Here is a 113172-nt window from a genome sequence, read left to right on the forward strand (position 1 = left end):
GCGCAGCACCTGGACGTACGCGGGCATCAGCAGCGCCGAGCCGAAGTACGGGGCCGCGTACAAGGCCAGGACGGCGGCGCCCGCCCCGAACGTCGGGTTGCGCAGGAGGCCGACCCGCAGCAGCGGCTCCGGATGGGTCAGCGCCCGCACCGAGAACACCGCGACCAGCACCGCACCCAGGATCGCGGTGGCGAGGCGCACCCAGGAGGGGCCGTCCTGGGCGCTGATGCCGAACGCCACCCCGACGACGCCGGGGACCAGCAGCATCGCGCCGGCCAGGTCGAGCCGGGCCGCCCGGCCACGGGCGGGGTCGGGCGGCAGCCACGCCAGCGTGCCCGCGATCCCCAGCAGCGCCAGCGGCACCGTGACGAGGAACAGCGCCCGCCACGACCCGGCGCCCAGCAGGGCCGCACCGAGCACCGGGCCGAGGATCGGCCCGACCAGCATCGGCAGGCCGGTGATCGCCATCATCCGGCCGCGCCGCTCGGGCGCGACCGCGCCGAACCCGATCGCCATGCCCAGCGGCGCCATCAACCCGCCGCTGAGGCCCTGCGCCGCCCGCGCCGCGATCAGCCAGCCGAGGCCGCCCGCCGCGCCGGCGACGGCCGAGGCGACCGCGAAACCGGCCAGCGCCACCACGTACACCCGCCGGGCGCCCCAGCGCGCCGCCAGGCCGGCGGCGAGCGGCATCGTCGCCACCATCGCCAGCGTGTACGCGGTGATGATCCACTGCACGGAGGTCAGCGCCGCGCCGAACGCCGCCATCAGCCCCGGCAGCGCCACCGCGACGATCGTGGCGTCCAGCACCGCCATCAACCCGCCCGACGCCAGCACGACCGCGGCCCGCAACTCCGGCCGCGTCAGCCTGCTCACAGCCGCCCAGCCCTGTCCGTGAGCCGGAGTGGGCGCAGGGCGCCCGCCCACGTGCGCAGCTCGCTCATCATCGCGTGCAGCGCCTGCGTCGTGCCCGGCGGCGGGACGAACGCGCCCGCCGCGTCCAGGTGCTCCCACGCCATCGGGATCAGCACCGACTCGCGGACGGTGGTCGCCCGCAGCTCGGGGAAGACCGTCCGCAACTGCTCCACGGCCCTGATGCCGCCGGAGGCGCCGTACCCGACGAACCCGACCGGCTTGTACGCCCACTCGGTGAAGTGCCAGTCGATCGCGTTCTTCAAAGGGGCGGGGAAGCTGTGGTTGTACTCCGGCACGAGGAGCACGAACCCGTCGGCGTCCGCGAGCCTGCCGGCGATCGGGGACGCCGCTCCACCGCCGGGAAGCAAATCGTGCATCGGCAGCGCGGCCGTGGCCAGGTCGATCAGGTCGAGGTCGAGCCAGTCGATCGCGGCCAGCTCGCGTTCCAGCCACGCGGCGAGGGGATCGGCCAGCCGGGGCCTGCGCACGCTGCCGATCACGACGGCGATACGGAGGCGGCCGATGAGGTCGTTCGGTGTCATGGCAGCGACGCTAGAAGCTCGCCTATAGGCGAACTCAAATCGCTCGGGTCAGATCGGCGGCACCAGGTCGAAGTAGCGGTCGAGCACGGTCTTGTCCCCCTGGACGGCGAGCGCGTCGGCCGGGATCCGCCGCCACAGGAAGAGCATCAGGTCTGACGCCGTGCCGGCCAGCTCGACGTCGGCCGCCCCGCCGTCGAGCCGTACGTGCTCGCCGTCGAAGCACACCACCCACTCGCCGGGCCCGTCGGTCCGGACGAACCGGAACCGCTCGCCCGAACCCGGCGGCGCCGGCTGCCAGGCCCGCCGGGCCGGCGCCATCACCTCGAACGTCTGGGTGACGGCGTCGACCGCGATCTCCTCGTGGATCGGGCCGGGGTCGCCGACGGCGTTCTCGGCGTCCCAGCGGTGCACGGCGGCCTCGATCGTCTGCATCCGCAGCCAGAACCCGACCGTGTGATCCTGCGACCAGGTCCACGCGGGATCGCCCGGCGACCGCTCCTTGAACAGGGTCTCCAGGCGCTCCGCGCCCTCCTGGAAGGCGTCCAGCAAGGTGGGAGGGATGGGCCCGTGGGTCGGGGTGCGGCCGGGGACGGGCCAGCCCTCTGTGTCGGCGGGCAGCTCCGCCTTGGCCAGCTCGGCGGGGTCGGGCGGCCCGTCGAGCCGGTCCCTGATGATGGCGAGCACGAACCGGTGCACCCCGGCCAGGTGGAACACGAGGTCGGTCATCGTCCACTCGGGGCAGGACGGCACGGGGGGCGCGTCGCCCGCCTTGGCGGCCCGGCGGGCGGCGGCGTGGAAGGCGCGGGCTTCCTGACGGAAATGTGCGGCAGCATCCATACCCCTCAGCGTGTCATCGCGGAACCCCCACCTCCATCCGATTCAGCCGGACGCGCAACCCGGCGACGCCCGCGACGGCCAGCGCGAGCCCCACCATCGCGGCGCTCACCCACAGCGGCGAGCGGAGCCCGAGCCCGGCCCCGATGGCCAGGCCGCCGAGCCCGGGGCCGAGCGTGGCGCCCACGTTGAACGCCGCCGTGGCGAAGGCGCCGCCCATGGTGGGGGCGCCGGTGGCCGCGTACAGGACCTGCGTGATCAGCGTGGAGCCGACGGCGAACGACAGCGTCCCCTGGACGAGGACCAGCACGATCGCCGGCACGGCGGCGCCGGCGGCCAGGGCGAACGCGGCCCAGCCCGCCGCCAGCGCGAGCCCGCCGACCACCAGCAGCGGCACGGGCCTGCGGTCGGCGATCCGCCCGCCGATCGTCACCCCGGCGAACGAGCCGGCCCCGAACAGCGCGAGCATCGCCGGCATCCAGGAGGAGCCGATCCCGCTCGCGCCGGTGAGCACGGGGGCGAGGTAGGTGAAGGTGCAGAAGGTGGCGCCGTTGACCAGGGCGCCGAGCAGCAGGAGCACCAGCAGCCGGGGCCGGCGCAGCACCCGCAGCTCACCCCGGACGGCCCCGCCCGAAGACGCTCCTGTAGCTGAACCGGGAGCACCGCCGGGCACGGACTTCAGGACGGCGACGATGGCCGGCACCAGCGCCAGGGCCACCGCGCAGAACGCCGACCGCCACCCCCACACCTCGCCCAGCAGCGCCCCTCCGGGCACTCCGGCGACGCAGGCGAGGGTGACCCCGCCCAGCAGGACGGACGTGGCGCGCCCCGTGGCGTTGGAGGGGGCGAGGGCGACGGCGGTGGCCAGGGCGACGGCGAGGAACCCGGCGTTGGCGAGCGCCGCCACGACGCGCGTCGCGACCAGCACCTCGTAGCTGGTGGTGACCGCGCCGAGCACGTGGACGGCGAGGAAGACGATCAGGAAGGCGAGCAGCGCGGCCCGCCGGGACAGCCGCAGGCTGAGCGCGGCCATCAGCGGCGCGCCGACGACCATGCCGGCGGCGAACGCGGAGGTGAGCAGCCCGGCGGCGGGGATGGACACGCCGAGGTCGGCGGCGATGCCGGGCACGAGCCCGGACAGCATGAACTCGGACGTGCCCTGGGCGAAGACCGCCAGTCCGAGCAGGTACACAGCGAAAGGCATCAGAGGAGCTCTCACAGGAAGCCGGGCGGGACCTGGAGATCGGCCCCGCTCGTGACGGATCAGCCTGGCTCAGGCTGAAAGGACCCGTGACGCGGTGATCCGGATGGCGAGAGCGCCCATGGTGAACACCCGCCGCAGAGGGGCGGGGAGGCAGCGCGAATCAGCCACCGGACGACCGGTGGCTAGCGTCTGGATGCCTCGGGGCTGGACATGGGCGTCAATTTAGCATGGACGCGACCATGGACCCGCCCGGGAGAGGCCGATGCACGCCAGACCGCAGGTTGTGATCTTCGATGTGAACGAGACGCTGACGGACATGGAGCCGTTGCGGGCGAGGTTCGAGGACGTGGGGTTGTCGGGGGAGCAGTTGCCGGCGTGGTTCGCGAGCGTGCTGCGGGACGGTTTCGCGCTCACGGTGGCGGGCGGGTTCGCCGAGTTCGGCCGGATCGGCGCCGACGTGCTCAAGGGCCTGCGCCTGCCGGACAAGGCGGTCGAGCACGTGCTGGGCGGCCTCGCGGGGCTGCGGGTGCATCCGGACGTGCCGGACGGCATGCGCAGGTTGCGGGAGGCCGGCATCAGGCTGTTCACGATGACGAACGGCTCCGCCGCCACGACCGAGGGCATCCTGCGCCGCGAGGGCCTCCTGGACCTGGTGGAGGCAACGCTCGACGTGAGCGGCCCGCGCGCGTGGAAGCCCGCCAGGGCGGCCTACGCGTACGCGGTGGGCCGGGCGGGGGTGCTGCCCGCCGAGGCGGCCCTGGTCGCGGTGCACCCGTGGGACGTCGACGGTGCCCAGCGGGCGGGGCTGTCGGGGGCGTGGGTGGACCGGCGCGGCGTGCCGTACCCGGAGACGATGAGCGCCCCGCACGTGTCGGCCCCCGACCTGCGCGCGCTGGCGGCGCTGTGGACATGAACGTCAGTGGCGGCCCAGGAACTCCAGCACGATCGGGCTCGCCACCTGCCTGAACTCCTCGAAGTACGCGTGCCGCGCCCCCTCGATCATCCGCAGCTCGGCCCCGGGGATGCGGCCGGCCAGCAGCGGCGCGTTGGCGGCCGGGTTGAACACGTCGTCGGTGCCGTGCACGACGAGCGTGGGGGCCGTGATGGCGGGCAGCGCGTCCCAGGCGTCGTGCCCGGCGCTGGCGGCCAGGTGGCGGCGGCGGGCGTGGGCGGGCATGCCGGGGTCTCCGGTCGTGCGGTAGGGGCCGGGGTGGGTGGCCAGCCAGGCGGGCGTGTACATGAGCTCCAGCAGCGCCCGCTCGGCGGCGGCCCGGTCGGGCTGGGCCAGCGCCTTGCGCACGTCGTTGCTCCGCTCCACGCCGTGCGCGCCGCCCGGCGAGCTGCAGCCGAGCACGAGCGCGCCGACCCGCTCGGGGTGGTCGGCCGCCAGCCACTGGGCGACCCGGCCGCCCATGGACGTGCCGTAGACGTGGGCCCGCCGCACGCCCACCTCGTCGAGCACGGCCAGCACGTCGGCGGCGAACCCGCGCGTCGTGTACGGCTCGTCGGGCTTGTCGCTGTCGCCGGTGCCCCGGTAGTCGAGGGTGATGGTCCGGTACGAGGCGAAGTCGTCGCGTACGGAGTCCCACCAGCGGTGGTCGTTGGCCTGGCCCTGGAGCAGCACGAGGGCTGCCCCGTGGCCGTTGACCTGGTAGGACAGCTTCACACCCGAGGGGGTCGTCGCGTATGGCACGCCTCCGATGGTGCCATGTCCGGTGCGGGGCGGCGGCTCCGACGTCCCTGGTGAGAGCTCACGAGAGAGAGGACGGCAGTGATGAAGTACATGATCCTTTCGTACGCCTCCCAGCGGGAATACGATGAGATGTCCGGCAAGGGCGGCACCTGGTCGGCGGCGGACCTGGAGGCGATGACGACGTTCATGGCCACGGTCAACAAGGAGCTGGAGGAGTCCGGCGAGCTGGTCGAGACGCGGGGCCTGGCGGCGCCGGTGCACACGCGCCGGGTCGGCATGCGCGACGGAGTCCCGTACGTGACCGACGGCCCGTACGCCGAGACCCAGGAAGTGCTGGCCGGCTACTGGGTCGTCGAGTGCGAGAGCTTCGACAGGGCGGTGGAGATCGCCGGTCGCCTCGGTCAGTGCCCGGCCCCCGAGGGCGCCGCCACCACCATGTACGCCGACATCCGGCCGATCATGGAGTCGGCCGACGACCTGGGGTTCTGACAGGCATGGACACTTCCGAGGACCTGCTGCGCGACCTGGCGCCGCAGGTCCTCGGCGCGGTCGTGCGGCGTTACGGCCATTTCGACCTCGCCGAGGACGCCGTCCAGGAGGCGCTGCTGGCGGCGGCGACGCAGTGGCCGCGCGACGGCCGGCCGGACGACCCGCGCGCCTGGCTGGTCACGGTGGCCGCGCGCCGCCTGACGGACCTGCTCAGGGCCGAGCAGGCGCGCCGCCGCCGCGAGGACACCGTGGCCGCCCGCGCCCTCCCCGAGGACCGGCTGTCACCGCCCGCCGACCGGCCGCCGGCCTCGGACGACACGCTCGTGCTGCTGTTCCTGTGCTGCCACCCGTCGCTGTCGCCGCCGTCACAGGTGGCGCTCACGCTGCGCGCCGTCGGCGGCCTGACCACGGCGCAGATCGCCCGCGCCTTCATGGTGCCCGAGGCGACGATGACCCGCCGCATCACGCGCGCCAAGCAGAAGGTCAAGGACAGCGGCGTGCCGTTCCGCCTGCCGGGGCCCGCCGAGCGCGCGGACCGGCTCGGCGCGGTGCTGCACGTGCTCTACCTGATCTTCAACGAGGGGTACGCCAGCACGTCAGGCCCCGACCTGCACCGTGCCGAGCTGACGGCCGAGGCGACCAGGCTGGCCCGCCTGGTGCACCGGCTGCTGCCGGAGGACGCCGAGGCGGCCGGGCTGCTGGCCCTCATGCTGCTCACCGACGCGCGCCGCCCCGCCCGCACCGGCCGCGACGGCGCCCTGATCCCCATGGCCGAGCAGGACCGCACGCTGTGGAACGCCGCGTTCATCGCCGAGGGCGTCGAGCTCGTCACGGCCGCGCTCTCGCGGGGCACGCCGGGCCCGTACCAGCTCCAGGCCGCCATCGCCGCCCTGCACGACGAGGCGCCGAGCGCGGAGGAGACCGACTGGCCGCAGATCACGGCCCTGTACGAGCTGCTGATGCGCGGCTCGGGCAACCCGATGATCGCGCTCAACCACGCCGTCGCCGTCGCCATGTCACAGGGCCCGAGGGCGGGCCTCGACCGGCTCGACCGCCTGGCGGGCGACGACCGGCTGTCCGGCGACCACCGGCTGTACGCGGTCCGCGCCCACCTCCTGGAGCGGTCCGGCGACCAGGAGGGGGCCCGCGCGGCGTACGAGGAGGCGGCGGCCCGCGCCATGAGCCTGCCCCAGCAGCGCTACCTGCGCGCCAGAGCGGCCCGTCTGGAGGCACGTGACCCCGGGCCGCCGCAGCCGGACCGGCTGGAGGCACGTGACCCCGAGCCGCCCCGGCCGGCCCGTCCGGAGCCGGGTGACGCCGGGCCGCCGCAGCCGGACCGGCTAGAGCCGGATGTGCCGGAGGGTGACGCCGATCTGGCGCAGCCGCCCCCGTAGCCGGGAGTCGCCGTTGGGCGCCAGGCGGAGGCCGGCGGAGGCGGCGATCCGGTCGGCGACCTGCGGTACAGACAGCCGGTCGGTCTCGACCTGCTCGGCGAACTCCGGCCGCCGCAGCCGCTCCAGGCACTCGTCCAGCCGCGACACCGCGAACGCCTCGCGCTTGAGGCTGCGGCTCAACGAGCGCTCCCGCAGCCGGGCCAGCACGGTCTCCCGGTCGGCGACGAGCGCGAAGTGCCGCACGTCGTGGCCGGCCTCGCGCAGCCGGCCGATGATCTCGTCGTAGTAGGCGGGCTCGACCAGCGTCATCGGCGCGACGACGACGCCGGGATGCTTACCCAGCACGAGGTCGAGAACCTCGTACACGCCCTGCCGCCAGGCCGGGTGCCGCTGGAAGTCCGAGCGCAGGGCGCGCGGGGTCATCTTGTGCAGCCCCATGCCGACGTACTCCGGGTCGCACACCACGCTGCCCGCCAGCCGGCGGTGCAGCTCGTACGCCGTCTGCGTCTTGCCCACCCCGAACGTGCCGTTGATCCACAAGAGCATGCGGAACAGCCTACGGTGGGCAATTGTGGCAACGGAGACGATCGCGATCGGCGAGGCGGCGCAGCTGCTCGGCATGAACGCCTCGGCGCTGCGGTACTACGAGGAGCGCGGCCTGGTCGCCCCGGCCGGCCGCAGCCAGGGGCGGCGCGTCTACAGCAGGCAGGAGCTGCGGCGGCTGGTGTTCCTGCGCACGATGCACCGGCTCGGCGTCCCCCTTGACACGGCGGGGGCGATGCTGGACGCGCCGGGCGAGCAGTGGCGGGCGGCGGTGGAGGAGCAGATCGCCGAGCTGGAGAAGGTGGTCGTGCGGGCGAGGGTGGCGCAGGAGGTGCTGCGGCACGGGCTGCGCTGCCCGGAGGAGCACCCGCCGCTGGAGTGCGGGACGGCCGTCGGGATGCTGGACCGGCTCCTCGACGGCTCCTCCTTCGAGCAGCTGGCCGCCGAGCACGACCCGGGGTGGACTGGGCGGGTGGGCGGCGAAGACGGGGCGGGCGGCAAGGAGACGAGCCGGGCCGGCGGAAAATAATCGTCGTGGCGGGGGAATGGATCCCGCCGGGGTGTGGTTACATATTTCGTGGCCGGTGTGCCCAGTGTCCCCGGGCCTCACCTATTGCCTTCGCGGACTACCGTTCGGCTGGAGCCGCGTTGTGCCTTTCGCCGAGAGGCGACACGCACACCGGTACGCACTCGTCGGGCGCCCGCCCTCCTCGGAGGGCGGGCGCTCACGTGTGTCCGCGCTCAAACCCTGCCTGCTCAGACCCTGCCTGTTCAGACCCTGCCTGTTCAGACCCTGCCTGTTCAGACCCTGCCTGTTCAGACCCTGCCTGTTCAGACCCTGCCTGTTCAGACCCTGCCTGTTCAGACCCTGGCCTTCAGCTCGGCCTTCAGCACGGGGTCGGTGACGCCTCCGGGGGAGGCGAGCGCCTCGGTGTCGAGCCCGGTCAGCCGGGCCCCCGCCTGGTAGGCGCTGTCGAGGAACTCCAGCACGGTCCCCACCGGGTCCTCCATCGTCCGTACGTCGTCGTAGCGCAGCACGGCCAGATGGCTGCCCCTGGCGGGGATCCACTCGGCCTGGAGCGGGCGCAGCGGCTCCCGTTCCAGCCCCTCGGGCTCCGGCGCGGTGTAGGAGTAGAACGCCGGCCAGGGCCGTTCCTTGTCGCCGAACCAGAACCCCGAGCTGATGACCTCCCAGCTGTAGGCCTCACGGGTGACCGGGTCGGCCTCGGGCGAGATCTTCACCACCCGCCCGGTGAACCGGGTGACGGCGATGTCGAAGGTGTGCCAGAAGTGGTGGACGGGGCTCGTCTTGCCGGCGAAGTCGGCGGCGAACCGGTCGAGGAGCTGCACCACCTGCGACAGGATCCGCCAGTACCGGTTGATGAGCATCGGGTCGTAGCGCGCGTGCAGGGTGTCCTCGGCGAACGGCGTGTCGTCGCTCATGTCGAACGGCACGGCCCAGATCTCCGGCCGGATCCCCAGCCCGGCCAGCGTCTCGAAGAGCCGGTCGTGGAACGAGGCCACGGATCTGCCGATGAGGCTGAACTCGGCGCTGCGCCCGTCGAAGACGTCCACGACCAGCCGGTGGCGGATGAGGTCGAAGTCGATGCAGAACAGCGGCTGCTCGCCCAGCCCGCCCATGGGCCGCGTGGTGAGCCCGCGTCCGGTCGGGTGGAAGGGCACCTGCCACCAGTGGTTGCGCCGGTTGCTCGACGCGAGCCGGATCTTCCCCACGATCTGGGCGAACCGGTGAAAGGTCTCCTTGGCCTCTGTCCACTCTGCGAGCGGCATGGCCGGGAACAGCTCCATTTCGGCCCCCTCCGACGTAGAGCATTTCCCCACAATCGTAACTACTGGGAGTATTCGGTCAGCTCCCAGGGGTCGTGCGCCGAGAACACCCCCACGCCGTGGTCGTGCGCGAGCGCGCGCAGCCGCTCCTGGCTCGACAGCCGCCGCGCCGGATCCACCTGGGCCTGGAGCTGCACGAGGTCCATGATCGGGTGGGGGCGCGGCTCGCGGGCCAGCTCGCCGTGGTAGAAGTACGCGTCCCCGGCGTGCAGCAGCCACCGGTCGCCGTCCCTGACCGCCACCCCGGCGTGCCCGTCGGTGTGGCCGTCGAGCGGCACGTACAGGAAGTCGTCCTCCGGCAGGCCGGCCAGCGGGCGCACGCCGTCCACGCCCAGCCAGCGGGTGCCCGTCCCCGGGTAGGTCACCCAGCGGGGCGCGTGCGCCCAGTGGGAGGGGCGGTAGCGGCGGCTCGGGCCCTCCGCCAGCGCCGCCTTCAGCTCGGCCTCCATGACGTGCACCCGGGCATGCGGGAAGTCGGGCAGGCCGCCGCTGTGGTCCACGTCGAGATGGGTCAGGACGATGTGCCGCACGTCGGCGGGGTCGTGGCCGAGCGCCGCCACCTGCCGCACGGCCGTCTCGGCGGGCGACAGGACCGGCTCGACCAGCTCCGTCCACTCGCGTTCGAGGTGCAGGGCGGGGTCGGCCACGTCGGCCAGGCCGAGGCCCGACTCCACCAGCACCAGCCCGGAGGCGGGGGTCTCGACGAGCAGGGCGTGGCAGACGGCGCGCGCGGGGGCCAGGCCGTCGGGGGAGTCGATCTCGCGCATCGAGGCGAGGTTGAGGTGATGAATCCGCATGGGGCTAGACTGCGACTTGAAGCGCGGTTCAAGTCAAGGAGCCAGGTCGTGGACGACACGTTGATCGACATCGGCGAGGTGGCCAGGCGGAGCGGGCTGGCCGCGTCCGCGCTGCGGTTCTACGAGCGCAAGGGGCTCATCCAGGCCGAGGGGCGCAACGGGCTGCGCCGCGCGTACCGGTCGGAGACCCTGGAGCGGCTGGCGCTCATCTCCTGCGCCCGCGACGCCGGGTTCACGCTCTCCGAGATCGCCGAGTTCCTGGCGGCGCGGCCGTCCGACGAGCGGCTGCGCGCCCGCATGGCGGCCAAGGAGCGCGAGGTGTCGCAGCGGGTCGACCAGCTCAATCGGCTGCGCGACAGCCTGCGCCACGCCGTGGTGTGCACGCACGACCCGCTGGTGGAATGCCCCGAGTTCAAGCAGGCCGTACGCCGGGTGCCCCAGGGCTGACGGGGCACCCGCCGCCGGGCGTCGGTGCTCCAGGGCCGGCGGAGCACCCGCCGCCGGTTGTCAGGCCGAGCTGACGTACTTGCGGGGCCGCAGCGCGTGGGCCCGCAGCGCCGCCAGGGCCGCGAGCTGCCCCGGCCGGTCCATCCGCACGGCCAGCTCGTCGCTGAAGGCCAGCCCCAGCGCCGTGAGCTGGGCCACGAGGTCGGTCACCGGCCCCGTGACGTCCTCCAGGCTCGTCGCCGGATGCCAGCCCTCGCCGCCCACCACCTCGGCCACCCGCTCGCGCAGCTTGGCGGGTGACATCAGCGTGCCGTCGGCGAGCAGCATCAGCGCCGCCTCCCTGGCCGACACCTCGAACTCGTGCTCGCCCCTGGCCAGCAGCAGCCGGGTCACCGCCGACCACATGGCCGACTTCGACTTCAGCAGCCGCAGGCCGTAGTCGGTGATGGTCAGCTTGGCGCCGTCGCGGCGGATCGCGCCCAGCTCCCGCTCGGCCAGGTCGCGCAGCCGCGCCGCCGCGGGCGAGGGCGCCAGCCGCAGCGGCAGCGTCTCACCAGACGCGGCCACCGACAGCAGCCGGTGCAGCGCCGGCAGCGGCTGCGGCGCCACGGGGGCGTGCAGGCGCACCTCGAACGGCTGCGCCAGCTCCCGCCTGGCCGGGCCGCGCCCCAGCACCCAGCGGTTGAGCCGCTCGCCGTGGACGCGGTTGAGCCAGCTGTCGCCGCCCAGGTCGGCGCGCGGCTCGGTGAGCCAGCGGCGGGTCAGGGCCGTGCGGTCCACGCTCTCGCCGGCCACGATGGCCAGCTCCAGCGCGGCGGAGCAGGCGATGTGCGCGCCCAGCTCCTCAGGCCCCATGATCATGCTCCACTGCAGCTCGGGCACGTCGGGCGGGAGCACGCCCGTGGCCTCCAGCGCCTGCTGGTAGGCCGTGGTGCCGGCGTCCTCGCCCTCGCGGGCGTAGGTGCGCAGGATTTGCAGGGTCGTCGGTGACACGCACATGGCGGCATACCGGTCCATGCCGCCGAGCTGGAGCAGCCGCCCCAGGGAGCGCGCCAGGCGCTCCATGTCGCCGCTGCCCTTCATCGTCCCGGCGTTGGGCGGCGCGACCTTGAGCGGCAACGTGTACCAGAGGAACTCGCAGACGTCGAGCTGGGTCACCGTCTCCAGCGGCTCCCCACCCGTCAACCATTCGACGGCGGTCCTGGCCTCCTCGGCCAGATCCGGGTGAGATCGCTCCAACTCGGCGAGAAGGGCGGTGACATCCGGTGCACTCATGCCTCGAAGTTTGCCGTATCGACCCCGGGCCTGACGATGACCGAATCCGGTGCGTATTGGGTCTTGCACAGCGACTACCTAAGAAACCCCTATTGAGCCGACTGTAACGTGATCATATCCACCGTTTCTCAAACAACATGCGTGCCTTCCAGTCCACGTACGGAATCAGCTCGGCGGAGAGAATGGGGTGCAGCCACCAGAAGTTGATGAGCGCGAGCAGGGCGAACGCGCCGACGACGGCGGCACCGTAGGTGCGCCGCCTCGGCATCAGGCCCTTGGCCGTCGGCGTGGCCGGCCCGATCAGCAGCCCGGCGCACAACGTGATGGCCAGCACCATGAACGGCACCATCGGAATGGCGTAGAACAGGAACATCGTGCGGTTGTCGGCGATGGCGAAGTAGAACCACGGCAGCCAGCCCATGGCGTAGGCCAGCAGCACGGCCCCGGCCCGCCAGTCGCGTGCGGAGAAGTACCACGCGATCAGCGCCACCAGCGCGGCCAGCGCCCCGAACCAGATCACCGGCGTGCCCACGCCGAGCACGGCCTGCGAGCAGTCCTTGACGCCGCACGTGTTCTGCTTGCCCTCGTAGAAGAAGGCGACGGGGCGCAGCAGCAGCGGCCACGACCACGGCTCCGACATGTACGGGTGCGAGGTCTCCAGACCGCTGTGGAAGGTGAAGACCTGCCATTGGTAGGCCACCCACGACCGCATCGAGTCGAAGAGGAAGAACAGCGGGTTGCCCGGCTCGGTGGCCCGGTCCCAGTTGCGGCCGTAGCCGCTCGCGTTGACGAACCAGCCCGTCCAGGTGGCCATGTACGCCACGAACGGCACCACGCCGAACGCCAGGACGCCCTGCGGCACGTCCCTGTTGAACGCCCCCAGGTAGGGCCGGCGCAGCCCCACGGCGCGGCGGGCGCCGAAGTCCCACATCAGCGACATGATCGCGAAGGCGACCGCGAACGCCAGGCCGGACCACTTGACCGACATCGCGAAGGCCAGGCACACCCCGGCGCCGATGCGCCACCACCTGATGCCCAGCGACGGGCCCTGCTGCGACAGGGGCGAGCTCTCGTACCAGGTGACCAGCTTCTCGCGCGCCCGGTCGCGGTCGACCACCAGGCAGGCGAACGCGGCGAGCACCCAGAACATGAGGAAGATGTCCAGCAGCGCCGTGCGGGACAGCACGTAGTGCAGGCCGTCGAGCGCCAGCAGCAGGCCGGCGAAGCAGCCGAGCAGCGTGGAGCGGGTCATCCGGCGGGCGACCCTGGCCAGCACGAGGACGGACAGCGTGCCGATCAGCGCGGCGGCGAAGCGCCAGCCGAACGGGTTGAGCCCGAACAGCCACTCGCCGACGCCGATCATCCACTTGCCCATGGGCGGGTGCACCACGTAGGAGGCGCACTTGTCGAGGTCGGCGGGGGTGCACGACTGCCAGATGTCGGTGTTGCCGGCGAGGATCGCCTTGTCGGCGTCCTTGATCGTGACCTTCTCGACGCCATGGGTGATGAGCGAGAACGCGTCCTTCATGTAGTACGTCTCGTCGAACACCACGGCCCTGGGATGACCGAGCTGCATGAAGCGGATCACCCCGCCGAACAGGGTGACGAGCAGCGGCCCCACCCATCCCCACAGCACGCTTCCGCGCAGGGGAGGCACGACCCGATCGCGTACGGACCGGGTCTCGGGGTGGCTCGCGCCGGCCTCCGAGCTCTCGTAGGCCTGGTACGGGGAATCGGTCACCGCCATTCGGACATCGTACGGGCCCCAGAGCGGTGTTTACCAAGGAAACACGGTCTAATCGGGCCGCCCTGCCACAATGGTCGGGTGACAGGGAACGGCAGGTTGGTGCTGGCAGGGGCCCCCATTGGGCAGGTGGGAGACGTCTCGCCGCGGCTGCGCGAGCTGCTGGCGGGCGCGGACGTGGTGGCCGCCGAGGACACGAGGCGGCTGCGCAGGCTCGCCGCCGACCTCGGCGTGGAGCTCACCGGCCGCGTGGTGTCCTACTACGACCAGAACGAGGCGGGCCGGGCCCAGGAGCTGGTGGAGACGCTGAAGCAGGGCCGCACGGTCGTGGTGATCACCGACGCGGGCATGCCGGGCGTGTCGGACCCGGGCTACCGGCTGACGCAGCTCGCGGTGGAGGCGGGCATCACGGTCACCGCGCTGCCGGGGCCGAGCGCCGTCACCACCGCGCTGGCCGTGTCGGGGCTGGCCAGCGACCGGTTCTGCTTCGAGGGCTTCCCGCCGCGCAAGGGCGGCGAGCGGGCCCGCCGCCTGGGCGCGCTGGCCGCCGAGGAGCGCACGATGGTCTTCTTCGAGTCGCCGCACCGGCTGGAGGAGTCGCTGCGGGCGATGGCCGAGGCGTTCGGGGCCGGACGCCGCGCGGCGGTGTGCAGGGAGCTGACCAAGACCTACGAGGAGGTCCGCAGGGGCGGGCTGGGCGAGCTGGCCGAGTGGGCGGCGGGCGGCGTCAAGGGCGAGATCACGATCGTCGTCGCCGGTCACGCGCCGGGCGACGACGAGCCCGACCTCGACGCGCTGGCGGCCGAGGTCGACCGCAGGGTGGCGGCGGGGGAGCGGCGCAGTCTGGCCGTGGCCGAGGTCGCCAAGGGCGCGGGCGTGCCCCGGCGGGAGCTCTATGACCTGGTTCACAGGAGAACCACCACCCCGTAGGGTGCGCATCGTGAGGAACTGGGGGGTATCGCCGCAACGGCTGATTCCGCCGATGCAGGGCGGAGCCCTCCTCGGCTGGCTGGCGCCGCTCGCGGTGGCGATCTTCGGCGGCATCCTGCGCTTCGTCCGGCTGGGCGAGCCCAAGGCCGTCGTCTTCGACGAGACGTTCTACGTCAAGGACGCGTACTCGCTGCTCAAGTACGGCGTCGAGATGGCCACCCTGGGCGACGCCAAGAATCCCATCGCCGACCGGCGGCTCATCGCCGGCAGCCTGGACATCTTCAAGCAGTGCGCGCAACCGTCGGAGTGTGCCTCCTTCGTGGCCCACCCGCCGCTGGGCAAGTGGATGATCGGCGTCGGCGAGTGGCTGTTCGGGATGAACCCGTTCGGCTGGCGCTTCGCCGCCGCGCTGGCCGGCACGCTGTCCATCCTGGTGCTGGCCAGGGTGGCGCGCCGGATGACCCGCTCGACGCTGCTCGGCTGCCTGGCCGGGCTGCTGCTCGCCCTCGACGGCCTGCACCTGGTGCTGTCGCGCACGGGGCTGCTGGACATCTTCCTCATGTTCTGGGTGCTGTGCGGGTTCGCGTGCGTCGTGGCCGACCGGGACTGGGCCCGGCACAGGCTCGTCCGCTGGTACGAGAGTGCCGCCCGCACCGCCACCGGCCCGCGGCTGGGCTGGCGCCCCTGGCGCCTCGCGGCCGGGGCGTGCCTGGGCGCCGCGTGCGCCGTCAAGTGGTCGGGGATCTTCTTCCTCATCGGGTTCGCCGTGCTGTCGCTCATGTGGGACATGGGGGCGCGGCGGGCGCTGGGCCTGCGCGAGCCGTACCGGGGGGCGCTGGCGTACGACCTGCCCGGCGGGTTCGGCGCGATGGCGCTCGTGCCCGCGCTGGTGTTCACCGCGTCGTGGAGCGGCTGGTTCGTCTCCGCCGACGGCTGGGGGCGCAACTGGGAGCGGGCAACCTCCTCGGGGCCGCTGTTCTTCGTCTTCGACTCGGTGCGCTCGTGGGTGCAGTACCAGCTACAGGTGCTCGGCTTCCACAGCGGCCTGGAGGCCTACCACCCGTACATGTCGGAGCCCTGGCAGTGGCCGCTGCTGTTACGCCCCGTCTCCTTCCACTACCCCACCGACCTGCCGCCGTCGGCCTGCGGCGCCGACAAGTGCGCACAGGCCGTGCTCGGCGTCGGCACCCCCATGATCTGGTACGCCGCCGCGCTCGCCCTGCTCGGCCTCGTCGCCTGGTACGTGTCCGCGCGCGACTGGCGGGCCGGGGCGACCCTGCTCGGCGTCGCCGTGGGATGGCTGCCCTGGTTCTACTACGCCATCGCCGACAACCGCACCATGTACCTGTTCTACATGATCCCCGTGGTGCCGTTCATGGTGCTGGCGCTCGTGCTCGTGGCCGGGCTCGTCCTCGGCAGGCAGGACGCCCCCGCCACCCGGAGGGCGACGGGGGCCGCGGTCGTCGGCGCGTACGCGCTCGTCACGCTGATCAACTTCTGGTGGCTCTACCCGGTGCTGACGGCCGAGACGATCACGCACGCGCAGTGGTGGGCTCGGATGCTGATGAGCTCTTGGGTGACCGCCGCACCCAAGTGACCCCGCGCCGCAGCGTGATCGCCGCCGCGATACAGGCCAGCGGCACGGCCGGCAGAACGTAGCGGTAGTCGAACTCCGCCGTGGCCGCCGGGGCCAGCAGCAGCCCCACCGCGCCCAGCCACGGCAGCACCACCGGGCCGCCGAACTTGCGGTAGCGCACCACCACGCCGTACAGGCCGATCAGCAGGATGCCGCCGAGCATGATGCCGCGCAGGTAGAAGACCTTCTGGTAGTTGCTCATGATCGTCGCCCACGGCTGCACGATCCGGGTCTCCGGCGGGCCCTGCTCGTAGCTGAAGGCGTCGGTGTCGGTGCGCCCGCCCGCGTACGACGACCACTTCGGCAGCCGCTTGGGCTGGCCGGTGTCGTCCAGCTCCACGTACGGCTTGAACTGGTACATGTTATAGGTCGACTCGTCCGGGAAGCGTGGCCGTGCCCAGTGGAAGGAGCGGAAGAAATCGCGGGCCACGACCTTCAGGTAGTCACCAGGCTGCGACAGGATCGCCCGCGTGGCGAACTTGCTGGCGGCGTCGTTGGTGATCTCGCTCCACTTCTTGTTGATGCCCCACCGGTGCAGCACCTCGCCGGTGCCGGTGCCGTCGCCGTTGCCCTGACCCCACAGGTACCACTGGGCGTAGTCTTTGCGCTGGCTCACCGGATCGTTGATGCACAGCAGCAGGAGCTGGACCTCTTTGTACTTGTCGATGTCCATCTTGTTGCAGTCGGCGAAGATGGCCGTGCGCATGTAGAGGATCAGGCCGTCGCTGTTGGTCATCGCGAACTTCCCGTACGCCGAGGCGAACCACCCCATGTACGCCATCACCGGGATCGCGCAGGCCGTGATCACCGCTGCGATCGGCCGCCATCCGGCCCGCTTGACCAGCAGGTACAGCACCACCAGCGCCAGGATCGGCAGCCCGATCGAGCGGGTCAGCCAGGTCAGCGCCAGCAGCAGGCCGACCACCGCGCCCGCCTGCCAGGTCAGCCGCCGCTTCCACAGCACCATCGTGATCACGCCGACCACCAGCAGCATGAACATGGTGTCGGACATCACGAGCTGCTCGAGCTGGATCTGGTAGGCGTCGAACAGCACCGGCGCCGCCGCCAGCGTGGCCCCCCACTTCGGCAGCCTGAACTTGATCCGGAGCAGCGCGTAGATCAGGCACGCCGTCGCCAGACCCATGAGATGCTGCGTGAACGTCACCAGCGTGAAGCTGTGGAACGGCTGGAGCAGCATCAGCCAGAAGCTGTAGCCGTCGGGCCTGATCGGGTGCGGCCTCGGGTGCAGCGCCACCGAGACGTACTCGTAGGAGTCGTTGAACCACATGGCCGGGCCGTAGCCGAGCATGGTGATGAGCCGCAGCACGGCGCCGACGCCGAAGGCCGCGGCGAACACCCGATGCCTGCGCACCATGGACAGCAGACGGGCTGTCCTGCCAGGGGCGGAGGGGTCCACAGGGGTAATCTCCGCGACGCTCACCATGCTGTAAAGAATGCCAGTCGTTTTCAGGTCTGTGCCCGAGCATGGGCACGTTCAGGGCATGATGGTTCACTGGAAGAGCCTTAACTGAAGGGTAGACACGTGGAACTGACGGTGGTCATGCCCTGCCTCAACGAGGCGGAGACCGTGGAAGTCTGTGTGCGCAAAGCACTGGCGTGCATGGAGGAGCACGGCATCGAGGGCGAGGTGCTGATCGCCGACAACGGCAGCACGGACGGCTCCCAACAGCTCGCCCGAGACGCCGGGGCCCGCGTGGTCCATGTGGACGAGAAGGGATACGGAAACGCCCTCATGGGCGGCATCAGGGCGGCCCGCGGCAAATACGTCATCATGGGCGACGCCGACGACTCCTACGACTTCACGGCGCTGATGCCGTTCGTCGAGCAGCTGCGCGACGGCGCCGACCTGGTCATGGGCAACCGCTTCCGTGGCGGCATCTCGCCGGGCGCCATGCCGCCGCTGCACCGCTACCTCGGCAACCCGGTGCTGTCGTTCATCGGGCGGCTGTTCTTCCCCTCGGCGATCAAGGACTTCCACTGCGGGCTGCGCGGCTTCCGCCGCGACTCGATCCTGCGGCTGCAGCTCCAGACGGGCGGCATGGAGTTCGCCTCCGAGATGGTGGTCCGCTCCACCCTGGCCGGCCTCGACGTGCGCGAGGTCCCGACCACGCTCTCGCCCGACGGCCGCTCCCGCCCGCCGCACCTGCGCTCCTGGCGCGACGGCTGGCGCCACCTGCGCTTCCTGCTCCTCTACAGCCCCAAGTGGCTGTTCTTCTACCCCGGCGTGCTGATGATGATCGTCGGCCTCGTCGCGGGCACCGCGCTGGTGTTCGGCCCGGTCGAGATCGGCGAGCTGGCCTTCGACGTCGACACGCTGGTCGGCTCCGCCGCCCTGGTCGTGATCGGCTTCCAGGCGGCGCTGTTCGCGGTGTTCACGAAGGTGTACGCGGCCGAGGAGGGCTTCCTGCCCGAGTCGCCCAGGATCCGGCGGCTGATCGACATCGTGAGCCTGGAGAAGGGCCTCGTCCTCGGCGGGCTGCTGGCCCTGGCCGGCCTCGTCGGCCTGGTGATGTCGCTGGTGCACTGGCAGGTGCGCGACTGGGGCGAGCTCGACCCGCGCGAGTCGCTGCGCATCGTCGTGCCGTCCGCGACGGCGCTCATCATGAGCTTCCAGACGATCTTCGCGGCGCTGTTCATCAGCATCCTCGGCATCCGCCGCACCCGCGAGACCTCCATCGACAACGCCGCCGCCGCGGCCGAGGAGGCCGCCGCCGCGATCGCCCTCGAAGAGTCGTCCCAGCACGAGAGCCTTTCGCAGCAGCACTAGAGCCGTTCGCGCGCCGCCGCGGGCACCGGCACCGCGGCGGCGCGTAACAGATCAATCTCGCGGCCCCGTAGGCTTGAAGCATGACCCAGCACATTCTCACCGCCGTGGCGTGGCCGTACGCGAACGGGCCCCGCCACATCGGGCACGTCTCCGGGTTCGGCGTGCCGTCCGACGTCTTCAGCCGCTACCAGCGGATGGCGGGCAACAAGGTGCTGATGGTCTCCGGCACGGACGAGCACGGCACCCCCATCCAGGTCCAGGCCGACAAGGAAGGCGTCAGCGCCAAGGAGCTCGCCGACCGCTACAACCGCGTCATCGCCGAAGACCTCACCGGCCTCGGCCTGTCCTACGACCTGTTCACCCGGACCACCACGAAGAACCACTACGCCGTCACGCAGGAGATCTTCAAGGGCCTCTACGCCAACGGCTACATCTTCCCCAAGACCACGATGGGCGCCATCTCGCCCTCGACCGGCCGCACCCTGCCCGACCGCTACATCGAGGGCACCTGCCCCATCTGCGGCTACGACGGCGCGCGCGGCGACCAGTGCGACAACTGCGGCAACCAGCTCGACCCGATCCAGCTCATCAACCCCAAGAGCCGCATCAACGGCGAGACGCCCAAGTTCGTCGAGACCGAGCACTTCATGCTCGACCTGCCCGCCTTCACCGAGGTGCTCGGCTCCTACCTGCAGTCCAAGCAGGGCGAGTGGCGCCCCAACGTGCTGAAGTTCGCCCTCAACCTGCTCGGCGACCTGCAGCCCCGCGCGATCAGCCGCGACCTCGACTGGGGCGTGCCGATCCCGCTCGACGGCTGGCGCGACCAGCCCAACAAGCGCCTGTACGTGTGGTTCGACGCCGTCATCGGCTACCTGTCCGCCTCCATCGAGTGGGCCAGGCGCTCCGGCGACCCCGACGCGTGGCGCCAGTGGTGGCAGAATCCCGACGCCCGCGGCTACTACTTCATGGGCAAGGACAACATCGTCTTCCACGCCGAGATCTGGCCGGCGATGCTGTTCGGCTACAGCGGCATCGGCGCCCGCGGCGGCTCGCCCGGCTCGCTGGGCAAGCTCGACGTGCCGTCCGAGGTGGTCTCCAGCGAGTTCCTGACGATGGAGGGCAAGAAGTTCTCCTCCTCCCGGCAGGTCGTCATCTACGTGCGCGACTTCCTCGCCCGCTACGACGCCGACGCGCTGCGCTACTACATCGCCGTGGCCGGTCCCGAGAACCAGGACACCGACTTCACCTGGCAGGAGTTCGTCAACCGCAACAACGGCGAGCTGGTCGCCGCCTGGGGCAACCTCGTCAACCGGTCCATCTCCATGGCGGCGAAGAACTTCGGGGCCGTGCCCGAGCCCGGCGACCTCACCGACGCCGACCGGGCGCTGCTGGAGCGCTCCCGCAACGCCTTCGGGCCCGTGGGCGCCGAGCTGGGGCGCTCGCGCTTCAAGAACGCCATCACCGAGGCGTTCGACGTCGTCCGCGAGGCCAACAAGTACCTCGCCGAGCAGGAGCCGTGGAAGCTCAAGGACGACCCTGAGCGGCAGAAGTCGATCCTGCACGTCGCGCTGCAGGTCGTCGACGACGCCAAGACCATGCTCACGCCGTTCCTGCCCGGCTCCTCCAACAAGGTCCACTCCATGCTGGGCGGCGAGGGCGTGTGGTCCGGCATGCCGGAGATCCGGGAGGTCGACGAGGACGGCGGCAGCCCGTACCCCGTGATCACCGGTGACTACGCGGCGGGCGCGGCCCGCTGGGAGCACCGGCCCATCAGGCCCGGCACGCCGCTGGCGCCGCCGGTGCCGCTGTTCAAGAAGCTCGACCCGAAGGTCATCGACGAGGAGCTGGCCCGGCTGGGCGAGTGACGTCGGCTCCCGGCGGGGGAGGCTAGGCTTTGATGGCGTGACCACGCTTCCCGCCTCGCTTCCCGCCGCGCCAGAGCCGCTCTCCTCGCCCGTCTTCGACAGCCACTGCCACCTCGACATCATGGTCGGCAACCGGCAGGCGTCGTCGGGCGACCCGGTGGCCCAGGCCGCGCAGGCGGCCTCGGCCACCGTACGCGGGATCCTCGACGACGCGCGGGCCGTCGGCGTGACGCGGCTGGTCACGATCGGCTACGACCTGGCCTCCTCGCGCTGGGGCGCCGACGTGGCGGCCGAGCAGGAAGGCGTGTACGCCGGGGTGGCCATCCACCCCAACGAGGCCCACGAGGCCACTCCTGAGGTGCTGGCCGAGATCGAGGCGCTGGCCGGGCGGCCCGAGGTGCGGGCGGTGGGCGAGACCGGGCTCGACTACTACCGCGACTGGGCGAGCAAGGACGACCAGCACGCCAGCTTCCGCGCGCACATCGAGATCGCCAAGCGCACTGGCAAGGCCCTGGTCATCCACGACCGCGACGCGCACGACGACGTGCTGAAGGTGCTGGCCGCGGAGGGCGCGCCCGCCAAGGTGGTCTTCCACAGCTTCTCCGGGGACGCCGAGATGGCCAAGAAGTGCGCCGACGCCGGATATTTCATGTCATTCTCCGGGCCGGTGACGTACAAGAACGCCGGCTACCTCCGCGAGGCCGCCGAGATCGCGCCCGCTGAGCTCATGCTGGTCGAGACCGACGCGCCCTACCTGCCGCCCGTCCCGCACCGTGGCAAGCCCAACGCTCCCTACCTCGTCCCGCTCACCCTGCGCTGCCTGGCGGAGGTCAAAAAGGTGCACCCTGACCGGTTGTGCGAGGCGATCAGCGTCAACGGAGTCACAGTTTTCGGCGAGTGGTGACCATCTTTTGGCGAAGTCCGGTGTACAACTCGTAGACAAGCGTAAAGTTCGGGCCGTCCTGCCCCACACCGGAGGTGGCTCGTGCGAGGAAAGAGGCGTGCGCCCCGGCCGCCAGTGCCGTGGCGTTCCCCGTGGACGCCCGTCGTCTGCGCGGTGGGGGTCGCGGCCGTCGGCACGCTCATGGTCGTGTCGCTGCTGGTCAAAGAGGTCACCGTGGTCATCGATGGCGAGCGCAGGCCCGTCCGCGCGTTCGGTGGAACGGTCCAGGAAGTGCTCGCCGACGCCGGCGTGTCCATCGGCTACGGCGACCTGCTGAGCCCCGCCGCCCGCGCCCAGGTCGACGACGGCACCACCATCGAGGTCCGCCGCGCCCGCCCCCTCAAACTCACCCTCGACGGCCGCACCAGCACCCACCTCGTCACCGCCACCAACGTCGGCGACGCCCTCGCCGAGCTCGACATCACCCCCGCCGCCGCCGGCAAGCTCTCCGCCCCGCCCGCCCACAAGGTGCCGCTGGAAGGCATGGAGCTCACCGTCTACACCCGGCGCAAGGTGTACGTCGTCGCCGGCACCACCCGCGTGTCCTGGCGCACGACCGCCAGAACCGTCCGCGAGGCCCTCAAGCAGAAGCGCATCGCCCTGCGCCGCGGCTACCTCGTGAACCCGCCCCTCAGCAGCTTCCCCAAGGACGGCACCGTCATCACCGTCACCCCACCCCGCACCGTCCAGATCCAACCCGAGATCATGGAGCTCGACTGGGAGTCGCTGGCCGAGTGCGAGTCACAGGGCGACCCGGAAGCCTACAACCCCGACGGGCCCTACTACGGGCTGTACCAGTTCAGCCTGCCGATGTGGCAGGCGGTGGGCGGCATGGACACGCCGACGACGTGGCCGGAGGAGGAGCAGACGTACCGGGCGCAGCTCCTGTACCAGCAGGTGGGCGGCCGATGGCAGGGCCAATGGCCCCACTGCGGCGACCGCCTCTTCACCATGAACGCCCGCTGACCGCCCACCGCAGCGCGCCGCGCCCGCTGCTTCGTGCTCGTGTCTTGCCGCCCAGCGCCCGACCCCGACGTCTACGCCCGCCCTTCCGCGCGTGCCGCCGCTCGGGCGCGGCGCCGTTTCGCCGCATGCCTGTTGCTTGCGACCACCGCCAAGCCCGTGCCCGTGCCCGTGCTAACCGGACAGGGCGGTGCCGAAGTCGATGCCTGCCGGGGGCTGGAGGGGTTGCGGAGGTGCCTCGTCGTTGCGGGCGGTTACCGTGACCTTGCCGGACGGGGCCGCGTCCGGCTGGCCGACGTACAGTTTGTTGCCGCTGAAGGTCACCGACCAGCCGAACAGGCCGTCGGCGGTGGGCAGTTCGCGGTCCTCGGCGGCGTTCTTCCAGGAGATGACCCGGACACCGCCGCCGTAAGGGGCGCCGATCGCCAGTCGTCCGTCCGCTGAGACGGCCATCGAGAAGCCGAACGCCTGCTTGCCCCCCTTCGTCACCCTTCGCGTGGGCTTGCGGGCGGTGTCGAGGAGCTGGACGTAGCCGGGGCCGGGGGTTCCGAGCGCGTAGCCGAAGCCTTCGGCGTAGGCGATCGCGTAGCCGAAGCGGTCGCCTGAGCGGTCCGTCGGCGAGTCCAGTTTGAACGAGGTGATCTGCGGCGCCAGCGCGTCGTCGATGAACACGACCGAGCCCGAGTCGATCTTGCCGGCCTCGACCTGGCGGCCGGCGCCGTCGTCGTTCTCGTACGGGACGCCGACGACCAGCTCGTTCTTCGGCCCGAACGCCATCGACCAGCCGAACTGGTCGCCCACCTCGCTGTTGCCCCGCACGTCCACGGTCTCCTGGCTGATCCTGCGCGGCTCGCCCTCGCCCTTGCGCACGTAGACGGCGCCCACGTCGAGGAGCGGGCCCTCGTCCTCGTACGGTGCGCTGATCGCCAGCAGGTCGCCGCGCGCGGCCAGCGACCAGCCGAAGTGCGCGAACCGTTGCGGCTGGGACGCGACCAGGCGCTGCGGGGCCGCCGCGCCGCCGCCATAGATGACGTACACGGCACCGGCGTCCTCGACCCCGTCCACGTCCGTGTACGGGGCGCCGATCACGAGGTCGGCGCAGCCGTCGCCGTTGACCTGCGCGAGCCGTACGGACCAGCCGAGACCATCGCCCCTGGCCGGCCCGGAAACGGGGACCGGTACCACTTTCCCGCCGGACAGCACGTGCACGGCGCCCTTCTGGCCGTCGGCGAACGGGTCGCCCACCGCCACGTCGTCCACGCCGTCACCGTCGAAGTCGGCCGCGCCCGAGCAGGCCGCGGCCGTGGCGGGGGACACGGCCGCCGTGACCGCTCCGGCCACGAGCGCGAGCGCGGCGAGCGCCGCCCTGAGCGTCACAGCGCCACCTCGATCTGCTTGCCGTTCTCCAGGAGGGTCGCCGTCATCTTCATGGGCTTGCGGTACATGGCCAGGTCGAACACGAACGCGCTGTCCACCCGCCCGCCCGGCAGGATCGCCGGCGGCAGCGTGACGGGGGCGGGGTCGTGCTCGCCGCCGCGGTCGTCGACCATGGTGACCACGGGCTGTACCAGGACCCTGCGCTCGCCGCCCGGGTTGAGCATCGTCCAGCGGATCACGCAGAGCTGCCCCTTGGCGGACGTCGTACCCTCGAACTCCTTCAACCCGCACTCCGGCGCGCCCGTCACGATCGCCACCGGGTCGTCGAAGGCGGCGCCCAGCGCGAACCTGCGGCCCACGTCGTTCGGGCTCGGGCTGCCCGCCGCCCGGGTGGGGGTGCCCTGGGTCGCGGTGGTGGTCGTGGTGCGGGCGGAGGTGACGATCAGGACGGCCACCGTGACGACGATGGCCAGCACGGCGGCCGCGGCGGCGATGAGCCACCGGGTGCCGGGCGTGCGGGTGCCGCCGATGGTGTCGTCGGAGTGCTCGCGCCGGTCGTCGGGCGTTGCCAGGGTGCCGGGGTGGGTGTCCGCGCCTAAGACGGCCCCTTGCCTGGCCCGCCCCATGGCCGCGTCCTGGCGCTCGGGCTCCAGCCCGGGGCCGCGTCCCGCCGCGCCCAGGCCCTCCGCGCCCTGCTTCGTGGCCTGCGGAGACTCCGTCCTGAAGCCCTTGCGTGCCTTGGCCCGGCCCGCGTCCTGCGGGGCGGGCACCTGCCAGCGGGCCAGCTCCTCCTTGGCCGCTTCCTCCTCCTGCCGTGCCCGCTCCTCCAGGGACGGCCCCGCACCGACGCCAGGTCCAGGTGCGATGCCCGGCCCGCTCCCGGAGCCCGGCGCGGTCCCGGCGCCCGGCGCGCCGGGACCGGTCGCCGCGCCGGCGCCGGCGAGGTCGCCGGCCGCAGCGGCGGGACCTGACGCTTGGGGACCGGAAGCGCGCGAACGTGCCGCCTGCGGACCGGATGCCTGCGAGCCGGCCGGCTGCGGGCCCGTGGGGACGTTGCCCGGTGCCGGGGAGGCCCCGGGGGTCGTGGTGCGGCGGCCGGTCGCGTCGCTGGGGGGCGGTGTCGTGAAGGTGGCTGTGATGTCCGGCTCGTCCACCACGTTCTGCGGCGGCTCCCAGTCGCTGAGCATCTCGGTCGCCACCAGTGTCGGCGGATCCACCGTGGCGGGCGTCGGCGCGCTGCCGCCGACCAGCGCGATCAGCAGGTCCTGTGCGGTCGGCCGCAGGGCCGGGTCCATGGAGGTGGCCCGCCGGACGAGCTCGTTCAGCGGCGCGGGCAGTGCCCCCAGGTCGGGCTGGGTGTTGAGGACGCGGGAGGCCATGGTGATGGGGTCGCCGCGCCCGAACGGGTGCCGCCCGTTCCCGGCGTAGGCGATGAGGCAGCCCCAGGCGAAGATGTCCACCGCCGGGCTGACGGGCTCACCGCGTACCTGCTCGGGCGCCCACCAGCCGGGGCTGCCCAGCAGCTCGCCGGAGAGCGTGAACCCCGTCTCGCGGTCGAGCGCCCTGGCGATGCCGAAGTCGATCACGCGGGGCCCGGACAGCGAGAGGATCACGTTCGCCGGCTTGAGGTCGCGGTGCACCAGCTCGGCCACGTGGATGGCGGCCAGCGCCGCCGCCACGCCGAGCGCGACGCCGTGCAGCGGCCCCGGCTCCAGGGCGCCGTAGTTGGCTATCTGGTCGGACAGAGGGGTGCCGGCGATGTACTCGGTCACCATGTACGGCCGGCCGTCGCCGGTGTTGCCGTTGTCCAGCACCTGGGCCGTGCAGAACGACGCCACCCTGCGCGCGTTGTCGACCTCGGCGTGGAAGCGGGCGGCGAAGCCCTCCTGGTTGGCGAACTCGGCCTTGACCACCTTGAGCGCGACGAACCGTCCCGTCGGCGCCCGCGCGAGGAACACGGTCCCCATGCCGCCCTCGCCCAGCCGGCCCAGCAGCCGGTACGGCCCGATCGCGCGCAGGTCGGTCGGCCGAAGCGGTGCGGCGCCCGTTGGCTCCATGAGGGACGTCCCTTCCTGTTCCACGCCATCCTCTCCTTTGGTCTCCCCATCCGCCATCGCAGGTTCTTCGATGCGGGAGACTGGTTGGATGATGAGGCTGTTGGGCCCTGCAGAAATACGTATTTTGGCGAACAAGCTAGATCTTCGTCCGACAAAAAAACTGGGCCAGAACTTCGTGATCGACGCAGGGACCGTCCGTCGCATCGTCCGCGTGGCCGACCTTTCGCCTGATGACGTGGTCATCGAGGTCGGTCCCGGCCTCGGCTCGCTCACGCTGGCGCTGCTGCCGTCGGCGGCGCACGTGGTCGCCGTCGAGATCGACCCGGTGCTGGCCCGGCAGCTGCCCGTCACGGTGGCCGAGCGGGAGGCGGCCGACACGTTGACCGTCGTCAACGCCGACGCCATGAAGATCACTCCTGACGATCTCGCCGGCCACGCCCCGACCGCGCTGGTGGCGAACCTGCCGTACAACGTGGCCGTCCCCGTGGTGCTGCACCTCCTCGAAGTGCTGCCCTCGCTGCGCAAGGGCCTGGTGATGGTGCAGTCGGAGGTCGCCGACCGGCTCGCGGCCGGTCCCGGCTCCAAGGTGTACGGGGTTCCGTCGGTCAAGGCCGCCTGGTACGCCGACGTACGCCGGGCCGGCCCCGTCGGCCGTACCGTCTTCTGGCCCGTCCCCAACGTCGACTCCGGCCTCGTCTCCCTGGCCCGCCGCGACCCGCCGGCCACGTCGGCGTCGCGGCAGGAGGTGTTCGAGGTGGTGGACGCGGCCTTCGCGCAGCGCCGCAAGACCCTGCGCGCGGCCCTCGCCACCTGGGCCGGCACCGCCGCCGACGCCGAACGCACGCTACGGGCGGCCGGGGTGGACCCGTCGGCGCGCGGCGAACAGCTCGACATCACGGCCTTCGCCCGCATCGCCGAACTCCGCCCCTGACCGGGCCGTGCCCCTCGCCGAGCGACCGGACGTCATGAGGCGCCGGTCGCCGTGCGGCGTGGACGTGGACGTGGACGTGGACGTGGGCGTGGGCGTGGGCGTGCTGAGCGTCGGGCCATCGTGATGCGCCAGACCTTGACCTTGCGAGGTCAGAAGGCGCTGAAGGTGGCCTCGGGCCGGTCCCGCTTGGCGTAGAGGTCCCAGGCCGTGTCCGCGATCGCGTCCGGGTCGAGCGTCCGGATGCCCGCGTCCCCGAACAGCTCCGGCCGGGACATGACGTGGGCGTGGATGTCCCCCCGCTCGATCAGCCCGCCGATGATCAGGCTCCCGGCGTAGACGCCCTGGTCGGCCAGTGCCGCGTTGAGCGTCAGGGCGTAGTTGCGCAGCGCCGCCGAGGAGATCGCGAGGCTGCCGAGGGCGGGCATCGGCATGACGGCGCTGAGCCCGCCGGCGAACAGCAGCCCGCCCTCGCCCCGCTCGACCATCCGGGGCAGCACCTTGCCGACGAGGGCGACGGTCGGGTACACCACCTCCATCGCCTCCCGCACGTCCTCGGAGGTGATGCCGGTGATGGGCGGGAGCGGCGCGGCGTCCAGATCGGCGGCTCCTGGCCCGTAGTAGAGCACGTCGATGGTGCCGAACCGCTCGACGATCGCGTCCAGGGCGGCCAGGGCCCGGTCGTGGTCCCGTACGTCGGCGACGAACGCCGCCGCCTCCACTCCGGCCGCGGCCAGCGACGCCACATAACGGGCGTGCCGGGCGTCACTGCGTGAGACGAGCGCCACGGCGTACCCCTCGCGCCCGAACCGATGGGCGACGGACAGGCCGAGCCCCGGCCCGGCTCCGATGACGACGGCGGTCTTACGTGTGGCTGCGGACATGGCGGTGCCTTCCCCTTGGAGATTAAGTCGAGGGCTCCCTCAACTTTCACCAACGTAGCACACAACTTGAGGCAGCCCTCAGATTCGTATGATGGAGAGATGGCAGCCGGAACCAAGCCGCTGCGGTCGGATGCCGCACGCAACCGCGACAAGCTCCTGGTCGCGGCCACCCAGCTCATCGCCGAGCACGGCCTCGACGTGCCCCTGGAGCACGTCGCCCGCCGCGCCGGAGTCAGCATCGGCACCCTCTACAACCACTTCCCGACCCGCGAGGCGCTCCTCGGAGCGGTCATGCCCCAGCGGCTGGCGGCCCTGGAGCAGGTCACCGAGCGGGCCCTGGCCGACCCCGACCCCTGGGACGGCTTCGTCGCCTTCCTCGAAGGGCTCTTCGCCCTCCAGTCGGAGGACCACGGCCTCAACGACGCCCTGACCCAGGGCTTCACCCTGGCCACCGACGTGAGCCAGGCCTGCCACCAGGGCCTGCTCGACGCCGAGCGCATCATCGGACGCGCCCAGGCCGCCGGCCGCCTGCGCCCCGACTTCGGCACTCAGGACCTGGTGACGCTCATCTGGGCGATGTCGCAGGTCATCCGCGAGTCCATGAGCACCGCTCCGGGCGCGTGGCGCCGCTGCCTGGCCTTCTTCCTCGACGGCCTACGCACGGAAGCAGCCCACCCCCTGCCCGAACGCTGATCGAACCCGGGTGCGGGGCGGGGTGTCCGGCATATGGGGATCAACTTGACTCTCCGTGTCGGGCCGCCGTCGGGACATGCGGTTCATCTTTCAAGAACCGCATGTCGGCCCAGCGTGCCCGGATAACATCGAGTGTCCTTGACCCCGGCAAGCGATGAGAGTGGCAGAAGATCGATGAGTTCGGTGACCGTACGTGTGCCCGCGAAGGTCAACGTGCAGCTTTCTGTCGGCCCGCTCAGGGAAGATAGCTATCACGACCTGGTCAACGTCTTCCACGCGGTATCGATCTTCGACGAGGTGGTGGCGAAGGAGTCGGAGTCCATCACGGTCCGGGTCAATGGCAAGTGGTCCGACCAGGTGCCGGTCGACGACTCCAATCTCGCCATCCGTGCCGCGCGCGCCCTGGCCAAGCACGCGGGCCGCACCTACGGCGCCGATCTCGTCATCAACAAGGACATCCCGGTGGCCGGGGGCATGGCGGGCGGGAGTGCCGACGCGGCGGGCGCGCTGGTGGCCTGCAACGAGCTGTGGGGGCTGGGGCTGCCGCTGGAGGATCTCATGGAGATCGCCGGGGATCTGGGCAGCGACGTCCCGTTCTCGCTGATCGGGGGCACGGCGGTGGGCACGGGCCGGGGCGAGCAGCTCAGCGAGCTGCCCACGGGAGGCACGTTCCACTGGGTGTTCGCGCCGGCGACCGGCGGGCTCTCGACGGCCAGCGTGTACGCCGAGTGCGACCGCCTGCGGCAGGCTTCGGGGGCCGAGGTGCCCTGGCCCCAGCTCAACGACTCGCTGATGGAGGCGCTCGGCACCGGCGACGCGTACGCACTCGGCTCGAACCTCAGCAACGACCTCCAGGCGGCGGCGCTGACCCTGCGCCCCGAGCTCGGCCCCACCCTCGACGCGGGCCGCCAGCACGGCGCGCTCGGCGCGATCGTCTCGGGCTCCGGCCCGACCTGCGCGTTCCTGGCCATCGACGCCACGCACGCGCGCGACCTGGCCGAGAGCCTGACCGCGACAGGCGCGGCCCGCACGGCGGTGGCCGCCCACGGGCCCGTGCAGGGCGCGGTCCTGATCTGATCGTCCCCCGCCTCGGCAGCGGAAAGGCGGAGGGCCGGGAGCCGATACCCTGGGAAGGCCATGAATCTGGTCAACCTTGAGTCCGTTTCCCACGCTTACGGCCCCAAGCCGCTCCTGCACGACGTCTCCCTGGGTGTGGAGGCGGGCGAGCGCATCGGTGTCGTCGGGCGTAACGGGGGCGGCAAGACGACGTTGCTGTCCGTGCTGGCGGGCACCGTGCGCCCCGACAGCGGCCGGGTCACGCACAACCGCGGCCTGCGCGTCGGCTTCCTGTCCCAGCAGGACACCCTCGATCCGGGCGCCACGGTGAGCGAGATCGTGCTCGGCGGGCTGGCGGAGCACGAGTGGGCGGGCGATCAGCGGGTCCGCGAGATCCTGTCGAATTTGATCGGCGACCTCGACCTCGCCTCCAAGGCCGCCGACCTGTCGGGTGGCGAGCGCCGGCGTACGGCGCTGGCGAAGCTGCTCATCGACGACCACGACCTGATCATGCTCGACGAGCCCACCAACCACCTCGACATCGAGGCGATCGCGTGGCTGGCCGCGCATCTGGCGGGCAGGAAGAGCGCGCTGGTGGTGGTGACCCACGACCGGTGGTTCCTCGACGCGGTCTCCACGCGCACGTGGGAGGTCGTCGACGGCAGGGTCGAGCGTTACGAGGGCGGCTACGCGGCGTACGTGCTGGCCAAGGCGGAGCGGGCGCGCATCGCGCAGGCCGCCGAGGAGCGCCGCCAGAACCTCATGCGCAAGGAGATCGCCTGGCTGCGGCGCGGCCCGCCCGCGCGCACGTCCAAGCCGAAGTTCCGGATCGAGGCGGCGCAGGCGCTGATCGCGAACGAGCCGCCGCCGCGCGAGACGGTCGAGCTGATGAAGTTCGCCGCGGCGCGCCTCGGCAAGACGGTCTACGACCTTGAGGACGTCACGCTGCACGCGGGCGGCCCCGGCACGGGCCCGCTGGTGCTCGATCACCTGACGTGGCAGTTCGGCCCGGGTGACCGGATCGGCCTGATCGGGGTGAACGGGTCGGGCAAGTCGTCGGTGCTGCGGCTGCTCGCCGACACGATCAAGCCCGACTCGGGCCGGGTGGTCAGGGGCCGCACGGTGCGCCTGGCGCACCTGTCGCAGGAGCTGGGCGAGCTCGACCCGACGCGGCGGGTGCTGGAGTCGGTGGAGGAGGTGCGCAAGTACCTCCAGCTCGGCAAGCGCGAGTGGACGGCCTCCCAGCTGCTCGAACGCCTCGGCTTCCGCGGCGACGCGCAGTGGAAGGTGATCGGCGACCTGTCGGGCGGCGAGCGGCGCCGGTTGCAGCTGCTCAGGCTGCTCATGGACGACCCCAACGTCCTGCTGCTCGACGAGCCGACGAACGACCTCGACATCGAGACGCTCAACGAGCTCGAAGACCTGCTCGACGGCTGGCCGGGCACGCTGATCCTGGTGAGCCACGACCGCTACTTCCTGGAGCGGGTCACCGACCGGTGCGTGGCGTTGCTGGGCGACGGCAAGCTGTCGCTGCTGCCCGGCGGGGTGGACGAATACCTCGAACGCCGCGCCGCGGGCACCGCGGTGACCGCCCGCCTCGGCGCGGGCGCGCCGGCGGCCGAGGCGAGCGTGACGACGGGCCCTGCCGGGGCAGGGGCCGGGGCCGGGGCGCCGGAGCAGGGCGGGCTGTCGGCCAAGGAGGAGCGGGAGCTGCGCAAGGAGCTCAACCGCCTGGAGCGCCAGCTCGACAAGCTGAGCGAGCAGGAGTCGCGCCTGCACGCGGCGATGGCCGACGCGGCCAGCGACTACGCCAAGCTGGGCTCGCTCGACGCGCAACTACGCGAGATCACGGCCCAGAAGGACACCATCGAGGCCGAGTGGCTGGAGGTCGCCGACCGCCTCGGCGACTGAGGGCAGAAGGGCGGACCGCCTCGGCGACTGAAGGCAGAAGGGCGGACCGCCTCGGCGACTGAGCGCACCCCGAAGCGGGGAGGCCAGGGCGGGAGGTCAGTGCGGGAGGTCAGTGCCGGGAGGTCAGAGCGGGGAGTCGAAGGGTGTGAGGAGGGTGCGGAGCAGCGACGCCAGCGCGCGCTGATCCGCCGGCCCCAGCCCCGACAGCAGCTCCCGCTCCCTGCGCAGCAGGTCGTCGAAGGCGGCGTCCACCCGGGCGAGCCCCGTCTCGGTCAGCGAGACCAGCACGCCGCGCCGATCCTCGGGGTCGGGCCGCCGGCGCACGAGCCCGGCCTGGGCGAGCCGGTCGATGCGGTTGGTCATCGTGCCGGAGGTCACCAGAGTGGCCCGCAGCAGGGCTCCGGGGCTGAGCTCGTAGGGCTTACCGGCCCGCCGCAGTGCGGTGAGCACGTCGAACTCCCACGGCTCTAGATCGTGTTCGGCGAACGCCGCCCGCCGCGCACGGTCGAGATGCTTGGCGAGTCGTGACACTCTAGAGAGCACCTGGAGCGGTTCGACGTCGAGGTCGGGGCGCTCCGCCCGCCAAGCCGCGACGAGGAGATCGACCTCGTCCCTAGCATCCTCCGTCATGACACAAGAGTGTACTGTCTTGACATCGAGATATCTCTCTCGATATCAATTATCTCTATGTCAAGAGATATTTGGGACCCTGTGACGTACGCGGTCTACGCCGACGAGCGGTCCCGGCCGTTCATCGAGCTGATCTCCCGGGTGGGCGCGGTCGAGCCCGACTACGTCGTGGACGCCGGCTGCGGCAGCGGCGAGCTCACGGTGGAGCTGACCAGCCGCTGGCCCAACGCGACCGTGGAGGGCTTCGACTCCTCCCCGGCGATGATCACCAAGGCCCGCAAGCTGGGCTCGCAGGTGCGGTTCGCGGTGGCCGACGTCGCCATGTGGCGGCCCGACCGGCCGGTGGACGTGCTCGTCTCCAACGCCGTCCTGCAGTGGGTGCCCGCACACCGCGACGTGCTGGAGCACTGGGTGGAGGCGCTGGCCCCGGGCGGCTGGCTGGCCTTCCAGGTGCCGGGCAACTTCGACGCCCCCAGCCACGTGGCGATCCGCGAGCTGTGCTCCTCCCGCGCCTGGTCCGACAAGCTCGGCGACTTCACCAGGGGCATGCCCGTGGGGGAGCCGCTGGAGTACGTGGACCTGCTCAACCAGGGCGGCTCCCAGGTGGACGCGTGGGAGACGACGTACGTGCACATCCTGCACGGCGAGAACCCGGTGCTCGACTGGGTCTCCGGCACGGCCCTGCGCCCCATACTCGACCGGCTCGACCCCGACGAGCAGCGGCGCTTCAAGCAGGACCTCGCGGGGCCGCTGGCCGAGGCGTACCCGGCCAGGAGCTACGGCACGCCGTTCCCGTTCCGGCGGATCTTCGTGGTGGCGCAGAAATGACGATCAGAGGCCTGCACCACGTGCAGCTCGCCGCGCCGCGCGGCAGCGAGCCGGCGTTACGCGCGTTCTACGCGGGAGTGCTGGGCCTGCGCGAGGTTCCCAAGCCGCCCGAGCTGGCCAGGCGCGGAGGCGTCTGGTTCAGGGGCGACGGCGTGGAGGTCCACCTCGGCGTCGAGGAGGACTTCAGGCCCGCCCGCAAGGCCCACCCCGCCTTCCTGGTGGACGATCTCGACGCGTACGCGGAGAAGATCCCCGAGGCGCGGCCCGACGACCTGTTCCCGGGGTACCGGCGGATCTACGTCTTCGACCCGGTGGGTAACAGAATCGAACTCCTGCAACCCGTGTGATGTTCACCGGGCGGTGGCATCATGGTCCGAAATCGGACTCTTGCGAGGTGCAGTGGGTATCGAGATCGAGGACAAGTTCGACGTCCCCCCGGAGTACGAGCTCCCCGACCTCGGGAGTCTCGCCGACACCGTCGGCCCCAAGAGCTACCAGCTCGTGGCCCTCTACTTCGACACGCCCGACCTGAGGCTCGCCGCGCGGGGTGTCACGCTGAGGCGAAGACGGGGCGGCGCCGACGCCGGCTGGCACCTGAAGCTGCCCAAGGCCAAGGGCGTGCGCCATGAGATCACCCACCCGCTCACCCGCAGCGCCAGGGACGTCCCGCACGAACTGTCCGAGCTCGTCCGCGCCTACACGCGGGGCGCCGAGCTGAAGGTCGTGGCCGAGCTGGAGACCCGCAGGAGCGTCACGCTCCTCAAGGACGGCGAGACCCGGCTGGTCGAGATCGCCGACGACCGCGTCAAGGGCACCGTGTACGGCGACCAGCCCAGGATCGTACGGTGGCGCGAGGTCGAGGCCGAGCTGCTCGAAGGCGGCACCCAGCAGCTGCTGGCCAAGGTCGGCAAGCGGCTCAGGAAGGCCGGCGCGACCCCCTCCGAGTCCTCCAGCAAGCTCGCCAAGCTCCTCGAACCCGCCCCTCTCCCCAAGGCCGACACGAAGGCGGGCAGCGCCGGTGAGGTCGTCGTCGACTACCTGGCCGGCCAGGTCAAGGCCCTGCTCGCGCAGGATCCGCGCGTGCGCAGGGCCGAGGAGGACGCCGTCCACCAGATGCGCGTGGCCGCGAGGAGGCTGCGCAGCGCGCTCAAGGCGTTCAAGACGATCGTGACCGGCACGGCGGAGGTGCAGGAGGAGCTGCGCTGGCTGGGCACGGTGCTCGGCGAGGCGCGCGACCTGGAGGTGATCAGGGCCAGGTTCGCCAAGACGCTGGCCGGGCTGGCGCCGGAGCTGGTCACCGGCCCCATCCAGAACCGGCTCGGCTCCGACCTGCGCAAACGCGAAGAAGAGGCGTACGGGCGGATCAAGGAGGCGCTCAGCGGCGAGCGCTACTACGTGCTGCTCGACGCGCTCGACCGGCTCGTGGCCGCCCCGTCGCTGGGCAAGGCGGCGGGCAAGCCCGCGCAGGAACAGTTGCGTACCGTCGCCGCGGCCAACTGGGGCCGGGTGACCAAGGCGTACGATCGCGCCCAGGCCGTCGAGGACGCGGAGCGCCGCGAGATCGCCATGCATGAGGTGCGCAAGGCGGCCAAGCGGGCCCGCTACACCGCCGAGGCGCTCCAGCCGAGCCTCGGCTCCGACATGGGCAGGCTCGCCAAGCTGGCCGAGAACGTCCAGGAGGTGCTGGGCGCCCACCAGGACGGCGTGGTCGCGCAGGAGACGCTGGCGAAGGAGGCCGAGAGCGCGCGGCAGGCGGGCGAGGACACCTTCACGTACGGGCTGCTGATCGGGATCGAGCGCAACACCGCCGAGCGGGCGCACGCGGAGTTCCCCCGGGTCTGGAAGGAGACCGTCAAAGCGGTTACCAAGGTTCTATGAGCCTTCCTACCATCCCCTTCTCGCGCGGCAGTCTGCTCGAGGTGCCCGAGGCGTACCGGGAACTGCGGGCCGAGCAGGGCATCGCGAAGGTACGCACGCCGGCGGGCGACGAGGTCTGGCTGGTCAGCGGGTACGAGGACGCCCGCACCCTGTTCAACGACGGCCGGCTGGGCCGCTCGCACCCCGACCCGGACAACGCGCCGCGCGTGTCGGGTTCGCCGCTGCTCGGCGGGCCCCGCGGCGAGGTGGCCACGGAGAAGGCCGAGCACGACCGCATGCGCAGGCTGTTCATGCCGGCCTTCTCGGCGCGGCGCATGAAGCGGCTCAGCGGGCACGTCGGCATGCTGGTGGAGGAGCGGCTGGAGCACCTGGCCAAGCTCACCCCGCCGGCGGACCTGCACGCCGAGCTGTCCTTCCCGCTCCCGGTGCTGGTCATCTGCCAGCTCCTGGGCGTCCCGTACGAGGACAGGGAGTACTTCAGCGGCCTGTCGTCGCGGATGGGCGACTCCCGTGACCGCGAGCGGGGGCAGGCCGCGCTCGACGAGATGAGCGCGTACACGGCGGGCCTGATCGAGCGCAAGCGGCACGACCCGGGCGAGGACGTCCTGTCGGACCTGGCGGGGGAGCTGGACGACGACGGGACGATCGCCGAGCTGGCCGGCTCGCTGCTGTTCGCCGGGCACGAGACGACCGTCAACCGCATCGACTTCGGCGTGCTGCTCCTGCTCGCCAACCCGGACCAGCTCGACCTGCTCAAGGCCGATCCGGGGCTGGCGGGGGCGGCCGTGGAGGAGATCCTGCGCCTGGCCTCGCCCAGCCTGCACGGCCTGCTCAGGTACGCGCACGAGGACATCGAGATCGGCGGCCTGACGATCCGCAGGGGCGAGGGCGTCCTGATCACGCCGGGGGCGGCGAACCGGGACGAGCGGATCTATCCCGATCCGGACGTGTTCGACCTGCGCCGCCCGCTCACCGACCCGCACCTGAGCTTCGGGTACGGCCCGCGCTTCTGCATCGGCGCCAGCCTGGCCAGGGTCGAGCTGGAGGCGGTGTTCAGCCGCCTGTTCCAGCGCGTCCCGACGCTGCGCCTGGCCGTGCCGGAGGAGGAGCTGCCGCGTACGGAGGGGAGGATCGCCGACGGCTACGCCGCGCTGCCCGTCACCTGGTGAGGGTCAGGCGGGGTAGCGCTCGACGCTGACGACCTGCCCGCCGGCCCGGTGCAGCACCGCGAACGCGCCCTTGCGCAGGTGCACGTCCTTGCCGCTGAGCGCCTCGATCAGGCCGGGCAGCACCTTGCCGTGGCTGCACACGGCCGCGGGCCCCGCGAGGTTCCCCACCAGCGCGGGGGTCTTGTGCGGGTCCTGGCTCTCCTCGCTGAGCAGCGGCTCGATCCTGATCTCCGCGTCCACCGCGGCGGCGTAGGGCTCCAGCGTCTGCACGCAGCGGGCGCTGGGCGAGCTGAGCAGCGGCTCGGGCCGGTAGGCGGGCAGCGCGGTGGCCAGGGCCGCCGCCTGGGCGGCGCCGTCGGCGTCGAGCGGACGCGCGGCGTCGTCGCCCCGCCACTCGCTCCTGGAGCCGGCCGAGCCGTGCCGGACGAGGACGAGCGGCACCGTGTCGAGCGGCGCGGCACGCAGGGCACGCAGCAGCCCGGCGTCCCACTCGTACGTCAGCAGCCGCCTGGCCTCCGCCACGGGCAGCCAGCGCAGCTCGTCCACCTCCTCGCCCGGCTCGAACCCGTCGTCCCCGGCCACGCGGGCGACCCAGTAGTCGACCCGCTTGAGCCGGCCGGCGCTCATGTAGTGCACGGGCGGCAGGGCGCGGCCGAGCAGCACGGTCAGGCCGGTCTCCTCGCGCACCTCGCGCAGGCCGCCGGCGATCACGTGCTCGCCGGGCTTCAGCTTGCCCTTGGGGAAGGTCCAGTCGTCATAGCGGGGGCGGTGGATGACGGCCACCTCGGGGCTGCTCTGCTCGCCCCTCCAGACCACGGCTCCGGCGGCGCGGAGCAGGTCAGTCATCAACGGTCCTCCATCGACGCGTACCGATGAGACGGCTCTGCAGGTCGTCGCCGGCATGGCGGACCCACGTGCCGTCGGAGTTGAGCCACCACGTGGTCGTGGTCTCGGCCATGGCCTGGTCCATCAGCTCGATGAGGTAGGCCTTGTGCTGCTGGGAGGTCACCTTCACCAGGGCTTCGACCCGCCGGTCCAGGTTGCGGCGCATCAGGTCGGCGCTGCCGATCCACACCTCGGGACGCCGGCCGAGGCCGAACTCGTACACCCTGGAGTGCTCCAGGAAACGCCCCAGCACCGAGCGCACGCGGATGTTCTCCGACAGGCCGGGAATGCCCGGACGCAGGATGCAGATGCCGCGCACCCACAGGTCCACCGGGACGCCGGCCCTGGACGCCCGGTAGAGCGCGTCGATGATCGGCTCGTCCACCAGCGAGTTCGTCTTGATCCTGATGCGGGCGGGCCGCCCGGCCTGCTGGTGGGCGATCTCCCGCTCGATCCTGGCCACGAGCCCGCTGCGCATCGAGTGCGGCGCGACCAGCAGCCGCCGGTAGGCGGAGTGGTGGGAGTAGCCGGTCAGGTGGATGAACAGGTCCGTGACGTCCTCGCCGACCAGCGGGTCGGCCGTGAGCAGGCCGAAGTCCTCGTACTGGCGGGCGGTCTTGGGGTTGTAGTTGCCGGTGCCGATGTGGCAGTAGCGGCGCAGCTCGCCCGACGGCTCCTGGCGGACGACGAGGGCCAGCTTGCAGTGCGTCTTCAGCCCGACCACGCCGTAGACGACGTGGCAGCCGGCCCGCTCCAGCTTGCGGGCCCAGGAGATGTTGGCGTGCTCGTCGAAGCGGGCCTTGATCTCCACGACGACCACGACCTGCTTGCCCGCCTCGGCCGCGTCGATGAGCGCGTCCACGATGGGGGAGTCGCCGCTGGTGCGGTAGAGGGTCTGCTTGATCGCCAGCACGCGCGGGTCGTTCGCGGCGACCTCGATGAAGCGCTGCACGCTGGTGGCGAAGGAGTCGTACGGGTGGTGCAGCAGGATGTCGCGCTCGCGCAGCGTCGAGAAGATGTCGTCCTCGGCGTTGATCACCTCGGCGGGCACGAACGGCCGGTAGCTCAGCTCGCCCCGGTCGAGGTCGGCGATGGCGTGCAGGCCGGTCAGGTCGAGCGGCCCCGGCAGCCGGTAGATCTCGTGCGGGGCCAGCTCCAGCTCCTCCACGAGCGGCGCCAGCACCTCGGGCGTGATCGTGTCCTCGACCTCCAGCCGCACGGGCGGCCCGAAGCGGCGCTTGAGCAGCTCCTTCTCCAGGGCCTGCATGAGGTTCTCGGTGACGTCCTCGTCGACGTCGAGATCTTCGTTCCTGGTCACGCGGAACACGTGGTGCTGGAGGATCTCCATGCCCTTGAAGAGCTGCCCGAGATGAGCGGCGATGACGTCTTCGAGCGGCACGAACCGGTCTTTCGACGCCTGGACGAACCTGGGCAGCTGCGAAGGTACTTTTACCCGGGCGAACACGGTGTGGTCGGTCGCCGGGTTCCGCACGAGCACCGCGAGGTTCAGGCTGAGCCCCGAGATGTACGGGAAGGGGTGGGCGGGGTCCACGGCCAGCGGCGTCAGGACGGGCCTGATCCGCTCCCTGAACAGCTTGCGCAGCTCGGTGCGTTCCTCGCGGCCCAGGTCCTCCCAGCGGACGATCTCGATGCCCTCGGCGGCGAGCTGCGGGCAGATCTGGCGGTGGAAGACGGCCGCGTGCCGCCGGGCCAGCTCGTCGGCGATGGCGGCGATGCGCACCAGCTCCTCGCGCGGCTTGAGCCCGCTCTTGGTCCGCAGCAGCAGGCCGGTGGCCATCCGCCGCTTGAGCCCGGCCACCCGGACGCGGAAGAACTCGTCGAGGTTGCTGGCGAAGATGGCCAGGAACCGCACGCGTTCGAGCAGCGGCAGCGAGGGGTCCTCGGCCAGTTCGAGCACGCGCAGGTTGAACTGGAGCCAGCTCTCCTCGCGGTTGAGAAAGCGCTCCTGCGGGAGCGGCAGGTCATTGGCAGGCTCGAACGGTTCCGCGGACATATGGCGTATATTGCCCCGTTTGGTTGAACAGAACGTTAACGTAGCCGCAACGGCTCACCCGAAGGGGTCAGCCCAGCTCAACCACATCGTCACTCGGCGTGCCCGCCTCGATCAAGAGTCACTCAGGATGATCTACCTGTTCGAGACGGGCGGCGCGCTCGGCGAGCCTGGCCTCCCGCTGGCGGATCTTCTCCTCCCGCTCGCGGGCCTTCTCGGCCTCCTTCAGCAGCCGCTCGCGCTCCTTCAGCTCGCGCACGCGGGCCTTCTCCGCCTCCTTGAGCTCCTTCTGGCGGACCTTCTCCGCCTCCTTGAGCTCCTTCTCGCGGGCCTTCTCCAGCTCGCGCAGCTCCTTCTCACTGGCCGTGCGCGGCTGCGGCGGCTTGACCGCGGGCGGCGTGTGGTCGCGGCTCGTCGCGGTGATCGCCGGGTTGGGGTTGAGCCCCGTCAGGCCGTTCCAGGCCAGGTTGACCAGGTGCGCGGCGACCTCCTCGCGGCCCGGCTTGCGCACGTCGAGCCACCACTGGCCGGTCAGGGCGACCATCCCGACCAGCATCTGGGCGTACATCGGGGCCAGCTTGGGGTCGTAGCCGCGGGCCGCGAACTCGTCGGCCAGCACGTCCTCCACCTGGCTGGCGATCTCGCTGATCAGGCTGGCGAACGTGCCCGTGCCCGAGGCCGCGTGCGAGTCGCGGACCAGGATGCGGAAGCCCTCGCTGCTCTCCTCGATGTAGCGGAGCAGGGCCAGGGCGGCCCGCTCCAGCTTGATCAGGGAGTGAGAGGCGGAGAGGGCTTCGGTGATCATGCCGAGCAGCTTCTGCATCTCGCGGTCGACGACGACCGCGTAGACGCCTTCCTTGCCGCCGAAATGCTCGTACACCACGGGTTTCGACACCTGTGCGGTCGCTGCGATCTCTTCGATAGAGGTCCCGTCGAACCCCTTCTCCGCGAAGAGGGTGCGGCTGATCTGGATCAGCTGCTCTCTTCGCTCGCTACCGGACATGCGCCTGCGAGATCGGGGTTCGGTCACGGTTTCCATAATGACGGTCATGACGGCACGACCGCCCATCGGCTGACGGGCCTAGGCAATGCGCTTCGCCGCCAGGCGCTCCGCGGTCGGCCAGCGCACGTCGTACACCCAGCCCAGCTTCTCGAAGATGCGGATGAGGCCGGCGCTCAGGTCGATCTGGCCCTTGAGCGCGCCGTGCCGGGCACAGGTCGGGTCGGAGTGGTGCAGGTTGTGCCACGACTCGCCGAAGGACGGGATGGCCAGCCACCACACGTTGCGGGACTTGTCGCGGACCTGGAAGTCCTCCTCGCCGAAGACGTGACAGATCGAGTTGATCGACCAGGTCACGTGGTGCAGCAGGCCGATGCGGACGAGCGAGCCCCAGAACAGCGCGGTCAGGCCGCCCTGCCACGACCAGGTGAGCAGCATGCCCAGCACGCCGGGCAGCAGGATCGAGGTGAGCGCGATCGGGCCGAACCACTTGTGCAGGCGCAGCACGTCCTGGTCCTTGCACAGGTCGGGGGCGTACTTCTCCCGGTTGGTGCGCTCGCTCTCGAACAGCCAGCCCATGTGGGCGTAGAGCAGGCCCTTGGCCATGTTCTTGAAGCCGGGGCCGAAGCGCCACGGCGAGTGCGGGTCGCCCTCCTTGTCGGAGAACTTGTGGTGCTTGCGGTGCGTGGCCACCCAGTCCAGGACGGACATCTCCAGCGACAGGCTGCCCGCGATGCCCATCGCGATCTTCAGCGGCCGCTTGGCCTTGAACGAGCCGTGCGTGAAGTAGCGGTGCAGGCCGACGGTGACGCCGAGGCCCGAGACCACGTAGAAGACGAAGGCGATGGCGATGTCCGTCCAGCCGAGCCCCCACCCCCATGCGAACGGCACGGCGGCCGCGATCGCCACCAGGGGCAGGCCGACCACCAGGCCGAAGGTGATCAGCTCGGACTTCGACTTCGGTTCGGCTTCGAACTCGGGCTTGGGGGCAGGTGCGGAACGCTCGGCGACTACGGTCATCGGCGACCTCCAAGGGCATGTATGAGATTGAATGTCCGGGCTACGCAACCGTAACCTACGCCAGCGTAAGTAAGGAAGACCTAAGGCTGGAATGGTCAGAACGTGCTGCGTGGCTGTGTGAGATGAGTGGGTTTCGTGTCTTGCGGCTTTTCGGCCCGTCTGTTACCCGCGCGCAGGCGAGACATGCGTGAGGGGTAATACGGGCGCGCGGGCCCGTGCGGGGTCGGTATCGTAGAGGGGTGTCGGACATCACCTGTCCGATCTGTCCCGGATCGTCTAATCGGCAGGACAAGTGGTTTTGGTCCACTTTGTAGGGGTTCGAGTCCTCTTCCGGGAGCCTTGAGGCGCTCCCCCCGCGAATCTCCCGGGGGCGGCCAGGTATCCTCACGGTGTCGGGAGGGTAGCGGTGCGGTTGACGTACCGAACACCCTGAGTTGCTGACGTACCGAACGCCCGATCCGTCCAGTCACAGGGAGCCTCAGCCCGTGAGTGTGCCGCGCCCGGCAGCCGTGATCGTCCTCGCCGCCGGCGAGGGCACCCGGATGAAGAGCCAGACCCCGAAAGTCCTGCATGAGGTGTGCGGCCGCGCGCTGGTCGACCACATGCTCGCCGCCGCCCGCGACCTCGATCCCGAGCGGCTCATCGTCGTCATCGGCCACGCGCTGGAGCGGGTCGGCGGCCACCTGGCCGCCACCAGCCCCGACGCCCTCGCCGTCGTCCAGCGCGAGCAGCGCGGCACCGGTCACGCCGTGCGCACCGTGCTCGAAGAGGTCGGCACGATCTCCGGCACCGTCCTCGTCACCTACGGCGACGTGCCGCTCCTGCGCACCGAGACCCTCGCCGGCCTGCTCCAGCGGCACGCCGAAGAAGGCAACGCGGTCACCGTGCTCACCGCCGAGGTGCCCGACCCGACCGGCTACGGCCGGATCATCCGCGACGACGCCGGCGCCGTGCTGGAGATCGTCGAGGAGAAGGACGCGAGCCCCGAGCAGCGCGCCATCAAGGAGATGAACTCCGGCATCTACGCCTTCGACGGCATGCTCCTCGCCGACGCCGTCAAGCGCGTGTCCACCGACAACGCCCAGGGCGAGGAGTACCTCACCGACGTCCTGTCCATCCTGCGCCGCGACGGCCACCGGGTCGGCGCCTGCGTGGCCGCCGACTTCGTCGAGGTCGAGGGCGTCAACGACCGCGTGCAGCTCGCCGCCGCCCGCAAGGTGCTCAACCTGCGCCTGCTGGAGCGGCACATGCGCGCCGGGGTCACGGTCGTCGACCCGGCCAGCACCTGGGTGGACGTGGACGTTCGCATCGAGGCCGACGCCGTGATCCACCCCGGCACCCAGCTCCACGGCGCCACCGTCATCGAGGCCGGCGCCGAGGTCGGCCCCGCCACCACGCTCACCGACACCCTGGTCGGCGAGGGCGCCGTGGTCCGCAACACCGTGGCCGACCACGCCGAGATCGGCCCCGAGGCCAGCGTCGGCCCCTACGCCTACCTGCGCCCCGGCACCGTGCTCGGCCGCAGGTCCAAGGCCGGCACGTTCGTCGAGATGAAGAACACCAAGGTCGGCGAGCGCTCCAAGGTGCCGCACCTGACCTACGCCGGCGACGCCACGATCGGCGAGGACGTCAACATCGGCGCATCCACCGTCTTCGTCAACTACGACGGGGTCAACAAGCACCACACCACCGTGCGCGACGGCGCGTTCGTCGGCTGCGACACCATGCTCGTGGCACCCGTGACGGTCAACGAAGGCGCCTACACGGCGGCGGGCTCGACCATCACCGACGACGTACCGGCCGGAGCCATCGGCGTGGCGAGAGCGCGACAGCGCAACATCGAGAAATGGGTGCTGCGCAGGCGCGCGGGCACGAAGTCGGCCGCGCACGCCGAGCGGGCGCTGGCCGGGCAAGAGCAGGAGAAACAGCAGTGACCAGCATCAAGCAGCCCGGAGAGAAGAACCTCATGCTCTTCTCCGGGCGAGCCCACCCGGAGCTGGCCGCGGAGGTCGCCGAGCACGTCGGCGTCTCCCTCACCCCCACCAAACTCATCGACTTCGCCAACGGCGAGATCTACGCCCGCTACCTGGAGTCCGTACGCGGCTGCGACGCCTTCGTCATCCAGAGCCACACCGGGCCCATCAACAAGTGGATCATGGAACAGCTCATCATGGTCGACGCGCTCAAGCGGGCCTCCGCCAAGCGCATCACCGTGGTCATGCCGTTCTACGGCTACGCCCGCCAGGACAAGAAGGGCCGCGGCCGCGAGCCCATCACCGCCCGGCTCATCGCCGACATGTTCAAGACCGCGGGCGCCGACCGGCTCATGTCGATCGACCTGCACACCTCGCAGATCCAGGGCTTCTTCGACGGCCCCGTCGATCACCTGTTCGCCATGCCGGTCCTGGAGAGCTACCTCAAGAACAAGCTCGACCTGGAGAACACCACCGTCGTCTCGCCCGACACCGGCCGCGTGCGGCTGTCGGAGCGCTGGGCCGACACGCTCGGCACGCCGCTGGCGTTCATCCACAAGCGCCGCGACCTCGACGTCGCCAACTCCGTGAAGGTCAGCGAGGTCGTCGGCAAGGTGCGCGGCCGCACCTGCGTGCTGATCGACGACATGATCGACACCGCGGGCACGATCTGCAAGGCGTCCGACGCCCTCTACGAGCAGGGCGCCACCAACGTCATCGTGGCCGCCACCCACGCCGTCTTCTCCGACCCCGCCGTTGACCGCCTCAAGAACTCCCGCATCTCCGAGGTGATCGTCACCAACACGCTGCCGCTGTCGCAGGCCGCCCGCTTCGACAAGCTCACCGTGCTGTCCATCGCCCCGCTGATCGCCCGCGCGATCACCGAGGTCTTCCAGGACGGCTCCGTCACGAGCTTGTTCGAGGGCGACACGTGAGCCGATAGACTGTCCAGGTTGCGCTCGTAACGCCTTCCGCTAGGGCGGGTGAGGGTGAGCGCCGAAACCATCCGTCTGCCGCATCCCTAGGAGATGTCGTGTCCGAAGTACGTATCGCCGCCGAGCCGCGCACCACGTTCGGCAAGGGCGCCGCTCGCAAGATCCGCCGCGCCGACAAGGTGCCCGCCGTCCTCTACGGGCACGGCATCGACCCCAAGCACCTGACCCTGCCGGGCCACGAGGTGCTGCTCGCCCTGCGCACCCCCAACGTGCTCATCCACCTCAAGGGTGAGGGCGTCGACGAGCTCGCCCTGCCCAAGGGCGTGCAGCGCGACCCGATCAAGGGCTTCGTCGAGCACGTCGACCTGCTCCTGGTCAAGCGCGGCGAGAAGGTCACCGTCGAGATCCCGGTCACCACGGTCGGCGACGTCAACTCCGAGGGCCTGCTCGACCAGCAGCTCGTCTCCATCGCCGTGGAGGCCGAGGCCACCCACATCCCGACCGGCGTCGAGGTGAACGTCGAGGGCCTGGAGATCGGCACCGTCATCACCGCCGCCCAGCTCGAGCTCCCGCAGGGCGCCACGCTGGCCGCCGACCCCGAGGCCGTCGTCCTGCACGTCATCAACAAGCCGGTCGAGGAGCCCACGGGCGAGGAGGCCGAGGAGGCCGCCGCCGAGGGCGAGAGCGCCGAGGCCGGCGAGGGCGAGAGCGCGGAGGCTCCCGCCGCCGAGTAGCGACGGGTTACTCGTGAACGGGGCGGCCGGACTCGAGCCGTCCCGTTCCGCTATCCAGGGGCTGTGGAAGGCTGAGAGCATGGATCGCTGGCTGATCGCCGGACTGGGCAACCCGGGGGCCGAATACGCGGGCAACCGGCACAACGCGGGCTTCATGGTGCTCGACGAGCTGGCCGCCAGGGCGAGCGGCCGGTTCAAGGCGCACAAGAGCCGGGCCGAGGTGTGCGAGACGAGCGCCGCCATCCTGGCCAAGCCCCTGACGTACATGAACCTGTCCGGTGGGCCCGTCAAGGCGCTCTCCGACTTCTACAAGATCGGCCCCGAGCGGCTGATCGTCGTCCACGACGAGCTCGACGTGCCGTACGGCGCGCTGCGCGCCAAGCTGGGCGGCGGCGACAACGGCCACAACGGCCTCAAGTCGATCACCAAGGTCCTCGGCACCCGCGACTACCTGCGGGTCCGCTTCGGCATCGGGCGCCCGCCCGGCCGCATGGACCCCGCCTCCTTCGTGCTCAGAGACTTCGCCACCATGGAGCGCAAGGACCTGCCGTTCCTGGTCGACCGGGCGGCCGACGTCGTGGAGTCGCTGATGACCCGCGGCCTGGAAGCCACCCAAAACGACTTCCACCGGGCCGATCTGCACATCTCCGGCCCTCCACGCTGATCCCCGCATAGAGCCGTTCGCCAGCCGGGCCGCGCACGCGCGGCTACGATCTGTGACTGTCCGTTCCGGGTCTCGTCACAACCTTGGAGGCAAGGCGTGCGCGGGAGCGAGCTCTTGACCGTAGTTCGGGCCGGTCAGGGGGTCACATGGGGACCAGATCCGCGCACGCCGTCCTGGGTCCGCTCCTACCGGCTCAAAGCCGTGCTGGCCGACCTGTGCGGCGCCTGGCTGGGGGCCGGGGCCGCGTTCGCGGTCAGGTTCGGCGGGCTCACCCCGTACGTGCTGCCGTACCTGCTGGTCAGCCTGGCGCTGCCGCTGGTGTGGTGCGGCGCGGTGGCCATCAGCCGGGCCTACGAGCCGCGCATGCTGGGCGTCGGCACCGAGGAGTTCCGCCGGATCGTCCAGGCCGGCGTGACGCTCACCGCCGGCACCGCGATCGGCTCCTACGTCACCAAGACCGACGTCGCCCGCGGCTACGTCGTGCTGGCCCTGCCGCTGGTGACCGTGCTCACGCTCGTCTTCCGTCACGTCCTGCGCCGCTCGCTGCACCGCCGCAGGGCCGCGGGCGCGTGCATGCGCAAGGTCGTCGCCGTCGGCCACGCGGCCTCGATCGCCGAGCTCGTCCGCCTGTTCCGCAATGAGCGCCACCACGGCATGGACGTCGTGGCCGCCTGCCTGCCCGGCGGGCACGCCGGCGAGCGGCTCGGCGAGGTGCCGGTCGCGGGCGGCCTCGGCGACGTGCCCCTCGCGGTCGAGCACCACGACGCCGACACGGTGGCCGTGCTGGCCTGCCCGGAGATGGACGGGCAGGCGCTGCGCCGGCTCGCCTGGCAGCTGGAGCGCACCCGCACCGAGCTGGTCGTCGCGCCGGCGCTGATGGACGTCGCGGGCCCGCGCACCACGATCAGGCCGGTGGCGGGCATGCCGCTGCTGCACGTCGAGCACCCCGAGCTGTCCGGGGCCAGGCAGCTCGTCAAGAACGTCTTCGACCGGCTGGTGGCCGCCGCCCTGCTGGTGCTGCTGGCGCCGCTGCTGGTGGGTCTCGCGGTGGCGGTACGCGCGACCAGCCCCGGGCCCGCGTTCTTCCGCCAGACCAGGGTGGGCCGCGACGGCCGGCTGTTCACGATCGTGAAGTTCCGTACGATGCGGCGCGGCTCGGAGGAGCAGAAGGTCACGCTGGTGAGCGACCGCGACGGCCTGCTGTTCAAGCTCCGCAACGACCCGCGGGTCACGCCGCTCGGCGCGCTGATGCGCCGCCACTCGCTGGACGAGCTGCCGCAGCTGATCAACGTCGTCCGCGGCGACATGTCGCTCGTCGGGCCCCGGCCGCCGCTGCCGGAGGAGGTGGCGCGCTACGGTGACGACGTGCGGCGACGACTCCTCGTCCGGCCTGGGCTGACCGGGCTGTGGCAGGTCAGTGGCAGATCTGACCTATCGTGGGAGGAATCGGTGCGCCTCGACCTGCGTTACGTGGAGAACTGGTCCCTTACTTTGGATCTCCAGATCCTGTGGAAGACTTGGTCGGCCGTCGCCCGCGGGCAAGGAGCATATTGATGACGATTCGCGACGACCACTCCCTCGCCGCCGACCTGGCGACCGAGGCAGGCGAGAGGCTGCTGCGCACGCGCGAGCGCACGGGGTTCGCCGACCCCGCGGCGCTGCGGGCCGAAGGCGACCGCTCCTCCCACCTCTACCTCATGGAGTCGCTGGCGCGGCTGCGGCCCAGCGACAGCGTGCTGTCGGAGGAGGCCACCCGCGAGGAGCGCCTCGACCCGCGCAGGTTGCGGGCCGAACGGGTGTGGATCGTCGATCCGCTCGACGGCACCAGGGAGTTCTCCGAGGAGGGCAGGGCCGACTGGGCGGTGCACGTGGCCCTGTGGGAGCGCGGCAGGCTGAGCGCCGGCGCGGTGGCGCTGCCCGCGCAGGGGCGCACGCTGACGACCGCCGACCCGCCGAAGCCGCCCTCGTTCGAGAAGGGCCGCTTCCGCATCGCGGTGAGCCGCACCAGGCCCCCCGAGTTCGTGCAGAAGCTGGCCTACCTCGTGGGGGCCGACCTTGTGCCGATCGGCTCGGCCGGGGCCAAGATCTCGGCGGTGCTCACCGGCGAGGTCGAGGCGTACGTGCACGCCGGCGGCCAGTACGAATGGGACTCCGCGGCGCCGGTGGCCGTCGCGCTGGCCGCGGGGGCGCACGCGAGCCGCATCGATGGCTCCGAGCTGACCTACAACCAAGCCGACCCATCGCTACCAGATATCCTGGTTTCCCTACCGGAGCTGGCGACATCCCTGCTCGCCGGCATCCGGGACCTGCACCGCTGAACCCGCCGGAGGATCCTCCATGCTGCAGCGCGACTACACGACGTCGCAGCTCGACGTGCTCGAAGCAGAGGCCATTCACATCATGCGCGAAGTGGCGGCCGAGTTCGAGCGCCCTTGTCTGCTCTTCTCCGGAGGCAAGGACTCGATCGTCATGCTCCGCATCGCGGAGAAGGCGTTCTGGCCCGCCGCGATCCCGTTCCCGCTCATGCACGTGGACACGGGCCACAACTTCGACGAGGTCATCGAGTTCCGCGACCGCCGCGCCGCCGAGCTGGGCGCGCGGCTGATCGTGGCCAGCGTGCAGGACTCCATCGACCAGGGCAGGGTGGTGGAGGAGACCGGCCGCCGCGCCTCCCGCAACCGCCTGCAGACCACCACGCTGCTCGACGCGATCGAGGAGCACGAGTTCGACGCCGTCTTCGGCGGCGCCCGGCGCGACGAGGAGAAGGCCCGCGCCAAGGAGCGCGTCTTCTCCTTCCGCGACGACTTCGGGCAGTGGGACCCGAAGAACCAGCGCCCCGAGCTGTGGAACCTCTACAACTCGCGCATCCGCAAGGGTGAGCACATCCGCGTCTTCCCGCTGTCCAACTGGACCGAGCTCGACGTCTGGGACTACATCAGGCGCGAGGGCATCGAGATCCCCTCCATCTACTTCGCCCACACCCGCAAGGTCTTCGAGCGCGACGGCATGCTGCTGCCCGACTCCGACGTCGTCCAGCGCGGCGACGACGAGCCGCTGATCGAGGCCGTCGTGCGCTACCGCACCGTGGGCGACATGACCTGCACCGGCGCCGTGCAGTCCACGGCCGCCACGGTCGAGGAGATCATCGAGGAGATCGCCGCCACCCGGATCACCGAGCGTGGGGCCACCAGGGCCGACGACCGCTCTTCCGAGGCCGCGATGGAAGATCGCAAGCGAGAGGGCTACTTCTAAAGATGGACATTCTGCGCTTTGCCACGGCGGGGAGCGTCGACGACGGCAAGTCCACCCTCATCGGACGGTTGCTCTTCGACTCCAAGGCGATCTTCGAGGACCAGCTCGAAGCCGTCGAGCGCACCTCGCGCGACCGCGGCACCGAGTACACCGACCTGTCGCTGCTGACCGACGGCCTGCGGGCCGAGCGGGAGCAGGGCATCACCATCGACGTGGCCTACCGCTACTTCGCCACCCCGCGCCGCAAGTTCATCATCGCCGACACCCCCGGGCACATCCAGTACACCCGGAACATGGTCACCGGCGCCTCCACGGCCGACCTCGCGATCGTGCTCATCGACGCCCGCAAGGGCGTGCTGGAGCAGTCGCGCCGGCACGCCTTCCTGACCTCGCTCCTGCGCGTCCCGCACCTCGTGCTGGCCGTCAACAAGATGGACCTGGTCGACTACTCCCAGGAACGCTTCGAGGAGATCAGGGAGGAGTTCACGGCGTTCGCGTCCAAGCTGAACATCAACGACCTCACCTTCATCCCGATCTCCGCCCTCAACGGCGACAACGTGGTCTCGCGCTCCGAGAACATGCCCTGGTACCTCGGCACGTCCCTCCTGCACCACCTGGAGAACGTGCACATCGCCTCCGACCGCAACCTCACCGACGTGCGCTTCCCCGTCCAGTACGTCATCCGCCCCCAGCGGGCCACCGACCCGGCCTTCCACGACTACCGCGGTTACGCCGGCCAGGTGGCGGGCGGCGTGCTCAAGCCCGGTGACGAGGTCGTGCACCTGCCGTCGGGGCTCACCACGCGCATCGCCTCGATCGACACCTTCGACGGGCCGGTCGAGGAGGCGTTCCCGCCCATGTCGGTGACGCTGCGCTTCGAGGACGACCTCGACATCTCGCGCGGCGACATGATCGCCCGGCCCAACAACCAGCCGCAGTCGGCGCAGGAGCTGGAGGCGATGGTCTGCTGGATGGCCGACGGCGTCAAGCTCGGGCCGCGTTCCAAGCTGACCATCAAGCACACCACCCGCACCGCCCGCGCGCTCGTCCGCGACCTGCACTACCGGCTCGACGTCAACACCCTGCACCGCGACGAGGAGGCCACCTCGCTCGGCCTCAACGAGATCGGCCGGGTGTCGCTGCGCGTCACGCAGCCGCTCTTCGTGGACGACTACTCCCGCAACCGCGCCACCGGCGGCTTCATCCTCGTCGACGAGACCACCAACGCCACCGTCGGCGCCGGCATGGTCATCGACGCCAGGTAGATCTTTTGGGGTTGGGGTTACCCGCCCTTTACTCTCCGCAGTAGGGTCGTCGCGTTCCGTTGTTATCGCGACGCGAAGGCGCTCCTCCGTTGACTGATTGTGCGTCCGCCCAGGTGATCTACCTGGGCGGCCTCGGCCGTAGCGGCACCACGCTGCTCGAGAGGCTCCTGGGCGAGCTTCCCGGGGTGGTGCCTCTCGGCGAGGTGGTGCATCTGTGGGACCGGGGGGTTCTGGCGGAGGAGCTCTGCGGGTGCGGCTCGGCTTTCCCCGCCTGTCCGTTCTGGCGGCAGGTGGGGGAGCGGGCGTTCGGTGGCTGGAGAGACGAACTGGCCGAGCGCATGATCCTGCTGCGCGGCAGGATCGACCGCACCCGCAGGATCGCGCGCATCGAGCATCCCGACCTGCCCGAGTACGCGCGAGCGTACCAGCGGCTCTACGACGCGGCCGGGGCGCCCGTCGTGGTCGACTCCAGCAAGCACGCGTCACTGGCCTGCTGCCTGCTCGCCAGCGGCGTGGACCTGCGCGTCGTCCACGTCGTGAGAGACCCGCGCGCCGTCGCGCACTCCTGGGGCCGCACCGTGCCCAGGCCCGAGGACGGGCGGCCGATGACCCGCTGGGGCCCGGCCCGCACCGCGCTCCACTGGTCGGCCCAGAACACCGCGCTGGAGCTGCTGCCCGGGCGCGGCGCCAGGGTGACCAGGGTGCGCTACGAAGACCTGCTCGCCCGGCCCCGCGAGACCCTGCGCACGCTGGCCGTGCGGCTCGGGCTGCCCGAGCCCGAGCTGCCGTTCCTGGAGGGCCGCACCGCCTGGCTGGGGCCCTCCCACACCGCGTCCGGCAACCCGATGCGCTTCCACGTGGGGCGGGTGGAGCTGCGCCGCGACGACGCGTGGCGCTCCGCCCTGCCCGACGCGCACCGGCGGGTCGTCAACGCCCTCACCTGGCCGCTCAGAGCCCGCTACGGCTACTGGGGGGTGGTGCGATGAGCCCCCCGTCCGTCGGGGTCGTCATCCCCACCCGCGGCGACCGGCCCGCGCTGCTGCGCCAGGCCGTCGACGCCGTCCTGCTGCAAAACTACGCGGGCGAGCTGCAGGTGGTCGTCGTGGCCGACGGCCGCTCGCCCCACGACGTCAGCGGCGTCCCGCGCCCCGTCCGGGTGCTGCCCAACACGCGTGCCCCCGGGCTGCCCGGCGCGCGCAACACCGGCATCGCCGCCTGCGACACCGACCTCATCGCCTTCTGCGACGACGACGACGTCTGGCTGCCCGGCAAGCTCGCCGCCCAGGTGCGCGCGCTGGAAGAGACCGGCGGCGAGTTCGCGAGCTGCGCCATCGAGGTCGAGCACGGCGGGCGGCACATCGCCCGCCTCGCCGGCACCTCCTCCGTCGGCGTCGCCGACCTCGTGCGCTCGCGAATGGTGATGGTGCACTCCTCGACGTTCCTGTTCCCGCGCGGGCTCTTCTGGCCGGACGAGAGCGCGCCCGCCGGGCAGAACGAAGACTGGGACCTCGCCCTGCGCGCCGCCAGGCGGCGACCGATCGTGCACGTCGACCGGCCGCTCGTGCTGGTGCGATGGGGCGGGTCCCACTATGCGGTCCGCTGGGCGGACCGCATAGCCGGGCTTGAGTGGATGCTCGCCCGGCACCCTGAGCTGGCCGTGGACCCGCGTGGTGCGGCGCGGGTCCGCGGCCAGCTCGCCTTCTGCCACGCCGCCCTGGGGCGGCGGCGCGCGGCCGTCCGGTGGGCGCTGCGTGCCCTCGCCAGCCGGCCCTGGGAGCCGCGCGCGCCGCTCGCCCTGGCCGTGGCGGCCGGGCTCGTCACCGCACCCACGGTGCTGTCGGCCCTGCAGCAGCGCGGGCACGGCATTTGACCCCGCCCGACCACCGCCCCCCGTTCCTCCCCGACCGGGTCGCTGGGCGGGTGCGGGTGGCCGGTGTCGAGGTGGACGCGGTCACCGGGAGCGAGGTCGTGCGGCGGGTCGGCGAGGCGCTGGAGGCCGGGCGCGGCGGCCGGATCGTCACCCCCAACCTCGACATCTGCCGCGCCACCGCCGCCGACCCCGCGCTGCGCGAGCTGGTGTGCACCGCCGACCTCGTCGTCGCCGACGGCATGCCGCTGGTGTGGGCGGCGCGGCTGCTCGGCACGCCCCTGCCCGAGCGGGTGACCGGCGCCGACCTCATCTGGACGCTCAGCGCGCTGGCCGCCCGCCACGGCTGGCCCGTCTACCTGCTCGGCGGCGGCCCGCCCGGCGTGGCGGAGCGGGCGGCCGCCGCGCTCAGGCGCCGATCTCCCGGGCTGAGGGTCTGCGGGGTGCACGCGCCGCCGTACGGGTTCGACGCCACCCCCGAGGGCGCGGCCGTGGTCCGTGGCAGGGTGGTGGCCGCGCGGCCCCGGCTGGTGTTCGTCGGGCTCGGGTTCCCCCGCCAGGACGTGCTCATCGCCGCGCTGCGGGAGGAGCTGCCGCAGGCGTGGTTCCTGGGGTGCGGGGCGGCCATCGCGTTCGCCGCCGGCACATCCACCAGGGCGCCCGCGTGGGCCGGGCGGGCCGGGCTGGAGTGGGCGTTCCGCCTGGCCGCCGAGCCGGGCCGGCTGGCCCGCCGCTACCTCGCCGACGGCCTCCCGTTCGCCGCCCGCCTGCTGGCCGGCTGCCTGGCATCCCGCCTCAGGCTCTCGTGGCGGCTCGGGTTCCCGTCGCGGCTCAGCCCGGCGTCGTGGCTCCGGCTTCCGGCGTGGGTGAGCCCGGCGCCGTGGCTCCGGCTTCCGTCGTGGGTCAGGCTTCCCGGGTGCCTCAGGTTCGCGTCATGGCGCGGACGCGGGCTGCCTCCTGGTCGCTGAGCCCGCGGGCGCCGTGCGTGATCGCCTGGCGTGAGTCCATCGGCCGGTACGCCGTGCGTGACAGGCCCGACCAGGCGAAGCCGCCCCCGGACCGGCCCGAGGGGCGGCAGCAGGCCCGGACGATCCGCCGTTCCGCCGCCGGGCTCCACCGCAGCCCCGCGTACGCGTACAGGGCGCGGAAGCCCGGCACCGGGTCGGCGGCCAGCGCCTCGTACGACGTGACGAGGATCCCGGGCGTGCGCTCCAGCACCGACCGCGTCACCCGCCACAGCGCCGCCGCCCTGGACACGCGGTCCTGGGACGTGGCGAGCCGCCGCAGCTCCAGCACCTCCGGATGGTCCCTGACCAGCAGCGGCTGCCCCAGCAGCTCGTGGAAGTGCACCGTCCACCCGAGCCGCTGCCAGCTCGCCACGAACGACACCGGGTCCCGCACCAGCGCGATCACCCGGCACCCCAGCCGCCGCGCGAACCACCCGGCGCTCAGCACCGCGAACGGGTCGTCCAGCAGCGCCCGCCGGCCCGTCAGGCGGCCGAGGGTGAAGGCGGTGCCGTAGCGGAGCAGGCGGGCCAGGTCGTAGGGGGAGCGGTTCGTGCGCAGCTCGGCCAGCCAGCGGTAGCGCAGGGCGACGGTGTCGCGGAAGGCGGGCAGCCAGGCGGCGGAGTTGTCGTCGCAGATGTACTGGAAGCGGTGCGTCACCTGGGCGTCGAGCACGCCGGGGCAGCGGCCGGGCGGGTGCTGGGGGTTGAGCGGCTCGTTGACGTAGACGAGGTCGCCTCCGGCGGTGAGCATCCTGCCGACCCAGCTCGTCCCGCTGCGGGGCAGCCCCGTCACGAGGACGGGACTCGCGCGCCCGCCGGGCATGTCACCGGCGCTCGCGCGCCCGCTGATCTCGTCACCAGCCTCCGGGCCCGGGCGCCCGGCGATCCCGTCACCGGCGCTCGCGCTCATGCGACCGCCGTCCGGCGGAGGGCGGTGAGGGTGTGGCGGCCGAAGGGGTGCAGGCCGTAGCGGCGGTGGAGCTGCCAGAGGGGCAGCAGGTTCTTGACGATGACGCCGCCGGACCAGCCGGCGACCGCTCCGAGCGCGCCGTGGGCCGGGATGAGGGCCACGTCCAGCAGTACGGTGCAGCCGATCGCGGTCACGAGGTTGGCCAGGCTCGTCCCGGTGTGCCCGGCGGCCGTCAGGACGACGTCCACCATGCCGCAGGCCGTCGCCACCATCATGGTCCCGGCCAGCACCAGCGCGACCGGCGCCGCCGACCCGTACGAGGGCCCGAACAGCCGCAGCACCCACGGCGCCAGCACCGCGTACGCGAGCCACACCGGCCAGGTCAGCAGCACCAGCCAGGCGGTGGCCGACTGGTACAGCTCGCGGGCGCGCTCCCGTTCCCCGCAGGCCAGCGCCCTGACCAGCCCGGCCTGGAGGGGTTGCGCCAGCCCTTGGTTGGCGAGCTGGCCGACCACCTTGAAGCGGGTGGCGGCCGTGTAGACGGCGGCCTGGGCGGGGCCGGCGAGCAGCGCCACGATCACGATGTCCACGCGCTGGAACACGGCCTGGATCGCCCCCGCCACCGATCGCGGCGCCGTGTAGCGCCACAGGTCCCGCCCCGTGCCCGGCAGGTACGGCGTGCGCGGCGCCCGCCCGCGCAGCCCGGCCGCCGCCAGCACCACGACCGGCAGGTACGGCGCCGCCCACGCCAGCGTCAGCCCCCACCCGGACACCCCGGCCAGCGCCGCCCCGCCGACCAGCACGACCTGCCCGACCGGGACGAGCATCCCGTCGAGCAGGACGGTGGGCCGCATCGTGCCGAACCCTCGGGTGGCGGCCAGCAGCACGTCCGCCACGACGATGGCCGGCAGCAGCGCGGCGGGCGGCCCGAGGCGCGGGTACAGCACGACCGCGGCGCCGGCGGCCACGACCACGCAGGGCACGATCGCGGCGCGGAGGTAGCCGGAGATGCCGCGGTAGTCGTAGGTGGCGGCCCGGGCGATGAAGTAGATGAGGCCGTTGCCCGCGTCGAGCTTGGCGATGCCCGCCGCCATGAGGATCAGCGCCGTCGCGGTGAAGAACGCGCCCGCCTCGGCCGCCGGGAATGCCCTGGTCACCACGACCACGAGGACGAACTGCGCCAGCGCGCCCAGCGCCGCCCCACCGAGCCCGGCCAGCCCCCTGCGCCCGATCACCGCCGCCACGCCGCACCGCCCGGCCCGACGCGAAGCCTGATCGCCGCCGTCACGCCGCACCGCCCGGTCATCGCCGCCATGACGGCTCACCGCCCAGCCAGCGGGTCAGCCGGGCGTCGTACGCCTCGAAGTGGTCCCGCAGGGCCCGCCCGAGGACCTGCGGCACCCGGCGCGGCAGCGCCCGCCCGTTGTGCCGCTCGAACGCCGGGTACCCCAGGTGCGGCACCCCGAGGAAGTCGAGGACGCGGTCGTAGACGGTCTCCGGCTCGGCGAAGAAGCGGTGGCTGTCGAGCACGAGGATGCGTTCGCGGCCGATGAGCGGCTCCAGGCGGTCGAGCTGGTCGGCGTAGCGGCCCCTGGCGAGGTAGGCGTGGTGGCGGTGCGAGTGGTGCAACGCGTACGGCGAGGCCCGCAGCAGCTCCTCGGCCCCGGCCAGGCGCTGGGCCTCCAGCTCGACGGCGTACTCGAAGTGGGATTCGGTCTCGTAGCCTCGGGCCAGCTCGTGGGCGTGCGCGGAGAAGGCGCGTTCGACCGGGTCGCGGACCAGCACGATGAGCTTGACGCCGGGCAGGTCGGCGGCGATGCGTTCCCCGGCCAGGGGGTGGAACAGGTAGTAGGGGGAGGATTCGTACGCCTGGGCGCGGGTGCCGTACCGGTGGTGGAGCAGCGCGGTGCCGACCCACAGCGGGAAGTGCGCCTGGTACCAGGCGAGGCCGCGCCCGTAGGCGACGTCGAAGTAGTGCACCCCCTTGTGCAGCACGGGTTTGAGCAGCAGCGGGTGCTGGGCCAGGGCGCGGTACAGGGAGGTGGTGCCGCATCGCTGCGCCCCTGTGATCAGGAACGACGGCAGCACGCGCGCTCCCGACGTGAATCGTCCTGTGGCCCGTGACAGCGACAGTACCGATCGCTTCATCGTCCTCACCTCAGCAGCTCCTCGTGTTCGACGGCCGGGTCGAGCCAGGTGTGCGGCGGGCCGAGCGGCGTGTGGCCGTCGGCGGCGTGCCGTTCGGCGAGCGCGGCGAGGTAGCGCAGCGCGGTCCGCCTGGCGGTGGCGGGCGGCAGGCCGAGGGGGGCCAGCACCTTCGCGGCCCGCGTCACGCAGGCCCGCGCGGCGGCCGGGGGCGCCGCCCTGCGCAGGGCCCGATGGAAGAAGTGGTGGACGGCGTCGAAGCCGTAGGGGACGCCGATCTCGTACCGCTCCCAGTCCCACACGAGCAGCCGGCCGTCGCGGGAGCGGCACAGGTTCCAGGGGGCGAGGTCGCCGTGCCAGGCGGGCCGGTCGCCGCCGGTGGCCGCGATCTCCTTGACCGCCTCCACCAGCAGGCGGGCCGGCACCGGGCGGCGCCGCGGGGGCGCGGGCACCGGCAGCGGCGACAGCGCCAGCACCGCGAGGCCCCGCCAGTCGCCGTGGTGCAGCACGGCCGGGGCGGCGACGGTGCGCAGGGGCAGCCCGGCCAGCCGGCGCAGCGCCGCCGCCTCGGCGCCGATCAGCGCGCGGGCGCGGTCGGTGTCGCCGATCTTCACGTACGCGAGCCGCCGCCCGCCCGCGTGAGCCTCCAGGACGGGCTTGCGGTTGGCCCGGCGCGCCGGACGTACGTGGAGAACGGTCTCGACGGGCCGCTGGAACACCTCGCTGAGGTGCGCCGCGATGGACCCCTCGACCGGCACCTCGACCGGGGCGCCCGGATGCCACCAGCGGCGCGGCGCCAGCCTGCGGGGCAGCGCGGCGTGCGGCAGCAGCGTGTACGCCCGGGGCGCGCCCGTCCCCGGATACAGCAGCCGCACGGTCTCCGCGAGGTACCCGAGCCGTACGGTGGCATCCCTCATGAGTTCCTCCACAGGAGGGCGAACGAGACGAGGTAGAGGATGAGCGGCGTGACCAGGCCGTCGTAGACGAACATGTAGAGCAGCACGAGCCCCATCACGAGCACCCCGGCGAGCCCGACGGGGCTGCGGTCGTGCCAGTGGCGGCGGATCGCGCCCACGAAGAAGGCGACGTAGAGCGCGGCCCCGGTGAAGCCCTGCGTGATGATCAGCAGCCAGAGCTGCCCGTCGCTGCCCAGCGGCGGGTGCCCGCAGGTGGCGCACCAGTCGGTCTTGCCGGTGGTGATCGTGCGGTGGTTGCCGGTGGCGTTGCGCGTGTTGCCGTACCCGATGACGGGGGAGTGGCCGGCGGCGGCGATGGTGGCGCCGACGGTGAAGGCGCGGATGTCGTTGGAGTGCGGGTTGTCGAGGCGCTGGGCGAACAGGGTGGCCAGCGGGCTGAGCGTGAACGCCAGCGCGGCCGCCGCGAGCACGCCGCACAGCGCGGCCCTGGTGCGCCCGCCGACGCGGACGACCACGTACAGGACGGTGAGGCCGAGCCCGATCCACAGGCCGCGGTTGAGCGAGTACACGACGGGGATGGTGGCCAGCGCGAGCACCACGGCGACGAAGGCGCGGTGCCGCGCCCGGCCGTGCACCCACCAGCCGACCACGAACCAGACCAGCAGCACCGAGGCGTTGCTGCCCCAGGCGTTGGCCCACTCGTACGGCGCCTCGGGCCTGGGTGAGGCGAAGCCGAGCACCTTCTGCGTCTGCGCGGCGGTGGGGTGGATGAGGTTCTGGACGAACGCGTTGCCGCTGATCCACTCCGGCAGCACCAGCTCCACCGGCGAGGTGAAGGCGAAGCCGGGCAGGAACACGCCGAGCAGGCCGCCCGCGACCGTGGTGACGAACAGGACGCCCAGCATGCGCACCAGGCGCAGCTGCGGCAGCTCCCGCTCGGTGAGGTTGCCCAGGTAGAGCACGGTGATCAGGACGGCGCAGTAGAGCGCCAGCCGCATGCCGTAGCCGAGCAGCCGGCCGGGCCCGAGCTCGCCGTAGGTGCCGGGCGGCGACTCGCCCAGCATCAGCCCGCTGACCAGGTAGCCGGCGAGCAGCAGCAGCCACAGCCCGAACCCGCGCGGCACCCTGACCGGCCGCCGCCGCCACAGGATCACGGCCATGGGCACGGCCAGCACGATCACCGACAGCCCGCCGAACCCCAGCGCCCACCAGACCGGATAGCCGACCAGCAGCGCCCCGATGGGCCACGCGGGCCCCTTCACGACTGCTTGCCAGGCCGCCGCGGGTGGTGGTGGAGCGCCTGCATGGGAGTGGTCTCCGCGGCGCCGCCCGGCTCCAGCTCGCCGGTGGCGACGAGCTTGCCGAGCGGCGTGTGCGTACGGGGCTCCAGCAGCGGCACGAACGACGGCACCGCGTCGGTGGCGGTGACGACGCCGATGATCGGCACGTCGTGCCGGGCGAGCTGGCGGCGCGTGGCCTCGACGTCGTGCGCGGTGACCAGGCCGAGGCCGATCAGCAGGACGGCCGCGTCGGCCCTGGACAGGTCGCGGACGTCGGAGCCGTCGAGCACGACCAGCGGCGCGCTGACGGCGAGCGGCTCGGCCAGCGACGAGGCGTACAGGTCGGCGGGCAGGGCGCGGACCAGCAGCCGCTTGCCGGGGCAGGCGGAGACGACGGCGCAGGCCAGCTCGTGCAGCACGCCGTGCTCGCGCGGGCTCGACAGGTCGCTGAGCACGGGCAGGCCGGTGAGGCGCTCGACGTCGGCGGGGGTGCGCAGGCGCCGGTCGAGCCGGTCGCGGGCGTAGGCGGCGGCCGAGCCGGTGAGCAGCCCGGCCATGAGCCCGGTGCCGAGGTGCAGCGGCAGGCTGGGGGAGCTGGGGGCGCTGGGCGGCGTGGCCTGGCTGATGACCGTGCCGGGGGTGACCGCGACGGTCCTGAGGGCGTCGTACTTGAGCGCCAGGCTGGCGGCCTGCCGGTTGAGCACGCCCTGCCGCTGGGCGGCGATCGCGTGCTCGGCGCTGTTCCTGGGCAGGCGGGCGAGTTGCTTGATGACCTGGTCGATGCCCGCGTTGACCTGCTTGAGCTTGCCGAGCACGGCCTGCTGCTGCTCGGCCATGGCGGTCAGCGCGCTCTGGCGGCGGTTGGTGAGGTACGCCTCGGCGTACGCGGCGGCCTGGGCGGCGGCGGTGGCGGGCTGGGCGGCCGTGACGGAGATCCACAGCACGGCGGAGTTCGGGGGGACGGTGACCTCGGCCGGCTCGATCGCGGTGACGCCGAGCGCGGTGGCGGCGCGCGCGGCGACCACGGACGACTGGGCGATCTGGGCCTCGGTGTCGAGGTTGAGTGCTTCGCGCTGGCGGCTGGTCACCTGGTTGGGCTGGTCCTGTGGGCCGACCGGCATGACCAGCACCTGCGCCGTGGCGGTGTAGGCGGGCGGGGTCAGGCGCATCAGCGCCAGGCCCGCGGTGCCGCCGAACACGACGCAGCCCACGAGGAGCAGCCATCGCCTGCGTAGCAGCGAGAGGTGCTCGTCGAGGTCGGTGCCGGAGCTCATGTGCGCCCACTATAGGAGGGACGGTCAGCACCGATGTTGAATACTCAAGATTTTCTCCGGTAAGGCCATAAAGCAGCGCGCACATAAACGAAAAATCACGAAATTCGGACCGTCACCTCACCGCCACGAACTGGGGAGACTTCCACACTGGCTGAAGTTCCAGGAATGACATGGCAAGGTTCAGGGTGTGAGGGGCGGAAGTCGTTCGACGAGGGGGTTGGAAGGCTTTGCAGCTACGGAGCATTTCCCGAGAAAAAACGCTTACCAGTGCAATTCTGGCCATGGTTGTGCTGCTGGCCGGCTGCTCCAGCGCCGAGGGCTCCGACGTCCGGCCGGTGCCGGCCCAGGCACCCGTGGCCAAGCAGGCCGGCGCGCCCGCCTGCACCGTGACCACCAAGCTGATCCCGTCGTGCGGCGCCTGGTGGGGCATGGCGCCCGAGGTGTTCACCGGCGGCTCGGTGGAGCAGGCGCTGCACGGGGCCGAGTCGCGCATGGGCGCGCCGGTCGACGTGCTGCACGTCTACCACCGGGGCAGCGAGCTGTTCCCGACCGGGGCGGAGGTGCGGCTGGCCCGCGACCCGGCCAGGCCCCGGCTGCTGATGGTCAACTGGAAGCCGTCGCTCGACCGTACGTGGGCGGAGATCGCGCAAGGGGCGCTCGACGCCCGGATCGACCGGCTGGCCGAGCACCTGAGACGCACCTTCCCCGAGCGGTTCTTCCTCACCCTGCACCACGAGCCGGAGAACGACGTCGATCCCTCCTCGGGCTCCGGCATGGGGGCCACCGACTACGCGGCCATGTTCCGGCACGTCGTGCTGCGGCTGCGGGAGAAGGGCGTCAGGAACGCCGTCGTCGTGATGACCTACATGGGCGCGCCCAACTGGGCGGCCACCTCCTGGTTCGAGGACCTCTACCCCGGTGACGACGTGGTCGACTGGGTGGCGATGGACCCGTACGCCGACGACCGGGTGCACGACTTCGACGGGCTGGTGAACAAGACGCGCAAGGAGTATCCCGGCTGGCCCGGCTTCTACCGGTGGATGCAGGCGCGCTTCCCCGGCAAGCCGGTGATGGTGGCCGAGTGGGGGGTGTTCGAGCGGCCGAAGGACCGTGCGTTCAAGCGGCGCTTCTTCGAGTCGGTGCGCGGGCAGATCAGGCGTTACCCGCAGATCAAGGCGCTGCTCTACTTCGACTCGCCGCAGGCGCCGCGCGGCGACACGAGCTTCGACTCCGACCCGGGCGCGGCCCGGGCGTTCAGCGAGCTGGCTCGAGATCGCTACTTTCGCTCGACGCCCGTGCCGCGGCCCTAGCCCGCACACGCCAGCCCGCGATGGTGACGGCGGTGGCGGCGAGCAGGGCCCAGACGGTGAGCGTGTTGCTCACGTCGAGCAGCTTGAGCGCGGAGGCGAGCAGGACGATCGCCAGCATGGCCCTGATGAGGCCGCCCGGGGCGCGGGAGGAGATCCTGGCGCCGAGGTAGACGCCCGGGATCGAGCCGATGAGCAGCGACAGCGTGAGGTCCATCTGGAAGTCGCCGAACAGGAGATGGCCGAGCGCGGCGGCGGCGACCAGGGGCACGGCCTGCACCAGGTCGGTGCCGACGAGCTGGTTGGCCTTGAGCGCCGGGTAGAGCACGAGCAGCGCCACGATGATGAGTGATCCGGATCCGACGGAGGAGACGCCGACCACCAGGCCGCCGACCGTACCGACCAGTAGGGTAGGGATTGGGCGCACGACGATGTCGTGGGCGCTCGACGTGCCGCCCCGCCCGCCGAGCCAGCTCTTCAGCGCCATGCCGGCCACGGCCAGCAGCAGCGCGACGCCGAGCGCGTACTTGACCGCGTCGCTCACCGCGAACGCCCGGGCCAGGAACACCCCGCAGAACGCCGCCGGCACCGAGCCCGCGCACAGCCAGCCGACCAGGCGCAGGTTCACCGTGCCGCGGCGCAGGTGCACGACGCTGCCCACCGGCTTCATCACCGCCGAGGCGACCAGGTCGCTGGAGACCGCCGCCAGCGGCGGGACGTTGAAGAACAACATCATCATCGGGGTCATCAGCGCGCCGCCGCCCATCCCGGTCAGCCCGACCACGATGGCGACGACGAACGACCCGGCGATCAGCGCCCAGTCGATCAACGGACCCAGCCTCCGCTCCGCAGCGTGTCCAGCACCCTGGACACGGCCGCCTCGATCGAGATGTGCGTGGTGTCGATGGTCAGGTCGGCGTCGTCCGGCTCCTCGTAGGGGTCGGAGATGCCGGTGAACTCGGGGATCAGGCCGGCGCGGGCCTTGGCGTACAGGCCCTTGCGGTCGCGCCGCTCGCACTCCGCAAGCGGCGTGGCGACGTGCACGAGCAGGAAGTCGGCCCCGACGGACTCGACCATCTCGCGCACCTCCTCGCGGGTGGCCGCGTAGGGCGCGATCGGGGCGCAGATGGCCAGGCCGCCGTGCCGGGCCGCCTCGGCGGCGACGAAGCCGATGCGGCGGATGTTCAGGTCGCGGTCCTGCTTGGAGAACGTCAGGCCCTTGGACAGCAGGTGGCGCACCACGTCGCCGTCGAGGTAGGTGACCGTGCGGCTGCCCAGCTCCAGCAGCGCGTCACGCAGGCCGCGCGCGATCGTGGACTTGCCGGAGCCCGACAGGCCGGTGAAGAACACCACCAGGCCGCGCCGGTGCGGCGGGCCGGGGATGTGCACCGGGTCGGGGCCCGCCAGGTGCTCGGTGGCGCCGTAGGCGGTGGCGACGTGCTCGCGCAGCTCCAGGTCGAGCTCGGGCTCCGCGCGCGGCGCCAGGGGCACCGGGACGACGAGCGTGCCCGGGGGCAGCTGCTCCTTGGCGCGCAGCGCGGCGCGGACGACCGCGGGGCCCGCCTCGCCGTACGCGAGGGGGAGCAGCAGGATCGTCGCGTCCAGCTCCTTGGCGGTGGCGACGACCTCGCCGAGGTCGTCGAGCGGGCCGCGCATGGTGACGGCCAGCGCGGGGCGCCCGCCGAGCTCTTCGGAGACCTGGGCGGGGGTACGCCGCAGCCGCGCGAACGGGCCGTGCTCGGGGGTGCTCAGCGCCTTGAGCGGCCCGGCGGTCAGGCCGTCGGGCTCGTGCGCCGTCACGGTCAGGACGGCCAGCGGCAGGCCCTCGGGGTCGAGCAGGGTGACCTCGTCGCCCGGCTCGACGTCGGCGCCGATGTGCAGCGTGACGGGGGCGGGCCAGGGGGTGCCGTCGGCCAGGGTGCCGCGCTCGTGCACGGCGTGCAGGTCGTCGTGGCCGAGGAACCCCGTCAGTGGCTCGAACGCGCCGTTGAGCAGCAGTTCGAGGTCGGCCAGCTCGCGCGGGTCGGGGGTCCACTCCACGTTGTCTGCATCCCAACTATTCCGATTGAATTGGTAGGAAAGGAGTCTACCGGCTGATACCAGTGTGTCGCCAGACCCCTTTCCGTGGTCAGTGGGGCCCCGGCGCGCCTCAGAGCAGCCGCGCGAAGTGGTGCTGCGGCTTCCTGATCACCATCGTGATCTCGTCGTGCGAGGACGGGAAGCGCCCGCTGGTCAGCTTCGACGTCAGCGCGATCGCCGCCGCGCCGATGCGGCGCGACCGGGCGGGCCCGCTCAGGTTGCGCTCCTCGTCGGTGATCATCAGGCCGCGGCTGAGGCAGAACGCGTACATGCCGTCGCTGGAGGCCAGCGGCTCGTACACGGCGGGCAGCGGCCCCGGCGTGCCGGGACGGACCAGGCCGCGCCACAGCAGCCGGCGCAGCCACGACGGCGTGAGCCGGTCGAGCAGCCCGTACGCCGAGCGCCGGTCGCGCATCCGCAGCAGCACCAGCCCGCCGGGCCGCAGCGACTGCAGCAGCCGGTCGAGCACCAGCTCGGCGTGCCGCACCCGCTCCAGCAGGAACGACAGCTGGATGATGTCGAACCCGCGCGGCGGCAACGGCACCGAGCGCAGGTCGCCGAGCTGCCAGGCGACGAGGTCGGCCCGCTCCGCCAGCACCCGCCTGATCGCCGGATGATCCTCGTCGGCCCCCGTCACTCTCGTCTCGACGTGGTCGAGCGCCAGCGGCTCGTCGTGGGCGCACCCGGCGACCAGCACGTCGAGCCGCCTCATCGGTTGCCCGGCAACATGCTCGCGGACCCGCTGACCGAAGAGGTCGCCTCGCTGGGCGACCGATCGCACCTCAGACATGTGACCTACAGTAATCAACCTCTTCCCCTTCGTAATGCATTTCCCTGCTAGCGTCCCTGCCCGTGAGCGATGGGGTCTATGTGGGCAACGCGGGCGTGGACGCGGCGGGTGACCGAGGGTGGCTGCTCGGTCACTTCAAACCCCCGGGCGACCCAAGACACAGCGAGGACGTCGAGATCAAGTGGGGCGTGCACCCGCCGGGCGACGAGCGCGCCGAGTGGGTCAGGGGGGAGGCGCGCACCGCGCTGCTCGTGCTGATCAGCGGCCGGTTCCGGGTGGAGCTGCCCGGGCGCAGCGTGCTGCTGTCCGAGCCGGGCGACTACGTGGTGTGGGGCAAGGGCGTCGACCATTCGTGGCGGGCGGAGGAGGCGTCCACGGTGCTGACCGTGCGCTGGCCTTCCGTGCCTGGTTATCGAGTTGGTTGAGCCGCGGCGGCGAGTAGGCTTGGGAGGGACCCCCGCGACCTGACACGGCCGGGGGTAGTCGTGTTGCCGTCGTGGGGCTGTGGGCGTATCTGATGAGTCTTTCCGGGCTACTTGACCTTGTTCGCGCCGACCCGAAGCTGACCGCCGCTCTCGAAGAGGGCGGCGACGTCTCGCTGATCGCGCCGTCCGCGCTGCGCCCGTTCGGCGTGGCCGCGCTGGCCGCGCACGACCAGCGCACCGTGCTGGCCGTCACCGCCACGGGGCGGGAGGCGGAAGACCTCGCCGCCGCGCTGACCAGCCTGATCGAGCCGAGCTCCGTGGCCGTGTTCCCGGCCTGGGAGACGTTGCCGCACGAGCGGCTCTCGCCGCGCAGCGACACCGTGGGTCAGCGGCTGGCCGTGCTGCGCCGGCTGGCGCACCCGATCAAGGGCGACGCCGCCGCCGGGCCGCTCAGCGTGATCGTGGCGCCCGTGCGCGCCCTGCTGCAGCCCGTCGTGAAGGGACTCGGCGACCTGGAGCCCATCCGGCTGAGGGCAGGTGACGACGCCGACCTCGACGACGTCGTGCGCAACCTGGTCGACAACGGCTACCACCGGGTCGACATGGTGGAGAAGCGCGGCGAGGTGGCCGTGCGCGGCGGCCTGCTCGACGTGTTCCCGCCCACCGAGGAGCACCCGCTGCGGCTGGAGTTCTGGGGCGACACCGTCGAGGAGATCCGCTGGTTCAAGGTGGCCGACCAGCGCTCGCTGGAGTCGGCAGAAGACGGGCTGTTCGCGCCGCCGTGCCGGGAGCTGCTGCTGACCGCCGAGGTGCGCCGGCGGGCCCGGGCGCTGGCCGAGGAGCACCCGGCGCTGGCCGAAGTGCTCGACCAGCTCGCCGAGGGCACGCCCGTCGAGGGCATGGAGGCGTTCGCGCCCGTGCTGGCCGGCGAGATGGACCTGCTGCTCGACCACCTGCCGATCAGGTCCGCGGTGTTCGTGTGCGACCCCGAGCGGATCAGGGGGCGGGCCGAAGAGCTCGTCCGCACCTCGCAGGAGTTCCTCGAAGCGTCCTGGATCAACGCGGCGGCCGGCGGCGAGGCGCCGATCGACCTGGGCGCGGCCGCGTTCCGCACGCTGGAGGAGATCCGCGAGCACGCCGACGCGCTCGGCCAGCCCTGGTGGACGATGGCGCCGTTCGGCGCAGGCGTCGAGCTCGACGCCCAAGACTCCGAGTCCTACCGCGGCGACACCGCCAAGGCGCTGGCCGACATCAAGGGCTGGCTCGCCGACGAGAAGGCCGTCGTGCTGCTCAGCGAGGGCCACGGCCCCGCCGAGCGCATGGTCGAGGTGCTCAAGAGCGTCGACGTGCCCGCGCGGCTCACCCAGTACGTCGACAAGGCCCCCGAGCCCAAGGTCGTGCACGTCTCCACCGGCCTGATCGAGCACGGCTTCATCACGCCCGGCCTGGCCGTGCTCACCCACCTCGACCTCGTCGGCCAGAAGGCCTCCACCAAGGACATGCGGCGCCTGCCCTCCCGCCGCCGCAACATGGTCGACCCGCTGCAGCTCAAGGTCGGCGACCACGTCGTGCACGAGCAGCACGGCGTCGGCCGCTACATCGAGATGGTGCAGCGCACCGTCCAGGGCGCCACCCGCGAATACCTCGTCATCGAGTACGCCAAGGGCGACCGCCTCTACGTCCCCACCGACCAGCTCGACGAGGTCACCCGCTACGTCGGCGGCGAGGCGCCCACGCTCAACCGCATGGGCGGCGCCGACTGGGCCAAGGCCAAGTCCCGCGCCAAGAAGGCGGTCAAGGAGATCGCCGGCGAGCTGATCAGGCTCTACTCCGCCCGCATGGCCTCGCCCGGCCACGCCTTCAGCCCCGACACGCCGTGGCAGCGGGAGATGGAGGACGCCTTCCCCTACGCCGAGACCGGCGACCAGCTCGAAGCCATCGACGAGGTCAAGCGCGACATGGAGCGCGGCGTCCCGATGGACCGCCTCATCTGCGGCGACGTCGGCTACGGCAAGACCGAGATCGCGGTGCGCGCGGCGTTCAAGGCCGTCCAGGACGGCAAGCAGGTCGCGGTGCTGGTGCCCACGACGCTGCTGGTGCAGCAGCACATGTCCACCTTCGCCGAGCGCTTCTCCAGCTTCCCCGTCACGATCAAGCCGGTCTCGCGCTTCCAGACCGACGGCGAGATCAAGGGCACGCTCGAAGGGCTGCGCTCCGGCGCCGTGGACGTCGTGATCGGCACCCACCGGCTGCTCAGCCCCGAGGTCAGGTTCAAGGACCTCGGGCTGATCATCATCGACGAGGAGCAGCGGTTCGGCGTCGAGCACAAGGAGGCCATGAAGCACCTGCGCACGCAGGTCGACGTGCTGGCCATGTCCGCCACGCCGATCCCGCGCACGCTGGAGATGGGCCTGACCGGCATCCGCGAGATGTCCACGATCCTCACCCCGCCGGAGGAACGGCATCCGATCCTCACGTTCGTGGGGCCGTACGAGGAGAAGCAGATCGCGGCGGCGATCAGGCGCGAGCTGATGCGCGACGGGCAGATCTTCTTCGTCCACAACCGGGTGGCCTCGATCAACAAGGTCGCCGCCCGGCTGCGCGAGCTGGTGCCCGAGGCGCGCATCGCGGTGGCCCACGGGCAGATGAACGAGCACCAGCTCGAAAAGATCATGGTGGGGTTCTGGGAGCGCGAGTACGACCTGCTCGTCTCCACCACGATCGTCGAGTCCGGGCTCGACGTGCCCAACGCCAACACGCTGATCGTCGACCGGGCCGACAACTACGGCCTGTCGCAGCTCCACCAGCTCCGGGGGCGCGTCGGCCGAGGCAGGGAGCGCGGGTACGCGTACTTCCTCTACCCGCCGGAGAAGCCGCTCACCGAGACCGCGCACGAGCGGCTGGCCACGATCTCGCAGCACACCGAGATGGGCGCCGGCATGTACGTCGCGATGAAGGACCTGGAGATCCGCGGCGCCGGCAACGTGCTCGGCGCCGAGCAGTCCGGCTTCATCGCCGGCGTCGGCTTCGACCTGTACGTCCGGCTCATGGCCGAGGCCGTGCAGGAGCAGAAGGCCAAGCTGTCGGGCGCCGAGGTGCAGGAGGAGCAGCACGACGTCAAGGTCGAGCTGCCGATCAACGCGCACATCCCGCACGACTACGTGACCTCCGAGCGGCTGCGGCTGGAGGCGTACAAGCGGATCGCGGCCATCGCCTCCGAGACCGACATCGACGAGGTCCGCGACGAGCTGACCGACCGCTACGGCAAGCCGCCCGTGGAGGTCGAGAACCTCCTGGAGGTCGCCAGGTTCCGGATCAAGGCGCGCGCGGCCGGGCTCACCGACGTCACGCTGCAGGGCCAGAACATCAAGTTTGGCCCCGCCAGGCTCAGGGAGTCGCAGCAGGTCCGCCTCGACCGCCTCTACAAGAAGGCCATCTACAAGCAGGCCGCCGAGACCCTGCTGGTGCCGATCCCCAAGACGAAGCCTCTCGGCGGGCAGCCGCTGCGCGACCTCGACCTGCTCAAATGGTGCGGTGACCTGGTCGAGGCGATGTTCCTCGAGCCCGCGCGGGTAAGCTAGCGGCGATTTCTGGTCGGAAAGGGACGTACGTGAAGTCGATACGAGTGGCCGTGGCCGCCGCTGCGGTGGTCGCGGCACTGACCGCCTGCTCCTCTCCCATGCAGGCCGGGGCCGCGGCCGTGGTCGGGAACGAGCGCATCTCCATGAGCAAGCTCAACGCTGACACACAGGCCTATCTGGCGGCGCTGAAGAAGGCGCAGCTCGATGAGTCGGCACTCGGCGTGCCGGCCAACCAGGCCGTGCTGCAGCGACTGGTCAACGTGAGCGTGTCCAACCAGCTCCTGGACCGGCACAACGTGCAGGTCACCGAGACCGAGATCGACAACGCTCTCAAGGACCCGGGCCAGTTCCAGTCGCCCGAGATCAACCTGCTGGCCAACGGCGTCGCACCGTCCGACGCCCGCGCCTACGCCCGCGCCATGGTGGGCCTGACCAAGCTGCAGCAGCAGTTCGGCGGCCAGGCCGGGCAGGAGAAGCTGATCCAGGAGTTCAGCTCCATCAAGCCGATCTTCAACCCGCGCTTCGGCCAGCTCAACGGGCAGCGCTCGCAGGAGAACCCCGCGCTGTTCGTCGACACCGGCCGGTTCGGCAAGCTCACCCTCCAGGCGCAGCCGGCCCAGGGCTGACCCCGTGCCGCTGATCGTCGTCACCACCTCGCCCAGGGTCGCGCCCGGCCTGCTGAGCCACCAGGCCTGGCAGGCCCTGCGCTCCGGGCCCGTCCTCACCGCGTCCGGCGCCCACCCGCAGCTGCCCTACCTGGCCGAGGCCGGGATCGAGGTCGAGGTCACCGAGCTCGACCCGCGGGCGCTGGCCGGGCGCGCGGCCCGCGAGACCGTCGTGTGGCTGGCCGAGCAGCAGGACGGCGAGGACTTCATGCGCGCCGTCGGGCACGCCGCCGTCGCGCTCGACGAGCCGCCGATGATCGAGGTCGTGCCCGGGTCGTACGACCTGCCGGGGGCGCGGGTGCTCGACCTCGTGGCGGTGATGGACCGGTTGCGCACCGAATGCCCCTGGGACCGTAAGCAGACGCACGAGTCGCTGGTGCCGTACCTGCTGGAAGAGGCCTACGAGGTGCTCGAGACGATCGAGCAGGGCGACTACCCCGCGCTCCGCGAGGAGCTGGGCGACCTGCTGCTGCAGGTCGTCTTCCACGCGCGGGTGGCCGAGGGCTTCGACATGGACGACGTGGCCGCCGGGATCGTCGAGAAGCTGGTCCGCCGCCACCCGCACGTGTTCGGCTCCGTACGCGCCGAGAGCGCCGACGAGGTCAACGACAACTGGGAAGCGATCAAGGCGGCCGAGCGGGCGGCCAAGGGCCGCGAGTCCGTGCTCGACGGGGTGCCCATGGGGCAGCCCGCGCTGTCGCTGGCCGCGCAGCTCATGCGCAGGGCCGAGCGGGCCGGGGCGCCCGAGTCGCTGGCGGCCGCGATCGGGCAGGGCGTGGCGCGGGAGCTGTTCGACCTGGTACGCCGGGCCGCCGAGGCCGGGCTCGACGCCGAGGCCGAGCTGCGGGCCGCGGCACGGGCGTACCGGGACCGGGTGCGGGCGTGGGAATCGTCCTAAGTTTGGCGCGATAAGTCGGGAAATGTCAGGATCCTCTGGGGGCTGTGACGGTGCGACCAGGGGGACTTGGACCAGTGAGACCGCTGCACTCGGGGGAGCCGCGGCACGTGGCCGGCTACCGCCTGCTCGGTCGGCTCGGCGACGGCGGGCAAGGCTCGGTGTACCTCGGCCAGGACACCGACGGCACGCACGTCGCCGTCAAGATGCTGCACGCCCGGCTCCTGGGCGACGCGCGCGCCGAACGCAGATTCCTCCAGGAGAGCGCCATCGCCGCCGGGGTCGCCGGCTTCTGCACCGCCAAGGTCCTCGACAGCGGGCTCGTCGAAGGACGGCCGTACATCGTCAGCGAGTACATCGAAGGCCCGTCCCTGCACGACCAGGTCACCGGCGCCGGACCGCTCGCGGGCGGCGACCTCGAACGCCTCGCCGTCGGCACGATCACCGCGCTCACCGCCATCCACGGGGCCGGCATCGTGCACCGCGACTTCAAACCCAGCAACATCCTCATGGGCCCCGACGGGCCGCGCGTGATCGACTTCGGCATCGCCAAGGCCATGGACGCCGCGACCACCGGCAGCCTGGTGGTCGGGACGCCCGGGTTCATGGCCCCCGAGCAGATCGCCGGCGACAGCGTCACGGCGGCCACGGACGTCTTCAGCTGGGCCTCCACCATGGGCTTCGCGGCAACCGGCGAGCCCCTGTTCGGACGCGACTCGATCCCGGCCGTCATGCACCGCATCCTGCACGCCGACCCGGACCTGGGGGCGGTGGCGGAGCCGCTGCGGGCCGTCCTTGAGACCTGCCTGTCCAAGGACCCGCTACTGCGCCCGTCGGCGGACGACGTCCTGATGCGCCTGGTACGCCGCGTCGCCGCCACCCCGCCTCCCCCCGGTCCCCCACGCCCGACCCCGGCCGGTGCCGACGCGCATCGGGGCGCGGCGAGCAGAGCGAGCGGGGTGAGCGGGGTGAGCGCCCGGCACACCGGCAACGCCGAGCACCGCCCCCGCCACGGCGCCCCGGCCGGCCCCGGCACCGGCACCGGCGTCGGCACGCCCGCCGTGCCGGTCACCGGGGCTGGATGGCACATGGCGGCCGGGCAGCCGAGCGGCCCTTCGGGCGGGCGACCGGGCGAGCACCTGGGCGGGCAGCCGGATGGCGTGCCAAGCGGGCCGCTGGGTGAGCCGGGTGGCGCAGGCGGCAGGAGGCCGCGCGCGGCGCGCGGCGACAGCGCCAGGCGATCTCGCTCCGGGCGCGCGGCCGTGGTGGGTGTCGGGGCGTTGCTGGCCGTCGGGCTGGTGGCCGGGATGGTGTGGCGGGGTGTGTGGACGCCCGGCATTGGGGCGGGGCCGCGGGTGAGCGCGGGCGCCGCGCCGGTGTTCGGAGTGGCGATCGGGCCCGAGTTCGGTCCGGGCGCGGGCGCGGGGGTCGGGGCGGTGGCGGTCGGGCACCACAAGGGGACCCCGGTGGTGGCCCTCGCCGACCGCGGCGACGGCTCGATCAGCGTGTGGGACGCCCGGACGGGCAAGCGGGTGGCGAAGCTGGCCACGCCCGTCCAGACGCCGGTGTTGTCGATGGGCCTGGCCACGGTCGGCGGCAGCCAGACCGTCGTCTGGACGGACAAGGGCGGGCGGCTGCGGCGCTGGCGGATCGGCGACGCCAAGCAGGGCCCCTGGCAGATGGGCTGCGACGCCGGCGGCGGCGTCCTGGGCCTGGGCACGTGGCGCGGCCACGCGGTCGCCGTCACCGGCTGCCCCGACGGCCAGGTGCGGACGACGGACCTGGTCACGCACGAGCTGGTCGGCGCGCGCCAGAACGTCTCCGCCCCGGTCAGCGCGGTGGCGTGGAACGAGCGGGCCGGCCGGCCGCTGATCGGCACCGACGGCGGGGTGCTCGGGGCCGGTCCGGGAGTCATGGCGAAGGGCAGGGTCCGCGCGCTGACCACGTTCGGGAACGACCTGGCCGCCGTCACGGTCGGCGGCTCCACCGGCCTGTACGACTTGACCATCGGCAAGCTCGTCCGTTCGCTCAGCACGGGCGGAGCGGCGGTCGGCGGGACGGCGGCCGGCGGGCGCAGGATGATCGCGGCGGGCGGCGCCGGCGTCCAGGTGTGGAACGCCGACCAGGGCGACCGGCTGGGCGTCCTGCTGGGCGCGGGCACGGAGGTGACGTCGCTGGCGGTGGGCGACGGCCTCCTGGTCGCCGAGCGGTCCGGCCGCCTCCAAGCCTGGAGCCTCACCGGCAACGCCTGACGGGCAGGGCCTGGCGAGGGGGCGGCCGGCGGGCAACACCTCACAGGGCAGCGCCTGACCGTGCCGACCCCTCGTGCGGCCGTACCGATAGGCTCTGACGGCATATCACCTTTCGATTTAGGAGCGCATCCCGTGGCTACCATCGAGGTCGTATACGCTCGCGAGATCCTCGACTCCCGGGGCAACCCCACGGTCGAGGTCGAGGTCGTGCTCGACGACGGCAGCACCGGCCGCGCGGCCGTGCCGAGCGGTGCGTCCACCGGCCAGTTCGAGGCGGTCGAACTGCGTGACGGCGGCAAGCGGTACGGCGGCAAGGGCGTGGAGAAGGCCGTGCTCGCCGTGACCGACGAGATCCAGGAGGAGATCAGCGGGATCGAGGCCGAGGACCAGCGCATCATCGACCAGATCATGATCGATCTGGACCGCACGCCGAACAAGGCGAAGCTCGGCGCCAACGCCATCCTCGGTGTCTCGCTGGCGGTGGCGAAGGCCGCCGCCGACAGCGCGGACCTGCCGCTGTTCCGCTACCTGGGCGGCCCCAACGCGCACGTGCTGCCCGTGCCGATGATGAACATCCTCAACGGCGGTGCCCACGCCGACACGAACGTGGACATCCAGGAGTTCATGATCGCGCCGATCGGGGCGGAGACGTTCCGCGAGGCCGTGCGCATGGGCACGGAGGTGTACCACGCGCTGAAGGCGGTGCTGAAGGAGAAGGGTTACGCCACGGGCCTGGGCGACGAGGGCGGTTTCGCGCCCAACCTGCCCTCCAACCGCGACGCGCTCGACCTGATCCTGGTCGCCATCGAGAAGGCCGGCTACGTGCCCGGCGAGGACGTCGCGCTGGCGCTCGACGTGGCCGCCTCCGAGTTCCACAAGGACGGCGTCTACACGATCGACGGCAAGGGCCTGTCGTCGCAGGAGCTCATCGCGTTCTACGAGGACCTGGTCGCCAACTACCCGCTCGTCTCCATCGAGGACCCGCTGAACGAGGAGGACTGGGAGGGCTGGAAGGCCATCACGGCCTCCTTGGGCGACAAGGTGCAGCTCGTCGGCGACGACCTGTTCGTGACGAACCCCGAGCGGCTGGAGCGCGGCATCAAGGAGGGCGCGGCCAACGCCCTGCTGGTCAAGGTCAACCAGATCGGCACGCTGTCGGAGACCCTCGACGCCGTGGACCTGGCCCACCGCAGCGGCTACCGCTGCATGATGAGCCACCGCTCGGGCGAGACCGAGGACACGACGATCGCCGACCTCGCGGTGGCGGTCAACTGCGGCCAGATCAAGACCGGCGCGCCGGCCCGCTCCGACCGCGTCGCCAAGTACAACCAGCTGCTGCGCATCGAGGAGCTCCTCGATGACGCCGCGCGCTACGCGGGTCGCGCGGCTTTCCCGCGTTTCCGGCGCTAGTTTCGAGTACGGCTCGCGGCACCCCGTAATCCGGCCGCGAGCCGTACTTGAGGGGGTGTGCAGCAATTGGCGAAAAGGCCGCAGCTCACCGGGAGGGCCGCCATCCTGGCCGTCGTGGTGTGCGCGATCGCGATGAGCCTGGCCTACCCTGTGCGCGAGTACATCAGCCTGCGCCGCAGCATCTCCGAGCTGCGCGCCGAGAAGGCCAGGGTCGAGGCGGAGAAGCAGGCGTTGCTCGCCCGCGACCGGCAGAGCGACGACCCCAACTGGATCAAGAAGACGGCGAAGGAGCGGCTGCATTACTGCGGGCCGGGCGAGAAGTGTTACGTGGTGATGGAGCCCGAGCAGCCCGAGCGGCAGTCGGCCGTGAAGCAGCCGGCGGCGGTGCCGCCGTGGTACGAGACGCTGTGGGAGTCGGTGGAGGCCGCCGACAAGGGCACCGGGCGCCGCGCGGTGACGGGAAGGGAAAGTGTTGGACAGTAAGGACGTCGAGGTCGTCGAGAAGCAGCTCGGGCGGCCGCCCCGGGGGTTGCGCGGGGTGGCGCACCGCTGCCCGTGCGGCAACCCCGACGTGGTGGAGACCGCGCCCCGGCTGCCCGACGGCTCGCCCTTCCCGACGCTCTACTACCTGACCTGCCCGAAGGCGGCCTCGGCCATCGGCACGCTGGAGGGCTCCGGCCTGATGCGCGAGATGCAGGCCAGGCTGGCCACCGAGCCGGAGCTGGCGGCGGCCTACCGGGCGGCGCACGACGACTACGTCGCCAGGCGCGACGAGGCCGCGAAGGAGGAGGGGCTGGAGCCGCTCCCGCGCGACATGCAGAGCACCGGGGGCATGCCGGAGCGGGTCAAGTGCCTGCACGCGCTGGTGGCGCACGAGCTGGCGGCCCCCGGGACGAACCCGTTCGGCAGGGAGGCGCTCGACGCCCTCCCCGACTGGTGGAGTGAAGGACCATGCGTGTAGCCGCCATCGACTGCGGCACCAATTCCGTACGCCTGCTCATCGCCGACGTCGAAGGCGAGGAGCTGACGGACGTCGAGCGGCTGATGGAGATCGTCCGCCTGGGTGAGGGCGTCGACGAGACGGGCCGGCTGTCGCCCGACGCCCTGGCGCGCACGTTCAAGGCGATGCGCTCCTACCAGGAGCTGATCGAGCGGCACGGCGCCGCCGCGACGCGCGTGGTGGCGACGAGCGCGACGCGCGACGCGGCCAACCGGCACGAGTTCGTGGCGGGGGTCCGCGAGATCTTCGGGGTGGAGCCGGAGGTGGTGTCGGGGGCCGAGGAGGCGGAGCTGTCGTTCACGGGCGCCACCAGGGGGCTGGTGCGCCTGTCGCCGGAGACGGAGGTGCCGCAGGGGCCGCTGCCCCCGTACCTGGTGGTGGACATCGGTGGCGGCTCGACGGAGTTCGTGGTCGGGGCGGAGCACGCGCAGGCGATGTTGTCGGTGGACATCGGCTGCGTGCGCCTGACCGAGCGGCACCTGCGCGGGGCGGGCGACCCGTCTCCCGCGCAGGCCCTGGGGGCCGTGGTGGCGGACATCGAGGCCGCGCTCGCCCGGGTGGAGGCCGCGGTCCCGGTGCGGCAGGCGCACACGCTCGTGGGCCTGGCCGGCTCGGTGACGACGGTCGCGGGCATCGCGCTCGACCTGCCCAGGTACGACTCGGAGCGCATCCACCACTCACGGATCTCGGCGGAGCAGGTGCACGAGGTGACGCGGCGGTTGCTCGCGATGACGCATGGTGAGCGGGCGGCGCTGCCGGTCATGCATCCGGGGAGGGTTGACGTGATTGGCGCGGGTGCGCTAATTCTTGACCGGATCGTTCGCCGTTTCGCGTTTTCCCAGGTCGTGGTGAGCGAGCACGACATCCTCGACGGAATCGCCTGGGCCCTCGCCGGAAGCTGAAGAAATCCGGACATTTCCGATCTGCGGGCCGTGTTGAGCGTGCATTCAGTATTGTGATTAGGTAAAGGGGCATTACGGGGGCTTTGCCATATCGCTATGCGCGAAAGGCGCCGGCGTGGCGACCGTTCCCGAGCGCGTCTCTTCCCTCACGGAATGGAGCACTCTCACATGATGTCTGTTGGGTTAGCACGTAAGGCCGCCGCGTTCGGCGCTTCGGCCGCGGTGCTGGCCGGTCTGTCCGCGGGTCTGCTGTCCAGCCCCGCCCAGGCGGCCACCAAGGCGGCGCCCAAGGTCTCGGTCTCCGCGCCGAAGGCCTCCCCGGGCGACTACGAAGGTTCCTGCCCGACAAAGATCAACTTCGCGGCCCAGATCAAGGTGCCCGTCAAGGGCAAGACGGAGCTGGCCTACCGCTGGCTCCACGGTGACGGGTCCAAGGGCAAGGTCAACGTGATCAAGCTCAAGGGCCACGGCACCAAGACGGTGACGGTCAAGCAGGCCATCACCTTCAAGGAGGACGTCAAGGGCTGGGAGGCCGTCCAGGTCCTCGGTCCGAAGAAGGTCACCTCGAAGCGGGGCTACTTCTCGGTCTCCTGCCAGGAGGCGCAGGAGGTCGACCGTACGCAGCTCGACCCGACGGTCACGGCGCGCGCCTGGGCCAGCCCGAGCTCGTACGCCGGCCGCTGCGACACCTACGGCGACAAGATCGACTTCACCGGCCTGATCAAGGTCGACCGTCCGTCGTGGGTCCGTTACCGCTGGGTCCTCAACGGTGACGTGGTCGACTACGGCAAGATCAAGGTCCGCGACGCCCGCAAGGTCGGCTTCGGCATCAACCCGCGTCACAGCCAGCGCGGCTGGGCGCAGCTCGAGGTGCTGAGCCCCGACGCCACCTCCTCCAACCGGGCCTACTACCGGGTCTGGTGCAAGGACGAGCGCCGCGACGACCACCGCGACGACCACAAGGGCGACCACAGCACGCCCGACTCGCACGACAGCAAGGTCTCCGCGGCCGCCTCGGTCTCGACCGGCGCCGGCTGCTCGGTGACCGCGACGGGCTCGGTCACCGCGACCGCGGCCGGCACCGTCAGCTACAGCTGGGCCCTGAACGGCGCCGTGCTGAGCAAGGGCTCGGTCGAGTTCGGTGCCAACGGCGGGTCGCAGGCCATCAGCGGCTTCTCCACGACGGCGGAGGCCAAGAGCGGCACCGTGACGCTCTCGGTCTCGGGTCCTGGTGGCAGCGACACCGACACCAAGTCCTACGTCTGCAGCTGAGCGGCACGAAGCTGATCGCTTGAGCCGGGTGGCACCTTCGGGTGCCGCCCGGTTTTTCTGTTGCCACTACTGCGCTTAGCACAGTAGTGTGCATCGCGTGGACAGCAGCCAGCTCCTCAAGGGAGTGCTCGACCTGGCCGTGCTGGCCGTCCTGAACGAACGCGACGGCTACGGCTACGACGTCGTGCGCAGGCTCAGGGAGGCCGGGTTGCAGGAGGTCGGCGACGCCTCCGTCTACGGCACGCTGCGCCGCCTGTTCAAGGCCGGCGCCCTCACCTCATACGTGGTGGCCTCCGACGAGGGGCCGCATCGCAAGTACTACGGGCTCAACGACGTCGGCAGGGACATGTACGCCGCCTCGGCCAAGACCTGGGCCTCCTTCTCGGCCACCATGGCCGCCCTGCTCAAGGAGGGACAAGAATGACCCCCGAACAGTACGCGCAGGCCGTACGGGATGCCCTGGCCGACCATCCCGAGCGGGAGGAGCTGCTGGAGGACCTCGACGACCATCTCGCCGAGATCGCCGCGGAGTCGGACCTGCCGCTGGAGAACCGGCTGGGGCCGCCCGAGGTTTATGCCGAGGAGCTGGCCTCCGCGTACGGGGAGCGGCCTCAGAGCGGCGGTGGGCGCCGTACGGGGCCGCGCGACCGGCTCCGGAGGGTTCATGCCGGGCTGATGGGATATGGGCCTTACCGGAGCTTTGCGCGCTTCCTGCCGGAGCTGCGGCCCGGATGGTGGGTGCTGCGGGGCTACGTGCTGGCCATGGTGCTGGTGGCGTTCGCGGGTGAGCCCGCGCTCGTCCCCATGACACCGCCTGCCTGGCTGGCCGTCATCGCCGGGATCTGGGCGTCGGTCTGGTTCGGCCACAGGAATGAGCGGCGCGGCGGCCGGGGGAGCGGGCGGCGGCTGCTCGGGCTGGCGGCGGTGGCGGTGAACGCGGTGGCCGGGTTCGCGTTGTTCGTGGGCATGGTGGCGGCGGGCGACGCGCTCACGCCGCAACCGGAGGAGGACCAGGCGGTGTGGATGCAGCCGGCCTCGTCCGACGGCGTCTACAACCTGCGCCCCTACGCCAAGGACGGCACGCCGCTGACCGACGTCTACCTCTACGACCAGGACGGCAACCCGTTCGTGACGAACCCCGAGTTCTACGGCTACCGCGTGGACCGCGCCTGCGGCGAGCCGGTGCTCAACCGCTACCCGCTGCCCCTGGTCGAGGACGACGGGCAGGGCGAGCAGGTGGCCACGGCCACCGCCTGCTCCACGCCGGCGCCGGAGCCGATGGCGACGGTGCGGCCGTCGCAGGCGCCCGCGCAGACGCGGAAGCCGACCCAGAGCGCCGCGCCGGAGCACAAGGACTGATCGGGCACCATCGGTGTCATGAGCTTCGTACCTCCTGGCACCGGCTGGCCCGGCGACCCCGCGACCCCTGACACCCCGGTCGCCCTGGACCCCGCGGACGTGCGCCGCCTCGCCGCCGCCAGCAGCACCCTCGCGGAGCTCACGGCAGAGCAGTCCGTCTGCCGTGCGTGTCCCCGCCTGGTGGAGTGGCGTGAGGACGTCGCCGAGGTGCGGCGGCGCGCGTTCGCGGACGAGACGTACTGGGGCCGTCCCGTCCCGGGCTGGGGTGCCGAGCGGCCGCGGATCCTGCTGGTGGGGCTGGCGCCGGCCGCGCACGGGGGCAACAGGACCGGGCGGATCTTCACGGGTGACCGCAGCGGCGACTGGCTGTTCGCCTCGCTGTACCGGTGCGGGCTGGCGGCGAAGGAGACCAGCACGTACGCGGACGACGGGCAGGAGTTGCCGCACACGCGCGTGCTGGCGTCGGTGCGCTGCGCGCCGCCGGCGAACAAGCCGCTGCCGGAGGAGAAGGCGGCGTGCTTCCCGTGGATGGCGCGGGAGGTGGCGCTGGTGGCGCCGTACGTGCGGGTGGTGGTGGCGCTCGGCGGGTTCGCCTGGCAGGCGATGTGGCCGGCGCTCAAGGACGCGGGTTACGCGCTGCCGCGCAGCCGCCCGCCGTTCGGCCACGGGGCAGAGGTCGAGGTCTCGTACGGCGAGGCGCCCGTCACCTTGATCGGCTGCTACCACCCGAGCCAGCAGAACACCTTTACCGGCCGCGTCACCGCCCAAATGCTGGACGACATCTTCACCAGGGCCAGGTCACTGGCTGTGTGACGCGTCCCACCACCCCAGGATTGGATTCACCGGAAGCCTCTGACGTAAGCTTGTGAATGCTTTCACAAGCATTCCACGAGGGATGGGGCCTCAGGATGAACAAGCACATTTTGATCGTCGGCGGCGGATACGTCGGCCTTTACACGGCGCTGCGGCTGCAGCGCAGGCTCCACCGCGAGCTGCGCAGCGGAGAAGCCCGCATCACGATCATCGACCCCCAGTCCTACATGACCTACCAGCCGTTTCTGCCGGAGGCGGCGGCGGGCAACCTCTCGCCGCGCCACATGGTGGCCCCGCTGCGGCGGGTCCTGCCGAAGGTGCACATCCTGAACGGCACCGTGACCAAGGTCGACCACGCCGGCCGCACCGTGACCTTCCAGCCGGCCGAGGGCGAGCCGCGGCAGGTGGCGTACGACGTGATCGTCATGGCGGCGGGCTCGATCTCGCGCACGCTGCCCATCCCGGGCCTGACCGACATCGGCATCGGGTTCAAGACCGTCGGGGAGGCCATCGCGCTGCGCAACCGCGTGCTGCACCTGCTCGACGTGGCCGAGTCGACCGACGACCCGGAGGTGCGGCGCAGGGCGCTGACGTTCGTGGTGGTCGGCGCCGGCTTCGCGGGCGTCGAGGCCCTGGCCGAGCTGGAGGACATGGCGAAGGACTCGACGCGCTACTACCGCAACATCAAGCCGTCGGACATCCGCTGGGTGCTCGTGGAGGCCACGAACCGGGTGCTGCCCGAGGTCGGCCCCGAGATGGGCAAGTGGACGCTGGAGCAGCTGCGCGAGCGCGGCATCGACGTCCGGCTCGACACCCGGCTGGAGTCGTGCGTCGGCGGGCACGTGGTGCTGTCGGACGGCGAGGAGTTCGACGCCGAGACGCTCGTGTGGACGGCGGGCGTCAAGCCCAGCCCCGTGGTGAACGACAGCGACCTGCCGCTCGACGAGCGCGGCCGGATCAAGACCACGGCCATGCTCACCGTGGCGGGCACGCCGGGCGCCTTCGCGGCGGGCGACGCCGCCGGGGTGCCCGACGTCACGAACCCCGGGCAGTACTGCGCGCCGAACGCCCAGCACGCCGTGCGGCAGGCGAAGGTGCTGGCCGACAACATCGTCCGCCACCTTCGGGGCCAGGAACTGGTCGAATACCGCCACAAGTATGTCGGATCGGTGGCCGGTCTGGGCCTGCATCAGGGCGTCGCCAATGTCTATGGCGTCAAGCTTCGCGGATTCCCTGCGTGGTTCATGCACCGGACCTACCATCTGTCGCGGGTGCCGACGCTGAACCGCAAGGTCCGTGTCGTCGTCGATTGGACCCTGGCCCTGTTCTTCAAGCGCGAGACGATCTCTCTGGGTGAGATGGAGCACCCGCGTGAGGGCTTCAGGGCCGCGGTGGCGACGACCCGCCGCTAGCCCAGGTACGGCAGCGCCCCGGCGAACCATTGCCGGGGCGTTTTCGGCACCCCTGGTCGCAAGCGGAAGGGGTACCACGGGTGGGTCTTTCAGCGGTGACCGTGCTCGGCGTCGACCGGCCCGGCGTGATCGCCGCAGTAACCGGTTCGCTCGCCGACTGCGGCGCGAACATCCAGGACTCGACCATGACGTTGCTCGGCGGCCACGTCGCGATGATGCTGCTCGTCTCCGGCGAGCTGGACCCGGCGGAGCTCAGGAAGCGGGTGGAGGCGCCCGACCTGGTGGTGAGCGCCTCCGCCATCGGGACGAGCCGGCACTTCTGCGAGGAGGGCGACGGCCTCGGCTACGTCCTGACGGTGCACGGACCCGACCGGCCGGGCATCATCTCCGCGATCAGCGCCGTCCTCGCCGCGGACGGCGGCAACATCACCGGCATGAGCACCAGGCTCACCGGCCGGCTCTACGTCCTGATCGCCGACGTGGAGCTGCCGAAGCAGGTGGACGTGGCGGCGCTCATGCGCAGGCTGGCGGCCGTCGGCGCCAGTCTCGACTCCGACATCACCTTCCGGCCTGTCGAACCGGACTTGCTGTGATCAGGTCAGGGGGTACGGTCCGCGAGGTGCTCGGCGCCCCGCACCCCCTCCTGACCGCCGTGGCCGAGCCGGTGGACCCGACCGCCCCCGAGGTGGTGGCCGCCGCGGCGGATCTGCTGGCCACCCTGCGCCGCGCGCGCTCCACGACGGGCCTGGCGGCCCCCCAGATCGGCCTGAGCCTGCGGCTGATCGCCTTTGACGCCCGGCGCCACCCCCGGAGTAGGTCGTGGGCCGGAGAGCTCGTGGTGGCCAATCCCAGGCTCGCCAGCGCGGCCCACTGGGACGAGGGCCGCGAGGGCTGCGCCTCGATCATCGGGCTCACCGCCGACGTACGCCGTGCGACGCGTATCACCGTACATGGGCATTTGCCAGGCACGGGCGAGGCCGTCACCATCGAAGCGGATGCCATCGAAGCTCGGTGCATTCAGCACCAACTCGACCATCTGGACGGTCTACTCTTCTTGGACAGAGTCCCTGGAGTGCTATCACTTCACCGCAGACTTCACACTTGTGACGCCTGATGCGAAGTTGTGCTCCTCGGAAGCATGGTCCGTTTCGTATGATTACGGCGCCCCCGTAGCCCAATGGCAGAGGCAAACCCCTTAAAAGGGTTGACGTGCGGGTTCGAATCCCGCCGGGGGCACTTGCAACTTATACCCAATTTAGGTCGCTGACCTGGCGGTTTACCGCGCCCCCCGGACAGGCTCCCAGCAGGACGCCATCGGCGGCCTCCCGGCCGATATCGAGTTGTTATGGATTTGTCCTGTGACCGGCCGATCACTGGTGGTGGATGACCGCCCGGGATATTGACAATCCGGCCGTTTTCTGCTCGCCCCGCGCCTTTGCCGGAGTTTCTTTCCGTGAATGGTTGACTACGCCTTACAGCCGGGTTTTCGCGCGGGAAACGTCTCATGCCATGAGACGGGGCCCGCCGGCGGCGCCGCGGGAGGATTTCCCGGGCCGCTGGTGACCTGGGGAACTCCGGGGCGGGCACGTTCGTTGTGATCGCAGCCGAAGTCCCGAATGAACATCGATCTGAGCGTCAGTTGACCAAGGTGGCGCCGGGCCCCGTAGGCTCGGCGACACAGGAGGCAGCGATGGAGAGCAAGAACCCCGTATTCAGCAGGTCGCGGCAGCAGGCCGCGGCGGGCTGGGCCGGCCCCACCCCGTCCCCCGACCAGCTGCAGAACATGTACGACGCGCCGTCGTACGCACCACCGTCCCGGCCGGCGTACCGGACCATGACGATCGACGACGTCGTGGTCCGAGGGTTCATGACCCTCGGGGCGCTCGTCCTGGCCGCCGCGGCGGCCTGGTATCTCAACGTACCGCCCATGGTCGCCATCGGGGCGGCCGTCGTCGCGCTCGTCCTGGGCCTGATCGCGTCGTTCACCATGAGCACCAACCCGGCGCTCATCCTGGGCTACGCGGTCGCCGAGGGCGTCTTCCTGGGCAAGATCAGCTCCGTCTTCGAAGGCATGATCAGCGGCATCGTGCTTCAAGCGGTGCTCGGCACGGCCTTCGCGTTCGGGGCGGTGCTGACCGTCTACGCCCTGCGCATCGTCCGGGTGACACCCAAGCTGGTGAAGTTCGTGGTCGCCGCCGCGATCGCGGCCGTCGGCCTCGTGCTCGTCAACCTGATCGTCGGCCTGTTCAACGACGGCGGTCTCGGGCTGCGCACCGACACCCCGCTCGGCTGGATCTTCAGCATCGCGATGATCCTGCTCGGCTGCTTCTTCCTGCTGCTCGACTTCGACTCCGTCGAGCAGGGCGTCAAGCAGGGCGCCCCGGAGAAGTTCGCCTGGCAGTGCGCGTTCGGCCTCACGCTGAGCCTGGTGTGGATCTACCTGGAGGTGCTGCGGTTCGTCAGCTATTTCACGAGTAGCGACTGACCGTTCATCGCCACGACACCCACGAGGGCCCTGCCGTTCCGGCGGGGCCCTCTGCGCTGAGCGACCGAAAATCTACCTGCCGTCACGAAGAGATGCCGGACTGGGGCTTGCCATTCGCACGTCCGTGTTGCAGTGTCAAGCAAAGGACCTTAATCCGCGGAGGTGCCCATGTCCTTGAACCACTCACCGGAGACGCAGACGAAGCTCATCGCAAGGGTCCCGACGATCACGGGACGCGAACTCCCCGAGTGGTTTCAAGCCATCGACAACGGCCCGAGCTTCCTACGGTGTGACGAGCGGGCCAACTGGCTCGCCGACGAGCACGGGCTGACCCACGGCTACGCCGCCGCCATCGTCCACGAGCACGAGCGGCACCGCCGTAACCGTATGGGCTTCATCTAAGCCCACCATCCCCGCGCCCGTGCCCCAAGCGCGGGCGCGTCATCATGAGGTCATGGATCTCGACAAGGCACTCGACTTTCTCCGCCACCATCACCGCGCGGTCCTGCTCACCAGACACCGCGACGGGCGCCCGCAGATGTCCCCGATCACGGTCGGGGTGCAGGACGGCCGCGTAGTGATCAGCTCCAGGGAGACCGCGGCCAAGGTCCGCAACGCCCTCCGCGATCCCGCGGTCTCGCTCTGCGCGTTCACCGACGGCTTCTTCGGCGAATGGATCCAGGTCGACGGCACGGCGGAGATCATCCACCTGCCCGAGGCGATGGACCTGCTGGTCACCTACTACCGCGACATCTCGGGCGAGCACCCCGACTGGGACGACTACCGCGCCGCCATGGAGCGCGACCGGCGCGTCATCATGCGCATCACCCCCACACGCGTGGGGCCGACCCGGCACGGGTAGGGGTTCGGCGAGCCGCGGCGAGGACCCCGGCCGCGGCTCGCCGGCACACCCCTTGCTTGATCAGCTCAGGCGTTCGGCCTTTTGATCAGCTTCCTTTTTTGATCAGCTCAGGCGCTCGACGACCATCGCCATGCCCTGGCCGCCGCCCACGCACATCGTCTCCAGGCCGATGCTCTTGTCGTGGTGCTGCAGGCTGTTGATCAGCGTCGAGGTGATCCTGGCCCCCGTCATGCCGAACGGGTGACCGACCGCGATCGCGCCGCCGTTGACGTTGAGCCGGTCGAGGTCGATGCCCAGCTCCTTGTACGAGGGGATCACCTGCGCCGCGAACGCCTCGTTGATCTCCACCAGGTCGATGTCGTCGATCGCCATCCCGGCCCTGGCCAGCGCCTGCTTCGACGCCTCCACCGGGCCGAGGCCCATGATCTCGGGCGACAGGCCCGAGACGCCGGTGGAGACGATCCTGGCCAGCGGCGTGATGCCCAGCTCCGCCGCCTTGACGTCACTCATGATCACGACGGCCGCCGCGCCGTCGTTCAGCGGGCAGCAGTTGCCGGCCGTGACCGTGCCGTCCGGGCGGAAGACCGGCTGCAGGGAGGACACCTTCTCGTACGTCGTGCCCGCCCGCGGGCCGTCGTCCTTGCTGACCACCGTGCCGTCCGGCAGCGTCACCGGCGTGATGTCCTTCTGCCAGAACCCGTCGGCCAGCGCCTTCTCCGCCAGGTTCTGCGAGCGCACGCCGAACTCGTCCTGCTCCTGCCGCGAGACACCCTTGATCTGCGCCAGGTTCTCCGCCGTCTGCCCCATGGCGATGTAGATGTCGGGGACGGCGCCGTCCTCGCGGGGGTCGTGCCACGTCTTCCCGCCCTCCGCGTACGCCTTCGTGCGCTCGCGGGCCTCCAGGAAGATCGGGTTGTGCGTGTCGGGCAGCGAGTCGGAGTTGCCCTTGACGAACCGCGAGACCGTCTCGACACCCGCCGAGACGAACACGTCACCCTCGCCGGCCTTGATGGCGTGGAAGGCCATCCGCGTGGTCTGCAGCGAGGAGGAGCAGTAGCGGGTCACCGTGGTGCCGGGCACGTTGTCGAGCCCCAGCATCACCGCCACCACGCGGGCCATGTTGAAGCCCTGCTCGCCTCCGGGCAGGCCGCAGCCCAGCATGATGTCCTCGATCGAGGCGGGGTCGAGCTGCGGCACCTTCGCCAGCGCCGCCTTGATCATCTGCACGGTCAGGTCGTCGGGGCGGATGTCCTTGAGCGAGCCCTTGAAGGCTCGCCCGATGGGGGAACGCGCGGTTGCGACGATGACTGCCTCGGGCATGGCCCCTCCTTTGTCGGCGCTAATAGTAGAACTATATTCCAGTTCTTTCCGCAAGACCCGCCACCCCTCGGGATGCGGCTCTCCCACCGTCGTGGGTGCGGGTCCCTTCGGGGGGTGAGGGAGGGGTGCCGCCGCGCGGCGCCGTGCGCGTCTGGTACGACGGCTGCGGAAGCACGCTGCGGCGCTGCCCGCCTGCGGCGATCGGCATGCGATCGGCTGCGGCACTCGATGGCGCTGCCCGGCTGCGGTGCAGGGGCGCTGCCCTCGCCGCGTTCGAGGGTGCTGGCGCTTGGCGCGGCGGCCGGAGGGAGCGGGCCGCGGCGTTGCCCGCCTGCGGTGGGCGGCATGCTGATCGCCTGCGGCACTCGGTGGTGCTGCCCGGCTGGGGCGCGGCAGTGCTGTCCGGTGCGGCGTCCGCGAGTGCTCGTCGCCCGTTGCGTCGCGGGGCGCCTGCCGGGCGAGGCTGCGGGCGCTGGGCGGGGATGGCGGGGCGGGGGGTGGTTAGCCGTACATGCCGGGTGTTGGGGCCGTTTGGTCGTTGATGGCGTGCAGGGCGCCCTTTTCGTCGCGCCACAGGCGCCAGCCGTCCTGGCTGCCGGTGAACCAGGGGGGCGGGACGGAGGTGGAGGGGGCGCGTTTGCCGGTGGCGAGGTTGTATTCGCAGAGGGCGGCCGTCGAGTAGAAGCCGGGGGGCTGGCCCTTCAGGGGCAGGGGTTTGGGGTCGGTGATGCAGAAGGACCAGCCGCGTTCCTCCTCCACCGGCACCGACCGCCCCGAGGTGACGTCGAAGGCGGTGCCCTTGGCGTCGTGCTTGAGGAAGCCGAGCTTGTCCATGCGGTCGGGGAAGGCCAGCCACCAGCCGGAGCCGGGCACGTCGGTGGCGCTGATCTGGCCGACCACGCGCCCGGTGGCGGGGTCGAGGCGGGCGAAGCCGCCGTAGGTGCCCTGCTGGTCGACGGGCCGGACGACGGGGGCGAAGCCGGGGGAGCCGCTGGGGTAGACGCGGACGACGGAGGGCCGCATCCAGTTGATGGTGCCGTCGGCGATGCGGATCGAGAACAGGCCGAAGGTGGAGATCTTCCTGGTCTGCGGGTTGGTGTAGGGGGCGACGTAGCCGACCAGGTCGTCGCCGGCCGCGCCGAACGCCCAGCCGCCGGACAGGTCGGTGCCGGGGCCGAGCGCCTGCTCGATGGGCTGCTGCCACTGCAGCTTGCCGGTCTTGACCTCGTACGACTCGACCATGGGGTTGGCGGCGAGCCGGAGCAGGACGACGCGGCCCTGATCGGACCATTCGACCTCGGAGATGCCGGGCAGGTGCCACAGCTGCTTGCCGGTGGCGGGGTCGAGCACCACCATGCGGGCCTTGGCGAGGGCGGTGTGCTCGGACAGGCAGATGTACGGGCCGCAGCGTTGCGGCCCGAACGTGGAGTGGATGGGCCGCGTCCACTTGGGGGCCCCGGTGCGGGCGTCGCGGGCGATGAGCGTGGCGTTCCAGCGGCCCTTCTTGGCCGGGTCGAGCGCCACGACCATGGCCTGCCCGGCGGCCGTCTGGACGATCGCGGGGGCGGAGACGCCCATGCCGGGCAGGCGCCCGGCCATCGTGGCGGGGTGGGCCCACAGGCGCCTGCCGTCGCGCAGGCCGACGGCGACGGTCTCGAGGGCGCCGTCGGGCCTCATGGAGGTGACGGCGACGACACCGGCCGTGACCGCCATCCGGCTGACGGCGTTGACCTGGGTGTTCTGCCAGGTGGGGAACTTCGAGGTGGCCGCGTCGCTGCCGGAGCAGGCGGCGAGGGCGAAGGGGGCGGCGAGGGTTCCGGCGAGAGCGATGGACGTTTTCCAGAGGGGCCGGAGCACGGGCAATTCACTCCAAAAAGGATGGGGGAGTGACGGCTCCGGAGCGCAGAGTGACCGGCTGGAGGCGCGCGGCCGTCAGGCGTCGTTGACTGCCTCGCCGAGTCGCCGGCGGAACAACGTCGCCCACTTCCCGTGCAGGCCCGTCGCCCGCCCGTCGACCCTGGTCGCGGTGACCTCGGTGCCGGGCTCCTCCGCGGCCGTAGCCGCCGCGAGGTAGATCGGTTGCAGAGCTTCGCCGCGTGCGGGCCGGGGCTCAGGCCACAGCCCCAACGCAGCGCACACTGACGGTAGCACCGCGTAAGCGGCCTGCGCGTAACCTCGGTCACTTGGATGGAAACGATCGGGTCCGAACATTTCTGTCGGGTTTGTATCGAACTCCGGGCCCAGGACGTCGGCGAACGCCACCGTACGTCCGCCCGCGTCCACCACCGCGACCGTCTGCGCCGCGGCGAGCTGCCGGCTCCAGCGCCGCGTCACCCAGCGCAGCGGCTGCGCGATGGGCCGCACGGTGCCGAGGTCGGGGCAGGTGCCGACGATCACCTCGGCGCCGGCGTCCCGCAGCCGCCGCACGGCCTTGGTCAGGTGCCGTACGGCGATGGCCGGCGGCGTCTGCGTGATGATGTCGTTGGCCCCCACGAAGATCACCGCCACGTCGGGCTCCATGGCCAGGGCCACGTCCACCTGCCCGGCCAGCTCCGCCGACGGGGCGCCGGACTTGCCCGCGACGACCAGCCGCACCGGGCGCTCGGCGACCGCGGCCAGGCCGTTGGCCAGCAGCACGGCGGGGGTCTTGGCCGGGTCGGTCACGCCCAGGCCCACGGAGGTGGAGTCGCCGAGCATCGCCATCTTGATCGGCTCGCCGGGGAACTCGCCGTACACGCCGTCGGAGGGCGGCCCGTCCAGGCCGTGGGGCTGGCCGATCGCCTTGCGGGCGAGCAGACCCTCGGCGATCAGCAGGCCGTAGGCCGTGGCTCCCAGAGCCGTCAGCCCACCGCCTCCGAGCGCCGCCGCTGTAGCGATCCTCCGCGCCGCGCGCGCCATGCCAGCTGCCCAGACCACGTACGTGCCTCCTCGGTCCAACTCGGCGGTAGCGTTTGCTTGGAACTAGCCGAGGGCCTGCCACCCCCACTGGATCTCGGCCGTTGGCAAGCTGACCAAGCTTCGGTGAAGAAGGTGAACACCTCGGTGCGCGTTTACGATTCCCTCGTCGACCTCATGGGGAACACTCCGCTCGTCCGCCTGCACAAAGTCAACGCGGGGCTGCCCGCGCAGGTGGTGGCGAAGGTCGAGTACTTCAACCCCGGCGGGTCGGTCAAGGACCGCATCGCCGTCCGCATGATCGAGGCCGCGGAGAAGTCGGGCGAGCTGCGCCCGGGTGGCGTGATCGTGGAGCCGACCTCCGGCAACACCGGCGTGGGGCTGGCCATCGTGGCCCAGCAGAAGGGCTACCGGTGCCTGTTCGTGGTGCCGGACAAGGTGGCCCAGGACAAGATCGCGGTGCTGCGGGCGTACGGCGCGGAGGTCGTGGTCTGCCCGACCGCGGTCTCGCCCGACCACCCCGACTCCTACTACTCGGTCTCCGACCGGCTGGCCCGCGAGGTGCCGAACGCCTGGAAGCCGGACCAGTACTCCAACGTCAACAACCCCGACTCGCACTACCACTCCACGGGCCCCGAGCTGTGGGAGCAGACCGACGGCCGGATCACGCACTTCGTGGCGGGCATCGGCACCGGCGGCACGATCAGCGGCACCGGGCGCTACCTCAAGGAGGTCTCGGGCGGGCGGGTGAAGATCATCGGCGCTGACCCGGAGGGCTCGGTCTACTCCGGCGGGTCCGGCCGCCCGTACCTCGTGGAGGGGGTCGGGGAGGACATCTGGCCGGCCACGTACGACACCGAGATCTGCGACGAGATCATCGCGGTGTCCGACAAGGACTCCTTCACCATGACGCGCCGCCTCGCCCGCGAGGAGGGGCTGCTGGTCGGCGGCTCGTGCGGCATGGCGGTCGTGGCGGCGCTGCGCGTCGCGGCGGCGGCGCAGCCCGGCGACATGGTGGTCGTGCTGCTGCCCGACGGCGGGCGGGGCTACCTGTCGAAGATCTTCAACGACGACTGGATGGCCGACTACGGCTTCCTGACCACCAGCTCCGACGAGGGCCTGGTGGGCGACGTGCTGGCGCGCAAGGGGCCGGGGCTGCCGGAGTTCGTGCACGCGCACCCGCACGAGTCGGTCGGCACCGCCATCGCGATCATGCGCGAGTACTCCGTGTCGCAGCTTCCGGTCATGAAGGAGGAGCCGCCGGTCATGGCGGCCGAGGTGATCGGCTCCATCGTCGAGCGCGACCTCCTCGAAGCCCTCTACCACGGCAGGCTCTCCTCCGACGATCCGATCTCCGATCACATGTCCGCGCCGCTACCCACGATCGGCAACGGTGAACCTGTGGCGCGTGCGGTGGAAGCGCTGGAGAAGGCGGATGCGGCGGTTGTGCTCGAAGACGGCAAGCCCGCCGGGCTGATCACCCGGCAGGACCTGCTCGCCTTCCTCGCCAACCACTAGGGCTTCTTGATGCTCTCGATCACGGTGCCGAGGCCCTCCTCGCCGCGGCCCTCCGCGTCGGCGCGCTCGAACAGCCGCAGCAGCGCCTCCGGCACCGTGGTCTCCACCCCGGCCTGCGTCAGCGCCTCCACCGCGTGGCCGAGGCTGACCGCCTGCATGTGCAGGGAGTTCTCCCCGCCCGGATAGACGCCGGCGGCGGCCGCCTCCGCGAGGATCTTGGCGTACCCCATGGGGCCGTCGCCGCCGAGCTGCGTGAACAGCTCCCGCGCGAAGGGCAGGAACTCCAGCGGCGACACCCCGGCCGAGCCCAGCATGGCCATGGCGTGCATGTGGCTGGTCAGGCTCGTCCAGAAGATCAGCAGCAGGGCCTGGTAGTACATCATCGCCAGGCCGTGGTCCGCCCCCACGTACGTGACCCCGCCGAGCGCCTCCAGCGTCGCCCGGTGCCGGTCGAGCACGTCCTGCGGGCCGCTGTAGAAGCTGTACGCGCCCGGCTGCCCGATCCCCGGCGGCGGCACCATGATGCCCGCCGTGATCAGCGTGCCGCCGCGCCCCGCCACCCACTCCGCCGCCTCGCGCAGCTCGTCCGGGGAGCCGGAGCTGAGGTTGACCACCACCTTCCCGTCCAGCCGCGCCTCGCCGAGGCTGTCGTACATCGCCTGGTAGCTGATCTGGCTGACCACCAGGAGCGCGCCGTCCGCCGCCGACGCCGCCCGCACCGCACCCTGGGCGACCAGCGGGTCCGCCTTGCTCGCCGTACGGTTCCACACCTTGACCGCGTGGCCCGCGGCCAGGAACGTCTCGGCCATCTTCGACCCCATCGGGCCGAGGCCCACCACTGTCACGTCACTCATGCCCCCACCATCGGGCGGGCCGCTTCGGAAATCCTTCCGGCCCGCTACGGGTTGGTGGTGATGTGGTGCGTTTCGGGGTGCTCGGGCCGCTTGAGGTCCGTACGGACGACGGCTCGCCCGTACCGGTGGCCGAGGCCAAGGTGCGGGCGCTGCTGGCCGCGCTGCTCGCGTACGGGGGCGGCCCCGTACCGGCGGACCGGCTGATCGACGACCTGTGGGGCGGGCGGCCCACCCCGCTCGGCACCCTCCAGGCCCGCGTCTCCCAGCTGCGCCGCGCCCTCGGCGGCCCCGGCACGATCGTGCTCGAACCGGCCGGCTACCGGCTGGCCGCCTTCGACTGCGACGCGAGCCGCTTCCGCGCGCTCGTCGCCCGGCGCTCCCCGGACCCCCGCGTCCGCGCGGCCGAGCTGGAGGAGGCGCTGGGGTTGTGGCGCGGGCCCGCCTACGCCGACTTCACCGGCTTCGGCTTCGCCAGGGACGAGGCCGACCGGCTGGAGGAGCTGCGGCTCGGGGCGCTGGAGGAGCAGGCCGAGGTGCGGCTCTCCCTCGGTGAGCCCGTGGAGCTGGGCGAGCTGGTGGCGCGGCATCCGCTGCGCGAGCGGCTGGTGGCCGCGCACATGACGGCGCTGTACCGGGGCGGGCGGCAGGGCGAGGCGCTGGCCGCCTACCAGGGGCTGCGGGAGCGGCTGGCGGAGGAGCTGGGCGTGGACCCGGCGCCCGCGACGGCGGCGCTGTACGAGGCGATCCTGCGGCAGGAGCCCGCCCTCGGCCCGCCCGCCCCGCCGCCCACGAAGCCGCCCACGAACCTGCCCGCCCCCGTGACCGAGCTGATCGGGCGCGAGGCGGAGCTGGCCTCCGTACGCGCCTCGCTGGGCACGTCCCGGCTGGTGACCCTGACGGGGCCGGGCGGCGTCGGCAAGACGCGGCTCGCCCTCGCGGCGGCCGGCGAGGTGGCGCGCGACGGCGAGAGCGACGGCGTGTGGCTGGTCGAGCTGGCCGGAGCGGTCGATCCGGCGGAGGCGGTGGCGGCCGTGCTCGGCGTGCGCGACGACGCGACCGCGCCGCTGCCCGACCGGCTGGCCGGGGCGGTCGCGGCCAAGCGGGTGCTGCTCGTCCTCGACAACTGCGAGCACCTGGTCGGCGCGGTGGCCGCGCTCGTGTCAAAGCTGCTGCGGGCCGCGCCCCGGCTGCGCGTCCTCGCCACCAGCCAGGAGCCGCTGGGGGTGGGCGGCGAGTGCGTACGGGTGGTGCCGCCGCTGCCGGAGGCGGAGGCCGTGCGGCTGTTCACGGCACGCGCGGACGTCGAGGCGAGCGAGGCGGTGGCCACCGTCTGCCGGCGGCTCGACGGCATCCCTCTCGCCCTGGAGCTGGCCGCCACCCGCGTGCGGGCACTCGGCGTGGAGGAGCTGGCCGGGCGGCTGGACGACCGGTTCCGCCTGCTCACCGCCGGGATGCGGGACGCCCCCGCCCGGCAGCGCACCCTGCGGGCGATGATCGACTGGAGCTGGGAGCTGCTGACCGGCGCGGAGCGGACGGTGCTGCGGCGGCTGGCCGTGCACGCCGACGGCTGCACGCTGGAGGCGGCCGAGGAGGTCTGCGCCGAGCCGGGACTGGACGTGCTCGACCTGCTGGCCCGGCTCGTCGATCGTTCGCTGGTGGTACGGGTTCCGGGTGCCTCCTCCGGAGGCGGGCCCCGCTACCGGCTCCTGGAGTCGGTCGCCGCCTACTGCGTGGAGCGGCTCCGGGAGGCCGGGGAGCACGAACTGCTCCTGGAGCGGCACGCCCGCTACTACACGGCGCTGGCCGAGCGGGCCGATCTGCGGGGGCCGGGGCAGCGGGAATGGCTCGCCCGGCTCGACGCGGAAAGCGCCAACCTGCGGCTCGCGCTCGCGGGACCGGAGCCGGTGCGGCTGGTCAACGCGCTGAGCTGGTACTGGATCCTGCGCGGGAGGCTGCGGGAGGCCCGCCGCGCCCTGACCACCGCGCTGAACGGGCATGCGGCGGCAGACGGCGGGCCGGAGGTGGCGCGGGCCTCGGTGTGGCTGGCGGCCGTGGAGATGCTGATCGGCGGGCCCGCGACGCCCGTCCGCCGTGACGAGCTCGACCCCGCCGGGGAGGCGCTGGCCGACTGGCTGCTCAGCCACGTGCGGTGGGCGTACGGCGACCGGCGGGCGCACGAGGCGGCGGCCGAGCGGGCGCTGGCCGCGTTCGAGGCGCTGGGCGACCGCTGGGGCGTCGCCGCGGCCCTGTGCCTGCGGGCCAAGCTCGCCGTCGGGCGCGGCGACCTGGCCGCCATGGAGCGCGACGGGGAGCGCGGGCTGGCGATGTTCAGGGAGCTCGGCGACGCGTGGGGCCAGATCGAGGCCATGGACGGGCTCGACCGGGTGGCCGAGATGCGCGGCGACTACGCCAGGTGCGCGCGGCTGCGCGAGGAGGGGCTGCGGATGGCGGAGGAGCTGGGGTTCGAGGTGTCGTTCAAGCTGGCCGGGCTCGGGCGGATCGCGCTGCTGGCCGGCGACTACGCGCTGGCCGACGGCTACCACGAGCGGGCCAGAGCGCTGGCGGTCCAGCAGTCATACATGTCCGCCGAGGAGAACGCGCTGCTCGGGCTGGCCATGAGCGCCCGGCGGCAGGGCCGGTACGCGGAGGCGGAGTCGTACCTGCTGCCCGTCCTGGAGTGGCTGCGGCAGGTGCGGGGGACGCCCGGGATCGCGTTCGTCATGGCGGAGCTGGGCTTCGCCGCCGAGCAGCGCGGCGACGCGGCGACGGCGCTGGCCCGGCACCGCGAGGGGTACGCCGCCGCGCGCGCCAGCGGGGATCCGCGTGCCGTGGCGCTCGCCCTGGAAGGGCTGGCGGGCGCCCTCTCCCTGGACGCACCCGCGGGCTCCGGGGCGGAGGCGCTGGAGCGGGCGGGGCTGCACGGCGACGAGCGGCTGGTCGAGGCGGGCAGGCTGCTCGGGGCGGCGTCGGCCGTCCGGCGATCGGTCGGGGCGCCCCTGCCACCCGGCGAGCGCCTGGACGTGGACCGCGCCTCGGCGCGCCTGCGCGCGGCGCTCGGCGAGGAGGGCTTCCGGCGAGCCCTGGCGTCAGGGGAGGAGGTGTTCCAGCGGGCGCTGACGTCATCCGGGGAGGAGGTGTTCGAGCGGGCGCTGACGTCATCCGGGGAGGAAGCGCTCAGCCGGGCGCTGACGTGGTCGGGAGAGGACGTGCTCGGCCGGGCGTCCGGGTCAGGGGAGCGGGAACTCGGCGATGACTTCCCAGGCGCCCTCGTGACCCGGCCCCGCGTAGAGCCGGCCGCCCAGCGCCTCCACCCGTTCGGCCATCCCGACCAGCCCGAACCCGCCGCCCAGCCGCGACACCCGCGGATCTGACCCCGACCCGAAGTTGCGCACCCGCAGCACCACCACCCGCTCGTGCCGCCGCAGGTCGGCCTCCACCCAGGCGGTGCGCGCGGCGTGCTTGCGGATGTTCGTCAGCGACTCCTGGAGCACCCGGTGCAGGGTGGTCATGACCTCGGGCGGCAGCGTGCGGTCGTCGATCCCGGCCCCGATCTCGAACGCCACCTTCGGCCCCTCCGCCGAGAACCGCTCGGTCAGCATCCGCAGGTCGGCCAGGGTGACGCCGGGCCGGCGGTCCGCGTCGTCCTCCGTGCGCAGCACCGCGACCATGCGCCGCATCGAGGTCAGCGCGTCGGAGCCGGCCGTCGCGATCGCGTCGAGGGCGGGCACCACCGCCTCCGGCTTCGTCTCGGCGACCGTGCGGGCGGCCTGGGCCTGCACCACGATGCCAGTGATGTGGTGGGCGACCAGGTCGTGCAGCTCCCTGGCCAGCTCCAGGCGCTCCGCCCGGCGTACCGAGTGCACGGCCTCCATCCGGCGTTCCTGCTGGAAGCGCAGGTAGCCGCCGATGCCGGCGGCCGTCGACCAGCCCGCGAACAGCAGGAACGCCGACGCCAGCCCCGAGCTCTGGTAGTCGCGCGCGCTGGCCTCCGTCATCAGCACGACCAGCGCCACGCACGCCAGCACGGCGGCCCGGCGGACCGGCTCGACGTGCCGCAGCACCCCGATGAGCAGGACGAGCAGCGAGCCCGTCTCCGCGATGCCCGGCGCGGCGTTGAAACCGGCGCTCTGGATCAGCAGTGAGGTGCCCAGCGACAGGGCCAGCATGAGGCTGAACCCCTCCAGCCGGTACCTGCGTCGCAGCGCCACGGCCACGACGCCGCCCACGCTGCAGGCCAGCACCAGCCACTGGAAGCCGCTGACCACGCCGGCCAGGACGAGGTCGAGCATCAGCAGCATGCCGAGCCAGCCGTACATGGCCAGCTCGCTCAGCCGGCGCAGCCAGTACACGAGGCGCTTGGTATCCCCCACGGCGTCGAGCCTAAGCCGGAAGTCGGACATCTCGTATCAACCGTTCGGCCGAGAGGCCCGGACGGAGACCAGCCCTTCAGCGGAGGCGGCGGAAGGGGGCCTTCGCCGATGCTGGAGGAGTCGGAAGGGGAGAAGACATGGTTGCCATCGGGTTCGCGTTGCTGGGAGTGGGACTGGTCGTGGGCGTGCTGCTCGCGCTGGCCGATCCCGTGCTGCTCTCCCGCATCAACGGGGAGCGGGCGGAGGGCGGCAGCGGCCGGTACATCGAGGCGGACGTGGTGCGGCTCCCGCCCCGGCCGGGCGAGGACCGTCGCGAGCCCAAGGCGGCCTGACAGGCCCGGCTCGCGCGGGCATGGTGCGCGAGCCCGCACGGGAGCTACGTGGGGACGGGCTCTCGTGCACGGCCCGCGATCCGGAGGGGACCGGATCGCGGGCCGTTCCGCGTGATGGCCCGCGATCGGAGAGGGCCGTTTCGCGGGACGGCCCGCGCTCAGGGGCGGGCCGTTCGCGTGGCGGCGGCCTGTAACGTGGCCTTATGAGCAACGGTTTTGAGACCCTGGCCATCCACGCAGGTCAGGGGCCCGACCCGCTGACCGGCGCGGTCGTGCCGCCGATCTACGCCACGTCCACCTACAAGCAGGACGGCGTGGGCGGCCTGCGTTCGGGATATGAGTACAGCCGCTCGGCCAACCCCACCAGGACCGCGCTCGAAACCGCGCTGGCCGCCGTGGAGGGCGGGGCGCGCGGGCTGGCGTTCGCGTCGGGGCTGGCCGCCGAGGACACCCTGCTGCGCACGGTGTGCAAGCCGCAGGACCACGTGATCATCCCGAACGACGCCTACGGCGGCACCTACCGGCTGTTCGCCAAGGTGCACGAGCGCTGGGACCTGCACTACGACCCGGTGCCGCTGCACGACCTCGACGCCGTGGCCGCGGCCATGACGCAGAAGACGAAGGTCGTCTGGGTCGAGACGCCGACGAACCCGCTGCTCGGCATCGCCGACATCGCCGCGCTGGCGCAGCTCGCCCACGACAACGGCTCGCTGCTGGTCGTCGACAACACCTTCGCCTCGCCGTACCTGCAGCAGCCGCTCGCCCTGGGCGCCGACGTGGTCGTGCACTCGACCACCAAGTACGTCGGCGGGCACTCCGACGTCGTGGGCGGCGCGCTGGTGGCCGCCGACGCGGGCCTCGGGGAGGAGCTGACCTACCACCAGAACGCGATGGGCGCGGTGGCCGGCCCGTTCGACGCGTGGCTGACGCTGCGGGGGCTCAAGACGCTCGGCGTACGCATGGACCGCCACTGCGACAACGCCGAGCGCGTCGTCGACCTGCTGCTCGCCCACCCGCGCGTGACCGAGGTGCTCTATCCGGGGCTGCCCGATCACGCCGGGCACGAGGTGGCGGCCAAGCAGATGCGCAGGTTCGGGGGCATGGTGTCGTTCCGCGTCGCCGGGGGCGAGGCGGAGGCCGTGGCCGTGTGCGACCGGGCCAAGCTGTTCACGCTGGGCGAGTCGCTCGGCGGGGTCGAGTCGCTCATCGAGCACCCGGGCCGGATGACGCACGCCTCGGCGGCGGGCTCGCCGCTGGAGGTGCCCGCCGACCTGGTGCGGCTCTCGGTCGGCATCGAGACGGTCGACGACCTGCTCGCCGACCTCAGCCAGGCACTCGGCTGAGCGGTTATTCAGGCACGACCATCAGGAACAGGATCACCAGCCAGATCACGGACAGCAGCCCGCTGATCGCGGCGATCCGCCCGTTCTGCACCTTGGCGTCGTCGTCGGCGCTCTCGCTGGAGAGCGCCTGGACGGCGGTGCGCAGGTCACGGTCGATGATCACCAGCATGACGGCGGCCACGATGAACAACGTCATGGACGCCGTCATGTACCACCGGCCGAGCACGCCGCCGCCGAGCACGATGCCGAGCACCAGCCCGAACACGAACACACCCAGGCTCCCGAGGCTGTAGATCCTCGTGAGGCGCTGGATGAACTGCAGCGCGGGCACGTTCTTGGTGCGGATGGCGCGCGGCGCGGACATCGTCGCGGCGGTCACCGGCCCGATCGTGAAGATCGCGAAGCCGATGTGCAGCCAGAGAAGCAGGGACGGCATGGCAGAGAGACTAGTCCCCGGTGATCTCGCCGGGGGACTCGACACTCTCTTTGCCGTCACCAGAGCAGCGCATGCACAGCTCCGTGGTCGTCACCGCGACGACCATGAGCACGATGAGGAGTACCGCGGCAATCATGGGAACCCCTCCTTCCCCGTGTCGGACGTAAATATCGTCCGTAATGACTAGACGGACGTGCAACGGAATAAGTTCGCCGCGGGTATCGTTGCGTACCGCCGCTTTTTCCTTACCGTCTGGACACAAGGGGGTGCCGTCCGTGGCCATCAGGCACGTCGAGCCGTACACCGACGAGTGGCTTCAGCAGCCGATCAGCTACGTCCAGCAGGTCGTGGAGCTGCTCGGAGCCGAGGTCGCCGACTGGTGGGAAGGCCCGTGCGATCCCAGGGACGCCACCGTGAGGCTCACCGACGGCACGGCACTGGTGTGGGACGAAGAGAGCGGCTGGCGCCTCGGCACGTTCGTCTCGGGCGGCCGCGGCCGGCACACCGAGCTGACCGGCGTCCGCTACCTCGGCCACGGGCTGCTGCCCCGGCCCGAGCGCGTCCCGTCGGCCCTCCAGGACGCGCGCGCCGGCGTGGGTGCCAGCTCGGCCTGGCGGCCCTGCTACCGCTCGCACCGCAACTGCCGCGACGGCTTCGACGTCGCCCTCGACTTCTACGCCCTCGCCTGAGCCCCGGCCCTCCCGGCCTCGGCGGGCGCTGAGCCGGGCCGGTGGATAATCACCGGCATGCGGTTCGGGATCCTCGGTGAGACCAGGGCGTGGCGCGCCGGCGGGGCGGAGGTGCCGCTGGGCGGGCCCGCTCGCCGCGCGTTGCTGGCGTTGCTGCTCGTACGCCCCCGCGCGGTCGTGTCCGCCGACCGGCTGGCTGAGGAGATCGCCCCGGCCGGGGCTTCGGCGCATGCCCTGCACTCGCAGGTGTCCCGGCTGCGTGCGGCCCTCGGGGCGGAGGCCGTGGTCGAGCGGGCCGGGGCCGGTTACCGGATCATGGTGGCGGACGAGGACGTGGACGCCTGCCGGTTCGAGCGGCTCGCGGCCGAGGGGCGGGACGCGCTCCGTGACGGTGACGCCGGGCGGGCGGTGCCGCTGCTGCGCCAGGCGCTGGCACTCTGGCGGGGGCCGGCGCTGGCCGGCCTGCCTGAGAGCGGGATGGCGAGGGCCGCCGCCGTGCGGCTTGAGGAGCTGCGGCTGGCCGCCCTGGAGGACCGGGCCGAGGGGGAGCTGCGGCTCGGCTCGCACCGCGCGGTCGTCCCCGAGCTGCGCGAGCTGGTCAGCCGGCATCCCCTCCGCGAACGGGCGGCGGGGCTGCTCATGCGGGCACTGTCGGCGGACGGCGGGCAGGCCGAGGCGCTGGCCGTGTTCGAGGAGACCCGGCGGCACCTCGCCGAGGAGCTGGGCGCCGACCCGTCGGCCGAGCTGGCGGGGCTGCACCGGGAGCTGCTGAGCGCCGGCCCGTCCCCGTCGCCGGTCGCGCCGCCCGCCCAGCACACCTCCTTCGTGGGCCGCGCCGCGGAGCTGGCCGAGATCGGCGAGCTGCTGCGGGTGGCCCGGCTCGTCACACTGACGGGGCCGGGCGGCGTGGGCAAGACCCGGCTGTCCGCCGAGGTAGCCGCCGCGTCGGCGGGCGGCGTGGCCCCGTCGGTTGAGACCGTCCCGGCGTCGGCCGGGAGCGCCGGCGGCGCGCGCGGTGAGGTGTGTTTCGCGGAGCTGGCCGCTCTGCGTGACGGGGCCGGGCTGGCGCAGGCGTTGCTGGGCGCGCTCGGGCTGCGGCAGAACGGGCTGCAGCTCGCCGACGGCCCGCGCACCCCGCTCGACCGCCTCATCACCGCCCTGTCGGACCGCCACCTGCTGCTCGTCCTCGACAACTGCGAGCACGTCGTCGACGAGGCCGCCGCGCTGGTGTCGCGCCTCCTGGCGACCTGCCCGCGGCTGCGGGTGCTGGCCACCAGCAGGGAGCCGCTGGGCATCATCGGCGAGCACGTCCGGCCGGTGCGCCCGCTGGACGGCGACGCGGCGGCCCGCCTGTTCACCGACCGGGCGCGGGCCGCCCGCCAGGGGTTCACCGCCGACCCCGTGCTGGTGCGCCGCATCTGTACGGCACTCGACGGCCTCCCGCTGGCCATCGAGCTGGCCGCGGCCCGGCTGCGCACCCTGGACGTGCACGACCTGGCCGGCCGGCTGGACGACCTGCTGGGCGTCACCGCGCGCGGCGCCCGCGCGGCCGAGCAGCGGCACCGCACCCTCCGTACGGTCGTCGGCTGGAGCTGGGACCTGCTCGGCGAGGACGAGCAGCGGGCCGCCCGCCGGTTCACGGTCTTCGCCGGCGGCGCGACCGCCGAGGCCGCGCTCCGGGTGTGCGGCACGGACGGGGACACCCTGGAGTCCCTGGTGGACAAATCGCTTCTGGAATCGGCTGATGGCCGGTTCAGGATGTTGGAGACGATCCGGGCGTACGGGGCCGAAAGGCTGGAGGCGGCGGGGGAGCGGGAGGCGGCCAGGCACGCGCACGTCCGGTACTACCTGGAGCTGGCGCAGGCGGCACACCCGCACCTGACGCGGGCCGGGCAGCTCGCCTGGCTGCCGGTCCTGGCGGCCGAGCACGGCAACCTGCTCGCGGCCCTGCGCTGGGCGGTCGGGGCGGGGCCGGTCGAGTCGGCGTTGCGGCTGCTCGGGGCGGCTTCGGCATACCTGTGGATCCGGGGCGTGTCCGCGTCGGCGGCGCCCGAGGCGATCGCGTTCCTCGACGCCGCCGGCGACGCGCCCCCGCCGCCGGGGCTGGGCGAGGAGTACGTGACGTGCGTGCTGCTGGCGGCGGCCGTCCCCGCCGGACGGGCGGTCTGGCAGCGGCATCGCGGGGCGGCGGGGGAGGCGCTGGCCGCCGCGTGGCAGGGCGGGCGGACGGGACGGTATCCGGCCGCGTTGCTGCTGTGGATGATGCACAACGCGGGCGAGCCCGACCCCGACGACGCCTACGACCTCGTGTCCGGCCTGGGGGACAGCCCGGACCCGTGGGTACGCGCGGTGGCCCGATATGTGTCCGGGTTCGGGATGCTCGGGGCGGGTGACACCGGGGCGGCCGAGCGGGCGTTCAGGGAGGCGGCCGACGGGTTCCGCGCGGTCGGCGACCGCTGGGGGAGGGCGCTCGCCCTCGACTTCCTGGCCGGGCTGGCGGGCGGCAGGGGCGACCGGGAGCAGGCGATCGTGCTGACCGACCAGGCGCTCACCCTCACTGACCAGCTCGGCGCGCTGGAGGACTCCGCCGACCTGCTGGTCAACCGGGGCGACCACCTGGCCGCCGGCGATCCGGAGGCCGCCCGCGCCGACTACGCGCGGGCCGCCGCGCTGGCCCGCCGCGCCGGCAGCCCGGCCGGCCTGGCCGCCGCCCTGCGCGGGCTGGGCGACCTCGCCCTCCTGCACGGCGACCTGGCGGAGGCCGAGCGCCTCTACACGGACGCGCTCGAACGCATCGACCCGCACTGGGTCAAGAGCATCGGCAACCGGGTACGCGCGCTGGCCGGGCTCGGCCGTACCGCAGAGGCACGCGGGGACCACGCCACGGCCCGCACGCACTATCGGCGCGCCGCCGGGTTCGCGGCGGCGATGGGCCCCTCCGTCCCCGACGCGCTGCGCCTCCTGGGCCTGCCCCAACCCGTCGTCGAAGCGGTGAGCGGGCGCTGAGCGGGACGGAAACCTGTCAGGGCCGGTGGTGAGCGGCCGGTGAGCCGGCGGTGAGCCGTTCGCGGCAGGCTCGCCGTCATGAGAAACCGTGACGTCCTGATCTCCGGCGCCTCCGTCGCCGGCCCCGCCCTCGCCTACTGGCTGCGCCGCCACGGCTTCAACCCGACGGTCGTCGAGTGCGCCCCGGCGCTGCGTGACGGCGGTTACGCCGTCGACTTCCGCGGCCGGGCGCACCTGACGGTGCTGCGCCGCATGGGCATCCTCCAGGCCGTCGAGGAGGCCCGCACCGGCATGGGCTCCATGTGGTACGTCAACGACGCCGGCAAGCCGCAGGCCAAGCTGCCGGCCGACCTGTTCTCGGGCGACGTCGAGATCCTGCGCGGCGACCTGGCCCGCATCCTGTACGACGCCACCCGGCAGGGCACCGAGTACGTCTTCGGCGACTCGATCACCTCGCTCACCGAGGACGCCGACGGGGTGAGCGTCACGTTCGAACGCTCCGCGCCCCGCCGTTTCGACCTGGTCATCGGCGCCGACGGCCTGCACTCGAACACGCGGCGGCTGGCGTTCGGCCCGGAGGAGCGGTTCGTCAGGCACCTGGGCGTCTACTGTGCGATCTTCACCACGGCCAACCATCTCGGCCTCGACCACGTCGGCCACGCGTACCGGACGGGGAGCAGGCTCGTCGCGATGTACAGCGCCCGCCACAACGCGGAGGCGAAGGCGGTCTTCTACTTCGGCTCGCCGCTGCTCGGCCTGGACCGCCGTGACGTGGCCCGTCAGCAGGACGTTCTCGCCGAGCACTTCACCGGCAACGGCTGGCAGAGCGATCACCTGCTGCGCGAGATGCGGCGGGCGCCGGACTTCTACTTCGACTCGGTCGGCCAGGTCCGCCTGGACAGGTGGACGCGGGGCCGGGTCGCGCTGCTCGGCGACGCCGCGTACTGCCCGTCGTCCCTGTCGGGCATGGGCACGGGGCTGGCGCTGGTGGGTGCGTACGTGCTGGCGGGCGAGCTGGCCGCGGCCGGTGGGGACCACCGCGTCGCCTTCGCCCGGTATGAGGAGGAGCTGCGCGCGTACGCGGAGGGCTGCCTGAAGATGGGCGACGGCGTGGCCAGGCTCATGATCCCGAGCAGCCGCCTGGCGGCCTCGCTGCTCAACCGCTACTACAAGATCATGCCGTACCTGCCAGGGAAGAACATGGCGGCGAACATCGCCCGCAAGGCCGCCGAGAACATCACCCTGCGCGACTACCCAAGGAAGTAGCACGAAGGGGACGAACGTCGCTTATCGTGTGTCCGTGACCGCCGCACAACGCCGCCGCGACCAGCTCAAGGAGTTCCTGCGCGCCAAGCGCGAGGCGCTGACGCCCGCCGACGTCGGCATGCCGGCCGCCGGCCGCCGCCGCACCCCCGGGCTGCGCCGGGAAGAGGTGGCCGTGCTCGCCGGGGTCGGGGTGTCCTGGTACACGTGGCTGGAGCAGGGGCGCGACATCAAGGTCTCCGACGCCGTGCTCGACGCGGTCGCCCGCGCGCTGCTGCTGGACGAGGCGGAGCGCGCGCACCTGTACGTGCTGGCCGGGCTGAACCCGCCGGACCCCGCCGGGCAGCCGGGCGCCCCGGTCAGCGACCAGCTCCGCGCGGTGCTGGACGCGTGGCTGCCCAACCCGGCCCACGTGCTGGACCGGCACTACAACCTGGTCGCCATGAACGCGGCCTCCCGGACGGTCTTCGGCTACGACGACGACGTCCGCAACTGCATGGTGGCGTTCTTCACCCACCCGATCTATCGCAGCCGGTTCACGGTCTGGCACGAGTTCGCCCCCGACATGGTGGCCGACTTCCGCGCCTCGGCGGCCCGCTACCCCGACGACCCGGTGTTCGGGCGGATCGCCGACGAGCTGCGCGCGGCCAGCCCGGACTTCGCCGAGCTGTGGGCCCGCCCCGACGTGCGCTCCCGGTCGCAGGGCGTCAAGGCGATCACGCATCCCGAGGCCGGGAAGCTCGTCTTCGCGTACTCGCTGTTCCGGCTGCCGGACCGGGCGGACCTGAACGTGGTGCTGCACACGCCGGACCCCGCCACCGACACCAAGGAGAAGGTCGAGAGGCTGGTGCTCGTACACCCAGGATGAGCTGACACTGCCTCGCCCGGCGCCGTCCCCGCACGATGGACGGCATGAGAGCAATCACGATCCCCGCATTCGGTGACGCCGGCGTCCTTCGGCTCGACGAGGTCAAGACCCCCGAGCCGGGCCCGGGGCAGGTCGCCATCGACGTGGCCTACGCGGGCGCGAACTTCGCCGAGATCCTCTACCGGCAGGGCATCGCGGACGTGCCTCTGCCGTTCGTGCCCGGCATCGAGGTGTCCGGCCGCGTACGGGCGCTCGGCCCCGGCGTCGAGGGGCTGCGCGTGGGGCAGCCGGTCGCCGCGCTGACCATCGTCGACAGCGGCGGCTACGCCGAGGTGGCGGTCACCGCCGCCGACCTGGTGGCCCCGTTCGACGGGTACGACCTGGAGCCCGGCCTGGCGGCGGCGCTGCCGTCCAACAGCACCACGGCGTTCCTGGTGCTCGACCGGGTGGCCCGCATCGAGCCGGGGGAGAGCGTGCTCGTGCACGCCGCCGCCGGCGGCGTGGGCAGCCAGCTCGGCCAGGCCGCCCGCCTGCTCGGCGCGGGCCGCGTGGTGGGCACGGTGGGCAGCGCCGCGAAGATCGAGGCGGCCAGGGCCTTCGGGTATGACGACGTCGTGCTGCGCGAGGAGGCGTCCGGCCGGTTCGACATCGTGGTCGACATGGTCGGCGGCCCGGCCCGCCGGAGCAGCTTCGACCTGCTCGCGCCGATGGGCCGGATGGTCGTGATGGGCAACGCCTCCGGCGCCGAGGACGTCGGGATCCCCGCCAACGAGCTGTGGCTCAGCAACAAGACGGTCTCCGGGTTCAACCTGGCCGCCTTCTCGGCCGCGTTCCCCGAGGAGGCCGGGCGGGCGCTGCGCCGCGCCGTGGCGGGGGCCGCGAGCGGTGACCTGCGGGTGCGGGTGGAGTCGCTGCCGCTGGAGCAGGCCGCGCAGGCCCACCGCCGCATCGAGTCCGGCCGCACGACCGGCAAGCTGGTGCTCGAAGTGGCACGGCACTGAGCGGTGGCGCGGCCCTGAGCTTCCAGAGTCAGGGGTCGCGGCGCAGGGAGGACAGGCCCCACAGCTCGGCGATACGGCCCTCCCGCACCCGGAACATCTCCAGCATCGTCGGCGGCTCCCGGTCCGGGATGCCGTGCACGCTGGTCCGCACGGCGGCCGTGTCCCCCTGCACGACCATGTCCTCGACGACGACGCGGGCGTGGGGGAACGCCTCGTGGAAGCGCCGCCACGACGCCGTGACGCTCTGCGGTCCGGTCGTGCCCAGGGGGTGGCTGTAGAAGTCGGCGGTGAAGATCTGTGTGGTGGCGGTGTGGTCGTGGGCGTTGAAGGCGGCGTACATGCGTTGCGCGGCGGCCCGCACGTCGGATTCGGTCATCGGCCCTCCTGCTGTCGGTTCATGTTCGCGTGCAGGCGCCGCAGCACGTCGAGGACGGTCTGCCGCTGCTGCGCCGTGATGCCGTCGAGCAGCCGCTCCTGGTACGCCTGGTGCGCCCGCTCCAGCTCGGCCGCGGCCCGCTCGCCGGCGGGGGTCAGGGCGGCGAGGGTGTAGCGGTTGTCGGCCGGGTCGAGGCGGCGCCCGACCAGCCCCTCGGCCTCGAACTCCTTGACCAGCCGGGTGATGCTCGCCCCGTCGATGCCGAGAGCTCGGCGCAGGTCGCTGTGGCTGGTCTCCCCGCCGCGGCGCAGCCGCACGAGGAGCTGCACCCGCTGCGGGCTGAGGCCCACGTGCCGGGGGAAGGCCTGCCGCAGCTCGGCGTACACGCCTCCCAGCTCGCGGAAGAACGTGTCCTCCGCCGTCTCTTCATGCACCATGTATTTATAGCGTCAACTCTTGATGATATCAAGAGTCGATGAGTTTCGATGGCGACGGCGGTCAGACCATCGACGACGCACGAAAGGGGCAAGACGATGGCGGACCTGCACGGCCTGCTTCAGAGATATGTCGACGACGGCCCGCTGCCGGGCGCGGTGGCGCTGCTGGCTCGCGGAGACCAGGTGGAAGTGGCAGTGGCCGGGGCGATGGCCGTCGGCGGCGCCCCGATGGCGGCCGACTCGATCTTCCGGATCGCCTCCATCAGCAAGCCGATCGCCGCCGCCGCGGTCATGATCCTCATCGAGGACGGGCGGCTCGCCCTCGACGACCCGATCCGCACGTGGCTTCCTGAGCTCGCCGAGCCGATGGTCGTGCGCACGCCGTCCAGCGAGATCGACGACGTGGTCCCGGCCGCCCGCCCGATCACCGTGTACGACGTGCTCACCTCCACCGCCGGCTACGGTTTCCCGTCGGACTTCACGCTGCCCGCCGTGCGGCGGCTGTTCGCGGTGCAGCGCGACGGCCGCGAGGTCCGCAGCTTCCCCGAGGCGGATGTGTGGCTGGCGGAGCTGGCCGAGGTGCCGATGCTGTACCAGCCGGGCGAGGCGTTCCTGTACGACACCTGCTCCACCCTCCAGGGCTTGCTGATCAGCCGAGTCAGCGGCCAGCCGCTGCCCGCCTTCCTGGCGGAGCGGGTGTTCGAGCCACTGGGCATGGCCGACACGGCGTTCGAGGTTCCCGAGGCCAAGCGCCACCGGTTCACCAGCTACTACCGGCGGAGCCTGGAACTGGCCGACGGCCCGGACGGGCAGTGGAGCAGCCTGCCCGCCTTCCCCCTGGCCGGCGGCGGGCTGGCCGGAACCGCCCGCGACTGGCTCGCCTTCGGCCGCATGCTGCTGGCCGGCGGCGTGACGGCCGACGGGCGGCGGCTCCTGTCGGCCGCGTCGGTACGGCTGATGACCACCGACCACACCACCGCCGCCCAGCGGAAGATCGGCGAGCTGTTCCTGGAGGGGCAGGGATGGGGGTTCGGCGGCTCGGTGGACCTCACCGCCGACGAGCCGTGGCACGTGCCGGGCCGGTACGGATGGGTCGGCGGCACCGGCACCTCCGCGCACGTCATCCCGTCCACGGGGACGGTGGCCGTCCTCCTCACACAGCTCGGCGTGGACAGCCCGGCCCCTGACCCGTGGATGCGGGACTTCTGGCGGTACGCGGCCGGCGCGCGGTGAGCTACTCCTTCGATGCGTGCAGCACGAGCAGGACGTGCTCGTCGTCGCCGTGCCGCACCGTGCCCGCCCGCTCGAACCCGTGCCTCTCCAGCAGCCGCACCGACGCCGTGTTCCCGTGGAAGGGGTCGGCGTACAGGGGCCGGTGCCGCTCCTTGGCGAGGAAGAGCCCGAGCGCGCGGGTGCCGATGCCGCGCCCCCAGAACGCCCGGCCCAGCCAGTAGCCGATGAAGCGCCGATCACCCTCCCACCACGCCACCAGGTTGCCCGCCAGCTCGTCTCCCACGACGACGGCCTGCACGAGCGCGGCCGGGTCGCCGAGGACGTTCGTCTTCCAGTGACGCAGGAACGCCTCCCGCTCCCGGGGCCGGAACCGGGAGCGCCGCACGGCCTCCGGATCGTGCTCCTGCTCCAGGAACACCTCCAGGTCGGCCTCCGTCACGTCCCTGATCAGCACGATGTCGTCCATGCCGGCCGAGTCTGCCAGCCGCCACCGACAGTTCAGCGAGCCCGTCGCAACCGCAGGAAGTCGTTGACGACGTACTCGCCGAGCCGTTCGGCGCTCGGGGAGAAGACCCGGCCGCCGTTCCTGCGGGCCACCTCGTCCACGAACTCCTTGAGCCGGTCGTCGGCCGCCAGCATGAACACGTTGATCGTGGCCCGCCGCCGGGTCATCTTGTCGACCTCGGCCAGCGTCAGCTCCAGCGTCTCGTGCGACGGCGGCCACTCGAACGCCGACCGGCCGTTGCGCATGAGGTGCGCCGTGGGCTCGCCGTCGGTGACGACGAGCACGACCGGCTCGAAGTCGGGGTGGCGGTCGAGGTGGCGGCCGGCGATGAGCAGGGCGTGGTGCAGGTTCGTGCCCTGGACCATGTCCCAGTCGAGGCCGGCCAGCTCGTCGGGCTGCAGCACCCTGGCGTAGTTGGAGAAGCCGATGATCTGTACGGCGTCCTGCGGGAACTTGGAGGCGACCAGCGCCTGCAGCGCCAGCGCGGTCTGCTTGGCGGCGGCCCAGGTGCCGCGCAGGGCCATCGAGTACGACAGGTCCACCAGCAGGCAGACGGCCGCGGCGCTGCGCCGCTCGGTCTCGGCCACCTCGAAGTCGTCCACCGACAGCCGCACGCCGACCCGGTCTCCGAGCGTGACGCCGCCGCTGCGCACGCCGTTGACCAGCGTGCGGACGACGTCGAGCGGCTGCTCGTCGCCGAACCGCCACGGCCGCGACGAGCCGGTCAGCTCGCCGGCCGAGCCCGCGTCGTGCTGGTCGTGGTCGCCGCGGCGGCCCGCGTCGAGCGAGGAGAAGACGCGGCGCAGCGCGGTCTCGCCCAGGCGGCGCACGGCCTTCGGGGTGAGCTCCAGCTTGCCGCGGCGGCGCAGCAGGTAGCCCTGCTCCTCCAGCTCGCGTTCGATGCGCTTGAGCGCCTCCAGGTCGTCCACCGCGGAGCGGCCGAGCGCGCGGCGTACGGCGGCCTCGTCGATGTCGTCGAGCCGCGCGCCCGGGTAGTCCTGGCGCAGGGCGGTCTCGAGCTGGGTGAGGTCGGCCAGTTCCTCCAGCGCGGTGACGGCGTCGCCCATGCCCAGGGGCTCGTCGCCGGTGAGGCGCTCGGGGGCGTTCCAGGCCAGGTCGGGGCGGCGGGCGTAGAGGGCCTCGCCGAGCCGGCGCATCTGGTCGGACAGGCCCGCCTGGTCAAGGGTCTGGTTGATGAGGTTGCTCAGCTCCTCGCGCTGGCGCGGCGTCATCGAGGCGAGCATGCGCTGCGTGGCGGCGGCGCGGCGGGCGAGGATGTCGACGAGCTCGTCGAGGTTGCGGGGCTTCTCGGGGAACAGGTCTCCATATTTCGCCATGAAGGAGTCGAAGTCGGCCTGGGTGTGCTCGCCCCTGGAGTCCTTGTCCAGCATGTCGTTCAGGTCCGACATCATCTGCCGGACCCGCTCCATCGCCTCCGGGTCAGGGTTGGCCAGCGCGTCGCGCAGGCCCCTGAACTGGCTGTCCAGCACCTCCCTGCGCAGCAGGTCGCGCAGCTCCTCGAACGTCTGCCTGGCCGCGTTCGAGCGCCACTCGTACGTGCTCAGCTCCTGGATGGCGCTGGCCGTGTCCTCGGGCAGCGCGTCGAGCCCCGCCTCCCGCAGCCGCGCGTCGTCCGACGGGTCGGGGAACAGCTCGGCCCGCTCCTGCCCGATCGCCTTGTCCAGCAGGGCCCTGGCGCGCTCCAGCGTGCCGTCGAGCCGCCCGCGCTCGCGCAGGTCGCGGCGGCGCCTGCGGACCTCCCTGAGCATGTCGTCGAGCCCGCGCCGCTCCTGCGCGCCCGGCAGGCCGCGCTTGAGCAGGTCACGCAGGGCGTGCACGGGCGTCGAGCCCGACAGGATGGCGTCGCCCATCTCGTCGAGCGCCGCTCGTACGTCGTAGGGAGGGGCCAGGGGGTCGGGGCCGTCGTGGTACTCGCCATAGCGAAAGGCCATCACGAAACCACGCTAACCCGAGAAGCGGCTCTTTGTGTGGGTTCAGGCGTCGCCGTAGACCTCCCACACCTCGTTCAGCGCGTCGACGCCCGGCGTGTAGTCCACCTTCACCAGCACCGGGTGCGCGGCGCCCTTGAGCGCCTTGGTGAGGTCCGTCCACGTGCACATCTTCTTGCCCAGGCCGTTCCTGTCCGCGTTCACCGGCTTGCCGGCCAGCCAGGCGTCACCGCACCTCGCCGTGGTGCGGTAGAAGGCCGTCGTGTACGCGTACCCCAGCTTGATCTGCTTGCCGCCGGTCGTGAGCAGGACGGACGTGTCGCCGGCCCGCTTGATCGTGCCGGTCGCCGTGCGGGGGCTGCCCCAGCTCGTCACCAGGATCTCGTTCACCTTCGTCGCCTTGCCGCCCGCGTGCTCGACCCGCACCGGCACCGGGCCGCTGCCCAGCTCGTCCGCCAGGTGCGCGGGCGTGCACTTCGTGCGCCCCAGGCCCTTGGCGTCCACGGCGACGCGGCCCTCGGTCTCCTTCAGGTCGCACGCGGTCGTGACGCGTCCGTACGCGGCCCTGGTGTAGTCGAGCCGCAGCTCCTTCGCCTTCGGCAGGGCCTTGAACGCGAACGTCCGCCGCGTCGCCCGGGAGGCCGACTTCGGCACGATGCGCAGGTGCCCCTTGCCGTCGGCCCAGGCGAAGCCGTACACGGCCGAGGCCGCCTCGGCGGGCACGCTCAGGGAAGCCGCGCCCAGGGGGACGACGCTCAGGGGAAGGGTGGCAGCGGCGGTGGCAAAGGCGACGAGCAGGCGCATGAACGGTCTCCCCCGAACAAAGTGATCAGACATCCACTATGACGCGAGAGACCGCCGACCCGTTCACGTCCGGTAAACCGTGACTCCGTCAAGGTCTTCCTTGGACAGCCGCCGCATGAGGTAAAGCCCTTCGAGAGCGAACTCCAGGGCCGCCGCCGCGTGCCCCGGCGACTCCTCGCCCGTGCCCATGCCCAGCCGCGCCATCACCTTGGCCAGCCCCGCCACCGGCCCGATGCGGTGCAGCAGCTCGGCCGCCGGCACCAGCTCGCCCGACTCGACCTGGGTGCCCTCGGCGAACTTGTCGGTCAGCGCCGACAGGTCCATGCCGCCCAGCCGGCTCCTGAACGTCTCGGCCGTCGCCCGGCGCAGCAGGTGGGCCAGGATCTCGGTCTCCCTGCCCTCCTCGCTGACCTCGAACTCCACCTTGCCCCGCAGGCTGTGCACCACGCACGCCAGGTCCACCACGCGGGTGACCGCCTGCTCCTCGCCGGCGATCGCCGCCCGGCGCACGGCCGAGGCGGCCGCGGTCTCGGCCGCCGCGATCGCGAAGCGGGCCGACACGCCGGAACGGGAGTCGACCGCCGTCGACTCGCGGACCAGCCGGGTGAACCGGGCGATCACCTCGACCAGGTGCTCGGGGACGTCGGCCCCGATGTCCGGCACGGACTCCTGGCGGATGAGGGCCAGCTCGTGCTCGACCGTCAACGGGTAGTGGGTGCGGATCTCGGCGCCGAAACGGTCCTTCAGGGGCGTGATGATCCGGCCGCGGTTGGTGTAGTCCTCGGGGTTGGCGCTGGCGATGAGCAGGATGTCGAGAGGCAGCCGCAGGTTGTAGCCGCGTACCTGGATGTCGCGCTCCTCCAGCACGTTGAGCAGCGACACCTGGATGCGCTCGGCCAGGTCGGGCAGCTCGTTGACGGAGAAGACACCCCGGTTGGTGCGCGGCACCAGGCCGTAGTGGACCGTTTCCGGGTCGCCCAGCGTGCGCCCCTCGGCGATCTTGATGGGGTCGACGTCGCCGATCAGGTCACCCACCGACGTGTCGGGCGTGGCCAGCTTCTCGCCGTACCGCTCGTCCCGGTGCTTCCACGCGACGGGCAACTCGTCGCCCAGCTCGCGCGCCAGCTTCCGGCAGCGCGTGCAGACCGGCTCATACGGATGGTCGTTGATCTCGCAGCCCTCGACCACCGGCGTCCATTCGTCGAGCAGGCCCGTGACCGTGCGGATGAGCCGGGTTTTGCCCTGACCCCGCTCACCGAGGAGGACCAGATCGTGCCCGGCGAGCAGGGCCCGCTCCAGATGCGGCAGGACGGTGTCGTCGAAGCCCACGATGCCGGGGAAGCGCGGCTCGCCCGCGCGCAGCCTGGCCAGCAGGTTTTCCCGGATCTCGGCCTTGACGGTGCGATGAACGTGGCCGCTCTCTCGCAACTCGCGGAGAATACGTGGCTGATGCACGGGATCGAGACTACGTCCCCTGCGAGGAATGTGGCAGAGACTTTCGCATCTGGCGGAGATTTCGGATCTTGACTATTGCGTGACGGTTCGTGCGCGTGCTTGTCCCTTTAGTGGGGAGAATCGGGCCTAGGGAACTTGGACATGTCGAGGGAGGCGAGACCCGTGGCCTTGATGACCAGCCGCTTCGCCGACGGCCTCGCCGTGGGTTCCGACCTGGTGGAGGCCGCGGAGAACGCCGTCGGCCAGGCACTGTCGAGGCTCAGCGGCCAAGCCGACCTGGTCTGCTTCTTCATCTGCGGCGACGATCCCGACGACGTCGCCCGCGCCGGCCAGGCCGCGATGAAGCTCGCACCCGAGGCGCACGTGATCGGATGCAGCGCCACCGGCGTGATCGGTGACGGGCAAGGAGTGGAGCTGACGCCCGCCGTGAGCGCGTGGGCGGCCACCCTCGAAGGGGCGCGGCTGACCACGTTCGCCCTGGAGACGCTGACGGCCGAGGACCGGTTCGTGGTCGTCGGGCTGCCCGAGCGCGGCGGCGACGACCACGTCGCGATCCTGCTCGTCGACCCGTACAGCTTCCCCACGGACGCCTTCGTCGAGCGCTCCGTGGACGTGCTGGGCGACCTGCCGCTGATCGGCGGCCTCGCCAACGGGCTGCAAGGACGGGGCTCCGTACGGCTCTTCGCCGACGGCGAGATCTACACCGAAGGCGCCATCGGCGTGCTGCTCAGCGGCCCGATCAAGATCAGCACCGTGGTGAGCCAGGGCTGCCGGCCCATCGGCCCCAGCATGGTCGTCACCGCCTCCGAGGACAACCTCCTGCTGGAGCTGGCCGGCCAGCCCGCCCTGGCCCGCCTGGAGGACATCGTCAGCGAGCTCGACGAGGACGACCGCGAGCTCGTCGCCTCCGGGCTGCAGATCGGCCTCGCCATGGACGAGTACGCCGAACGCCACGAACGCGGCGACTTCCTCATCCGCGGCGTCATCGGCATCGACCCCGAGCGCGAGGCCGTCGCCATCGGCGACATCGTCGAGGTCGGCCGCACCGTCCGCTTCCAGGTCCGCGACGCCGCCACCGCCGACGAGGACCTGTACGACGTGCTCGACGCCCACCGCGAGGAGCTCGGCCGGGTCGAAGGGGCGCTGCTGTTCTCCTGCAACGGGCGGGGCTCGGCCATGTTCGGCACCGCCGACCACGACCCCGTCGCCCTCCGCGACACCCTCGGGCCCATCGGGGTGGCCGGCTTCTTCTCGGCCGGCGAGGTCGGCCCGGTGGCCGGGCACAACCACGTGCACGGCTTCACGGCCTCCGTCCTGGTGTTCTCCTCCAGCACGTCGGGCGGGTCGTGAGCGTATACGGCCGACGCACGTGATCCTGGCCGTCGACGTCGGGGGCACCAAGATGGCCGCCGGGCTGGTCGCCCACGACGGCACCGTGACCGCGACCAGGCGGGTCGCGACACCGCAGGGCGCCGACGCCGAGACCCTGTGGCGGACGCTCGCCGGCCTCATCGCCCCGCTCGCCCCCGGCGCCGAAGGGGTGGGGGTCGGCTGCGGCGGCCCGCTCACCTGGCCCGACGGCACCGTCTCGCCCCTGAACATCCCGGGCTGGCGCGGCTTCCCCCTGCGCGCCCGCCTGACCGCCCTGCTCCCCGGTTCACCGGTACGGCTGCACAACGACGCCGTCTGCCTGGCCGTGGCCGAGCACTGGCTGGGCGCCGGGCGGGACAGCACGGACATGCTCGGCATGGTCGTGTCCACGGGGGTGGGCGGCGGCCTCATCCTCGGCGGCCGCCTCCACCACGGCCGCACCGGCAACGCCGGCCACATCGGCCACGTGGTGGTCGAACCGGCGGGCGGCCCGCGGTGCGGCTGCGGCGGCCACGGCTGCCTGGAGGCCATCGCCCGAGGCCCGGCCCTGGTCACCTGGGCCTTGTCCCACGGCTGGACCCCCGGCACCGCCTCCGCCGCGTCCCCCACCGCAACGCTCCGCGACGGGACAGACCGCGAGACTGCCCGAGCTGGTGCGGTGCTGCTTGACTCGGCGGACGGTGGCGGCGGTGGGTCCGCGGTGGCGCTGCGCGGCTCGGCGGACGGTGACGGCATCGGGTCCGCTGCGGCGGCGGACGGGGCGTACGCGGAGGATCGGGCCGTGACGGCGCGGCAGCTCGCGGCGGACGCGCGGGCGGGGGACGCGGTCGCGGCGCGGGCGATGCGCCGTGCCGGCCGGGCGCTCGGGGTCGCCCTCGCCTCCGTGACGCACCTGTGCGACCTCGACGTCATCACCATCGGCGGCGGCCTGTCGCAGGCGGGCGCGCCGCTGTTCGGCCCGCTGGAGGAGGCGTTGCGGGAGCACGCCAGGATGGGGTTCGCCCGCCACGTGCGGGTCCTGCCCGCCGCGCTGGGCCAGGACGCCGGCCTGGTGGGCGCCGCCGCCCTGCTGCTGGCAGACGGCACCTACTGGCCGGCCCAGGGCACCTGACGCCCCGCCACCCCAGGACGTCTCGCCGCTCCAGCACCCCGCCACTCCAGGACGTCAGACGACCGGTCCAGCACGCCTGACCGCAAGACGCGGAGGCGGGCCCCGCGGCCCCCGTGCTGCTCGGGAGGGTGCCGCCGGGCCCAGGAGAGGGCGTCAGCCGGTCTTGCTGTCCAGGGTCGGCCCCTGGCTCGGCTGCTCCGTGCTCGTGTCGAACCCGGGCCCCTCGTCCTGCCCCTTCGTGGCCCCGTCCCCGGTGGGTGCGGGCAGCGGGACGGCCCGGCAGGGGGAGACGGCGCCCTTGACGACGCTCAGGTCCAGTGCCGTGGGCGCCTTGTCGTCGCCCTCCTTGCTCTTGGAGACGGTCAGGACCAGCGTGTGGCCGGCCCCGACCTGCCCGTCCTCGACCGTGAAGGTGAGCGTCTTGTCGCCCTTCCCAGCGCCGATGCGGGCCGCGAAGCGGCCGGCGGTGTCGCCGGCGGGCTCGCCGCGCGGCTTCTCGCAGGTCTGGCCGGGCGGGAGGTAGTCGACGACGGCGCGGATCCCCGCGTCGCCCAGCGCGACTTCGAGCCCTTCCGGGTCGGTGAACGTGTTGATCTCCACGCTGACCTTGCCGTCGGCGCCGCGGGTCACCGCGTACGCGGGCCCGCCGAGCAGGCCGCCGGCCAGGACTGCCGCGGTGGCGGCCGCCGCGACCCCCGCCACCGCGGCGGACAGCCCCGCGACCCGTCGCCGGGGGCGGCCCGGGGCCGGTGTCACCGTCGTCATCGTGTGCTCCGCCTTCCTCGTCGTGATCTCTTCCTTGAGTGCACTGAGAAGGCGCTCTTCGAAGTTGCTCATGCCTGTCCTTCCAGGTACACGGCCGAGGGCGACGCGAAGCGTTCGAGGGCGCGCCGGGCCCTGTGCAGGCGGACTCGCGCGGTGACCTGCCTGATGCCGAGCGCCTTGGCGGCCTCGGCGACGGTGAGCTGGTCGATGGCGACGAGCTCCAGCACCGCGCGCTCGCCCTCCGGCAGGCCGTCCATGGCCTTCAGGGCGTTGCGCATCTGCCGCTCGGCGTCGATCCGCTCCTCCATCCTGGCGAGGTCGTCGTCGTCCATCAGGCGCCGCCCGGCCAGGCGGCCGGTGGCGCG

General features: G+C 72.0%; 104 protein-coding genes, 2 tRNA genes and 1 pseudogene (2 of these 107 only partly in view). 64 read left to right on the forward strand and 43 right to left on the reverse strand.

Annotated features, from left to right (window positions below):
- The 4 genes in view from HCN51_RS09245 to HCN51_RS09260 are tightly spaced (at most 48 nt apart) and all read right to left on the reverse strand, a layout consistent with a single transcriptional unit that may run on beyond the window.
- Positions 1-873: the 5' portion of a DHA2 family efflux MFS transporter permease subunit gene (locus tag HCN51_RS09245; protein WP_168008730.1), read on the reverse strand. 591 nt of this gene lie to the left of the window's left edge; only the first 873 of its 1464 coding nucleotides appear in the window; it begins with the start codon at positions 871-873; the stop codon falls past the left edge of the window.
- The gene (locus HCN51_RS09250; protein ID WP_168008732.1) at positions 870-1454 is read right to left on the reverse strand and encodes an NADPH-dependent FMN reductase; all 585 of its coding nucleotides are present in this window, start codon (positions 1452-1454) and stop codon (positions 870-872) included. The genes HCN51_RS09245 and HCN51_RS09250 overlap by 4 nt, the downstream gene beginning before the upstream one ends.
- 48 nt (positions 1455-1502) lie before the next feature.
- Positions 1503-2291 (reverse strand): maleylpyruvate isomerase family mycothiol-dependent enzyme, encoded by a 789-nt coding sequence (locus HCN51_RS09255; protein ID WP_168008734.1) that lies wholly within the window; start codon positions 2289-2291, stop codon positions 1503-1505.
- Positions 2292-2304: 13 nt separating this feature from the next.
- Positions 2305-3492 (reverse strand): Cmx/CmrA family chloramphenicol efflux MFS transporter, encoded by a 1188-nt coding sequence (locus HCN51_RS09260; protein ID WP_168008736.1) that lies wholly within the window; start codon positions 3490-3492, stop codon positions 2305-2307.
- Positions 3493-3754: 262 nt separating this feature from the next.
- Between HCN51_RS09260 and HCN51_RS09265 the strand changes: the two genes are divergently transcribed.
- Positions 3755-4405 (forward strand): haloacid dehalogenase type II, encoded by a 651-nt coding sequence (locus HCN51_RS09265; RefSeq protein WP_168008738.1) that lies wholly within the window; start codon positions 3755-3757, stop codon positions 4403-4405.
- 3 nt (positions 4406-4408) lie between these two features.
- Here the strand turns inward: HCN51_RS09265 and HCN51_RS09270 are convergent, their stop codons facing one another.
- Positions 4409-5185 (reverse strand): alpha/beta fold hydrolase, encoded by a 777-nt coding sequence (locus tag HCN51_RS09270; protein WP_168008740.1) that lies wholly within the window; start codon positions 5183-5185, stop codon positions 4409-4411.
- A gap of 81 nt (positions 5186-5266) precedes the next feature.
- Here HCN51_RS09270 and HCN51_RS09275 point away from each other — a divergent pair, with 81 nt between their 5' ends.
- Positions 5267-5674, forward strand: coding sequence for a YciI family protein (locus tag HCN51_RS09275; RefSeq protein WP_168008742.1), 408 nt, complete (start codon positions 5267-5269; stop codon positions 5672-5674).
- 5 nt (positions 5675-5679) lie between these two features.
- Positions 5680-7068, forward strand: a complete 1389-nt coding sequence (locus HCN51_RS09280; protein WP_168008744.1) for an RNA polymerase sigma factor — start codon at positions 5680-5682, stop codon at positions 7066-7068.
- Here the strand turns inward: HCN51_RS09280 and HCN51_RS09285 are convergent.
- Positions 7015-7614 (reverse strand): AAA family ATPase, encoded by a 600-nt coding sequence (locus HCN51_RS09285; RefSeq protein WP_168008746.1) that lies wholly within the window; start codon positions 7612-7614, stop codon positions 7015-7017. The two genes, HCN51_RS09280 and HCN51_RS09285, sit on opposite strands and share 54 nt — an antisense overlap.
- Positions 7615-7639: 25 nt before the next feature.
- Here HCN51_RS09285 and HCN51_RS09290 point away from each other — a divergent pair, with 25 nt between their 5' ends.
- Positions 7640-8140 (forward strand): MerR family transcriptional regulator, encoded by a 501-nt coding sequence (locus tag HCN51_RS09290; RefSeq protein ID WP_206066771.1) that lies wholly within the window; start codon positions 7640-7642, stop codon positions 8138-8140.
- A 332-nt stretch (positions 8141-8472) separates the two neighbouring features.
- Here HCN51_RS09290 and HCN51_RS09295 read toward each other — a convergent pair whose 3' ends face one another.
- Together HCN51_RS09295 and HCN51_RS09300 are read right to left on the reverse strand one after the other, a co-directional pair.
- Positions 8473-9420 (reverse strand): DUF5996 family protein, encoded by a 948-nt coding sequence (locus HCN51_RS09295; protein ID WP_168008750.1) that lies wholly within the window; start codon positions 9418-9420, stop codon positions 8473-8475.
- Positions 9421-9461: 41 nt separating this feature from the next.
- Positions 9462-10256, reverse strand: a complete 795-nt coding sequence (locus HCN51_RS09300; RefSeq protein ID WP_168008752.1) for an MBL fold metallo-hydrolase — start codon at positions 10254-10256, stop codon at positions 9462-9464.
- Between the two features lie 48 nt (positions 10257-10304).
- Here HCN51_RS09300 and HCN51_RS09305 point away from each other — a divergent pair, with 48 nt between their 5' ends.
- Complete coding sequence (locus HCN51_RS09305; RefSeq protein WP_346433585.1) at positions 10305-10703, forward strand: MerR family transcriptional regulator; 399 nt, start codon at positions 10305-10307, stop codon at positions 10701-10703.
- Between the two features lie 60 nt (positions 10704-10763).
- Here the strand turns inward: HCN51_RS09305 and HCN51_RS09310 are convergent, their stop codons facing one another.
- Both HCN51_RS09310 and HCN51_RS09315 read right to left on the reverse strand, forming a co-directional pair.
- Complete coding sequence (locus tag HCN51_RS09310; protein WP_168008756.1) at positions 10764-11978, reverse strand: hypothetical protein; 1215 nt, start codon at positions 11976-11978, stop codon at positions 10764-10766.
- A 112-nt stretch (positions 11979-12090) separates the two neighbouring features.
- Positions 12091-13725: a dolichyl-phosphate-mannose--protein mannosyltransferase gene (locus tag HCN51_RS09315; RefSeq protein ID WP_168008765.1), complete on the reverse strand. Its 1635-nt coding sequence runs from the start codon at positions 13723-13725 to the stop codon at positions 12091-12093.
- Between the two features lie 78 nt (positions 13726-13803).
- Between HCN51_RS09315 and rsmI the strand changes: the two genes are divergently transcribed.
- Together rsmI and HCN51_RS09325 are read left to right on the forward strand one after the other, a co-directional pair.
- Positions 13804-14652: a 16S rRNA (cytidine(1402)-2'-O)-methyltransferase gene (gene rsmI / locus HCN51_RS09320; protein WP_168008767.1), complete on the forward strand. Its 849-nt coding sequence runs from the start codon at positions 13804-13806 to the stop codon at positions 14650-14652.
- 10 nt (positions 14653-14662) lie between these two features.
- A complete protein-coding gene (locus tag HCN51_RS09325) occupies positions 14663-16249 on the forward strand; it encodes a dolichyl-phosphate-mannose--protein mannosyltransferase (RefSeq protein ID WP_346433586.1) in 1587 nt (528 codons plus the stop codon).
- Here the strand turns inward: HCN51_RS09325 and HCN51_RS09330 are convergent.
- Entirely contained in the window at positions 16185-17663 is a 1479-nt protein-coding gene (locus HCN51_RS09330) for a hypothetical protein (protein ID WP_240972637.1), read from the reverse strand. The two genes, HCN51_RS09325 and HCN51_RS09330, sit on opposite strands and share 65 nt — an antisense overlap.
- 168 nt (positions 17664-17831) lie before the next feature.
- Here HCN51_RS09330 and HCN51_RS09335 point away from each other — a divergent pair, with 168 nt between their 5' ends.
- The 4 genes from HCN51_RS09335 to HCN51_RS09350 all read left to right on the forward strand — a co-directional run bounded on the left by HCN51_RS09335 (position 17832) and on the right by HCN51_RS09350 (position 22850).
- Complete coding sequence (locus HCN51_RS09335; RefSeq protein ID WP_186404458.1) at positions 17832-19076, forward strand: glycosyltransferase family 2 protein; 1245 nt, start codon at positions 17832-17834, stop codon at positions 19074-19076.
- Positions 19077-19156: 80 nt separating this feature from the next.
- Entirely contained in the window at positions 19157-20941 is a 1785-nt protein-coding gene (gene metG, locus HCN51_RS09340) for a methionine--tRNA ligase (RefSeq protein WP_168008769.1), read from the forward strand.
- Positions 20942-20978: 37 nt separating this feature from the next.
- The gene (locus HCN51_RS09345) at positions 20979-21845 is read left to right on the forward strand and encodes a YchF/TatD family DNA exonuclease (RefSeq protein ID WP_168008771.1); all 867 of its coding nucleotides are present in this window, start codon (positions 20979-20981) and stop codon (positions 21843-21845) included.
- A gap of 153 nt (positions 21846-21998) precedes the next feature.
- Positions 21999-22850, forward strand: a complete 852-nt coding sequence (locus HCN51_RS09350; protein WP_168008781.1) for a ubiquitin-like domain-containing protein — start codon at positions 21999-22001, stop codon at positions 22848-22850.
- A 171-nt stretch (positions 22851-23021) separates the two neighbouring features.
- Here the strand turns inward: HCN51_RS09350 and HCN51_RS09355 are convergent, their stop codons facing one another.
- Together HCN51_RS09355 and HCN51_RS59260 are read right to left on the reverse strand one after the other, a co-directional pair.
- Complete coding sequence (locus HCN51_RS09355; RefSeq protein WP_168008783.1) at positions 23022-24224, reverse strand: FG-GAP repeat protein; 1203 nt, start codon at positions 24222-24224, stop codon at positions 23022-23024.
- The gene (locus HCN51_RS59260) at positions 24221-26305 is read right to left on the reverse strand and encodes a serine/threonine-protein kinase (RefSeq protein WP_428981531.1); all 2085 of its coding nucleotides are present in this window, start codon (positions 26303-26305) and stop codon (positions 24221-24223) included. Before HCN51_RS59260 ends, HCN51_RS09355 begins: the two co-directional genes overlap by 4 nt.
- Before the next feature lie 46 nt (positions 26306-26351).
- Here HCN51_RS59260 and rsmA point away from each other — a divergent pair, with 46 nt between their 5' ends.
- Positions 26352-27212 carry a 16S rRNA (adenine(1518)-N(6)/adenine(1519)-N(6))-dimethyltransferase RsmA gene (gene rsmA, locus HCN51_RS09365; RefSeq protein WP_080045054.1) on the forward strand — a complete coding sequence of 287 codons (861 nt, stop codon included), beginning with the start codon at positions 26352-26354 and terminating at the stop codon, positions 27210-27212.
- 149 nt (positions 27213-27361) lie between these two features.
- Here the strand turns inward: rsmA and HCN51_RS09370 are convergent, their stop codons facing one another.
- Entirely contained in the window at positions 27362-28093 is a 732-nt protein-coding gene (locus HCN51_RS09370) for an SDR family NAD(P)-dependent oxidoreductase (protein WP_168008792.1), read from the reverse strand.
- Positions 28094-28192: 99 nt separating this feature from the next.
- Here HCN51_RS09370 and HCN51_RS09375 point away from each other — a divergent pair, with 99 nt between their 5' ends.
- From HCN51_RS09375 to HCN51_RS09385, 3 genes are all read left to right on the forward strand, one after another.
- Complete coding sequence (locus HCN51_RS09375; protein ID WP_206066773.1) at positions 28193-28786, forward strand: TetR/AcrR family transcriptional regulator; 594 nt, start codon at positions 28193-28195, stop codon at positions 28784-28786.
- 174 nt (positions 28787-28960) lie between these two features.
- Complete coding sequence (locus HCN51_RS09380; protein ID WP_168008796.1) at positions 28961-29863, forward strand: 4-(cytidine 5'-diphospho)-2-C-methyl-D-erythritol kinase; 903 nt, start codon at positions 28961-28963, stop codon at positions 29861-29863.
- A gap of 60 nt (positions 29864-29923) precedes the next feature.
- Complete coding sequence (locus HCN51_RS09385; protein WP_168008798.1) at positions 29924-31753, forward strand: ABC-F family ATP-binding cassette domain-containing protein; 1830 nt, start codon at positions 29924-29926, stop codon at positions 31751-31753.
- A 123-nt stretch (positions 31754-31876) separates the two neighbouring features.
- Here the strand turns inward: HCN51_RS09385 and HCN51_RS09390 are convergent, their stop codons facing one another.
- Positions 31877-32383 carry a MarR family winged helix-turn-helix transcriptional regulator gene (locus HCN51_RS09390; protein ID WP_168008800.1) on the reverse strand — a complete coding sequence of 169 codons (507 nt, stop codon included), beginning with the start codon at positions 32381-32383 and terminating at the stop codon, positions 31877-31879.
- A gap of 81 nt (positions 32384-32464) precedes the next feature.
- Here HCN51_RS09390 and HCN51_RS09395 point away from each other — a divergent pair, with 81 nt between their 5' ends.
- The 4 genes from HCN51_RS09395 to HCN51_RS09410 are packed head-to-tail and all read left to right on the forward strand — an operon-like array spanning position 32465 to position 36258.
- A complete protein-coding gene (locus HCN51_RS09395; protein ID WP_329607673.1) occupies positions 32465-33211 on the forward strand; it encodes a trans-aconitate 2-methyltransferase in 747 nt (248 codons plus the stop codon).
- The gene (locus HCN51_RS09400) at positions 33208-33558 is read left to right on the forward strand and encodes a VOC family protein (protein ID WP_168008802.1); all 351 of its coding nucleotides are present in this window, start codon (positions 33208-33210) and stop codon (positions 33556-33558) included. The genes HCN51_RS09395 and HCN51_RS09400 overlap by 4 nt, the downstream gene beginning before the upstream one ends.
- A 52-nt stretch (positions 33559-33610) precedes the next feature.
- Complete coding sequence (locus tag HCN51_RS09405; protein WP_168008804.1) at positions 33611-35089, forward strand: CHAD domain-containing protein; 1479 nt, start codon at positions 33611-33613, stop codon at positions 35087-35089.
- Positions 35086-36258 carry a cytochrome P450 gene (locus HCN51_RS09410; protein ID WP_168008806.1) on the forward strand — a complete coding sequence of 391 codons (1173 nt, stop codon included), beginning with the start codon at positions 35086-35088 and terminating at the stop codon, positions 36256-36258. The genes HCN51_RS09405 and HCN51_RS09410 overlap by 4 nt, the downstream gene beginning before the upstream one ends.
- A 3-nt stretch (positions 36259-36261) precedes the next feature.
- On the opposite strand, the gene HCN51_RS09415 is transcribed toward HCN51_RS09410, so the two are convergent.
- The 4 genes from HCN51_RS09415 to HCN51_RS09430 form a co-directional block, all read right to left on the reverse strand.
- A complete protein-coding gene (locus HCN51_RS09415) occupies positions 36262-37104 on the reverse strand; it encodes an NUDIX hydrolase (RefSeq protein WP_240972639.1) in 843 nt (280 codons plus the stop codon).
- Positions 37097-39157: an RNA degradosome polyphosphate kinase gene (locus tag HCN51_RS09420; protein ID WP_168008808.1), complete on the reverse strand. Its 2061-nt coding sequence runs from the start codon at positions 39155-39157 to the stop codon at positions 37097-37099. The genes HCN51_RS09415 and HCN51_RS09420 overlap by 8 nt, the downstream gene beginning before the upstream one ends.
- A 118-nt stretch (positions 39158-39275) precedes the next feature.
- Entirely contained in the window at positions 39276-40193 is a 918-nt protein-coding gene (locus HCN51_RS09425; RefSeq protein ID WP_168008810.1) for a TetR/AcrR family transcriptional regulator, read from the reverse strand.
- A 42-nt stretch (positions 40194-40235) separates the two neighbouring features.
- Positions 40236-41174, reverse strand: coding sequence for an acyl-CoA desaturase (locus tag HCN51_RS09430; protein WP_168008812.1), 939 nt, complete (start codon positions 41172-41174; stop codon positions 40236-40238).
- A 265-nt stretch (positions 41175-41439) separates the two neighbouring features.
- On the opposite strand from HCN51_RS09430, the gene HCN51_RS09435 reads away from it, so the two are divergent.
- From HCN51_RS09435 to HCN51_RS09490, 12 genes are all read left to right on the forward strand, one after another.
- Positions 41440-41511, forward strand: a tRNA-Gln gene (locus HCN51_RS09435).
- Between the two features lie 148 nt (positions 41512-41659).
- Positions 41660-43108, forward strand: coding sequence for a bifunctional UDP-N-acetylglucosamine diphosphorylase/glucosamine-1-phosphate N-acetyltransferase GlmU (glmU, locus tag HCN51_RS09440; RefSeq protein WP_168008814.1), 1449 nt, complete (start codon positions 41660-41662; stop codon positions 43106-43108).
- Positions 43105-44082 carry a ribose-phosphate diphosphokinase gene (locus HCN51_RS09445; protein WP_080045067.1) on the forward strand — a complete coding sequence of 326 codons (978 nt, stop codon included), beginning with the start codon at positions 43105-43107 and terminating at the stop codon, positions 44080-44082. The genes glmU and HCN51_RS09445 overlap by 4 nt, the downstream gene beginning before the upstream one ends.
- A gap of 98 nt (positions 44083-44180) precedes the next feature.
- Positions 44181-44816 carry a 50S ribosomal protein L25/general stress protein Ctc gene (locus HCN51_RS09450; RefSeq protein WP_168008816.1) on the forward strand — a complete coding sequence of 212 codons (636 nt, stop codon included), beginning with the start codon at positions 44181-44183 and terminating at the stop codon, positions 44814-44816.
- A gap of 79 nt (positions 44817-44895) precedes the next feature.
- On the forward strand, positions 44896-45480 hold the full coding sequence (pth, locus tag HCN51_RS09455) for an aminoacyl-tRNA hydrolase (RefSeq protein ID WP_080045069.1): 585 nt from the start codon (positions 44896-44898) through the stop codon (positions 45478-45480).
- Positions 45481-45594: 114 nt separating this feature from the next.
- Positions 45595-47034, forward strand: coding sequence for a sugar transferase (locus HCN51_RS09460; protein WP_168008818.1), 1440 nt, complete (start codon positions 45595-45597; stop codon positions 47032-47034).
- Positions 47034-47798 carry a 3'(2'),5'-bisphosphate nucleotidase CysQ gene (locus tag HCN51_RS09465; RefSeq protein ID WP_080045071.1) on the forward strand — a complete coding sequence of 255 codons (765 nt, stop codon included), beginning with the start codon at positions 47034-47036 and terminating at the stop codon, positions 47796-47798. The genes HCN51_RS09460 and HCN51_RS09465 overlap by 1 nt, the downstream gene beginning before the upstream one ends.
- Positions 47799-47817: 19 nt before the next feature.
- Positions 47818-48732 carry a sulfate adenylyltransferase subunit CysD gene (gene cysD, locus HCN51_RS09470; protein ID WP_168008820.1) on the forward strand — a complete coding sequence of 305 codons (915 nt, stop codon included), beginning with the start codon at positions 47818-47820 and terminating at the stop codon, positions 48730-48732.
- 2 nt (positions 48733-48734) lie between these two features.
- Positions 48735-49997: a sulfate adenylyltransferase subunit CysN gene (gene cysN, locus HCN51_RS09475; protein WP_168008822.1), complete on the forward strand. Its 1263-nt coding sequence runs from the start codon at positions 48735-48737 to the stop codon at positions 49995-49997.
- A gap of 89 nt (positions 49998-50086) precedes the next feature.
- Positions 50087-50983: a sulfotransferase gene (locus HCN51_RS09480; protein WP_206066776.1), complete on the forward strand. Its 897-nt coding sequence runs from the start codon at positions 50087-50089 to the stop codon at positions 50981-50983.
- Entirely contained in the window at positions 50980-51867 is an 888-nt protein-coding gene (locus HCN51_RS09485; protein ID WP_168008824.1) for a glycosyltransferase family 2 protein, read from the forward strand. Before HCN51_RS09480 ends, HCN51_RS09485 begins: the two co-directional genes overlap by 4 nt.
- Entirely contained in the window at positions 51864-52832 is a 969-nt protein-coding gene (locus tag HCN51_RS09490) for a WecB/TagA/CpsF family glycosyltransferase (protein WP_206066777.1), read from the forward strand. The genes HCN51_RS09485 and HCN51_RS09490 overlap by 4 nt, the downstream gene beginning before the upstream one ends.
- Here the strand turns inward: HCN51_RS09490 and HCN51_RS09495 are convergent.
- From HCN51_RS09495 to HCN51_RS09520, 6 genes are read right to left on the reverse strand one after another with little or no spacing between them, the layout of a single operon-like run.
- Positions 52786-53781: a sulfotransferase gene (locus HCN51_RS09495; protein WP_240972641.1), complete on the reverse strand. Its 996-nt coding sequence runs from the start codon at positions 53779-53781 to the stop codon at positions 52786-52788. The two genes, HCN51_RS09490 and HCN51_RS09495, sit on opposite strands and share 47 nt — an antisense overlap.
- Positions 53778-55025 (reverse strand): oligosaccharide flippase family protein, encoded by a 1248-nt coding sequence (locus HCN51_RS09500; RefSeq protein WP_168008826.1) that lies wholly within the window; start codon positions 55023-55025, stop codon positions 53778-53780. Before HCN51_RS09500 ends, HCN51_RS09495 begins: the two co-directional genes overlap by 4 nt.
- A gap of 58 nt (positions 55026-55083) precedes the next feature.
- A complete protein-coding gene (locus HCN51_RS09505) occupies positions 55084-55929 on the reverse strand; it encodes a sulfotransferase family protein (protein ID WP_080047475.1) in 846 nt (281 codons plus the stop codon).
- 5 nt (positions 55930-55934) lie between these two features.
- Positions 55935-56843, reverse strand: a complete 909-nt coding sequence (locus HCN51_RS09510; protein WP_168008828.1) for a hypothetical protein — start codon at positions 56841-56843, stop codon at positions 55935-55937.
- Positions 56840-58105, reverse strand: a complete 1266-nt coding sequence (locus HCN51_RS09515; RefSeq protein WP_168008830.1) for a hypothetical protein — start codon at positions 58103-58105, stop codon at positions 56840-56842. Before HCN51_RS09515 ends, HCN51_RS09510 begins: the two co-directional genes overlap by 4 nt.
- Positions 58102-59397 carry a Wzz/FepE/Etk N-terminal domain-containing protein gene (locus HCN51_RS09520; RefSeq protein WP_168008832.1) on the reverse strand — a complete coding sequence of 432 codons (1296 nt, stop codon included), beginning with the start codon at positions 59395-59397 and terminating at the stop codon, positions 58102-58104. The genes HCN51_RS09515 and HCN51_RS09520 overlap by 4 nt, the downstream gene beginning before the upstream one ends.
- Before the next feature lie 281 nt (positions 59398-59678).
- Here HCN51_RS09520 and HCN51_RS09525 point away from each other — a divergent pair, with 281 nt between their 5' ends.
- A complete protein-coding gene (locus tag HCN51_RS09525; RefSeq protein WP_168008834.1) occupies positions 59679-60707 on the forward strand; it encodes a glycoside hydrolase family 26 protein in 1029 nt (342 codons plus the stop codon).
- On the opposite strand, the gene HCN51_RS09530 is transcribed toward HCN51_RS09525, so the two are convergent.
- The 3 genes from HCN51_RS09530 to HCN51_RS09540 form a co-directional block, all read right to left on the reverse strand.
- Positions 60652-61533, reverse strand: coding sequence for a sulfite exporter TauE/SafE family protein (locus HCN51_RS09530; RefSeq protein ID WP_168008836.1), 882 nt, complete (start codon positions 61531-61533; stop codon positions 60652-60654). The genes HCN51_RS09525 and HCN51_RS09530 overlap by 56 nt on opposite strands.
- Positions 61530-62744: an adenylyl-sulfate kinase gene (cysC, locus tag HCN51_RS09535; RefSeq protein ID WP_080045083.1), complete on the reverse strand. Its 1215-nt coding sequence runs from the start codon at positions 62742-62744 to the stop codon at positions 61530-61532. The genes HCN51_RS09530 and cysC overlap by 4 nt, the downstream gene beginning before the upstream one ends.
- A gap of 109 nt (positions 62745-62853) precedes the next feature.
- Positions 62854-63573 carry a class I SAM-dependent methyltransferase gene (locus HCN51_RS09540; protein ID WP_168008838.1) on the reverse strand — a complete coding sequence of 240 codons (720 nt, stop codon included), beginning with the start codon at positions 63571-63573 and terminating at the stop codon, positions 62854-62856.
- A gap of 62 nt (positions 63574-63635) precedes the next feature.
- Here HCN51_RS09540 and HCN51_RS09545 point away from each other — a divergent pair, with 62 nt between their 5' ends.
- From HCN51_RS09545 to HCN51_RS09640, 20 genes are all read left to right on the forward strand, one after another.
- Positions 63636-63998 carry a cupin domain-containing protein gene (locus HCN51_RS09545; protein ID WP_168008840.1) on the forward strand — a complete coding sequence of 121 codons (363 nt, stop codon included), beginning with the start codon at positions 63636-63638 and terminating at the stop codon, positions 63996-63998.
- Between the two features lie 92 nt (positions 63999-64090).
- Positions 64091-67579, forward strand: a complete 3489-nt coding sequence (gene mfd, locus HCN51_RS09550; protein WP_168008842.1) for a transcription-repair coupling factor — start codon at positions 64091-64093, stop codon at positions 67577-67579.
- Positions 67580-67608: 29 nt separating this feature from the next.
- Complete coding sequence (locus HCN51_RS09555) at positions 67609-68205, forward strand: SurA N-terminal domain-containing protein (RefSeq protein WP_168008844.1); 597 nt, start codon at positions 67609-67611, stop codon at positions 68203-68205.
- A gap of 4 nt (positions 68206-68209) precedes the next feature.
- Positions 68210-69142 (forward strand): MazG family protein, encoded by a 933-nt coding sequence (locus HCN51_RS09560; protein WP_168008846.1) that lies wholly within the window; start codon positions 68210-68212, stop codon positions 69140-69142.
- 74 nt (positions 69143-69216) lie between these two features.
- On the forward strand, positions 69217-71391 hold the full coding sequence (locus HCN51_RS09565; RefSeq protein ID WP_168008848.1) for a protein kinase domain-containing protein: 2175 nt from the start codon (positions 69217-69219) through the stop codon (positions 71389-71391).
- A 132-nt stretch (positions 71392-71523) separates the two neighbouring features.
- Complete coding sequence (eno, locus tag HCN51_RS09570; RefSeq protein ID WP_080045089.1) at positions 71524-72801, forward strand: phosphopyruvate hydratase; 1278 nt, start codon at positions 71524-71526, stop codon at positions 72799-72801.
- Positions 72802-72867: 66 nt separating this feature from the next.
- Entirely contained in the window at positions 72868-73284 is a 417-nt protein-coding gene (locus HCN51_RS09575) for an FtsB family cell division protein (protein WP_080045090.1), read from the forward strand.
- Complete coding sequence (locus tag HCN51_RS09580) at positions 73274-73762, forward strand: DUF501 domain-containing protein (protein ID WP_168009118.1); 489 nt, start codon at positions 73274-73276, stop codon at positions 73760-73762. Before HCN51_RS09575 ends, HCN51_RS09580 begins: the two co-directional genes overlap by 11 nt.
- Complete coding sequence (locus tag HCN51_RS09585) at positions 73753-74703, forward strand: Ppx/GppA phosphatase family protein (protein WP_168008850.1); 951 nt, start codon at positions 73753-73755, stop codon at positions 74701-74703. The genes HCN51_RS09580 and HCN51_RS09585 overlap by 10 nt, the downstream gene beginning before the upstream one ends.
- Before the next feature lie 168 nt (positions 74704-74871).
- Entirely contained in the window at positions 74872-75975 is a 1104-nt protein-coding gene (locus HCN51_RS09590) for a hypothetical protein (protein ID WP_168008852.1), read from the forward strand.
- Positions 75976-76072: 97 nt separating this feature from the next.
- Entirely contained in the window at positions 76073-76399 is a 327-nt protein-coding gene (locus HCN51_RS09595; RefSeq protein WP_080045094.1) for a PadR family transcriptional regulator, read from the forward strand.
- Positions 76396-77334, forward strand: coding sequence for an HAAS signaling domain-containing protein (locus HCN51_RS09600; protein ID WP_168008854.1), 939 nt, complete (start codon positions 76396-76398; stop codon positions 77332-77334). Before HCN51_RS09595 ends, HCN51_RS09600 begins: the two co-directional genes overlap by 4 nt.
- A gap of 18 nt (positions 77335-77352) precedes the next feature.
- Positions 77353-78147: a uracil-DNA glycosylase gene (locus HCN51_RS09605; RefSeq protein ID WP_168008856.1), complete on the forward strand. Its 795-nt coding sequence runs from the start codon at positions 77353-77355 to the stop codon at positions 78145-78147.
- Positions 78148-78242: 95 nt separating this feature from the next.
- Positions 78243-79559, forward strand: a complete 1317-nt coding sequence (locus HCN51_RS09610; protein ID WP_168008857.1) for an NAD(P)/FAD-dependent oxidoreductase — start codon at positions 78243-78245, stop codon at positions 79557-79559.
- A gap of 80 nt (positions 79560-79639) precedes the next feature.
- Positions 79640-80152, forward strand: coding sequence for a glycine cleavage system transcriptional repressor (locus tag HCN51_RS09615; RefSeq protein WP_080045098.1), 513 nt, complete (start codon positions 79640-79642; stop codon positions 80150-80152).
- 26 nt (positions 80153-80178) lie between these two features.
- Positions 80179-80673, forward strand: a complete 495-nt coding sequence (locus tag HCN51_RS09620) for a peptide deformylase (RefSeq protein ID WP_168008859.1) — start codon at positions 80179-80181, stop codon at positions 80671-80673.
- 49 nt (positions 80674-80722) lie between these two features.
- Positions 80723-80795, forward strand: a tRNA-Leu gene (locus HCN51_RS09625).
- Positions 80796-81249: 454 nt separating this feature from the next.
- Positions 81250-82044, forward strand: coding sequence for a Bax inhibitor-1/YccA family protein (locus HCN51_RS09630; protein WP_080045100.1), 795 nt, complete (start codon positions 81250-81252; stop codon positions 82042-82044).
- A gap of 168 nt (positions 82045-82212) precedes the next feature.
- Positions 82213-82446 carry a DUF4287 domain-containing protein gene (locus HCN51_RS09635; protein WP_080045101.1) on the forward strand — a complete coding sequence of 78 codons (234 nt, stop codon included), beginning with the start codon at positions 82213-82215 and terminating at the stop codon, positions 82444-82446.
- Between the two features lie 52 nt (positions 82447-82498).
- On the forward strand, positions 82499-82906 hold the full coding sequence (locus HCN51_RS09640) for a PPOX class F420-dependent oxidoreductase (RefSeq protein ID WP_080045102.1): 408 nt from the start codon (positions 82499-82501) through the stop codon (positions 82904-82906).
- 102 nt (positions 82907-83008) lie between these two features.
- Here HCN51_RS09640 and HCN51_RS09645 read toward each other — a convergent pair whose 3' ends face one another.
- From HCN51_RS09645 to HCN51_RS09655, 3 genes are all read right to left on the reverse strand, one after another.
- On the reverse strand, positions 83009-84226 hold the full coding sequence (locus HCN51_RS09645) for an acetyl-CoA C-acetyltransferase (RefSeq protein ID WP_168008861.1): 1218 nt from the start codon (positions 84224-84226) through the stop codon (positions 83009-83011).
- A 501-nt stretch (positions 84227-84727) separates the two neighbouring features.
- Positions 84728-86083: a PQQ-binding-like beta-propeller repeat protein gene (locus tag HCN51_RS09650; RefSeq protein ID WP_168008863.1), complete on the reverse strand. Its 1356-nt coding sequence runs from the start codon at positions 86081-86083 to the stop codon at positions 84728-84730.
- Positions 86084-86158: 75 nt separating this feature from the next.
- Complete coding sequence (locus HCN51_RS09655; RefSeq protein ID WP_346433588.1) at positions 86159-87142, reverse strand: SGNH/GDSL hydrolase family protein; 984 nt, start codon at positions 87140-87142, stop codon at positions 86159-86161.
- Between the two features lie 126 nt (positions 87143-87268).
- Here HCN51_RS09655 and HCN51_RS09660 point away from each other — a divergent pair, with 126 nt between their 5' ends.
- Positions 87269-88639, forward strand: a complete 1371-nt coding sequence (locus HCN51_RS09660) for a cystathionine beta-synthase (RefSeq protein ID WP_168008865.1) — start codon at positions 87269-87271, stop codon at positions 88637-88639.
- On the opposite strand, the gene HCN51_RS09665 is transcribed toward HCN51_RS09660, so the two are convergent.
- Positions 88636-89493, reverse strand: coding sequence for an NAD(P)-dependent oxidoreductase (locus tag HCN51_RS09665; protein ID WP_168008867.1), 858 nt, complete (start codon positions 89491-89493; stop codon positions 88636-88638). The genes HCN51_RS09660 and HCN51_RS09665 overlap by 4 nt on opposite strands.
- Positions 89494-89558: 65 nt before the next feature.
- On the opposite strand from HCN51_RS09665, the gene HCN51_RS09670 reads away from it, so the two are divergent.
- Positions 89559-92864 carry an ATP-binding protein gene (locus tag HCN51_RS09670; RefSeq protein ID WP_346433589.1) on the forward strand — a complete coding sequence of 1102 codons (3306 nt, stop codon included), beginning with the start codon at positions 89559-89561 and terminating at the stop codon, positions 92862-92864.
- On the opposite strand, the pseudogene HCN51_RS09675 reads toward HCN51_RS09670, so the two are convergent.
- Positions 92787-93893: pseudogene (locus HCN51_RS09675) on the reverse strand (sensor histidine kinase); the annotation flags it as partial. The gene HCN51_RS09670 and the pseudogene HCN51_RS09675 overlap by 78 nt on opposite strands.
- 107 nt (positions 93894-94000) lie before the next feature.
- Here HCN51_RS09675 and HCN51_RS09680 point away from each other — a divergent pair.
- Entirely contained in the window at positions 94001-94195 is a 195-nt protein-coding gene (locus HCN51_RS09680; protein WP_168008871.1) for a hypothetical protein, read from the forward strand.
- A gap of 203 nt (positions 94196-94398) precedes the next feature.
- Positions 94399-95538 carry a cystathionine gamma-synthase gene (locus tag HCN51_RS09685; RefSeq protein ID WP_168008873.1) on the forward strand — a complete coding sequence of 380 codons (1140 nt, stop codon included), beginning with the start codon at positions 94399-94401 and terminating at the stop codon, positions 95536-95538.
- 4 nt (positions 95539-95542) lie between these two features.
- Here the strand turns inward: HCN51_RS09685 and HCN51_RS09690 are convergent, their stop codons facing one another.
- Together HCN51_RS09690 and HCN51_RS61220 are read right to left on the reverse strand one after the other, a co-directional pair.
- Positions 95543-95974, reverse strand: a complete 432-nt coding sequence (locus tag HCN51_RS09690) for a DUF2269 family protein (RefSeq protein ID WP_080045109.1) — start codon at positions 95972-95974, stop codon at positions 95543-95545.
- A 10-nt stretch (positions 95975-95984) separates the two neighbouring features.
- The gene (locus HCN51_RS61220; protein WP_268966912.1) at positions 95985-96110 is read right to left on the reverse strand and encodes a hypothetical protein; all 126 of its coding nucleotides are present in this window, start codon (positions 96108-96110) and stop codon (positions 95985-95987) included.
- 139 nt (positions 96111-96249) lie between these two features.
- On the opposite strand from HCN51_RS61220, the gene HCN51_RS09695 reads away from it, so the two are divergent.
- From HCN51_RS09695 to HCN51_RS09715, 5 genes are all read left to right on the forward strand, one after another.
- On the forward strand, positions 96250-96663 hold the full coding sequence (locus tag HCN51_RS09695) for a DUF6292 family protein (RefSeq protein WP_346433590.1): 414 nt from the start codon (positions 96250-96252) through the stop codon (positions 96661-96663).
- Positions 96664-96720: 57 nt separating this feature from the next.
- A complete protein-coding gene (locus HCN51_RS09700) occupies positions 96721-99669 on the forward strand; it encodes an ATP-binding protein (protein WP_168008877.1) in 2949 nt (982 codons plus the stop codon).
- A gap of 78 nt (positions 99670-99747) precedes the next feature.
- Entirely contained in the window at positions 99748-100935 is a 1188-nt protein-coding gene (locus tag HCN51_RS09705) for an FAD-dependent monooxygenase (RefSeq protein ID WP_168008879.1), read from the forward strand.
- 34 nt (positions 100936-100969) lie between these two features.
- Positions 100970-101800 (forward strand): helix-turn-helix transcriptional regulator, encoded by an 831-nt coding sequence (locus tag HCN51_RS09710; protein WP_346433591.1) that lies wholly within the window; start codon positions 100970-100972, stop codon positions 101798-101800.
- 44 nt (positions 101801-101844) lie between these two features.
- The gene (locus tag HCN51_RS09715; RefSeq protein WP_168008883.1) at positions 101845-102801 is read left to right on the forward strand and encodes a quinone oxidoreductase family protein; all 957 of its coding nucleotides are present in this window, start codon (positions 101845-101847) and stop codon (positions 102799-102801) included.
- A 28-nt stretch (positions 102802-102829) separates the two neighbouring features.
- Here the strand turns inward: HCN51_RS09715 and HCN51_RS09720 are convergent, their stop codons facing one another.
- Both HCN51_RS09720 and HCN51_RS09725 read right to left on the reverse strand, forming a co-directional pair.
- The gene (locus HCN51_RS09720; RefSeq protein WP_168008885.1) at positions 102830-103177 is read right to left on the reverse strand and encodes an ester cyclase; all 348 of its coding nucleotides are present in this window, start codon (positions 103175-103177) and stop codon (positions 102830-102832) included.
- Positions 103174-103614: a MarR family winged helix-turn-helix transcriptional regulator gene (locus tag HCN51_RS09725; RefSeq protein WP_168008887.1), complete on the reverse strand. Its 441-nt coding sequence runs from the start codon at positions 103612-103614 to the stop codon at positions 103174-103176. The genes HCN51_RS09720 and HCN51_RS09725 overlap by 4 nt, the downstream gene beginning before the upstream one ends.
- A 96-nt stretch (positions 103615-103710) precedes the next feature.
- Between HCN51_RS09725 and HCN51_RS09730 the strand changes: the two genes are divergently transcribed.
- A complete protein-coding gene (locus tag HCN51_RS09730; protein ID WP_168008889.1) occupies positions 103711-104847 on the forward strand; it encodes a serine hydrolase domain-containing protein in 1137 nt (378 codons plus the stop codon).
- A 1-nt stretch (position 104848) separates the two neighbouring features.
- Here the strand turns inward: HCN51_RS09730 and HCN51_RS09735 are convergent, their stop codons facing one another.
- The 4 genes from HCN51_RS09735 to HCN51_RS09750 all read right to left on the reverse strand — a co-directional run bounded on the left by HCN51_RS09735 (position 104849) and on the right by HCN51_RS09750 (position 109533).
- Positions 104849-105313, reverse strand: a complete 465-nt coding sequence (locus HCN51_RS09735; RefSeq protein WP_168008891.1) for a GNAT family N-acetyltransferase — start codon at positions 105311-105313, stop codon at positions 104849-104851.
- A 32-nt stretch (positions 105314-105345) separates the two neighbouring features.
- Positions 105346-107304: a vWA domain-containing protein gene (locus HCN51_RS09740; RefSeq protein ID WP_168008893.1), complete on the reverse strand. Its 1959-nt coding sequence runs from the start codon at positions 107302-107304 to the stop codon at positions 105346-105348.
- 42 nt (positions 107305-107346) lie between these two features.
- Positions 107347-108105, reverse strand: coding sequence for a hypothetical protein (locus tag HCN51_RS09745; RefSeq protein WP_168008895.1), 759 nt, complete (start codon positions 108103-108105; stop codon positions 107347-107349).
- 63 nt (positions 108106-108168) lie between these two features.
- A complete protein-coding gene (locus HCN51_RS09750) occupies positions 108169-109533 on the reverse strand; it encodes a sigma 54-interacting transcriptional regulator (protein WP_206066782.1) in 1365 nt (454 codons plus the stop codon).
- 198 nt (positions 109534-109731) lie between these two features.
- Here HCN51_RS09750 and HCN51_RS09755 point away from each other — a divergent pair, with 198 nt between their 5' ends.
- Both HCN51_RS09755 and HCN51_RS09760 read left to right on the forward strand, forming a co-directional pair.
- Positions 109732-110910, forward strand: a complete 1179-nt coding sequence (locus HCN51_RS09755) for an FIST signal transduction protein (protein WP_168009122.1) — start codon at positions 109732-109734, stop codon at positions 110908-110910.
- 19 nt (positions 110911-110929) lie between these two features.
- Positions 110930-112042: an ROK family protein gene (locus HCN51_RS09760; RefSeq protein ID WP_168008899.1), complete on the forward strand. Its 1113-nt coding sequence runs from the start codon at positions 110930-110932 to the stop codon at positions 112040-112042.
- Positions 112043-112195: 153 nt separating this feature from the next.
- Here the strand turns inward: HCN51_RS09760 and HCN51_RS09765 are convergent, their stop codons facing one another.
- Entirely contained in the window at positions 112196-112879 is a 684-nt protein-coding gene (locus tag HCN51_RS09765) for a hypothetical protein (protein ID WP_168008901.1), read from the reverse strand.
- Positions 112876-113172 carry the 3' portion of a sigma-70 family RNA polymerase sigma factor gene (locus HCN51_RS09770; RefSeq protein ID WP_168008903.1) on the reverse strand. The gene runs 249 nt beyond the window's last position, so 297 of the gene's 546 nt are visible here — the last part of the coding sequence; its start codon lies off the right edge, out of view — the gene reads right to left on this strand; the stop codon is at positions 112876-112878. Before HCN51_RS09770 ends, HCN51_RS09765 begins: the two co-directional genes overlap by 4 nt.

Source organism: Nonomuraea composti (genome assembly GCF_012034275.1).
GTDB lineage: Bacteria > Actinomycetota > Actinomycetes > Streptosporangiales > Streptosporangiaceae > Nonomuraea > Nonomuraea composti.

Coding starts and splice junctions, on each gene's coding strand:
- HCN51_RS09250 (WP_168008732.1), bottom strand. CDS start 1,454: ATGACACCGAACGACCTCATCGGCCGCCTCCGTATCGCCGTCGTGATC.
- HCN51_RS09255 (WP_168008734.1), bottom strand. CDS start 2,291: ATGGATGCTGCCGCACATTTCCGTCAGGAAGCCCGCGCCTTCCACGCC.
- HCN51_RS09260 (WP_168008736.1), bottom strand. CDS start 3,492: ATGCCTTTCGCTGTGTACCTGCTCGGACTGGCGGTCTTCGCCCAGGGC.
- HCN51_RS09265 (WP_168008738.1), top strand. CDS start 3,755: ATGCACGCCAGACCGCAGGTTGTGATCTTCGATGTGAACGAGACGCTG.
- HCN51_RS09275 (WP_168008742.1), top strand. CDS start 5,267: ATGAAGTACATGATCCTTTCGTACGCCTCCCAGCGGGAATACGATGAG.
- HCN51_RS09280 (WP_168008744.1), top strand. CDS start 5,680: ATGGACACTTCCGAGGACCTGCTGCGCGACCTGGCGCCGCAGGTCCTC.
- HCN51_RS09285 (WP_168008746.1), bottom strand. CDS start 7,614: ATGCTCTTGTGGATCAACGGCACGTTCGGGGTGGGCAAGACGCAGACG.
- HCN51_RS09295 (WP_168008750.1), bottom strand. CDS start 9,420: ATGGAGCTGTTCCCGGCCATGCCGCTCGCAGAGTGGACAGAGGCCAAG.
- HCN51_RS09300 (WP_168008752.1), bottom strand. CDS start 10,256: ATGCGGATTCATCACCTCAACCTCGCCTCGATGCGCGAGATCGACTCC.
- HCN51_RS09310 (WP_168008756.1), bottom strand. CDS start 11,978: ATGAGTGCACCGGATGTCACCGCCCTTCTCGCCGAGTTGGAGCGATCT.
- HCN51_RS09315 (WP_168008765.1), bottom strand. CDS start 13,725: ATGGCGGTGACCGATTCCCCGTACCAGGCCTACGAGAGCTCGGAGGCC.
- HCN51_RS09330 (WP_240972637.1), bottom strand. CDS start 17,663: ATGGTGCGCAGGCATCGGGTGTTCGCCGCGGCCTTCGGCGTCGGCGCC.
- metG (WP_168008769.1), top strand. CDS start 19,157: ATGACCCAGCACATTCTCACCGCCGTGGCGTGGCCGTACGCGAACGGG.
- rsmA (WP_080045054.1), top strand. CDS start 26,352: ATGCGGGAGACTGGTTGGATGATGAGGCTGTTGGGCCCTGCAGAAATA.
- HCN51_RS09370 (WP_168008792.1), bottom strand. CDS start 28,093: ATGTCCGCAGCCACACGTAAGACCGCCGTCGTCATCGGAGCCGGGCCG.
- HCN51_RS09375 (WP_206066773.1), top strand. CDS start 28,193: ATGGCAGCCGGAACCAAGCCGCTGCGGTCGGATGCCGCACGCAACCGC.
- HCN51_RS09380 (WP_168008796.1), top strand. CDS start 28,961: ATGAGTTCGGTGACCGTACGTGTGCCCGCGAAGGTCAACGTGCAGCTT.
- HCN51_RS09385 (WP_168008798.1), top strand. CDS start 29,924: ATGAATCTGGTCAACCTTGAGTCCGTTTCCCACGCTTACGGCCCCAAG.
- HCN51_RS09390 (WP_168008800.1), bottom strand. CDS start 32,383: ATGACGGAGGATGCTAGGGACGAGGTCGATCTCCTCGTCGCGGCTTGG.
- HCN51_RS09400 (WP_168008802.1), top strand. CDS start 33,208: ATGACGATCAGAGGCCTGCACCACGTGCAGCTCGCCGCGCCGCGCGGC.
- HCN51_RS09410 (WP_168008806.1), top strand. CDS start 35,086: ATGAGCCTTCCTACCATCCCCTTCTCGCGCGGCAGTCTGCTCGAGGTG.
- HCN51_RS09415 (WP_240972639.1), bottom strand. CDS start 37,104: ATGACTGACCTGCTCCGCGCCGCCGGAGCCGTGGTCTGGAGGGGCGAG.
- HCN51_RS09420 (WP_168008808.1), bottom strand. CDS start 39,157: ATGTCCGCGGAACCGTTCGAGCCTGCCAATGACCTGCCGCTCCCGCAG.
- HCN51_RS09425 (WP_168008810.1), bottom strand. CDS start 40,193: ATGGAAACCGTGACCGAACCCCGATCTCGCAGGCGCATGTCCGGTAGC.
- HCN51_RS09430 (WP_168008812.1), bottom strand. CDS start 41,174: ATGACCGTAGTCGCCGAGCGTTCCGCACCTGCCCCCAAGCCCGAGTTC.
- pth (WP_080045069.1), top strand. CDS start 44,896: ATGGATCGCTGGCTGATCGCCGGACTGGGCAACCCGGGGGCCGAATAC.
- HCN51_RS09465 (WP_080045071.1), top strand. CDS start 47,034: ATGACGATTCGCGACGACCACTCCCTCGCCGCCGACCTGGCGACCGAG.
- cysD (WP_168008820.1), top strand. CDS start 47,818: ATGCTGCAGCGCGACTACACGACGTCGCAGCTCGACGTGCTCGAAGCA.
- cysN (WP_168008822.1), top strand. CDS start 48,735: ATGGACATTCTGCGCTTTGCCACGGCGGGGAGCGTCGACGACGGCAAG.
- HCN51_RS09485 (WP_168008824.1), top strand. CDS start 50,980: ATGAGCCCCCCGTCCGTCGGGGTCGTCATCCCCACCCGCGGCGACCGG.
- HCN51_RS09495 (WP_240972641.1), bottom strand. CDS start 53,781: ATGAGCGCGAGCGCCGGTGACGGGATCGCCGGGCGCCCGGGCCCGGAG.
- HCN51_RS09505 (WP_080047475.1), bottom strand. CDS start 55,929: ATGAAGCGATCGGTACTGTCGCTGTCACGGGCCACAGGACGATTCACG.
- HCN51_RS09510 (WP_168008828.1), bottom strand. CDS start 56,843: ATGAGGGATGCCACCGTACGGCTCGGGTACCTCGCGGAGACCGTGCGG.
- HCN51_RS09520 (WP_168008832.1), bottom strand. CDS start 59,397: ATGAGCTCCGGCACCGACCTCGACGAGCACCTCTCGCTGCTACGCAGG.
- HCN51_RS09525 (WP_168008834.1), top strand. CDS start 59,679: ATGGTTGTGCTGCTGGCCGGCTGCTCCAGCGCCGAGGGCTCCGACGTC.
- HCN51_RS09540 (WP_168008838.1), bottom strand. CDS start 63,573: ATGTCTGAGGTGCGATCGGTCGCCCAGCGAGGCGACCTCTTCGGTCAG.
- mfd (WP_168008842.1), top strand. CDS start 64,091: ATGAGTCTTTCCGGGCTACTTGACCTTGTTCGCGCCGACCCGAAGCTG.
- HCN51_RS09585 (WP_168008850.1), top strand. CDS start 73,753: ATGCGTGTAGCCGCCATCGACTGCGGCACCAATTCCGTACGCCTGCTC.
- HCN51_RS09590 (WP_168008852.1), top strand. CDS start 74,872: ATGATGTCTGTTGGGTTAGCACGTAAGGCCGCCGCGTTCGGCGCTTCG.
- HCN51_RS09600 (WP_168008854.1), top strand. CDS start 76,396: ATGACCCCCGAACAGTACGCGCAGGCCGTACGGGATGCCCTGGCCGAC.
- HCN51_RS09605 (WP_168008856.1), top strand. CDS start 77,353: ATGAGCTTCGTACCTCCTGGCACCGGCTGGCCCGGCGACCCCGCGACC.
- HCN51_RS09610 (WP_168008857.1), top strand. CDS start 78,243: ATGAACAAGCACATTTTGATCGTCGGCGGCGGATACGTCGGCCTTTAC.
- HCN51_RS09630 (WP_080045100.1), top strand. CDS start 81,250: ATGGAGAGCAAGAACCCCGTATTCAGCAGGTCGCGGCAGCAGGCCGCG.
- HCN51_RS09635 (WP_080045101.1), top strand. CDS start 82,213: ATGTCCTTGAACCACTCACCGGAGACGCAGACGAAGCTCATCGCAAGG.
- HCN51_RS09640 (WP_080045102.1), top strand. CDS start 82,499: ATGGATCTCGACAAGGCACTCGACTTTCTCCGCCACCATCACCGCGCG.
- HCN51_RS09645 (WP_168008861.1), bottom strand. CDS start 84,226: ATGCCCGAGGCAGTCATCGTCGCAACCGCGCGTTCCCCCATCGGGCGA.
- HCN51_RS09665 (WP_168008867.1), bottom strand. CDS start 89,493: ATGAGTGACGTGACAGTGGTGGGCCTCGGCCCGATGGGGTCGAAGATG.
- HCN51_RS09680 (WP_168008871.1), top strand. CDS start 94,001: ATGGTTGCCATCGGGTTCGCGTTGCTGGGAGTGGGACTGGTCGTGGGC.
- HCN51_RS09685 (WP_168008873.1), top strand. CDS start 94,399: ATGAGCAACGGTTTTGAGACCCTGGCCATCCACGCAGGTCAGGGGCCC.
- HCN51_RS09690 (WP_080045109.1), bottom strand. CDS start 95,974: ATGCCGTCCCTGCTTCTCTGGCTGCACATCGGCTTCGCGATCTTCACG.
- HCN51_RS61220 (WP_268966912.1), bottom strand. CDS start 96,110: ATGATTGCCGCGGTACTCCTCATCGTGCTCATGGTCGTCGCGGTGACG.
- HCN51_RS09700 (WP_168008877.1), top strand. CDS start 96,721: ATGCGGTTCGGGATCCTCGGTGAGACCAGGGCGTGGCGCGCCGGCGGG.
- HCN51_RS09705 (WP_168008879.1), top strand. CDS start 99,748: ATGAGAAACCGTGACGTCCTGATCTCCGGCGCCTCCGTCGCCGGCCCC.
- HCN51_RS09715 (WP_168008883.1), top strand. CDS start 101,845: ATGAGAGCAATCACGATCCCCGCATTCGGTGACGCCGGCGTCCTTCGG.
- HCN51_RS09720 (WP_168008885.1), bottom strand. CDS start 103,177: ATGACCGAATCCGACGTGCGGGCCGCCGCGCAACGCATGTACGCCGCC.
- HCN51_RS09725 (WP_168008887.1), bottom strand. CDS start 103,614: ATGGTGCATGAAGAGACGGCGGAGGACACGTTCTTCCGCGAGCTGGGA.
- HCN51_RS09730 (WP_168008889.1), top strand. CDS start 103,711: ATGGCGGACCTGCACGGCCTGCTTCAGAGATATGTCGACGACGGCCCG.
- HCN51_RS09735 (WP_168008891.1), bottom strand. CDS start 105,313: ATGGACGACATCGTGCTGATCAGGGACGTGACGGAGGCCGACCTGGAG.
- HCN51_RS09740 (WP_168008893.1), bottom strand. CDS start 107,304: ATGGCCTTTCGCTATGGCGAGTACCACGACGGCCCCGACCCCCTGGCC.
- HCN51_RS09745 (WP_168008895.1), bottom strand. CDS start 108,105: ATGCGCCTGCTCGTCGCCTTTGCCACCGCCGCTGCCACCCTTCCCCTG.
- HCN51_RS09755 (WP_168009122.1), top strand. CDS start 109,732: ATGACCAGCCGCTTCGCCGACGGCCTCGCCGTGGGTTCCGACCTGGTG.
- HCN51_RS09765 (WP_168008901.1), bottom strand. CDS start 112,879: ATGAGCAACTTCGAAGAGCGCCTTCTCAGTGCACTCAAGGAAGAGATC.